A 111,148-nucleotide genomic window follows, 5' to 3' on the forward strand; every position below is an offset into this window, starting at 1 on the left:
ATGTCCTGTTCGCCATGCTCCGCGACAAGATCCCCTACCAGCCCCGCCCAGCCACGCCGATCGCCGCTCGACGAAACCCATAGGGACACCCCCCCACCCCCGGCATCGATCTTGCGGTTTCGGCCTGGGCGCAACAGGACGAAGCCGACGTCGGTGGGGCCGAAACCGCAAGATCGACGAGGTGGGGCGGTGGGGAAGAGCGAGTGGGTAGGGTCGGGGGGTGGACGATCTCGACGTGCTGGACTGGCGGGAGCGGGTGGCCGGGCTCTACCTGTCCGACCTCGACCTGGGCGGGTTCCGCCAGGCCCGGGATCTGCTGTTCGGCAGCCACCCGAGCAGTCCGGTCCCGGCCGACCAGCGGGCCGGCTTCACCGGGCTGCGCTGGTATCCGCCCGACCCGGCCGCCGTGGTCGAGGCGCCGCTGCGGCCCGCCTCGGGCGAGCTGAGCATCGACACCGGGGGACCGGACGGGGTGGTCGACTACCGCCGGGTGGCGGTCGCCGAGACGCCGTGGGGGCCGCTCACGCTCTGGTGGATCGACGCGTACGGGGGTGGGCTGTTCGTGCCGCTGCGCGACGCGAGCTGCGGCGACGGGTCGTACGGCGGGGGGCGCTACCTCACCGACACGGTGAAGGGCACGTTCGGTCGGGGCCTGACGGTGCTGCCCGGTAACCGGGTCCGGCTGGACGCCAACTACCTCTACAACCCCAGTTGCGCCTACGACGACAGGTGGGCCTGCCCGCTCGCCCCGCCGGAGAACCGCGTCGACGTGCCGCTGCGCGCCGGCGAGCGGGCCTGGCACGACTGATCCGAGCGTGACCGACGCGTGAGGGAGGGCCCCGGCGGGACCCTCCCTCGTGCCGGTGCCGGCCGCCTCAGCGGGCGGTGGCGCCGGTGGGCGTCAGGTGCATCCGACCCAGCATCTGCCGGGCCTGCTCGGCCAGTTCCGCGTCCACGGTGACCGCGTACTGGCTGGCCCGCAGCGAGCTGGCCGACGTGAAGTCGCGCTGCCCGCCGCTCATGGCGTGCGCGACCGCGCCGAACACGGCGCCCCAGATCGCGCCGATCACCAGGCCGACCAGGATCACCGCCAGCCAGTTGCCCGCGGTGAAGATCCCGAAGAGCAACCCGATGAACAGGCCGAACCACGCGCCGGTGCCGGCGCCCAGCAGGGCCGCCCGGCCGGTCGTCAACCGGCCCATCACCGTCTCCACCAGCGTCAGGTCGGTGCCGACGATCGAGGTCCGTTCCACCGGGAACCGGTTGTCGGCCAGATAGTCCACCACGCGCTGGGCGGACGGATAGTCCGGATACGAGCCGATCGTGACGGTCGGCGGGCCGGCCTGCGGCCCGTGCCCGTCCCCGCTCGGCGGCATCGGGCGACCGCCCGGGCCGGACGGGAGGTTGTCGCTGCCCGGCATCCCGGGACGCCAGGCCGCGGTCGGAGTCGAGGGTCTGGTCATGAGCATCCTCCTTCGTCAACCCGCCGCGTTCCCGTCGCCGGCGAGCGGTAACGCGGCGACCGCCGGCGATCCGGGCAGGCATGGCGACGCCGTGGCCGGGTAGCCACCACCGTGCGGAGCGGACGGATCAGCGAGCACGGCTTCCTCGCCGACGGGCGCAGCGCCGCCCTGGTGGACACCGCCGGCGCGGTGAACTGGTGGTGCCCTGCCCGGTTCGACGGGCCGTCGGTCTTCGGGCGGCTGCTCGACGACGACGCCGGGCACTGGGCGATCCGACCCGACGGCGGGTTCACCAGCACCCGGTCCTACCTGGACGACACGCTCGTGCTGCGTACCGTCTTCACCACCGCGACCGGGACGGTGGCCGTCACCGACGCCCTGGCGCTGGAGCCCGGCGCGCGCGGCCACGACATCGGCAGGCGCTCACCCCGGGTGCTGGCCCGGGTGGTCGAGGGCCTCGACGGCGAGGTGCCGATGCGGGTGGACTACGCGCCCCGGTTCGAGTACGGGCGGGTCGGCGCCTACCTCACCGAACACGGCGGGGTGATCACCGCCACCGCCGGCGCCTGCCGGCTGGAACTGCGCAGCGACGTTCCGCTGACGTTCGCCGAGGGCGCCGCCGCGGGGCGGTTCACCGCCCGCGCCGGCAGCGCCCACCACTTCACCCTCGGGTACGCCCCGACGTACGCCGGCGACGCGCCGGTGCTGCCCGACGCCGCCGAGGCGGTGGCCACCACGGTCGCCGGCTGGCGCTCCTGGGTCGACCTGCACGACTACCGGGGCGAGTACCGCGACCTGGTCCGGCGCAGCGCGCTCGTGGTGCAGGGGATGACCTACGGGCCGAGCGGCGCGGTCGTCGCGGCGGCCACCACCGCGCTGCCGGAACAGCTCGGCGGGGACCGCAACTACGACTACCGCTTCGTCTGGCTGCGCGACTTCAGCCTGACCCTGCAGGCGCTCTGGCGGGCCGCCTGCCCGGACGAGGCCGACCGGCAGTTCACCTGGGTGGCGCGGGCGATGGGGCGGATCGGCGACGCCCCCGCGCCGATCATGTACGGGGTCGAGGGGGAGCGGGACCTGACCGAGCACGACCTCGACCACCTCGCCGGCTACGCCGGCAGCCGGCCGGTGCTGGTCGGCAACGACGCCTGGCGGCAGCGGCAGAACGACGTGCTGGGCGAGGTGCTCGACGCGGCCTGGCTGATGCGGCACTACCTGGACCCGATGTCGCCCGACGTGCGCCACCTGCTGAGCACGCTCGCCGACCAGGCGATGCGCGACTGGCGCAAGCCGGACTCCGGGATGTGGGAGGCGCGCGACGCCGAGCGGCACTACGTGTCGTCGAAGGTGCAGTGCTGGACCGCGCTGGACCGGGCGGTGCGCTTCGGGCCGCGGATCGGCGAGCCGGCCGACGTGGCCCGCTGGGCGGCCGCCCGGGACGAGATCCGCGCGGCGGTGCTCAGCCGGGGCTGGAACGAGCGCGTCGGCGCGTACACCGGGGCGTTCGACTCCGACGACCTGGACGCCTCGGTGCTGGCCATGCCGCTGGTCGGCTTCCTGCCGGCGGACGACCCGCGGATGCGCGCCACCATGGACGTGGTCGAGCGGCGGCTGTCGCACAACGGGCTGCTGCGCCGCTGGGACGGCGACCCGGCCGGCTTCGTGATCTGCTCGTTCTGGCTGGCCGGCTGCCTGGCCGAGGCGGGTGAGCTGGACCGGGCCCGGCGGCTGTTCGAGCAGCTCGCCGCCCGCACCAACGACCTGGGCCTCTACGCCGAGCAGATCGACCAGGTCACCGGCGAGCAACTGGGCAACTTCCCGCAGGCGTTCTCGCACATCGGGCTGATCAACACCGCCGGCCGGATCACCGACGCCGCCGCGCGGTTCGCGCACGACCGACCGGCCGTGCCGACCGGCGCGGCCCGCACGGAGGGAGTGACCGGATGACCGGACGACTGGCGGGCAAGACCGCCCTGATCACCGGCTCGGACTCGGGTATCGGCCAGGCCACCGCCATCGAGTTCGGCCGGGAGGGCGCCGACGTGGTGGTGCACTACCTGCACGACCACGCCGGGGCGAACCACACCCGGGCCGAGATCGAGGCGGCCGGCTCGCGGGCCGTGGTGGTGCAGGGCGACATCAGCGTCGAGCACCAGGTGGAGGCGATGTTCGACGAGGCGCTGGCCGAGTTCGACCGGCTGGACGTGCTGATGAACGACGCCGGCGTGGACGCCTCCGGCATCCCGGTGGCCGACCTGGACACCGAGACCTGGGACCGGTGCATCCGGACCAACCTCTACGGCATGTTCTTCTGCTGCCGGCGGTTCGTCAGGCACCGCCGTGACGTGGGCGGCGGCGGCAAGATCGTCAACATCACGTCGATCCACCAGGAGGTGGCCCGGGCCGGCGGCGCCGACTACGACTCCAGCAAGGGCGGCATGCTGGAGCTGGCCAAGAGCCTGGCCCTGGAGGTCGCCCCGATGCGGATGAACGTGAACAACATCGGACCCGGCATGGTGCTCACCCCGTTCAACCAGGAGGCGATCGACAACCCGGACTACCTGCACGAGCAGGTGCAGAGCATCCCGTGGAAGCGGGCCGCGGAACCGGCCGAGATCGCGAAGTTGGCCGTCTTCCTGGCCAGCGACGACGCCGACTACGTCACCGGCTCGACCTACTTCATGGACGGCGGACTGATGCAGAACCAGGGCCAGGGCGCCTGACGGCACGACCGCGCCGGATGCGGGAGGATGGCGCGGTGGAGCTGGTCATCATCGCGGACACCCACGTCCCGAAGCGGGCGCGGGACCTGCCGGCCCCGCTGTGGGCGGCGGTGGAGGCCGCCGACGTGGTGCTGCACGCCGGCGACTGGGTGGACGTGGCGCTGCTCGACGCGCTGGAGGCGCGCGCCCGCCGACTTGTCGGGGTCTACGGCAACAACGACGGGCCGGCCCTGCGCGCCCGGCTGCCCGAGGTGGCCCGGGTCGAACTGGCCGGGCTGCGGGTCGCGGTGGTGCACGAGACCGGCCCGAAGACCCGCCGCGAGGAACGCTGCGCCGCCGCGTACGGCGACCGCGACCTGCTGGTCTTCGGGCACTCGCACATCCCCTGGGACAGCGTCGCGCCCGGCGGGCTGCGGCTGCTGAACCCCGGTTCGCCCACCGACCGGCGGGCCCAGCCGCACGCGACCTACCTGACCGCGCGGGTGGCGGCGGGGCGGCTCGACCGGGTCGAGCTGCACCGCCTGCCCCCGCGCTGACCGAGGTGTCTCAGCGCCCCCGGCCGGTCTCCGCCTGGAGTTCGTCGATGCGCCGGGACGCCTCGGCCTTGGTCAACCCGTCCGGCACCGTCTCGCCGGCCTCCTGGGCCAGCGTGTGCAGGTAGGACTCCTGGGCCGCGGTCGGCGGCTCGTCGCCGGTCACCCAGTCGTCCGGGTCCTTGACGGCGGCGTCCGGGTTCACGGTGCGGTTGTCGTTGGCGCGGTCGGCCATGCTGATCACCTCTCCTCGTACAGGTGTGCCATTACCCCCGTGCCCGCGAGTTCATACCGGTCCGCGCCTACGATCGACCGATGACAGCGGACCGAGCGGGTGTGGTGGTGGTCGGCGCGGGCATCGCCGGGGTGGCGTGCGCGACCGAGCTGGTCCGGGCCGGCATCCCGGTCGAGGTGCGCGAGCGTGCCCGGGTGACCGGTGGGCGGATGGCCAGCAAGCGCTTCGACGGCCGCCCCGCCGACCTGGGCGCCGCCTACTTCACCGTGGACGACCCGGACTTCGCCGCCGTGGTGGCGGACTGGCAGGCCGCCGGGTTGGCCCGGGAGTGGACCGACACGCTCGTCGCGTACGGGCCGCGGGGGCGCGAGGAGGTGGGCGGGCCGGTGCGCTGGGCCGCCCCGCGCGGGCTGCGCTCGCTTGTCGAGCACCTGGCCACCGGCCTCGCGGTGACCCACGACCGGCTGGTGATGACCGTCGAGCCGGGCCCCACCGTGGACGGGCGGGCCGCCGAGGCGGTGGTGCTCGCCATGCCCGGCCCGCAGGCCGCCCTGCTGCTGGACCCGGCGCTGGCCGAGGCCACCCGCGCGGTCGCGGCCCAACGCTGGGCGTCCGCGCTCACCGGGGTCCTGCACTTCCCGTCGCGCCGCTGGCCCGACTTCCGGGGCGCGTTCGTCAACGACCACCCGGTGCTGAGCCTGGTCTGCGATGACGGCGACCGTCGGGGCGACGGCGCCCCGGTGCTTGTCGCGCACACCACCGCGGAGTTCGCCGCCGGGCACCTGCTCCAACCCACCGGCGCCCGCCCGGAGATCGAGCAGGCCGTCCGGGACCTGCTCGGCCTGAGCGAGCCGCCCACGTCGACCCACGTGCACCGCTGGACGTACGCCCGACCGACGGTGGTCGGCGAGGGCGGCACGTACCACCTGGACCGCGACGGGATCGGCCTGGCCGGCGACGCGTTCGGCCGCCCCCGGGTGCAGAGCGCCTGGCGCTCCGGCCGGGACCTGGGCCGCGCCCTGGCCGACCGTCTCGGCTGAGATCAGCCGGCCGGGACGGGCTGCTCGGTCCGGCCCACCTCGGACCGGTCCCGGGTGCGCTCGCCGGCGCGGTCCAGCACCTGCATGACCGGGGTCGCGGCGATCCCGTGCGCCACCACCGAGACCACCACCACCAGGCCGACGGTGGCCCACAGCAGCTCCGCCTGCGGGAAGTCGGTCTTGCTCGTCGCGTAGGCCAGGTAGTAGAACGAGCCGACGCCACGGATGCCGAACACCGAGATCACCCAGTGCTCGGACGCCCGGCCCGGCGCGCCGCGCAGCGACAGCCAGCCGAGCAGCGGGCGGATCACCAGCACCAGGGCCAGGCCGACCAGCGCCGCCGGCCAGGTGAGCGGCGCGAGCAGGCCGCCGATCACCGCGCCGCCGAACAGCAGCAGCAACAGCACCGTGAGCAGGCGCTCCACCTGCTCGGCGAAGTCGTGCAGCACGGAGTGGAACTCGCTGGTGCGCTCGGCGGCCCGGATCGCCCGGGCGGCCACGAAGACGGCCAGGAAGCCGTAGCCGCCGACCACCTCGACCAGCCCGTACGCGAGGAACGTCGCGGCCAGCGCGAGGAAGCCCTCGGAGTGCTTGGCCAGCCGCAGCGCGCTCGGGGCCCGGAAGAAGAGCTTGCCCAGCAGCCAGCCGACGAGCAGCCCGCCGCCGACGCCGACGGCGAGCTTGTAGACCACGTCCACGGCCAGCCACTCGCCGAGCCAGTCGGCCGGGGCGAGACTGGTGCTGGCGATCGCGATGGCGGCGTAGACGAACGGGAAGGCCAGTCCGTCGTTCAGGCCGGCCTCCGAGGTGAGCGCGAAGCGGACCTCGTCCTCCGAGTCCTCCGCGTCGGTCGGTTCGCCGACCTGGACGTCGGAGGCGAGCACCGGGTCGGTCGGGGCGAGCGCGGCGCCGAGCAGCAGCGCCGCCGCCGGCACCAGACCGGCCCACCACCAGCCGAGCAGCGCCACCGCGGCGATGCACAGCGGCATGGCGATGGCCAGCAGCCGCCAGGTCGAGGACCAGCGGGCCCAGCTCAACGGCCTGTCGATCTTCAGGCCGGCGCCCATCAGGGCGACGATCACGCCCAGCTCGGTCAGGTGGGTGGTCAGCTCCGGCGAGCGCAGCGGGTCCGGCGTGGGCAGGCCGGTCGGCAACGCGAAGACCAGCATGCCGAGCCCGAGGAACGCGATCGGCATGGACAACGGCCGCTTCTCCAGCACCCGGGGCAGGATCCCCGCCAGCAGCGCACCGACGCCCAGCAGAGCGAACGCGACATCGACCGGTTCCACGACCCCACCCTTTCGCCGCCCGGCGGCCGGGCAGTGGTGCTCAGCAGTGCCCCGAACCGGTACCGGCTAAGCCTTTCGACGCAACGCGGTCGACCGGCGGCTCAGCCCAGCGAACCGATGGCGCTCGCGGGCAGCGCGTCCAGCAGCTCGGCCGGGTCCTCGTACACCGCCACCGCGCCCGCGCCGGCCAGCTCCGCCCGCCCGGTGCCGCCGCAGGTCAGCCCGATGCAGGGGATGTCCAGCTTGCCGGCGGCGGCCACGTCCCACACGGAGTCGCCGACGAAGACCACCCGCCCGGCGGTGAGCCCCGACTGGTCCAGCGCGGCGGCCAGGATGTCCGGCGCGGGCTTGCTCTCCTTCGCGTCGGCGGACGAGGTGACGGTGTCGATCACGTCGTCCGCGTCGAGCACCGCCCGTAGCGCGGCGACCTCGTGCTCGGCCGCCGAGGTCGCCAGCACCACCCGCAGGCCCCGGTCCGCGCAGGCGTACAGCAGCTCCCGCGCCTTGGGCAGCGGCGTGAGCCGCTCCCAGTACTCGGCGTAGAGCGTGTCGTGCGCGTCGCGCAGGCGCCCGTCGGCGTCGGTGTCCCGCTCGGCGCCCAGCAGGTGGTCGAGGAGCTTGTCCGAGCCCATGCCGATGGACCGGTGGATCCGCGCCATCGGTACCCGGTGGTCGGCCTGGCGCAGCGCCTCCCACCAGCTCACCGTGTGCAGGTAGGTGGAGTCGACCAGGGTGCCGTCCACGTCGAAGAGGACGCCGTGTCGCATGTCGTCTGCCATGGTTGGCCTCCTACCCGGGCGGGACGCCGCCGACTCCCGGCTCACCCGGCGGGAATGAGGATCTCGAACCAGACCGTCGAGCCGCGTACCGTCGGATCGGTGCCCCAGGCGTCGCTCAGCTCCTCGATCAGGCCGAGCCCGCGCCCCCGGCTGCTCAGCGTGTCGGTCTGCGCCCGGGTCACCTGACCGCGGGTGCCGGAGTCGGCGACCGAGACGAGCAACCGCTCGGCGCTCAGGTCCACCTCCACCCGGGCGGCGGTGCCGGCGTGCAGCAGGGCGTTGGTGGTCAGCTCGCTGGTGCAGAGCACCGCCGCGCCGACCACGGCCTCCGGCACCTGCCACTCGGTGAGCTGGGCGGTCATCCAGTGCCGGACCCGGCTCGGTGCGGTCGGTTCGGCCGGCACCTCCATCCCCGCCGAGCGGCTGGGCCGCACCGCGTGCTCCACCGCCAGCACTGCCACGTCGTCCTCGGTGGCGCCCGGCACGGCGGCGGTCGCGACCGCGCACAGCGCCCGGGGGTCTCCGCCGCTCGCGGCGCTCACCGCCGCGCCCAGCCCGGCCAGCCCGGCGGTCAGGTCCTGCCAGCGCCGCTCCACCACGCCGTCGCTGTAGAGCAGCAGCGTGTCGCCGGGGCGGAACGGCACGGTGACCGTGCGCTGCCGGCCGCCGAGGCCGAGCGGCGGGCCGGGTGGCACGTCGACGAACTCCGCGGCCGGACCGTCGCCGGGCCGGCCGCGCCGGATCAGCGGCGCGGGATGACCGGCGCTGGCCAGCGTGATCCGCTCCCGGTCGACGTCGACCACGCCGAACACCACGGTGACGAACAGCTCGTGCGTGCCGCCCTCGGTGCCGAGGCTCGCCACCAGCCGGTCCAGGCCGGCGAGCACCGCGTCCGGCCGGGGGTCGGACAGCGCCAGCGCGCGCAGCGCCGCGCGGACCTGGCCCATCCGCGCGGCGGCCTGCACGTCGTGGCCGGCCACGTCGCCGAGCACCACCCCGAGCGCGCCGGTGGGCAGCAGGAACGCGTCGTAGAAGTCGCCGCCGGCGGCGTTGCCGTCGACGCCCGGGTCGTAGCGGGCGGCGATGCGCAGCCGGGGCAGGTCGGGCAACTGCTCCGGCAACATGCTGCGTTGCAGCAACTGGGCGGTGCCGTGCTGGGTCTCGAACCGGCGGGCCCGCTCGGCGGCCTGACCGATCAGCTCGGCGGACGCGGCGAGCAGCGCCCGCTCCGCCGGGGACCACGGCCGGGGCGCGTGGTAGCCGACCGTCAGCGCGCCCCGGACCACCGTCGAGCGCAGCGGCAGCGCGGCCAGGGCCCGGACCTTCTCGTCGTGCCGGTCCGCCGCGACGTCCCGCAGCGGCTGCCCGTCGGCGACGAACGAGGGCACGCCGCTGCGCGCGGCCACCGCGGCCGGCAGCGGCGAGTCGGCGGGCATCCGGCGCCACAGCGGGGGCAGCCGCTCGTCGGCCTCGTCGAGCAGCTCGCCCCGGATCCGGCGGACCAACCGCCAGGTGGACCCCTCGTCCACGGCGAAGGAGACCCGGTCGGCGTCGAACGAGTGCAGGCAGTAGCGCAACGTCACCCGGGCCACGTCGTCGAGCGTGAGGGTGCCGGAGAGCGCCGCGGCGAAGTCGCTCAGGCTCTGCAACTGCTGGGTCAACTGGGTGGTCTGGGCGGAGACGGTCAGCACGCCGACGATGCGGCCGGCGGAGTCGCGGACCGGGGAGTGGCCGCGGGTGAACACCGCGGGCTCGGCCTGCCGGTCGGCCGGCAGCACCGCCTCCCGTTCCAGGAAGGGCTCCCCCCGCCGGTACACCCGCTCCAGCGCGTCACCCGCGCCGGCCTCCCGCCACACCTCGGCGAACACCTGCGCCGCCGGGCGGCCCAGCGCGTCCGGGTGCCGGTCACCGATCAGCTCGGCGTAGCCGTCGTTGTAGAGCAGGGCCAGGTCGTCGCCGAGGAGCAGGGCCATCGGTACGGGGGAGGACAGCACCACGTCCGCCACGGCGCGGACCGCGGGATCCCAGCTCTGCGGGGCGCCCAGCGGCGTACCGGCCCACGGGTGGGTGGTCGCTCCCGGAGTGGGGGCGGACGGCGTGGGAATCCGACCGACGGTGCCTGGCATGACCGCAGCCTAACCGGAGCGTGGCCGGGTGGTTCCGGTCATGCGTCCGGTGCCGGCGCCGAGCCCCGCCGGCCGGGACGTCAGGGCAGGTCAGGGCCGGTTCGACGGGTCATGTCGGGAAATTGCCCCGGTCCGGTCCGCGTGCTCCCGAGAGCACCGGGTATGCGGGCGGCGCAGTTCACGCGACAGGAGGGACATCATGCCGAAAACCCTCGCCGTCGGGCAGGTCGACATCAGTGCGGCCTGGACCGACTTCTGGAGGTCGGTGCTGCTCTTCGTACCGAGGGCCATCGCGTTCATCGCGATTCTCGTGGTGGGTTGGCTCATCGCCCGAGCCGTCCTCAAAATCGTGGACGCGGCACTGGAACGGGTCGGGTTCGACCGCGCCGTGGAACGCGGCGGGATCAAACGCGCCCTCGAACGCACCAAGTACGACGCCAGCGACATCCTGGCCAGACTGGCCTACTACGCGGTCCTGTTGTTCACCCTGCAGTTCGCCTTCGGGGTGTGGGGACCCAACGCGATCAGCGACCTGATCCGCGGGGTGGTGTCCTGGCTGCCACGGGCCTTCGTGGCGATCGTCATCGTGGTGATCGCGGCCGCCATCGCCAACGCCGTCCGGCAGTTGGTGTCCGGCGCGCTCGGCGGGCTCTCGTACGGCCGGGTGCTGGCCGACGTGACGGCCTTCTTCATCCTGGCGCTCGGTGTCATCGCGGCGCTGAACCAGGTGGGCATCGCCACCACGGTGACCACGCCGGTGCTCATCGCGTTCCTCGCCACGGTGGCGGGAATCCTGGTCGTCGGTGTCGGCGGTGGTCTGATCAAGCCGATGCAGAACCGCTGGGACGGCTGGCTGGACCGGGTCGCGGAGGAGTCCCGCGCGTTCCGGCAGCAGCGGCAGGCCCAGCAGGTCGGTCGCAGCGACTACGACCGGCGGATGGCCGACCGGGGCGGACAGCCCGCGCCCGCGACGCCGCAGTCGTCGATGTCCGGGTCGGGCACCTACCGCTCGGGCCAGGCGGGCGACGAGACGCAGCAGTTCCGCCGGCCCAACGGCTGACGGGTGAACGGGTGACGGGGTGTCCGCGGGGCGATCGCGGGCGCCCCGCGCCGTGTCTCAGGCCAGGTGGCGCGGGTCGAGCGCGCGGGCCAGCAGGCAGACCGCGAGCAGCCGGGTGAGCAGCCAGTCCGGCTCCGACCAGTCGACCGCGCCGGCGGGGGGCGTCCAGCCGTGCTCGGACGCGGCGTCGCGCAGGCCCTCGGCGTATCCGGCGAGGGCCGCCACGGTCAGCGGCCGGCGGTCGCCGTGCAGGCTGTCGCGTACCCCGGCGGCGTGCTGGTCGACCGCGGCGAGCAGCCCCGGATTCGCCGCCGCGGCGGCGAGGCCGGCGGCGCCGACGGCGGCGGTGAGCGTGGTGAGGGTCGACCGCGCGGCCACCGCCGTGGAGCGGGTCGCGATCCGGTTGGGTACGCGCATGGTGACCGAGGCTAGCCCCGGGCCGGCCGGGGCGGCCTCGGCCGACCGGACGATGCCCGGATCGTCCGGCTGTGCCGGCGGCGTCGGTCGCCGGGATTGAGCCGCCCGTGGCGGGGCAGAAGGAATCCGCGCAGACGACGCAGGCGAGCCCGCGGAGGCACACCATGGCACAGCAGGCCGACGGACCGGACCGGGCGCACCGCCGGCCGGACGGGGTGAGTGACGCCACGGTCGAGGCGTTGGGCAAGCTCGGCGAGGCCCTGGAGTGCGTGGAACGGGCCCGCGGCCACCTCTACGAGCTGCACCAGCTCATCGGCCACGCCGACCTGACGCTTGACGAGGCGGTGGAGCTGTTCCGTGCCGCCGGACATGCGGAGACCGCCGAGCGGATCGACCGTGACCTGCTGGGTCGCAACGTCGTGGCCGGGCGCTGGACCTTCCAGCTCGTCGAGGAGTTCGACGACGGCTACTACGCGCTCTTCCGGGAGACGGACCGGCGGGCCCGCGACGAGTTGGCCGCGGGCCGCCGGCACCTGTACGAGGCGGAGATGAAGGAGCGACGCCGCAGCCGCGGTCGCCCGGGGCACGAGGCGCGCCCCGCCGAGCGGTGATCAGTCGGAGGAGCGGGCCTGGGCCGGGCGTCGCCGGGCGCCGTCGTCGGCGATGATCACGGTGGCGACCATCAGCGCCACCACCACGCTGAACAGCCAGGAGCTGTCGTCGCTGAACTTCGCCGCCACGGGAGCCTGCACGGCGGCGAGCAGGAAGCCCAGCCAGGCGAGGCGGCGCTGACGAGTGGAGAGGAAAGAGGAACCCTGATCCATCCCGAAAGTCTTACGTGCGACCGGGGCAGTGCCGTCAGCCGTTCGGCCGATTCTGGATGGGCTGTCCGCTTTCTCGTCTGCCCGTACCGCAATTTTTGTCGTTTCGGCCGATGCGCCGCATCCCGGTTCCGGGCACCCTGCGGTGCCCGGAACCGGGTGGCTCAGATGCTGTCCGGGCCGGTGCGACCGGTGGTCGACGGCCGGTACGCGCGGTCCGCGTCGGTCATCTCCCGGCGCTCGGCCTCCGGGCTCGCGCCCCGGTCCACCGCCTCCGGGCCGTGGCCGAACGCGGCCTCCTCGCCGGCGTCGTTGCCGGTGGCGTCGTCGGCCTGCCCGTCCAGGGTCGACCGGGCGATCGCCTGGTCCAGCTCGTGCAGGGGAGTGCGGTCCTCGTCGCGCCACACGTGGCTGTCGTTGTCGGTCATTCCCCTGCGGTACCCGGGCCCGATGATCGCAAACGGCCAGCCGGTACACGGCGACGGCCGCCGGTGATCCGGCGGCCGTCGTGCCTCGGTGCGGGGGTGCGCAGACTCAGGGGGCCGGCCGGTCCACCGAGCCGCGCCAGGCGCCGGTCTCCTGACCGCGCCGCTCGATGAACTGCTTGAACCGCTCCAGGTCGCCCTTGGCCCGGCGGTCCACCACGCCCAGCTTGTCGCCGGCCTGCTCGACCACGCCGTGCGGCTCGAACTCCATCTGCAGGGTGACCCGGGTGTGCCCCTCGTCGAGCCGGTGGAACGTCACCACACCGGCCTGCTGGGTGCCGCCGGTGGACTTCCAGGCCACCCGCTCGTCCGGGAGCTGCTCGGTGATCTCCGCGTCGAACTCGCGCTTCACGCCCGCGATCTCCACGGTCCAGTGGGTCATCCGGTCGGAGAGCTGCCGGACCTCCTGCACGCCCTCCATGAAGTGCGGAAATTCCTCGAACTGGGTCCACTGGTCGTACGCGGTCCGAATCGGGACGTCCACGTCCACGTGCTCCATGACGCCGCTCATGTCGGGGTTCCTCCTGTTCCGCCGGTGTCCAGTCGCGAACCGTGGGCCGGTCCGCTCACCAGCGCGTCGTCTCGTTCCGGTGGCCCAGCGCGGCCCACACCTCGGAGACCGTCTGGTAGCGGGTGCCGTCCGGCAGGCCCTCCAGGGCGGCGACGATGTCCGCCGGCGCCTCGTTCTCCCGCGCGTTGGACACCAGCGCGTCCCGGTCGCCGGGCAGGGCGGTCATCGTGATGAACCGGCCGAGGCGGCTGCGCGCCTCCACGTCCTCCGAACTCATCCCCTGCGGCGAACCGGTGCGCAGGTCGCCGGCCGGAGCGGTGGTCGCCTCGGGCTGGTCCTCACCGGCCGGCTCCGGCTGGCGGAACTCGTCGACCCGGGAGCCGCCGGCACCCGGGCCCTGGACCAGGCCGCTGACCTCGCTGCTCATCTGGTCGTCGACCCTGGGCGAGTGCTTGCTGCTGCCACGTTCCATGCCTTGGGAGATGCCCCGGGGAATCGCCGGTAAACCGGTCAGGAGTCCGCCGGGGAGCGGGGCGGCAGCACCGGCTCGTCCGGATCCTCGACGCCGGCCTGCATCGCCCGGCCCCGCTGCAACTCCGCGTTGATCTGCACGCCGAGCATCAGCGCGCAGTTGGACAGGTAGAGCCAGACCAGGAACGCGATGACCGCGCCGAGGCTGCCGTAGGTCACGTCGTACGAGGCGAAGTTGGCCACGTAGAGACCGAAGCCGAAGGACGCCACCACCCAGGCCACCAGCGCCAGCGCGCCGCCCGGGGTGAGCCACCGGAAACGCGGCTGCCGCACGTTCGGCGCGATCCAGAACAGCAGGGACAGCAACGTCATCGCGACCAGCGCGAGCACCGGCCACTTCGCCACCGACCAGGTGGTCCGGGCCAGGGCGCCGGCGTGCAGGAGGTCGCCCACCGCGTCGGTGACCGGACCGCTCACGATCAGCGCGGTCGCCACCACCGCGAGCAGCAGCAGGGTCACCGCGGCCATGCCGATCTGCAACGGGCGCAGGCGGTAGAACGGGCGTCCCTCCTCGACCCCGTAGATCGCGTTGGAGGCCCGGGTGAACGCGCCGATGAACCCGGAGGCCGACCAGAGCGCGCCGAGCAGACCGAAACTCAGCAGCGCCTTCGCCGGACCCTGCTGCTCGACCACGTTGCGCACCACGCTCACGAAGGCGTCGTTGCCGACCACCGAGCCGGCGCCGATCTCCCGAGCCAGGTCGATCACCGTGTCCACCGTGCGCGGGCCGTCGGAGACCAGGCCGACCAGGGCGACCACCACGACTGTGGACGGGAAGAGCGCCAGCACCCCGTAGTAGGTCAGCGCGGCGGCCCAGTCGGCGCAGTTGTCCTTGACGAAACCCTGACCGCTGCGCACCAGCACCCCCCGCCAGGTGCGCCAATTGAGCTGGCGCATCCGCCGGGGGAGCCGGGGCCGGGTCCGACCGTCGACCGCGGGTGGTGTCGTCGCCGTCATGACCGCCTCCTCCGCGCGCCGGCGCGCCACCGGGCGTGGCCGGGGCGGTACCCCACGGCGGAAATCGACAAACCGCGTACCGGTTTGCCCCGGGAGCGGGCGGGAAGGACAACTGACACCCGATCGAGACGGAGGTGGACGAGATGCCCGGGCGCGAGGTGCTCCCCAGCACGTTGAAGCGTTCCCCGGCCAAGGCGCAGCGGACCTGGGAGAAGACGCACGACTCGGCGGTCGAGACGTACGGCGAGGGCGAGCGCGCGCACCGCGCCGCCTTCGCCGCCGTCAAGCACGGCTACGAGAAGGTCGGCGACCACTGGGAGGCCAAGGGTCGCAAGGGACCGAGCGACAAGCAGGCGGCCGGCGGCGGACCGGCGCGACGCGCGCCCACCGCGGGCGGCGTCGACGCCAACGCCACCAAGGACCACCTCATGGAGGTGGCGAAGAAGCTGGACGTGCGGGGCCGTTCCCGGATGACCAAGCCGGAGCTGGTGAAGGCGATCGAGAAGGCCAACGACAACGCGACCCGCAAGGCCCGCGGCGGTCGCTGACCCGCGACGGTACGACGACGAGCCCGGGACCGTCACGGTCCCGGGCTCGGGTGCGTCTCACCAGTGGCCGCCACCCGGCGCCTCCAGGTGCACCGCCTTGACGGTGCTGAACTCGTCGAGCAGCTCCGGGCCGTACCCGAAGCCCTGGCCGCTGCCCCGGCGCGGCTGCGCGGCCCCGCCCGGCGCGCCGCCGAACACGGAGTTCACCTTCACGGTCCCGACCGGAAGCTCCCGCCAGGCCCGCTGGGCGTGGCTCATCGAGCCGGTCAGCACGGTGGCCGCCAGGCCGTAGGGGGAGTCGGCGGCGCACCGTAGCCCCTCGTCGAACGAGTCGACCACCACCACCGGGGCGACCGGGCCGAACGTCTCCTCGCGCACCAGCGCCATCTCGTGCCGGCAGCCCTCGACCACCGTGGCCGGATAGAACGCGCCCGGCCCGTCCGGCAGCGCGCCCCCGACGCGTACCCGGGCGCCCTGCGCCACCGCGGCGGTGACCTGCCCGTGCACGTGGTCCCGGTGCCGCCGGTCGACGAGCGGGCCAAGCTGCGTGTCCGGGTCGGTGCCGGCGCCGACGACGAGCGCCTCGGCGCGGGCCACCAGCGCGTCGACGAAGTCCCCGGCGACGTCGCGGTGCACGTAGACGCGTTCCACCGCGACGCAGATCTGCCCGGCGTTGGCGAAGCAGCCGGTCGCCGCCTGCTCGGCCGCCCAACCCGGGTCGACGTCGGCGTCCACCAGCAGCGGGTCGCTGCCACCGTTCTCCAGCAGCACCTTCGCGCCGGTGCGGGCGCCGGCCGCGGCGATCGACCGGCCGGTGGCGGTGGAACCGACGTGTGCCACCACGTCCAGCCCGTCCTGGCCGGCCAGCGCCGCGCCCACCTCGCCACCGCCGGTCAGCAGCGACAGCACACCGGCCGGCAGTGCCGAGTCCAGGGCTCGGGCCAGCAGCCAGCCGGTGGCCGGCGTGCGTTCGCTCGGCTTGTGCAGCACCACGTTGCCGGTCACCAGCGCCGCGCCGAGCAGGCCGCAGGAGACCGCCACCGGGTCGTTCCACGGGGTGATCGCGGCGACCACCCCACGCGGCTCGGGGGCCATGAAGTCCAGCGCCGCGTGCCCGCCGTGCAACGTCCGGCCGCCGCGCACCGGGGCCAGCTCGGCGTACTGCCGCAGCGTGCCCACGCCCGCCGCCACGCCGCCCCGGGCGTCGTCGAGCGGCTTGCCCATCTCCGCGGTGGTCGCCCGCGCCAGCTCCTCGGCGGCGGCCTCGACCGCGTCCGCCGCCCGGTGCAGCGCCGCGGCCCGCTCGGCCGGGGCGGTCGCCGCCCACTCCGCCGCCGCGTCCCGGGCCGCCTCCACCGCCTTGGCCACCTCGTCGGCGGTGGCGACCGGCGCCCGGGTCACCGGCGTCCCGTCGGCCGGGTCGTGCACGACAAGTTCGCCGCCCTCGCCCCCGGCGCCCCACACCCCACCTATGAGCTGCGCAACCGTGTACATGCCCGTGCTTGCCCGGGTTCGGGGGAGGCAAACGCGTTTCGCCCGGTGAGCGGCCGGGTAGGCGGATCGGATGATTTCCACCGCCGACGCGGTCGTCATCGGGGCCGGGCACAACGGTTTGGTGGCCGCGAACCTGCTGGCCGACGCGGGGTGGGACGTCCTCGTGCTGGAGGCCACCGGGGCGCCTGGCGGCGCGGTGCGCTCCGCGCACGTGACCGCGCCGGGCTACCTCAGTGACCTGTACAGCTCCTTCTATCCGCTCGGCTTCGCCTCCCCGGTGCTGAACGGCCTGCGCCTGGAACGGCACGGCCTGTCCTGGACGCACGCGCCAGACGTGCTGGCACACCTGCTGCCGGACGGTCGCGCCGCGGTGGTCAACCGCGACCTGGACGTCACCGCCGCGTCGCTGGACGCGTTCGCCCCGGGCGACGGGGAGCGCTGGCGGCACGCGTACGCGGACTGGACCCAGGTGGCCGAGCCGATGCTGGACGCCATCACCAGCCCGTTCCCGCCGGTCCGTGGCGGCCTGGGCCTGCTGTGGAGGCTCCGGGTGGCCGGCGCGCTGCGGCTGGCCCGCCGGCTGGTGCTGCCGGTGCGCAAGCTCGGCGCCGAACTCTTCGACGGCGACGGCGGGCCGGCGCTGCTCGCCGGCTGCGCCCTGCACACCGACCTGTCCCCGGAGGAGGCCGGCTCCGGGGTGTACGGCTGGCTGCTCGCCATGCTCGGCCAGCAGGTCGGCTGGCCGGTGCCGGTGGGCGGCGCGCAGCGGATCACCGACGCGTTGGTGGCCCGCCTGGTCGAGCGCGGCGGCCGGATCGAGTACGAGGCCCGGGTCGAGCGGGTGCTCACCGCCCGGGGACGCGCCATGGGGGTACGGACCGCCGACGGCACCGACTGGCGGGCCCGCCGCGCGGTGCTCGCCGACGTCCCCGCCCCGGCGCTCTACCTCGACCTGGTCGGTGCGGCCGTGTTGCCGCCCCGGCTGGTGGAGGACCTGGCGCACTTCCGGTGGGACGGCTCCACGCTCAAGGTCGACTGGGCGTTGTCGGCGCCGATGCCGTGGCGCAACCGCGACCTGGCCGGCGCCGGCACCGTGCACCTCGGCGCGGACCTCGACGGCCTCACCACGTACGCGGCGGCGCTGGCCCGGGGCGAGGTGCCGCGTGACCCGTTCCTGCTGGTCGGGCAGATGACGGTGGCCGACCCGACCCACTCGCCGCCGAACACCGAGTCGCTCTGGTCCTACACCCACCTGCCGTTCCGCCGCACCTGGCGGGCCGAGGACGTCGCCGGGCACGTGGAGCGGATGGAGGAGGTGCTGGAGGCCGCCGCGCCGGGCTTCCGCGCGTCGGTCGTCGGGCGGCACGTGGCCGGCCCGGCCGACCTCGAGGCCGCCGAGCCGAGCCTGGTGGGTGGCGCGCTGGGCGGCGGCACCGCGGCGGCCTACCAGCAGTTGTTCCTGCGGCCGATCCCGGGGCTGGGCCGGGCCGACACCCCGGTGGACCGGCTCTACCTGGCCAGCGCCTCGGCCCACCCGGGTGGCGGCGTGCACGGCGCGCCGGGCGCGAACGCCGCCCGGGCCGCGCTGGCCCGCGACCGGGCGGTCACCGGAGCGGTGTACGCCCGCGCGATCGCCGCCGCCCACCGCGCCGTCTACCCCTGACCCGCCGCGGTCGGGTCCGGCGGCGGCGGCCCGGTCACCGCTCGTCTGGCGGGGAGGGTGCCGTGCGCCGATGTGCGGCAGTAACACGGAGTGACCGCCGCTCTGCCCGAGGTGAATCCGCTCGCCGCCTTTGCTCTGCACCCACGGACGCATCGGTAACCCAGCGTACCGAAGAGGTGGCAGGCCGCGCGGCGGCCGTTTCCTGTCGTCGCAGCTCAGGGCCGTGCTGCGTCGATGGCTGCAGAGCAAAGGCGGCAGCGAGGATATACCGGAGCGGAACGCAAAATCACGCTGCGTCATGCTGACGCAGCGTGATGAGTGCGGCGGCGGATGGTCGCCGCCCCGGGTCAGGAGTCGAGGTTACGGTGCCGGGTGCGCAGCTTGAACGGCATCAGCGCACTCTCGATCTTGGTGGCGGTGGTCATCTTCGAGTCGCCGTCGCGGCGCTCCTCGAAGCGGATCGGCACCTCCAGGATGGTGTGGCCGAGCTTGGTGGCGAGGTAGTGCATCTCCACCTGGAAGCTGTAGCCGTTGGACTGCACCCGGTCCAGCCCGATGTCGCGCAGGGCGTCGGCGCGCCAGATCTTGAAGCCGGCGGTCAGGTCGCGGATCCGCACCCGCAGCAGCGTGTGCACGTAGAGGTTGGCCCAGCCGCTGAGCGCGCGGCGGTAGAGCGGCCAGTTCTCGTCCAGCTCCCCGCCCGGCACGTAGCGGGAGCCGATGACCACGGACGCCTGGGTGGAGAGCAGGGCGCCCAGCATGCCGGGCAGCGCCTCCGGCGGGTGCGAGAGGTCGGCGTCCATCTGGGCGACGAACTCCGCGCCGTCGTCGATCGCGCGGCCGATGCCGTCCACGTAAGCCCGGCCGAGGCCCTCCTTGCCGGGGCGGTGCACCACCAGCACCCGGTCCGGGTGCTCGATGGCCAGCTTGTCGGCGACCTCGCCGGTGCCGTCGGGAGAGTTGTCGTCCGCGACGAGCACCTTCAACCCCGGCAGCGGCAGCGCGAGGAGGCGCTCGACCACCACCGGGAGATTGCCCGCCTCGTTGTAGGTCGGAACGACGACGGTCAGGCGCGCGTCCGCCCACGGGGAGGGCAACTGCACGGGTTGGATCATCACGGACTTCCTCGGTCGGCCGACAGGTTCACCTGAGAGGGTAGCCAGTCCGCTTCGCAGGGTTCGCAGTGACGCCCCGGGAGCGGCCCGCTCAGCTGTCCGGCTGCTGTCGGGTCGCGATGTCCGACAGCCGGGCCAGCGTCTCCTTGTTGCGCAGATGCAGCACCAGGTCGTTGAGCTTGGTGCGGACCCAGCGCAGCGGCCCGGCGGCGAAGTCCTCACCGATGGTCACCCTGGTCCGGCCGTCCGGCAGCGGTTCCAGGACGAAGGCCACGATCGCCTCGCCGGCCGGCCACAGCCCGGCGCGCAGCACCAGCCGCTCCGGCGCCCGGCACTCCAGCACGGTGGACGCGTCCTGGAGCGAGAGCGGCCAGGGCCCGGCCCGATGGTGCAGCCGGCTGCCCACCCGGGGCCAGGCGTCGTCGACGTCGCGCACGTGCGCGGTGCCGACCACCCAGTCGCTGTAGGTCCACCCGTCGGCCAGCACCTCGAAGACCCGCTCCGGGGACGCCTCGATCACTCTCGCCACAACCGCCACGAAAGTTCGGTACCCCGCCGGGGCTCCCGCTAACGACGGCCGGGTTAGCTTCTCCGGGCCGGCGGGTATCCGAAGTTGACGTTTACTCCTCGGGGGGTCGGGAACCCGCCGCCCGTGCGACGGGACCACGAGCGGGATCAGTGCAGGTCAGCCGGGGTCGACCCGGATGACCGGCCCCCGCGCGGCCTGTACGAGGCGGTGCTGCTCGACCGGGACGGCACGCTGGTGGAGGACGTGCCCTACAACGGCGACCCGGAGAAGGTCCGGCCGGTGCCGGGTGCCCGGGAGGCGCTGGACCGGTTGCGCGCGGCGGGGCTGCGGCTGGCCGTGGTGACCAACCAGTCCGGGCTGGCCCGGGGCTACTTCACCGCGCACGACCTGCGCCGGGTCAACGCCCGGGTGGAGGAGCTGCTCGGCCCGTTCGACAACTGGCAGATCTGCCCGCACTCCGAGGCGGACCGGTGCGCCTGCCGCAAGCCGGCGCCCGGCATGGTGCACGCCGCCGCCCGGGCGCTCGGCACCACGGCGGGCCGGTGCGTGCTGATCGGGGACATCGGCGCCGACATGGCCGCCGCCGCGGCCGCCGGCGCCGCCGCCGTCATGGTGCCCACGCCGGCCACCCGCGACGCCGAGGTGGCCGCCGCGCCGACGGTCGCCGCCGACCTGCCGGACGCGGTGGACACGGTGCTGGCCCGGATGCGGCTGGTGGCCGCGCCGGAGACCGCGCGTCGGCCGGGCCGGGGCACGGTGCTCGTGGTGCGCAGCGACGCGGCGGGGGACGTGCTGGTCACCGGCCCCGGGATCCGGGCCGTCGCGGCCGGCGCCGAGCGCGTCGTGCTGCTCTGCGGCCCCCGTGGCCGGGCCGCCGCCGACCTGCTGCCCGGCGTCGACGAGATCATCGAATGCCGGCTGCCGTGGATCGACGCCCCCGCCCCACCTGTCGACCCGGACGACATGCGCGCGCTCACCGAGCGGCTCGCCGCCGTACGCGCCGACGAGGCGGTCGTCTTCACCTCCTTCCACCAGTCGCCGCTGCCCCTGGCCCTGCTGCTCCGGCTCGCCGGCGTATCCCGGATCAGCGCCATCAGCGACGACTACCCCGGGGCCCTGCTCGACATCCGTCACCGCGTCCCCGTCGGCGTACCCGAACCCGAGCGTGCCCTCTCCCTCGCCGCCGCCGCCGGCTATCCGCTGCCCGCCGACGACGAGCCGGGGCTACGGCTGCGCGCCGACCGGCTGCCGCCGGTCCCGGCCGCCGCCGGGCCGCCCGGCTACGTGGTGCTGCACCCGGGATCCTCGGTGGAGACCCGCGCCTGCCCGGTCGAGCTGGCCACCCGGGTGGTGCGGGTGCTCTCCGCCGCCGGCCACCGGGTGGTGGTCACCGGCGGGCCGGACGAGCGCGAGCTGACCGCCCGGGTCGCCGCGGCGGGCGGGACCGACCTGGGTGGACGGACCGGGCTGGACGAACTGGCGGCGGTGATCGCCCGGGCCGGGGCGCTGGTGGTCGGCAACACCGGCCCGGCGCACCTGGCCGCCGCGCTGGGCGTGCCGGTGGTCAGCCTGTTCGCCCCCACCGTCCCGTTCGGCCAGTGGGGCCCCTACCGGGTGCCCACGGTCCGCCTCGGCGACGCCGCCGCGCCCTGCCGCGACACCCGCGCCACCACCTGCCCGGTGCCCGGCCACCCGTGCCTCTCCGCGGTGGAGCCGGGCCGGGTGCTGGAGGCGTTGCGACTGCTCGGGGTGGCCGCATGAACATCCTGCTCTGGCACGTGCACGGCTCCTGGACCACGTCCTTCGTGCACGGCAAACACCGCTACCTGGTGCCGGTCACCCCGGACCGGGGTCCGTACGGGCTGGGTCGGGCGCGCACCTACCCGTGGCCGGACAGCGCCGTCGAGGTGACCCCGGAGGACCTGGCCCACGCCGACGTGGACCTGGTGATCCTGCAACGGCCCGAGGAGGTCGACCTGGCCGGCGAGTGGCTGGGTCGCCGGGTGGGCCGGGACGTGCCGGCGATCTACGTCGAGCACAACACCCCCAAGGGCGAGGTGCCGAACACCCGCCACCCGATGGCCGACCGCGACGACCTGCTCCTCACCCACGTCACGCACTTCAACGAGCTGTTCTGGGACAACGGCGGCACCCGCACCACGGTGGTGGAGCATGGCGTCCTCGCCCCGGCGGTCGAGTGGACCGGCGAGCTCGACCGCCTCGCCGTGGTCGTCAACGAGCCGGTACGCCGATGGCGGGTCACCGGCACCGACCTGCTCGCCCGGTTCGCCGAGGTGGCGCCGCTGGACGTCTACGGCATGAAGGTGGCCGGGCTCGCCGCCCACCTGGGCCTGCCGGAGGAACGGCTGACCAGCCACGACGACGTACCCCAGCGCGCCATGCACACCGAGCTGGGGAAACGGCGCGCCTACCTGCACCTGTGCCGGTGGACGTCGCTCGGGCTCAGCCTCGTCGAGGCGATGACCATCGGCATGCCCGTCGTCGCGCTCGCCACCACCGAGGCGGTCGAGGCGGTGCCACCCGCCGCCGGCGCGCTCTCCACCCGGGTCGACGTGCTGGTCGAGGCCGCACGGGGCCTGCTGGACGACCCGGCGGCCGCCCGGCGGGCGGGCGCCGTGGCCCGGGCCGCCGCCCGCGACCGCTACGGCCTGGAGCGTTTCCTCACCGACTGGGACCGGCTGCTGGAGGAGGAAGTATGCGCATCGCGATGATCTCGGAACACGCCAGCCCGCTCGCCGTCCTCGGCGGGGAGGACGCCGGTGGCCAGAACACGCATGTCGCCGAGCTCTCCGCCGCGCTCGCGGCCGCCGGCCACGACGTCCGGGTCTACACCCGCCTCGACGCGGTGGACCTGCCGGTGACCGTGCACACCCCGCACGGCTACCAGGTGGTGCACGTGCCCGCCGGTCCGGCCGAGCCGGTGGCCAAGGACGACCTGCTGCCGTACATGCCGGCGTTCTCCGACTGGCTGGCCGACCGGTGGCGCGCCGGTGACTGGCAGCCCGAGGTGGTGCACGCGCACTTCTGGATGAGCGGCCTGGCCGGGCTCGCCGCGGCCCGGCGCACCGGCGTGCCGGTGGTGCAGACCTACCACGCGCTCGGCGCGGTCAAGCGCCGCCACCAGGGCGCGCAGGACACCAGCCCACCGGGCCGCATCGACCACGAGCGGGAGCTGGGCCGCTCGGTCGACCGGGTGGTCGCCCAGTGCCAGGACGAGGTCGCCGAGCTGGTCCGGCTGGGCGTGCCGCGGTCCCGGATGACAGTCGTGCCGTCGGGGGTGAACCTGTCCACGTTCGGCCCGCTGGGCCCGGCCGTCGACGCCGACGGCGGCCGGGCCCGCATCCTCACCGTCGGCCGGCTGGTCGAGCGCAAGGGCTTCCAGGACGTCATCCGCGCCGTCGCCGCGGTGCCGGACGCCGAGTGCGTGGTGGTCGGCGGGCCACCGGCCGGACTGCTGGAGACCGATCCGTACGCGCTGCGGCTGCGCGCCCTCGCCCGTTCGCTCGGCGTCGCCGACCGGGTACGCCTCGTCGGCGCGGTGCCGCGCGAGGAGATGGCCCGCTGGTACCGCTCGGCGGACGTGCTGGTCGCCGCGCCGTGGTACGAGCCGTTCGGGCTCACCCCGCTGGAGGCGATGGCGTGTGGCGTGCCGGTGGTGGCGACCGCGGTCGGCGGGCTCATCGACACGGTGGTGCCCGGACGCACCGGCGACCTGGTGCCGGCCCGCGAGCCGGCGGCGCTCGGCGCGGCGCTCCGCGCCCTGCTGGGCGACCGGATCCGCCGCTTCGCCTACGCCACCGCGGCGCTGGAGCGGGCCCGCACCCACTACTCGTGGGCCACCGCGGCCGAGCGGCTCGGCCAGCTCTACGGCGAGGTGGCCACCGTGCGCCGGCCCACCCGGGTGGTCGCCTGATGACGGCCGCCCCGGACGCCGGCCCGACCGTGCTGGCGGACCACCTGACCCGGCTCGCCGCCGCCCTGCTGCCGTTGCGTCGGGCGGAGCCGCTGCTGGCCCGCTGGGGCGGGAACCTGGCAGACCGGCTCGCCACGGGCGGGCGGCTGCTGGTGGCGGGCAACGGCGGCAGCGCCGCCGAAGCCCAACACCTCACCGCAGAACTCGTCGGCAAACTCCGTGACGACCGCCGGCCCCTCTCCGCCATCGCCCTGCACGCCGACACCAGCACCCTCACCGCCATCGGCAACGACTACGGATACGACGACGTCTTCGCCCGCCAGGTCCACGCCCACGGCCGACCCGACGACCTCCTGCTGCTCATCTCCACCAGCGGCACCAGCCCCAACCTCCTCACCGCCGCGCACGCCGCCCACGCCGCCGGCCTGCGCACCTGGGCCTTCACCGGACCCGCCCCCAACCCCCTCGCCGACCTCTGCCACGACGCCCTCACCGTCGACTCACCCGACAACCAGGTCGTCCAGGAACTGCACCTGGTCGCGGTGCACGTGCTCTGCGAGTACGTCGACGTGGCGCTGCCGGCGGCGCTCGCCGCCCGCGCCCCGGCCGGCGGCGTGCGCACCGGCGTCGAGGTGGTGCTCGGCGACCCGGATCCGGAGGTGCAGGCCCGATGAGGAGGTCGAGCATGGCGGGACCCGTGGTGGTGCTCGGTGACACGTTGCTGGACCGGGACGTGGAGGGGCTGGTGAACCGGCTCTGCCCGGACTCCCCGGTGCCGGTGCTGGACGAGACCACGTCCGTCGACCGCCCCGGCGGCGCCGGACTGGCCGCCGTCTTCGCCGCCGCGCAGGGCGCCGAGGTCGCGCTGGTCACCGCCGTCGCCGACGACGCCGGCGGCGCGCGCCTCGGCACCCTGCTCGCCGCCGCCGGGGTGCAGTTGTACGCGCTGCCGCTGGCCGGCGCCACGCCGGAGAAGATCCGGCTGCGGGTGCGCGGGCGGGTGCTGCTGCGCCACGACCGGGGCGGCGCGACAGGCGTGCCCGGCGAGCCGAGCGAGGCCGTGCTGCGGCTGCTCGCCGGCGCGTCCGCGATCCTGGTCAGCGACTACGGGCGGGGCGTCGCCGGCCACGGCGCGCTGCGCGCCGCGCTGGCCGCCACCCGGGCGCCGGTGGTCTGGGACCCGCACCCGCGCGGCCCGGCGGCGGTCCCCGGTGTGCACCTGGCCACCCCGAACGAGCCGGAGGCCCGGGAGCTGGCGAAGACGCCGCCGGGCGGCTCCCGGCTGGCGAACGCCTCGCGCAGCGCCCAGGCGTTGCGCCGCCGCTGGCAGGCCGGCGCGGTGGCGGTGACGCTGGGCGGGGACGGCGCGTTGCTCTGCCACGCCGGCTCCACCACCCCGCTGGTGGTGCCGGCGCCGGCCGCCGAGGGGGACACCTGCGGCGCCGGGGACCGGTTCGCCGCCGCCGCCACGCTGGCGCTGGCCCGGGGCGCGCTGGTGTCCGAGGCGGTCCAGGAGGCGGTCACCGAGGCGTCCGCGTACGTGGCCGGCGGGGGAGTGGCCGCCGCGCTGCCGGCGCCGCCGGTCACCGTCGCCCCGGCGGTGGTGACCGCGGGCGGGGACCGGATCGGCGCCCACGCCGCCGGCGAGGTGGTGGCCCGGGTACGCGCGGCCGGCGGCACCGTGGTGGCCACCGGCGGTTGCTTCGACCTGCTGCACGCCGGGCACGTGGCGACCCTCCAGGCGGCCCGCCGACTCGGTGACTGCCTGGTCGTCTGCCTCAACTCCGACGCCTCGGTGGCCGGGCTCAAGGGGCCGGAGCGGCCGGTCGTGCCGCAGGGCGACCGGAGTCGGCTGCTCGCCGCGCTCGGCTGCGTCGACGCGGTGCTGATCTTCGACGAGTCGACGCCGCACGCGGCGCTGTCCTGGCTGCGCCCGGACATCTGGGTCAAGGGCGGCGACTACGCCAGCGGCGGCGGCGACCAGACGCTGCCCGAGTCGGAGATCCTGGCCCGCTGGGGCGGGCACACGGTCGTCGTGCCGTACCTCGACGGGCGGTCCACCACCGACATGATCGCGGCGGCCCGTGCCGGCTGGCCGGCCGGCACGGTGGTCCCGGCCGGCGCCGCCGGCGAGACGGTCGTCCGATCCACGGCGAAGGGAACACGATGACCATGAGCGACGACGCGCCCGGCGCCGGGCCGACCGTGCTGGTCACCGGCGGATCCAGCGGTCTCGGCGCGGCGGTGGTCGCCGCGGTCGCCGCCGCCGGCGGCCGTCCCCTCGTGCTGGACCGGCAGGCACCCGCCGGCGGGGTGCCCTGGGTCGAGTGCGACCTGGCCGACACCCGCGCCGCCGAGGCCGCCACCCGGGAACTCGCGGAACGCTCCGGCGGGCTGGACGCGGTGGTCACCGCCGCCGGGATGGACGTGCCCGGCAAGCTGGCCGACGTGCCGGCCGAGACCTGGGAGCGGATCGTCACGGTGGACCTGCTCGCCACCGCGGCGGTGATCCGGGCCGCGCTGCCCTGGCTGGAGGAGTCCCGGGGCACCATCGTCACCGTCGCCTCCACGCTCGGCGTCAAGGCGGTGAGCGACGCGACCGCCTACTGCGCGGCCAAGTTCGGGGTGGTCGGCTTCACCCGGGCACTGGCCGCCGAACTGGCCGGCGCGGTCGGGGTGACCCTGCTGGTGCCCGGCGGCATGCGGACCGCCTTCTTCGACGAGCGGGACGCGCAGTACCGCCCCGGGCCGGACGCGGTGCTCAACGAACCGACCGACACCGCCGCCGCGGTGATGTTCGCGCTCTCCCAGCCGGCCGGTTGCGCGGTCCGCGAGATGGTGGTCTGCGCCGAGCGGGAGTCCTCGTACCCGTGATCCTGGTGCTGCGTGCGCTCGGGGTCGGTGACCTGGCCGCCGCGGTCCCGGCGCTGCGCGGCCTGCGCGCCGGGCTGCCCGGGCGGGAGCTGGTGCTCGCCGCCCCGGCGTGGCTGGCGCCGCTGGCGGAGCTGACCGGCGCGGTCGACCGGGTGCTGCCCACCACCGGACCGGGCCGGATCGGGTGGACCGGACCACCGCCGGAGGTGGCGGTGAACCTGCACGGCCGGGGACCCGAGTCGCACCGGTCGCTGGCCGCCACCGGGCCGGGGCGGCTGCTCGCCTTCCGCAACCCGTCGGCCGGGCACCTCGACGGACCGGCCTGGGACGGCGACGAGCACGAGGTCCGCCGCTGGTGCCGGCTGCTGCACGCGTACGGCCTGCCGGCCGACCCGGGCGACCTGGCGCTGCGCCGGCCGGCGCCGGCCGGCGTACCGGTGGGGGCGACGGTGCTGCACGCGGGCAGCAAGGTCCCGGCGAAGCGCTGGCCGGCGGACCGCTTCGCCGGGCTGGCCCGGGCGCTGGTCGCCCGCGGGCACCGGGTGGTGCTCACCGGCTCGGCGGACGAGCGGGCGCTGGCCGCCCGGGTGGCGGCCGACGCCGGGCTGCCGCCGTCGGCGGTGCTGGCCGGCCGCACCGGCCTGGCCGAGCTGGCGGCGCTGGTCGCCGACGCGCGCGTGGTGGTCAGCGGTGACACCGGCGTGGCCCACCTGGCCACCGGTTACGGCACCGCCTCGGTGGTGCTGTTCGGCCCGGTGCCGGCGGCGCACTGGGGACCGCCGGCCGACCGGCCCCGGCACCGGGTGCTCGGCACGGGGGAACCTGTCGGATCCGACCGTGATTCGACCGGTTCGAGCGGGGTAGGAACGCACCCGAGTCTGGATGCCATCGGGATCGACGAGGTGGTGGCGGCGGTGGCCGAGGTGGAACGGGTGCCCGGTGCGGTTGCGGCGTAGCGACCCGGGCCGGCCGGGGTACGCCCGCCGGCGACGCGGCAAGGGCTGGCTCTTCCTGGACGCGACGGGCGAGCCGGTCCGCGACCCGGGCGAGCTGGCCCGCCTGCGGGAGCTGGTCGTCCCGCCGGCCTGGCGGGACGTGTGGATCTCGCCGTACCCGAACGGGCACATCCAGGCGACAGGTGTCGACGCGGCCGGGCGCAAGCAGTACGTCTACCACCCGCAGTGGCGGCGCAAGCGCGACGAGGCCAAGTTCGACCACGTGCTGGAGGTGGCGCACCGGCTGCCGGCGCTGCGCGACCGGGTGGCGCACGACCTGGCGTTGCGGGGGCTGAGCCGGGAACGGGTGCTGGCGACCGTGGCGCGGCTGCTCGACATGGGCGCGTTCCGGGTCGGCAGCGACCAGTACGCCACCGGCGACGACCCCACGTTCGGGGTGGCCACGCTCCGCCCCGAGCACGCCCGCAGGCGCGGTGGGTGTGTGGTCTTCGAGTTTCCGGCGAAGGGCGGCATCGAGCAGGTCCGGCGAATCGAGGACGCCGAGCTGTGCCAGGTGCTGCTGAACCTCCGGCGGCGGCGACGCGCCCAGGAACGGCTGTTCGGTTACTGGGACGGCCGTGCCTGGCGCGACGTGCGCAGCGACGAGGTGAACGACTATCTGCGCGACGCCAGTGGCGGGGAGATGACCGCCAAGGACTTCCGCACCTGGCACGCCACCGTGCTGGCCGCCGCGGAGCTGGCCTCGGTCGGCCCGCAGCGGTCCGCCACCGCCCGCCGGCGCGCCGTGGCGGCGGTGATGCGCTCGGTGGCCGAACTGCTCGGCAACACCCCCACGGTGGCCCGGACGTCCTACGTGGACCCGCGCGTGGTCGACCTCTACCACGACGGGGTGTTGGCGCCGGTGCGCCCGGAGATGCCGCGCGAGGCGGTGGAGCGGTTCGTGTTGACGCTGCTGGAGGAGGAGGCCGACTGACCCGACCGGCCCCGTCGGTCCTGGGGGGAAGCGACGGGGCCGGGGACCGGGTCGTGCGGCTCCGGGGGACCACCGGGGCGGGCCACCCGCGGCCGACAGCCGCGGGCGCCACGCCACGGCCCCCCGTTACCGGTGGGCCACCGTCGGTGCGCCGACGCCGACCCGGGTTCAGTCTGTACGCGCCGGGTTGACTTCGGATGCCGCGCTGTTGACGATCCGTGCCTGTTCCAGGTGCCGCGTCCGGTACGCCTGCGGCGTCTCCGCCTGCGCGGCCCGGAAGGCGCGGGAGAAGTGGGCCTTGTCCCGGAACCCCCAGCGGCCGGCGATGAGCTGGATCGAGCGGTCGCCCAACGCCGGGTCGGCCAGGTCGCGGCGGCACCGGGCCAGCCGCTCGTCGCGGATGTAGGCCGCGATCGTGGTCTCCTCGACCTCGAAGAGCCGGTGCAGGGAGCGGACCGAGATGTGGTGGGCGTCGGCGATCGTGCGGGGATCGAGCATCGCGTCGCCGAGGTGCTGCCGCACGTACGCCTGCACCTGGGCCAGCAGGGCGCGGCGCCGGACCTCGGTCGGGACCGCCTCCTCGGAGACCAGGTGCCGGCCGAGCAGCGTGGTGACCAGGTCCAGGCCGACGCCGCCCAGCCGCTCGGCGTCGACCGCGTGGTACTGCTCCGGATGACTGGTGATCCGGATGAGGTAGTCGGCGAGCAGCGCGCCGATGCCCTCGCGGCCGGACATCCGGCTGGCGAACAGCGGAGTGAGCCGCCGGTGCGGCAACGGCAGCGCGTCGTACGGGATGAGGGCCACGATCGAGGCGGCCCGGTCGTCCTCGTCGGCGTAGTGGCTGAGTTCCTGCGGCCGGGCACAGTCGTAGAAGGTGATGTCGCCGGGCGGGCAGACGCCGCGCTGGCCGTCCTGGTCGGCGACGCCGACACCGTTGAGCGTCACGGCGAGCAGATAGCAGTCCGCGTCGGAGCGCTGGATCAGCTTTCGGGTCCGGACCCCGTCCAGCGGGCGGTAGCGGTGCCGGATGAGCTGCATCGCCCCGAGGTCGAGGAACTCCGCCCGGGCCAGGAAGTTGTCGGCGTGCTCGGTGCGGATCCGCATGAGCGTCGGCGTCCGGGCGAGCATCTCCAGCCACAACCCGAACCGGTCGCCGGCGGGTAACGGCGCCGTGTCGAAAATCTGCGGTTGCATCGGTGTGTCCATCAACGACCCCCGTGGTCACTCGACATCCCTCCACAAGCAGGACGCCCCACGGGGCCGAAAAGCGACCACCCGTGGGGCGTGACCTCCGTCATTGACGGACGTGAAACCTTCTGTTAGGCGTCCGTTCAGTCGTTGAGCACCTGGGACAGTCGGTCCCGGAACCGGCGCTCCGAGTCGCTCACCACGTCCCCGCCGATGCCGAGGATGCCGCCGGTGGAGGCGGCGCCCACCACCTGCTCGGCGATCTCCACCAGCCAGTGCCGGTACGCACCGGCCTGCCCCTCGTCCACCTTGCCGGTGAGCAGGACGGACGCCTGGCCGGCGCGGACCAGCACGTCCTCGATCATCGCCGTCGGGTCGTCCGGCGTGAGCACCGGCAGTTCCGCGCCGGCCTCCGGGTCGCCGACCCGGGAGACGACCTCCCCGGCCACGGCCGCCACCAGCGGGCTGGCCGACTCACGGCCGGCGGCGATGGTCTCCAACCCGGCGGCGTTCTCGGCCATCGTCCGCCGGGTGCCGTCGGACTCGGCGGCGGCCGCGGCGGTGATCACCGCCTGCGGCAGACCCACCAGCAGCCCCCACTCCTCGTCGGAGACGCCGAACCGGGTGTACGCCGGCTGCTCGATCACGATCTGGTTCCTTTCGCCGTGGTCGTCGTTGTCGTCGGGCGCCGCCACGGGCGCCCGGGTCAGGCTAGTCCAGCTCCAGCAGGCCCTGTTCGGACACCACGCGCACGGAGAGCGTCTTGTAGCCCACCTCGTCGAAGAGCACCGTCATCCGGTCGTCCTCGTAGTTGAGCACCAGGCCGGGCCCCCACTCGCCGTGGCGGACCTGGCTGTGCACCGGGAACGGACCGACCGCGCCGTCGTTCGCCACGCTCGTGCCGGCGTGGCAGTTGTCGCAGTGGGCACACACCTCGGTCATCTGCTCGCCGAAGTAGGCCAGCAGGACCTGCCCCCGGCAGCCGGTGGTCTCGGCGAACGCGCGCATCATGTCGGTCCGCGACCGGGTCACCGTCTGCCGCCGTTCCGCCTCGGCGCGCGCGGCCCGCCCCGACTCGACCGCGTCGGGGGCGTAGCGGGGCGCGCCGACGCGCTGCTTGGCGCGGGGCTCGGCGGCGCCGATCTGCTCCAGCAGGGACAGGTACTGGCCGAGCTTGCGCGGGCCCAGGCCGGTCAGCTCGCGCAGCTCCTTGCGGGTGCGGGCCTTGCTCCGCAGCACCGCGGCGAGATCGCCCAGTTCCTTCTCGTCCGGCAGGCCGCCGCTGAAGTAGCGCTGCAGGCCGACGTCCTCGGCGCGCCAGAGCAGCAGCACCCGCGACGGCGAGCCGTCCCGGCCGGCGCGGCCGATCTCCTGGAAGTAGCTGTCCGGCGAGTCGGGCAGCGCCATGTGCACCACCCAGGCGATGTTCGGCTTGTCGATGCCCATCCCGAACGCCGAGGTGGCCACCATGATCGGCACCCGGTCGGCGAGGAACGCCTCGTGCAACTCGTGCCGCGCCGCCGTGGGCATGCCGCCGTGGTAGAACTCGGACGGGAAGCCCGCGTCGGTCAGCCGCTGGGCCAGCTCCTCGGCCGCCCGCCGTGTCGGCACGTAGATGATGCCGGGGCGCTCGTCGTCGCGCAGCAGCGCGATCAGCCGCCGCCACCGGTAGTCGTCGGTGGGGCAGTAGGCCACCTCGAGGAAGAGGTTGGGCCGGTCCAGCCCGGACACCACCACCTCGGGCTCGCGCAGGCGCAGCCGGGCGATGATGTCGTCGCGGACCGGCGGGGAGGCGGTGGCGGTGAGCGCCACCACGGGTGGCCGGCCGAGGCCGTCGATGAGGTGGCCGAGCGCGAGGTAGTCCGGCCGGAAGTCGTGACCCCAGGACGAGATGCAGTGCGCCTCGTCGATCGCGACAAGCGCCGGGGAGAGCGAGCGGACCTCGGCGAGCCGGTCCGGGTTGCTCAGCGCCTCGGGCGTGATGAAGAGGAACTCGGCCCGGCCGGCCCGGATCTCCTCGATCGCCTGGGCCTGCTGCGCGGCGCTCTCGTCGGAGCTGATCCGCACCGCGCGCAGCTCCGGCCGCTGCCGCTCGTTGAGCGCGGCGATCTGGTCCTGCTGGAGCGCGAGCAGTGGCGAGATCACCACGGTCGGGCCGGGGATGAGGCTGGCCGGGATCTGGTAGATCGCCGACTTGCCGGCGCCGGTGGGCAGCACCACCAGGGCGTCGTGGCGCTTCATGACGGCGCGCATGGCGGCCAGCTGGTTGGGCCGCAGCGCGGTCCAGCCGAACAGGTTCTTCGCCGCGCGGCGCAGGTTGGTGGCGTGCGTGGTCAGTTTCATCAACGGCCACAGCTACCCCCGGGTTCGCGGCCCGAAACCGCCTGGCGGGTTGACGTACGGTAACGACCGGACGACACTATGAACACAGGTTCATGAACACATGTTCATAAGGAAGGTCGATGATGCTCGACATCCGCAACGACCAGCAGGAACGCGCCTGGAACGGATACGAGGGGCGGCACTGGGCCGTGCACCGGCAGCGCTACGACGCGGTGCTGCGTCCCGGCGGCCGGCTGGCCTTCGTCTGCCTCGACGACTGGCGACGCGGCGACCTCGGCGCGGCGCTCGCGCCGCTGGCCGCGCTCCCGGAACCGTCCGACGACGACACTCCGACGTCCGACGACGACACCCAGGGCGGCGACGGACTCCCGACGCGCGGCTGACACCGTGGCCGGCGGCCACGATCCGGTCGGCGGCCACGTCCCGGTCGGCGCCGGTGTCCCGGTCGGTGACGGCGGGCCGCTCTCGCTGGCCGACCCGGCGGTGACCCGCCGGGTGCTCGCCGAGGCGGGCCTGGTGGACGTCGACTGCGCGCGGCACGAGGTGGCCGGCACCTGGGGACGCGACGCCGCCGACGCCGGCGCGTTCCTGGCCGGCTGGGGCCCGGTCCGGCACCGGCTCGCGCCGCTCGGCCCGGCCGTCGCCGACCGGGTCCGCGCCGAGCTGGTGGCGGCCATGCGCCCGTACGCCGGCCCGGACGGCGTCCGGCTGCGCACCGCGGCCTGGCTGGTGACCGCCCGCCGGCCCCGGCTGACCCGCGCCGCCGGGGCCGGCTCGCACGGGGGAGCCGGCCCCGGCACACGCCTAGGATCGGCGGTGATGGCACCGAGGAGAGCGGCCGCGCTGCGGGGCGGCGAGCAGAGTCTGCGCGAGCACCTGATCGCGGCCGCCGCGCGCCTGCTGGACCGGCGCGGGGCGGCCGGGCTGACCGTGCGCGACGTGGCCCGCGAGGCCGGCGTCGCCGACGGCGTGCTCTACAACCACTTCGCCGACAAGGAGGAGTTGCTCGCCCACGCGCTGCACGCGCACGTGCGGGCGGTGGAGGCGGCGCTGGAGGCCGCCGTCCCGCAGCCGGGCGAGGGTGACCTGGCCGGCAACCTGCGCGCCTGGCTGGACCGGTCGCTGGCCCTGCACGCGGCCATCCTGCCCGCCCTCGCCGGCCTGGCCGGCCAGCCGAAACTGCTCGCCCGGCTGGCCGAGCTGCCCGCCCTGCCCGGCGGCGACCCCGGGGTGCGGGCCGAGTTCGCCGACTACCTGCGGGCCGAGCAGCGCCTCGGCCGGGTCGCGCCGGCGGCCGACCCCCGGGCGGCGGCGACGATGCTCGTCGGCGTCTGCCACGACCTGGTGCTCGGCCGGCTGCTGGACCCGGCCGGCGCGCCGCCGCAACCCGACCCGGAGCTGGTCGACGCGCTTGTCGACACGCTGCTGCGCGGGGTGGCCCCGGCCGGGTCCGGCTGAGCGGCGCTCACCGCAGCCGGGGAAGCACCTCGCGCCGGTAGAGGTCGAACAGGCCCGGCCAGTGCGGGCCGGTGTTGGCCACGTAGACCTCGTCGAAGCCGGCCTTGGCGTACCTGTCGATCATCTCCAGGTGGCCGTCTGCGTCCGGCCCGCAGACGAACGCCTCCCGCACCTGCTCCGGCCGGACCAGCTCCGCGGCCTGCTCGAAGTGGCGCGGCGAGGGCAGCACCTGGGACAGTTCGCCCGGCACGCCCGCGTTGGGCCAACGCTCGTACGCGATCCGCGCGCCCTCGTCGGCGGTGTCCGCGTACGCGGCCTTGAACCCGCCCTGGCACGGCTTGTCGCCGCCGCCGGAGTCGCGGAACCGGCGCACCATGTCGGCGTCCGGCATCATGCTGACGTAGCCGTCGCCGATGCGGGCGGCCAGCTCGATCGCCTTCGGGCCGAAGCCGGAGACGTAGATCGACGGGGGCGTCTCGGGTCGGGTGTAGATCCGGGCGTGCTCCACCGTGTAGTGCCGGCCGTGGTGGTTGACGAAGTCGCCGCGCCACAGCTCGCGGATCACCTCGACGGCCTCCTCGAGCATCTCCAGCCGCACGTCGGCCTGCGGCCAGGCGTCGCCGAAGATGTGCTCGTTCAGCGCCTCCCCGCTGCCCACGCCGAGCACGAAGCGTCCCTCGTGCAGCACCGCGCTGGTGGCCGCCGCCTGGGCGACGACCGCCGGATGGAGACGGACGGTGGGGCAGGTGACCGCTGTGGTCACCGGCAGGCGGCAGACCTGGCTGAGCGCGCCGATGGTGGACCAGACGAACGGGCTCTGGCCCTGCGCGTCGACCCACGGGTGGTAGTGGTCGGAGATCCACAGCGCCTCGAAGCCGGCCTGCTCGGCGCCGCGCGCCTGGGCCAGCAGCTCCGCCGGGGTGTACTCCTCGCTGGACAGGAAGTAGCCGATCCTCATGGGTTTCCCTCCGCCGTGTCCGGACACCGGCCTCCCTACCCCGAGGGTCAGCGGCGGAACATCGCCCGGATCGCGATCAGCAGGAAGAGCGCGCCGACCACCAGGCCGAGCAGGCGTACGCCGGGGATGTCGGCGGCGCTCGTGGCGTCGGCGAGCGGCGGGACGGGCATGCCTGAACTCTCCCACGGCGGCTCGCCGGAGGCCAGCGCCTAACAGTAAGGATTGTTGACTATTTAGCTGCGCGGTGTGACCATGTCAGCACCCGCCGGTCGTGGCGGGTCCGTGGGGGAGACGGGGGTACGACAGGGTGAGCGCGAGGACCGAGCGGATCGTCGGATCGACCGGAGACCTGGCGGCACTCGCCGCCGCCGTCCTGCAACCCGGGTTCGTCGGCACCACACCGCCACCGTGGGTCTGCCGCTGGCTCGGCGAAGGGCTCGGGTCGGTCGTCCTCTTCGCCCGCAACGTCGTCGACCACGAGCAGGTCGCCACGCTCACCGCGAACCTGCGGGCGGAACGGCCGGACGTGATCGTGGCGATCGACGAGGAGGCCGGCGACGTCACCCGGATCGAGTCCGCCCGGGGCAGCTCCCGGCCCGGCAACTTCGCCCTCGGCGCGGTGGACGACCCGGCGTTGACCGAGGAGGTCGCCCGCGACCTGGGCGCCGAGCTGGCCGCGGTCGGCATCACCCTCGACTACGCGCCGGACGCCGACGTCAACTCCAACCCGGCCAATCCGGTGATCGGGGTGCGCTCGTTCGGCGCCGACCCCGACCTGGTCGCCCGGCACACCGCCGCCTGGGTACGCGGGCTGCAGGCAGGCGGCGTGGCCGCCTGCGCCAAGCACTTCCCCGGGCACGGCGACACCCGCGTCGACTCCCACCACGACCTGCCCCGCATCGGCGCCGACCGGGCCCGTCTCGACGAGGTCGAGCTGGCCCCGTTCCGGGCCGCGATCGCCGCCGGGACGCAGGCGGTGATGACCGGGCACCTGCTGGTGCCGGCGCTCGACCCGGAGCTGCCCGCCACGCTCAGCCCGCGCATCCTGGGCGGGCTGCTCCGCGAGGAGCTGGGCTTCGGCGGCGCGGTGGTGACCGACGCGGTGGAGATGCGCGCGGTGTCCGACAGGTACGGCTTCGCCGGGGCGGCGGTGCGCGCGCTCGCCGCCGGCGCCGACGCCATCTGCGTGGGCGGGGAACGGGCCACCGAGGCCGACGCCCGCGAGCTGCGCGACGCGATCGTCGCCGCCGTGGTGAACGGGGAGCTGCCCGAGGAACGGCTGGCCGAGGCGGCCAAGCGGGTCGGTCAGCTCGCCGCGTGGAGCGTCGCCGCCCGGGCCGACCGGGGCGCCGGCCCGGTCGCGCCGGACGGGTCACCGATCGGGTTGGCCGCCGCCCGCCGCGCGGTCCGGGTCACCGGTGACGCCGCGCTGCTGCCGCTGACCGGGCCGGCGCACGTGGTGGAGTTCGCGCCGCCGCGCAACATCGCCATCGGCGAGGAGACGCCGTGGGGGATCGCCGCGCCCCTGACCCACCTGGCGCCCGGCACCACGACCGCCCGGTACGCCGCCGACGCGGTCCCGGCCGATCCGGCGACCGGCCCGGCCGACCGGCCGTTGGTGCTTGTCGTGCGCGACCTGCACCGGCACGGGTGGATGCGGGACGCGGTGTCCCGGGCCCTCGCCGCCCGCCCGGACGCGGTGGTGGTCGAGCTGGGCGTGCCCGAGCTGGCCGCCGGCCGGGTGCACCTGGCCACCCACGGCGCCACCGCCGCGGCGGCCCGCGCCGCCGCCGAGCTGCTGGCCGGCGCCCGCTGAGACTCCCGGTCCGGCCGGGTGGGGAGGTCCCCCGGTCGGACCGGGCCTCAGGGCGCGTCGACCACGAGGTCGGCGTAGTCCGGGTGGCGTTCGATGAACGCGGCCATGAACGGGCACCGGGGGACCACCCGGCCGCCCCGGGCTCGGACCTGGTCCAGCGTGCCCCGGATCAGCGCGCCGCCCACCCCCTGCCCCTGGTAGCGGTCGTCGACCTCGGTGTGCGTGAAGACGAGCACCTCGCCGCGCGGCAGGTAGGCGGTGAAACCGGCAAGCGCGTCGTCGACCAGGATCTCGAAGCGGTGCTTCGCGGCGTTCTCCTCGACCAGGGCGTTCATCGGTCCATCGTCCCCCGGTCGCCGGCCAGCCGGTCCAGTTCGGCCAGCAGCCGGTCCACCTCGTCGACCGTGTTGTAGTGGTAGACGCTCGCCCGGACCGCCCCACCGGAGTCGCGCAGCCCCATCGCCTCGAAGTACTCGGAGGCGTAGTAGTCGCCGGAGGAGAGGCAGAACCCGGCCTCGCCCAGCGCCGCCGCGGTCTCCGCCGGAGCGCGGCCGGACACCCGGAACGACACCGTCGGGCAGCGCCGGGCCGGCGAGCCGAGGACCGTGACGAAGGGCCGGGAGGCCAGCCCGGCGAGCAGCCGGTCGAAGACGGTCTCCTCGTGCGCCTGCGCGGCGGCCAGACCGGCGCGTACCCGTTCCCGGCGGTCGCCGGTCGCGGCCGGGTCCAGCGCGGCCAGGTGGTCCACCGCGGCGGTCACGCCGGCCAGCAGCGGGAAGCTCGGGGTGCCGTACTCGAAGCGGTCCGGCACCGTGTCGGCGGACGGCAGCAGCTTCGCCGGGCGCAGCGTCGCCCACCACGCCGGGTCGGCCACCATCGCCGCCAGGTGCGGCCCCGACCACTTGTAGGCGCTGGTGACCAGCACGTCCGCGCCCAGCGAGGCCAGGTCGGTCGGGCCGTGCGGCACCGAGTGCACCCCGTCCACGCAGACCAGCGCGCCGGCGGCGTGCGCGGTCTTGGCGATCGTCGCCACGTCCGGCACGGTGCCGATCGCGTTGCTGCCGGCGGTCACCGCCACCAGTCGGGTGCGCCCGGTGACCAGCTCGGCGTACTGGCCGGCGGGCAGCTCGCCGGTGGCCCGGTCGAACTCGGCCCAGCGCACCGTCGCCCCGGCCGCCTCGGCGGCCTGCACCCAGGGGCGGACGTTGGCGTCGTGGTCCAGCCGGGACACCACCACCTCGTCGCCGGGCCGCCAGCTCGCGCCCAGCGTCCGGGCCAGCGTGTAGGTCAGCGCGGTGGCGCTCGGGCCGAGCACCACACCCGACGGGTCCGCGCCGAGCAGGTCGGCGACCGCGGCCCGGGCGCCGGCCACCAGCTCCAGCGCGCGCCGGCCGGGGGCGAAGGCGGTGCTGCGGTTGCCGGTGGCGGCGCGCATCGCGTCGGTCACCGCCTCGATCACCCCGGCGGCGGTCTGGGTGCCGCCGGCGCCGTCGAAGTGGACGAACCCCTCGCCCAGCGCGGGGTATTCACCCCGCACCCGGACCACGTCGAAAGCCATTCCCGCACCCTAGCGCGCAAGGAAGGGCCCCTTATTAACGCCTCCGGTCGAGAAGGGTCCCCCTCTCACCACCCCGTCCCGGCGCGCACGCCGCCCGGGAGCGTGGCCGGTGGGCGGTACCGTTGGGGAGGTGACGAACCGACGCGCCACCCTCGCCCCGATCCCCGCCCGCCGCGCCGCCGGGCTGCTCGCCGGTCTCGCCCTCGGCGCCGCGCTGCTCGCCGGTTGCAGCTCCAACGGCGCCGACACCGACTGCGGCCTGGACGCCTGCACCATCACCTTCGACCGCGGCGTGGACGCCAGCGCCACCATCCTCGGCATCGAGGCCAAGCTCATCGGCACCCAGGACGACCAGGTCACCGTCGAGGTGGCCGGGGAGCAGCTCTCGCTCACCACCGGGCAGCAGGCCACCGAGGTCGGCGGCTTCCAGGTCAGCCTGGACAGCGTCACCGACCAGAACGTCGTGCTGCGGGTGGCCCGCAACCCCAACAGCTAATCCGATTCGGCCCAGGTGGCGGCGGTCGGCGACGTTTGGAAAACCGCACGTCGGGAGATTGAGGGCGCATGTCTGTCACCCGAAACGCCGGAGCCGCCGCCACCCAGGCCAAGAACAGCCGGTGGCTCGAACTGTTGACCCGCGCCGGTTTCATCGGCTATGGAATCGTGCACCTCCTCTTCGGCTGGCTGGCGCTGCAGATCGCCTTCGGCAACTCCGGGGAGGAGGGCAACCAGAACGGCGCCCTGCGCACCCTCGGTGAGCAGCCGCTCGGCAAGTTCGTCCTGGTCGTGATCGCGATCGGGCTCTTCGCGATGGCCATCTGGCAGGCCTCCGAGGCGCTCGTCGGCCACCAGTCGAAGACCGGCAAGGAGCGGATCTTCGAGCGCATCGCCTCGGTCGTGCGGGTGATCATCTTCGTCTGGCTGGGCTGGACCGCGATCAAGGTCGTCCAGGACGCCAGCTCCAACTCCTCGAACCAGCAGCAGCAGCTCACCGAGAAGCTGATGGCCTCCGACGGCGGCCGGTGGCTGGTCGGGCTGGCCGGGCTGGTGCTCGCCGCGGTCGGCATCGGCATGGTGATCTACGGCCTGAAGAAGAAGTTCGAGCGCAACCTCAAGACCGGCGAGATGAACCCGAAGACGCACAAGCTGGTCCGTCGCCTCGGCATGGCCGGGTACGCCGCCCGGGGCGCGGTCTTCGCCATCGCCGGCCTGCTCATCGTGGTCGCCGCCGTGAAGTACGACCCGGAGAAGGCGCGTGGTCTCGACGCCGCGTTGCGGACGCTGCGCGACCAGGCGTACGGGCCGTGGCTGCTGGCGCTCATGGCGCTCGGCATCGCCGCGTTCGGCGTCTACTGCTTCTTCCAGTCCCGGTTCCGCAAGGTCTGAGCCTGGTCGATATCCGGTCCGCCGGGCACCATTGGGCCTTTGCCCGATTCCCGGCCGGGCCGGAGGGAGAGAGCACGTGCAGAGCTATCTGGTGACCGTCGCCGCCGCGCTTGCCGCGGCGGCGGTCGCGTTGGTGCTGGTCGCGGTGGTGCACCGGGTGACCCGTCGGCTCGGCCGCAGGTCGCTGCTGATGACCGAGCTGACCGAGCACGCGCACCGCGCGTTCCAGGTCGCCGTGACGGTGATCGCCGTGCAGCTCGCGGTCCGGTTCACCACGCTCTACGCGGTGGGCAGCCCGTGGCGGCAGTTCGTCCTGCACACGCTCGGGCTGGTGATGATCGCGGCGATCGCCTGGCTGGTGGCCGCCCTGCTGGTGGTGGCGGAGGACACCGCGTTGGCCCGGTTCCGGGTGGACGTGCCGAACAACCGGCACGCCCGCCGGGTGCGGACCCAGGTGGTGCTGCTGCGCCGGCTGACCATCGCGGTGATCGTGATCCTCGCCGTCGGCGTGATGCTGATGACCTTCCCGGCGGTGCGCGGCATCGGCGCCGGCGTGCTCACCTCCGCCGGTGTGGTGGCCGCGGTCGCCGCGCTCGCCGCGCAGAGCCTGCTCGGCAATGTCTTCGCCGGCCTCCAGCTCGCCTTCAGCGACGCGGTCCGCCTGGACGACGTGGTGGTGGTCGAGGGGGAGTGGGGCCGGATCGAGGAGCTGACGCTCAGCTACGTGGTGGTGCAGGTCTGGGACGACCGTCGGCTGATCCTGCCCACCTCGTACTTCACCAGCAAGCCGTTCCAGAACTGGACCCGCACCGAGGCGGCGGTGCTCGGCACCGCCGAGTTCGACCTGGACTGGGCCGTCCCGGTGCAGGCCATGCGGGAGGAGCTGCGCCGGCTGTGCGAGGGCACCGAGCTGTGGGACGGCCGGGTCTGCGTACTCCAGGTGACCGACGCCACCGGCGGCATGGTCAAGGTGCGGGCGTTGGTCAGCGCCGCCGACGCCGGCAGCCTCTGGGACCTGCGCTGCCTGGTCCGCGAGCACCTGGTGACCTGGGTACGCGACCACCGCCCGACCGCCCTGCCCCGGCTGCGCACCGAGGTCGGCGACGCCACCGGCCCGCTGCCGTGGCAGTCGATGCAGCCGCGCCGCCCGGTCCGCCGCGCGGCCGACACCGAGGCCCCGGACGACGCGCGGGTCTTCGGCGGCAGCGACGACGGCGACGCCCGCAGCGAGGTGTTCGTGGGCCGGGAGGACCACGCCGAGGCGCGGCGCTGACCCGTGTACCCCCGATCGGGACCCCCGGCCGCCCGCGGCGCCGGGGGTTCCGCGCGTCCGGCGACCGGCGCGGCGGTCGTCCCCGGCCGGGACGGTACGCGAAGGGTCGGGCCGACTGGGTTTGATCGGCCCGTTCCGGGGGACCTGCTGCCCATGCCCCGGATTCCGGCCGGTCGACGCCGGGCTCCGGTGGCGCGCGGCCGGGCCGACCGGCCGCTCCGCGCAGGATTGACGGGCGGCGACTCCGGGCATACAGCGCGGTGATGATGAAAGGAGGACAGCATGGCTGACGTCGCGAGTCGCAGCGCGTCCCGGACCGGGAGCGAGCCGTCCACCGCGGAACTGGTGCAGCGGGCCACCGAACAGGTCACCCGGCTGGTGCGGGACGAACTGGCCCTGGCCCGGGCGGAGCTGACCCAGAAGGGCAAGCACGCCGGGATCGGAATCGGTCTGTTCGGCGGCGGCGGGGTGATGGTGCTCTACGGCGCCGGCGCGCTTGTCGCCACCGTGATCCTGCTGCTGGCGCTGGTCATGCCGGCGTGGCTGGCCGCCCTGATCGTGGCGGTGGCGTTGTTCCTGCTCGCCGGCATCCTGGCGCTCGTGGGCAAGAAGCAGGTCAGCCGTGCCGTCCCGCCGGTGCCGGAGGCGGCGGTGCGCAGCGTCCGGGCGGACGTCGACACGGTCACCGCCGCGGTCAAGGACGGGAGGCGGGCATGACCGGCAACGGGACCGGGGACGTGGCGGCGCTCCGGGAGGAGATCCGCCGGACCCGGGTGGAACTCGGTGAGACGATGGAGCTTCTGGCGGCCCGGGCCGACCCGAAGGCGCTGGTGCGGCACTCCGCCGAGCAGGCCAAGGCGCGGGTGCGCGAGCAGGCGGCCACGACCGTGGCCCGGGTCCGTACCCGGGCGGCCGAGCGGGCCCGGCTGGTCCGGGCCCAGGCGGTGTACGAGCCGGGCACCCTCGCGCGGGGCCCGTTGCCGTGGGCGGCGGTCGCGGCCGGCGCGGTGGTGACCGTGGTGGTGCTGTTGGTGGTTCGAGGGAGGCGCAGGTGAGCGGCAGGATCGGCAAGGCGGCGTACAAGCCGGTGGGGGTGCTGCTCGGCCTCGCCGCCGGCGCGGTCGCCGGCATGGTCTTCCGGCAGGTCTGGAAGTTGGCGGCGGGCGACGACGACGCGCCGAGCGCCACCGACGAGGACCGCCGCTGGGGCGAGGTGCTCGCCGCCGCGGCCCTGCAGGGGGCGATCTTCTCGGCGGTGCGGGCGGCCGTGGACCGCGGTGGCGCGGTCGGCGTGCGTCGGCTGACCGGGCACTGGCCCGACTGATCCGACACCCGGACGGACCCCTTTCCCGCGACCTGGGGAAGGGGTCTTTCGCACGGCTCTGTCGGCACGCCCGTCGATCATCGGGCGACCTTCAGGTCACATGTCGGAGAATTTCGTCCGGTAGGCTGTGCGAAGTTTTTGCGTACGTGGTTTGCTTTCTCACGCTGTTGCGAGACGCGTGGGTTGAGAGACGTTCCCTGCACGGGGGGCCACCTCAGGCGCCGCTGCTCGAAAACGGCCAATCGGCCGCACGGCGTGCTCGGCCGCCAGTTTTAGAAGGAGTTGCACATGGCGCAGGGAACCGTGAAGTGGTTCAACGCTGACAAGGGCTTCGGCTTCATCACCGTCGACGGCGGGGGTGCTGACGTGTTCGTCCACTTCTCGGCCATCCAGACCAGCGGCTACCGCTCGCTGGAGGAGAACCAGCGGGTGGAGTTCGAGATCGCCCAGGGTCAGAAGGGTCCGCAGGCCGAGCAGGTCCGCCCCATCTGAGCTGACAGGGCGCCGGCCGGGCGGGCCGGCGCGACGAAGCCCCGCATCCCGCACGGGAGGCGGGGCTTCTCCACGCCCGGCGCGCCTCAGCGGCGGCGGGCCCGCATGCCGAACCAGAGCGCGACGAGTCCGATCAGGACGACGACCGGGCCGGCCGCCGCCCAGAGCCGCTCGTCGGTCAGCGCGCTGCCCTCGACGTAGCCGAGGCCCAGCACGGTCCAGAGCGCGCCCAGCACCACGGCCAGCAGCCCCACGGTGAGCCGGAGCCAACCCCTCATCGCGTCCCCTCCGCCGACGTCCACTCCGGTCCAGCATGCCCGCCGGTGTCCGGCGTCGGTGGCGCCGCGCCGCCGGGTCGGGCCGAACCGGTCACCACCTGTCGTGCACCTGCGGCCGGATCAGCTCGTCGTAGGTGGCCCGCACCGAGGCCAGCTCCACATCGGTCAGGGGCGGCTGGCCGGCCGCCTCGGCGTTGCGCCGGGCCTGCTCGGCCGAGCGGGCGCCGGGAATCACCACGGTCACGCCGGGCTGGTCGAGGATCCACCGCAGCGCGAACTGCGCCATGGTGCGGTCGTCGCCGACCAGCGGCGCGAGCCGGCGTACCGCGGCCAGGCCGAGGTCGTAGTCGACGCCGGAGAACGTCTCGCCCACGTCGAACGACTCGCCGTGGCGGTTGAACGTGCGGTGGTCGTCCGCCGGGAACGTGGTGTGCTCGTCGTAGCGGCCGGAGAGCAGGCCGCTGGCCAGCGGGACCCGGGCGACGACACCGACCCCGGCCGCCGCCGCGGCGGGCAGCACCCGCTCCAGCGGCTTGTGCCGGACCGCGTTGAGGATGATCTGGACGCTTGCCACCCCGGGCCGGGCGATGGCGGTGAGCGCCTGGTCGCAGGTCTCCACGCTGACGCCGTACCCGGCGACGCGCTTCTCGGCGACAAGCGTGTCCAGGGCGTCGAAGACCCGGTCGTCGGCGAAGACCGCGGTGGGCGGGCAGTGCAACTGCACCAGGTCGAGCGTGTCGACGCCGAGGTTGGCCCGGGACCGGTCGGTCCAGGCCCGGAAGTTCTCCAGGGTGTACGCCTCCGGCGTCTGCGGCACCCGGCGACCCATCTTGGTGGCCACGGTCAGCCCGTGCGCCGGCCGGGAGCGCAGGAACCGCCCGATGAGCTGCTCGCTGCGGCCGTCGCCGTAGACGTCCGCGGTGTCCAGGAAGGTGACGCCGGCGTCCACCGCGGCGGTGAGCACGTCGAGCGCCGCGTCCTCGCTGACCTCGCCCCAGTCGGCGCCGAGCTGCCAGGCGCCGAGTCCGATGATGCCGACGTGCCGGCCGAGCCGGTCGAAGTTGCGCTGTTCCATCCGGTTCAGCCTAGTGAGCGGGTTGCCGTCGCGCCCGTCGGGCCGTACGGTCTTTACAAAACGTACGTACGGTTTGGAGAATGCCATGTGGGACCCCCGCACCTACCTGCGCTACCACGACGAGCGGTCCCGGCCCTTCCACGACCTGCTCACCCGGGTCGGCGCGGACCGTCCCCGCGCGGTGGTCGACCTCGGCTGCGGGCCCGGCACGCTCACCGCCACCCTCGCCGAGCGCTGGCCCGGCAGCCGGGTCACCGGCCTGGACTCCTCGCCCGAGATGATCGCGCGGGCCGGCGAGCTGCCCGCCCCGGTCGACTTCGCGGTCGCCGACGTCCGCGACTGGCGGCCCCGGCCGGAGGTGGACGTGCTGGTCGCCAACGCGGTGCTCCAGTGGGTGCCGGAGCACCGTGAACTGCTCACCCGTTGGGCCGCCGAGCTGCCGCGCGGGGCGTGGCTGGCGTTCCAGGTGCCGGGCAACTTCGCCGCCCCGTCGCACCGGGCGCTGCGCGAGGTCGCCGGGCGGGACCGGTGGCACGACCGCCTCGCCGGGCTGCTGCGCGAGGCCCCGGTCGACGAGCCGGTCGACTACGCCGCGCTGCTGACCGGCGCGAACTGCGCGGTGGACGCCTGGGAGACTACCTACGTGCACCTGCTGCCGGCCGCCGGAGCGGACCACCCGGTGCTGGCCTGGATGGAGGGCACGGCCCTGCGCCCGGTCCGCGCCGCGCTGGCCGCCGCCGACTGGGCCGACTTCCGGGCCGAGCTGGGGGTCCGCCTCGCCGAGGCGTACCCGGTGCGGCAGGGTCAGGTGTACTTCCCGTTCCGCCGGATCTTCGTGGTGGCCCGCACGGGCGCCCGCGCAGAGGAGAACTCGTGACCGACCTGCCCACCTTCATCGCCGGACTGCCCAAGGTGGAGCTGCACGTGCACCACGTCGGCTCCGCCTCCCCCCGGATCGTCGCCGAGCTGGCCGCCCGGCACGAGGGGCGCAGCCCGGTCCCGGCCGACCCGGCGGCGCTCGCCGACTACTTCGCGTTCCGCGACTTCGCCCACTTCATCGACGTCTACCTGAGCGTGGTGGACCTGATCCGGGACGCCGACGACGTCTGGCTGCTCACCCACGAGGTGGCCCGGGAACTGGCCCGCCAGCAGGTCCGCTACGCCGAGCTGACCGTCACCCCCTACTCGCACGTGCACCGGGGCATCCCCGCCCCGGCGTTCTGCGAGGCCATCGAGGACGCCCGCAAGCGGGCCGAGGCCGACTTCGGCATCGCGCTGCGCTGGTGCTTCGACATCCCCGGCGAGGCCGGCCTGCCGGCCGCCGAGCAGACCCTGCGGATCGCGCTCGACCAGCGGCCGGACGGGCTGATCAGCTTCGGGCTCGGCGGTCCCGAGATCGGGGTGCCCCGGCCCCAGTTCAAGCCCTACTTCGACCAGGCCCGCGCGGCCGGTCTGCGCTCGGTGCCGCACGCCGGCGAGACCACCGGCCCGGAGACGATCTGGGACGCGCTGAACGAGCTGGGCGCCGAGCGGATCGGCCACGGCATCTCCGCCGCGCTCGACCCGACGCTGCTGGCCCACCTGGCGGAGCGCCGGATCCCGTTGGAGGTGTGCCCCACCTCCAACGTGCGGACCCGCGCGGTGGCCAGCCTCGACGAGCACCCGCTGCCGCAACTGATCGAGGCGGGCGTGCCGGTCAGCATCAACTCCGACGACCCGCCGATGTTCGGCACCACGCTCAACGACGAGTACGCGGTCGCGGCCCGACTGCTCGGCATCGGCCCGGAGGGCGTCGCCGCGCTGGCCCGTGACGCGGTGGCCGCCGCGTTCCTGGCCCCGGCCGAGGCGGCCCGGATCAGCGTCGAGATCGACGCGTACCTGGCGACGTGCTGACCGGGCATGCCCTCGCTACGCTCGGTGCGTTCGCGCATGCCGTGGCGCGCTGAGCGGTCGCACCGGCGCCGGCCGGCGGGACAGCCGGGGCGGCCGGCGCCGGGTGGCCAGGAGTACGCCGAGCACGGCCGGCGCGAGCGCCGCGACGGCGAGACCGGGCATGGCGGGGGCGGCCCGGCCCGGACCGTGCGCGAGCACCGGGTCCTGCCAGGCGGCAAGCGTGAGGGCGATGCCGAGGCCGATCACGGCGGCCCAGCGGAGCAGCCGGCTGACGGTCGGCGTCATGACCGTGACCTCCACCGGCTCGGCTGACGAGAGCGGCGCGCGACGGGAGCGAGGTGTGGGGGGACCGGACTCCCGCCGCGCGCACGGATCCGCCGGCCGGAAGGTGTAACGGGGCGTCCCGGCCGACGGAACTGATGGGTTCTGGCAGAGATCCTGGCATTTCGCGGCCCGCCGGTGGCCGTCGTTAAAACACTCCTAAGGAGAACTTGCGCCGCCCCACAACCACGGGTCAGCGCGGTCGCGGCCAGCGCCGCCCGGCGCGCGGCTCGCGGGCGTCCCGGGCCATCCGCCCGACCAGCCCGAACCGGTTGACCTGTCGGGGCGCCGCGTCCGGGTCGGCCAGCAGCATCACCACGCTGGCCCCGCCCAGACGCGCCCGGTCGAGGCTCACCGAACCGTTCGCCTGCAACGCGACCCGCTTGGCGATGTCCAGCCCGAGCCCGGTCGAGCCCTGGTCGCTCTCGCCCCGGCGCAACGCCCGGTCCGGGTTGGCGATGCCCGGCCCGGCGTCGTCGATCCGGATCGCCACCCAACCGTCGCGGCGGCTCACCGCCACCTCGAACGCGGTGCCCTGCGGGGTGTAGCGGAAGACGTTGCCGATCACCGCGTCCAGCGCGGCGGCCAGCTCGGCCCGGGGCACCGGCGCCGGGATGCGCAACTGCGCCCCGACCACCCGGTGCTGCCGGTTCTGGTCGCCGGCCAACGCCGACCAGAAGACCATCCGGTCCCGCACCACCTCGCTGACGTCGCAGGACGCCGGCGCCGTCTCCTGGCTGACCGCCTTGCGGGTGGTCTTGATGAGCTGGTCGACCTCGCCCTCCAGCGTCACGATGGCCTGCCGGATCCGCCGGATGCCACGCCGCCGGTCCAGCTCCGCCTCGCTGAACGTGCCGATGCTGGTGTCGTCGGACTCCAGCGCCTCCGCGTCCAGCCGCAGCGCGGTCAGCGGGGTGCGCAGCCGGTGCGACAGGTCGGCAACCAACTCGTGCTCGTCGGCGCGGAGCGTCACCAGCCGCTCCGCCATCCGGTTGAACGCGTGCCCGGCCTCGGCCAGCTCCCGCGGCCCGGCCGGCTCGACGCGTACCCCCAGCTCGCCGTCGCCCACCGCGAGCGCCGCCTTGACCAGGTCGCCGGTGGCGTCCACGGCCCGGGCCGCCACCCGGTCCACCACGATCACCGCCGCGCCGACCAGGGCCAGCGCCACCGCGAGCAGCAGCAGCCAGCGGCCGCCGGCACCGGCGTCGAGCACCTCGTCGGGTACGAAGACCTCCACCACGGCCACCCGGTCGCCGAGCACCACCGGGTCCAGCCGCAGCACGCCGCCGTCCACCTCGGTCACCACCGAGCGCCGCTGGGCGGTGGCGTCGGCCAGCGCTGCCGGGTCGGCGCGCCCGGCCGACTCGTCGGCGCCGATGCCGTGGACGACCGGGCGCAGCGCCGGGTCGTCACCGCTGGCCGCCACCGCCCGCTTGACCACCTCGGCGTCGGTGCTGACCGCCAGCGCGCCGGTGACCAGCGCGCCGCGCCGGGCGGCGTCGGCCAGCTTCTCCTCGCGGGACTGGTCGGACAGGGTGATGCCGAGCGGGATGAGGAAGGCGAGCGCGACCAGGCTGCACATGCCGGCGGTGAGCCAGGCCAGCGCCGGCCTCAGTCCGGCGCCACCAGCCGGAAGCCGACCCCCCGCACGGTGCGCAGGTAGCGGGGCTTCGCCGCGGACTCGCCCATTTTGCGGCGGAGCCAGTACAGGTGAACGTCGATGGTCTGGTCCTCGCCGACCGATGGCTGCCGCCATACCTCCTCCAAGAGTTCCCGCCGGGACACTACCCGGCCGGGACGAGCGGCGAGATACGCCAGCAGGTCGAATTCCTTGCGGGTCAGGGCCAGTGACTCCCCGTCCAGCACCGCGCTGCGCTCGCCCACGTCCACCCGCAGACCGCCGACCGTGTGCACGGCCGGTTGCACGGTACGGCTCGCCCGGCCGGCCCGGCGCAGCACGGTGGTGATCCGGGCGTCCAGGTGCGCGCCGGTGAACGGCTTGACCATGTAGTCGTCCGCGCCGGCCCGCAGCAGCCGCACCACCGACTGCTCGTCGTCGCGGGCGGTGGCGATGATGATCGGCACGTCGGTGATGCCCCGCAGCATGCGCAGCGCGTCCGAGCCGTCCAGGTCCGGCAGCCCCAGGTCGAGCACCACCAGGTCGGGTGTCTCCGCGGCGACCCGGCGCAACGCGTCCAACGCGGTGCCGACGGCGTGCACCGCGTGCCCTCGGTCGGTCAGCGACCGCAGCATCGCGCCACGCACCACGTGGTCGTCTTCGACCAGCAGGACGGTTGCCACGTCAGCACCGTACTCGGCGTGGCAAGTCGATCGCGTTGCGACGGTCCGGGGAACCGGGCAAGCTGGGACGGCGATGACGTTCACGTTGTTCCCCGACACCCGCCTCACGCTCGCCCGCGACGCGCTCGCCGGCCTGTCGGTGGGCGACGCCCTCGGCTGCCGGTTCTTCGTCCCCGGCGGGGCGGTCGCCCCCTGGCCGGACGCGCTCCCGCCCGGCCCGTGGCCGTGGAGCGACGACACCGAGATGGCCTGCTCCGTGCTGGACGTGCTCGCCGCGCACGGCCGGACCGAGCCGGACGCGCTCGCGCTCGCCTTCGCCACCCACTACGACCCGGCCCGCCGCTACGGCGCGGGCGCGGTCGAACTGCTGGAACTCATCCGCGCCGGCACGCCCTGGCCGGTGGCCGCCGCGTCCGCCTTCGGCGGGCAGGGGTCCTGCGGCAACGGCGCGGCCATGCGCGTCGCCCCGCTCGGCGCCTGGCACGCCGACTCCACCCGACGCGCCGCCGAGCAGGCCCGCGCCTCGGCCGAGGTGACCCACGCCCACCCGGAGGGCGTCGCCGGAGCGGTGGCGGTGGCGGTGGCCGCCTCGCTGGCCGCCCGCGCCCGCCTCGACGGCGACCGGCCCGAACCGGCCCGGCTGCTCGGCGCGGTGGCCGGCGCGCTCGACGGCGCCGGCGAGGTGCACCGGGGCGTACGCCGGGCCGCCGCGCTGCTCGGCCGCCCGGCCGGCGAGGTGGCCGAGGCGGTGGGGAACGGCTCGCGGATCACCGCGCAGGACACCGTGCCGTTCACGCTCTGGGTCGCCGCCACGCTGCTGCACGACTACCCGGCCGCGATCCGCACGTGCGTGGAGGCGGGCGGCGACGTGGACACCACGGCGGCGATCGTCGGCGGGATCGTCGCCGCCCACACCGGCGTCGGCACGCCCGGCGGCGTCCCCGAGGGCTGGCTGACCGCCCGGGAACCCCTGCCCCCCTGGCTCACCGCTTCCGCCTGACCGTTCCGCCTTCGCGCTGCCGCCCGGCGCCGGCCCGCGCTGCCGCCCGGCTCGGTCGATCATGAAGTTGACGGTGGATGCTGTCTGATTTGTCGCCGCCAACTTCATGATCGACGGGGCTGGGGCGGTAGTCAGGAGTGTGCGGGGGCAGTGCCGGCGGTGACGGGTTCGTCGGAGGCCGGGGCGTCGGTCGCGGGCGCTCGGACGGCGCCGCCGTCCCCAGGGTGGGCGCCGGCACCGGGATTGGCGCCGGCATCGGGTTGGGCGGGGGTGCCGGGCTCGGCGCCGGCCTGCGGGGTGGGGGAGTCGGCGGTGTCCGGCGGGAGGGCCATGGTGCCGCGCCGGCGCCGGCTGAGCAGCCAGCCGATCGCGGCCCCGCCGGCCAGGCCGGCGAGCAGGCCGCCACCGAGCAGCAGGTCGGCGCTCGGTCCGTCGTCGGCGGCCTCGGCCGCCGGGCCTCCGGCGGTGGCCCCGCCCGGTGCCGTGGCCCCCGGCGCGCCGGCCACGGTGCCGTGACCGCCGTGACCGCCGTGGCCCCCGGCGCCGGTGCCGGCGTCGCCGCCGCCCGTGGCGGTGCCCGGCGGTGGGGGCAGCAACGCGACCGTCGGGGCGGGGTGCGCGCCGCCGGCCGGGTCCGCCCAGCGGACCACCGTGCCGTCGGCGTACGTCTGCACCACGGTGAAGGTCAACCGGTCGGTGGCCGGCATCGGCCCCATGCCGAGCGGCAGCCGCGTCGCGCCGGCGCCGCCGCCGGGCACCCGCAGCCAGGTCACCGCGTGGGTCACCTGGTTCAGTTCGGGCGCGTGGATCCCGGCGACCGGCCGGTCCAGCGTGCGGGTGGTGATGGTCGGCGCCCAGTCCGGCACGGACAGCGGATAGACCTCGCCGATCGGGGCGTCCGCCGGCATGGTCAGCTCGATCTTCGTGGTCCGGGTGCCGGGCCGGTCGGCGGGCACCACCACGGACAGTTCGATCGCGTCGCCCTGGTGCACCTCACCGGGGGAGGTCGTGACGGTCACGCCGGCGGCGCTTGCCGGGCCCGGCCAGCCCACCGCTCCGGCGAGCGCGGCGGCCAGCAGGGCCGTCGCCCACCGGCCCTGACGGGTCATCCTCATCGTCGTCCCCATCCTTCTCGACCGGGGCCGGTTCCGGCTCCGGCCCCACCCGGTAGTTCGGGCCGGACGGTCGAAAGGTTCAACGTGGCGTCGAAGTCGGGACGGGGGCCGCGTCCCCGACGGCGCGGATCCGGGCGACCGATACGATCACAGGGGCCGGTCATCCGGCAGATCCGTACCGTCGACGACAGGAGTCACCGTGTCCGCACCCCGTATCCCCGTCGTGGCCGACCCCGTCGTCGTCGCCGCCGGGACCACGGCGGCCGACGCGGTGGCCGCGGCCGGCCTGCCCACGAGCGGGCCGAAGGCGATCGTGGTGGTCCGCGACCCGCACGGCCAGCTTCGCGACCTGGACTGGAGGCCGGCCGAGGAGACCTCGGTCGAGCCGGTGCCGCTGGACAGCCCGGCCGGCCTGGAGGTGCTGCGGCACTCCACCGCGCACGTGCTCGCCCAGGCGGTGCAGGACGTCTTCCCGGAGGCGAAGCTCGGCATCGGCCCGCCGATCGAGAACGGCTTCTACTACGACTTCGGCGTCGCCAAGCCGTTCCAGCCGGACGACCTGGCGAAGCTCGAGAAGCGGATGCAGGAGATCGTCAAGTCCGGCCAGCGGTTCCGCCGGCGCCGCTTCGCCAGCCTGGACGAGGCGCGGGGCGAGCTGGCCGCCGAGCCGTTCAAGCTGGAGCTGATCGAGGTCAAGGGCGAGGGGCTGGACTCCTCCGAGGTGATGGAGGTGGGCGGCGGCGAGCTGACCATCTACGACAACCTCGCCGCGAACGAGGACAAGGTCTGCTGGTCGGACCTGTGCCGCGGCCCGCACCTGCCGAACACCCGGCTGATCGGCGCGTTCAAGTTGATGCGTTCCGCCGCCGCCTACTGGCGTGGCTCGGAGAAGAACCCGCAGCTCCAGCGGGTGTACGGCACCGCGTGGCCGACCCGGGACGAGCTGAAGGCGTACCTCAGGTTGTTGGAGGAGGCCGCCCGGCGCGACCACCGCAAGCTCGGCGCGGACCTCGACCTGTTCAGCTTCCCCGACGAGATCGGCTCCGGACTGGCCGTCTTCCACCCCAAGGGTGGCGTGCTCAAGCGGGTGATGGAGGACTACGTCCGCACCCGGCACATCGAGGAGGGCTTCCAGTACGTCGGGACGCCGCACATCTCCAAGGAAGGTCTCTTCCACACGTCGGGCCACCTGCCCTACTACGCCGACGGCATGTACCCGCCCATGGAGCTGGAGGGCGCGGACTACTACCTCAAGGCGATGAACTGCCCGATGCACAACCTGATCTACCGCTCGCGCGGGCGGTCCTACCGTGAGCTGCCGATGCGGCTGTTCGAATTCGGGTCGGTCTACCGGTACGAGAAGTCGGGCGTTGTGCACGGGCTGACCCGGGTGCGCGGCCTGACCCAGGACGACTCGCACTCCTACTGCACCCGGGAGCAGGCGCCGGCCGAGATCAAGCACCTGCTCGGCTTCGTGTTGAGCCTGCTGAAGGACTTCGGCATCGACGACTTCTACCTGGAGTTGTCGACGCGCGACGAGGCCCGGCCGGACAAGTTCGTGGGGTCCGACGAGGACTGGGCGACGGCGACCGCGGTGCTGGAGCAGTGCGCCCGGGAGACCGGCCTGGACCTGGTGCCGGACCCGGGCGGCGCGGCCTTCTACGGCCCGAAGATCTCCGTGCAGGCCAAGGACGCCATCGGCCGCACCTGGCAGCTCTCGACCATCCAGTACGACTTCAACCAGCCGAAGGGCTTCGGGCTGGAGTACCAGGCGGCCGACGGCACCCGGCAGCAGCCGGTGATGATCCACTGCGCGAAGTTCGGCTCGATCGAGCGGTTCATCGGCGTGCTCACCGAGCACTACGCGGGCGCGTTCCCGGCCTGGCTCGCCCCGGTGCAGGTGGTCGGCATCCCGATCCGCGACGACCACGCCGACTACCTCCAGGACTTCGTCACCACCCTGCGCCGCAACGGGATCCGGGCCGACGTCGACATGGGCGACGACCGGATGCAGAAGAAGATCCGCAACGCCCAGCAGCAGAAGATCCCGTTCATGGTGATCGCCGGGGACGACGACGTGGCCGCCGGCACGGTCTCCTTCCGCTACCGGGACGGGTCGCAGCGCAACGGCGTGCCGGTCGACGAGGCGGTGGCGCACGTTCGCGAGGTGGTCGAGTCCCGCACCAACGGGGGCCCCTCCGCCGCCTGAGCGCCGGCGCGGTTCGGCGGGCCGGGGGCGCGGATCGTAGGATCGCCGGTGTGACAGGGGTGGAGCGGCACGCGGACAGTGGTCTGGCGGACGGGCTGGAACGGCTCTGGACGCCGCACCGGATGACCTACATCTCCGGGGAGGACCGACCCGAGGGCGGCTACGAGAAGCCGACCGGCTGCCCGTTCTGCCTGGCCCCCGGCCGCCCGGCGGAGGAGAGCCTGGTGGTCGCCCGCGGCGAGCACGTGTTCGCGGTGCTCAACCTCTATCCCTACAATCCCGGCCACCTGCTGGTCTGTCCCTACCGGCACGTCGCCGACTACACCGAGCTGGACGCTCCGGAGACCGCCGAGCTGGCCGTGTTCACCAAGGCCGCCATGCGGGTGGTCCGGCAGGTGTCCAGCGCGCACGGGTTCAACCTGGGCATGAACCAGGGCGGCGTGGCCGGCGCGGGCATCGCCGCGCACCTGCACCAGCACGTGGTGCCGCGCTGGGGCGGCGACGCCAACTTCATGCCGGTGATCGGGCGCACCAAGGTGCTGCCGCAACTGCTCACCGACACCCGTGACCTGTTCGCCAAGGTGTGGCCGGCCTGACTCAGCGCAGCCGGCCCCGCACCCGGGCGAGCCGGCGGCGGGCGCCGGTGGCGGTGCGCTGGGCGGCCGCGGCCCGGTCGGCGGCGAGTTCGGCGCGGACCGCGAGCTGACGCAGCCGCCGCTGCACCATCCGGTCGCCGTGCCGGGCGATCCACAGGCACACCACGGCCAGCGGCAGCTCGACGAGTGCCGCCAGCGCCACCGACACCACCAGGTCCGGACCGGGCGGCGTGGTGGTGACGTCGAACCAGGCGTCCACCACGAGCATGGTCGCGGTGGCGGCGGCCGCGAGCACCACCTGCCGGTTCCCCCGGTACGCGAGCCAGGCGGTCAGCCCGAGCAACGCCACCAGACCGAGGTCGAAGCCGACCCAGGCGGCCCGGTAGTGCACGGTCACCTGGTGCCGGGGCAGGGTAAACGCCAGGTAGCCGATCCAGGGCAGGGTGAGCACGGCCAGCGCCACGAACGTGGGCGCGACCCAGCGCGGCACCGGGCGCACCCGGGCCGCCTCGTCGACCTGTTCCACCGACGTCTCCATCCGCGCCTCCCGGCCCCGGTGGTGCCCCGGCCGCCGGGCTCGGCAAACCCGGCGGGCACCCCTTCGACAGTACGATCTTGCGCATGGCCCTGCTGCATCGCGCGGAACTGCGCCCCTCGAAGCTGGAACTGCTCGTGCCCTGGCTGCCCGGCCGGCCCTGGTTCGCGGGGGAGGCGGGCGCGGCGGTCAGCCGGGTGGCGGCCTACCGGTTCGACGACCCGGCCGGCGAGGTCGGCATGGAGACGCTGCTGGTGCGGGCCGGGGCCGGGCCGGTGCTCCAAGTGCCGTTGACCTACCGGGGCGCGCCGCTGGCCGGCGCGGACCGTTTCCTGGTCGGCGTGGTGGAGCACTCCGTGCTCGGTCGCCGCTGGGTGTACGACGCCGTCGGTGACCCGGTCTACCTGCCGGCGCTGGCCGCCGCAGTGCTCGCCGACGCCGGCCAGGCGCAGGAGTACTTCGAGGTCGACGGCGAGCGGCAGGTGCGCGAGCCGAGCATGACGGTGTCGGGCAGCCGGACCGACCGGGCGCTGCCGGCCGGCCCGGCCGACGAGGTGGTCGACGGCGATCCGACGCTGATCCGGGCCGGCGGCGTCGAGCTGGCCCTGGTCCGCCGCCCCGTCCCGGCGTCGGCCGCCGGCCCGGTACCGACCGGCGTCCCGGCGTCGGCCGGGCTCACGATCGCCGGCCGGCTCGTCGGCGCCTGGCCCGGACAGGACGCCGAGGTCCTCCTGGCCTTCGTGCGCTGAGCCGCCACCGCCTGCCGGCGGCCGGCGGCGAGGACCATCCGGTTCGAGCGACATACCGCAGCGTCATAATTATGACGCTGCGGTATATCGCTCTCACCTCGACCATTCGCCAGGCGCGTCACGCGCAGTAACGGTCATGGCGGACATGGAGTGACGAACCGGCCCAGCGGTGCCGTGAAGGTGACAGGATTCGGCGATGGCAGTCAGCACGCGGTCGCTCGGCCGCAGCGGCATCGAGGTGAGCGCCCTCGGGATGGGGTGCTGGGCGATCGGCGGCCCGTGGGCCGAGGGCGCCCGTCCGCTGGGCTGGGGCGCGGTCGACGACGACGAGTCGGTGCGGGCGGTCCGCCGCGCCCTCGACCTCGGGGTGACGCTCTTCGACACCGCCGACACGTACGGGGCCGGGCACGGCGAGCGGGTGCTGGGGCGGGCTCTCGCCGGCCGGCGGGACCAGGCGGTGATCGCCACCAAGTGGGGCTACACGTTCGACGAGCGCAGCCGGCAGGCCACCGGGGAGAACGCGTCGCCGCAGTATCTGCGCCGGGCGGTGGTGGACTCGCTGCGCCGGCTGGACACCGACCGGATCGACCTCTACCAGCTCCACCTGGGTGACCTGCCGCTGCCCCGCGCCGAGGCGCTTGTCGGCACGCTCGACGACCTGGTCGCCGACGGCCTGATCCGGGCCTACGGGTGGAGCACCGACTCCGCCGACCGGGCGGCCGCGTTCGCCCAGGCCGGCCGGGGCGCCACCGCCGTGCAGCACGCGCTGTCGGTGCTGCGGGACGCTCCGGCCGTGCTGGCCGCCTGCGAGAAGCACGACCTGGCCAGCCTGGCCCGGGGGCCGCTGGCGATGGGGCTGCTCACCGGCAAGTACACGCCGGAGTCGACGCTGCCCCGCGACGACGTACGCGGTCTCGGGCCGACCTGGCTGGAGTGGTTCCGCGGCGGCCGGCCGGCCCCGGAGTGGCTGCGCCGGGTGGCCGCGGTCCGAAGCGCGCTGACCGCCGACGGGCGCACCCTGGCGCAGGGCGCGCTCGGCTGGATCTGGGCGCGCAGCGACCGCGCGGTGCCGATCCCCGGCGCCCGCACCGTCGCCCAGGTGGAGCAGAACGCCGCCGCGCTGGCCCGGGGGCCGCTGGACGCGGACCACTTCGCCGAGGTGGAACGGCAGCTCGCGGCCGTCCGCTCGGCGGCCCGCCGGGACGCCGACCGCCCGCACTGGCCGATGCCCCCGATCCCCGCCGTCCGCCCCTGACTGGTCAGGCGTGGTTGCCGGCCTCCTTGCGGACCTGGTCGGCCAGGTGGGCCGGCATCGGGTCGTGGCGGGCGAACTCCCGACGGAACGTGCCGGTGCCGGCCGTCATCGCGCGCAGCTCGACCGCGTAGCGCAGCAGTTCGGTGGCGGGCACCTCGGCGCGGACCAGGGTGCGGCCCTCGGCCTCCGGGTCCGGCTCGGTGCCGAGGACCCGGCCGCGCCGGCCGGACAGGTCGCCCATCACCGCGCCGACCGACGAGTCGGCCACCCGCACGGTGATCTCGTCGACCGGTTCGAGCAGCGTCGGCTGGCCCTTCTCGGCGGCGTCGCGCAGCGCCAGCGCGCCGGCGGTCTGGAACGCGGCGTCGGACGAGTCGACGCTGTGCGCCTTGCCGTCGACGAGCGTCACCCGCAGGTCGACCACCGGGTGGCCGGCGACCAGGCCGCGTTCCATCTGCGTCCGGACGCCCTTCTCCACCGACGGGATGTAGTTGTGCGGCACCGCGCCGCCGACCACCCGGTCGACGAACTCGAAGCCGGCGCCCCGCGGCAGCGGCTCCACCTCGATGTCGCAGACCGCGTACTGGCCGTGCCCACCGGACTGCTTGACGTGCCGGCCGTGCCCCCGGGCGGCGGCGGTGAACGTCTCGCGCAGCGACACCCGGACCGGTTCGGTGTCCAGTTCGACGCCGCCGCCGCGCAGCCGGTCGAGCACCACGTCGGCGTGCGCCTCGCCCATGCACCAGAGCACCAGTTGGTGGGTCTCCGGGTTGCGCTCCAGCCGCAGCGTCGGGTCGCCGGCCACCAGCCGGGACAGGTTGCGGGCCAGCGCGTCCTCGTCGGCCCGGCTCCGCGCCACGATCGCCACCGGCAGCAGCGGCTCCGGCATCTCCCAGGGCGCGACGAGCAGTGGCTCGTCCTTGGCCGAGACGGTGTCGCCGGTCTCCGCGCTGCCCGACTTGGTGATCGCGCAGAGGTCGCCGGCGACACACGCCGACACCTCGCGCAGCGTCGCGCCCAGCGGCGTGTAGACGTGCCCGACCCGCTCGTCGGCGTCGTGGTCGGGGTGGCCGCGCTCGGACAGGCCGTGACCGGACACGTGGATCACCTGGTCGGGGCGGAGCGTGCCGGAGAAGACCCGGACCAGCGAGACGCGCCCGACGTGCCGGTCCACCGTCGTCTTGACCACCTCGGCGACAAGCGGGCCGTCCGGGTCGCAGGTCAGCGGCGGGCGGGGCGAGCCGTCCAGGCCGGTGACCGCCGGCAGGTCGTGCTCCAGCGGCGACGGGAACGCCGAGACCAGGCCGTCGAGCAGCGCGTCCAGGCCGACGCCGGTCTCCGCGCAGACCGGCACCACCGGATAGAAGTGGCCGCGGGCGACCGCCGTCTCCAGGTCGGTGATGAGCACCTCGGGGTCGATCTCCTCGCCGCCGAGGTAGCGGTCCATCAGGGTCTCGTCCTCGCTCTCCGCGATGATCCCCTCGATCAGCTCGTCGCGGCTCTCCTGGATCGCGGGCAGGTGCTGCGGGTCCGGCTCACGCACGGTGGGCGGCAGGCCGGCGGAGTAGTCCAGGACCCGGCGGGTGATCAGGCCCATCAGGCCGGCCACCGACTCGCCGTCGTCGCCCAGCATCGGCAGGTAGAGCGGGAGCACGTTGTCGCCGAAGACGCGCTGGCAGAGCGCCACCGCCTCGTCGAAGTCGGCGCGGGGGTGGTCCAGCCGGGAGACCGCCACCGCGCGCGGCATGTCGACCGCGGCGCACTCCTCCCACAGCGCGGCGGTGGCGGCGTCCATCCCGTCGACCGCGGAGACCACGAACAGCGCCGCGTCGGCGGCGCGCAGCCCGGCGCGCAGCTCGCCGACGAAGTCGCCGTAGCCGGGGGTGTCCAGGAGGTTGACCTTGACGTCGCGGTGGACCAGCGGGGCGCAGGCCAGGCTCACCGAGCGCTGCTGGCGCACGGCCGCCGGGTCGTGGTCGCAGACCGTGGTGCCCTCGGCGACCGACCCGGCCCGGCCGATCGTGCCGCTGGCCGCGAGCAGCGCCTCGACCAGGGTGGTCTTGCCGGCGCCGGAGTGCCCGACGAGCACCACGTTGCGAACCCTGCCGGGCTCGGTCACCACCGGCGCGCCGCCGGTGACACCCTTCTCGTTCTTCTGCGCCATCGCGGCGCACCTCCCTCAACCGGTGGTGGTGGCGACCGCCGCGGGCGACGGGGGAGCGGACCCCGATGGGCGCCGCGGCGATATCTTCCGGTGGACTCCTGCGGGAGGGGCACGCCGACCGGCGCTCCGGTGAACTGGCTCACCTCCCACGCTCGATCTCACACCCGCGCCGGTGCCGGCACAAGGCCGGCCGGGCGGGTCGTACGCCCGGCTGTGTCCCCGGCCGCCGCCGGCCGTTATCGTGGGACCGCCATGGCGAAGATCTTCCAAGTGACGGCCCGCGCGGGCATGACCCGCGTCGTGGAGCCGATCGCGCGCGGACTGCTCCGCGCGGGTGTGTCCCCCAACGCGGTCACGGTGACCGGCACGGTCGGCGTGCTCGTCGGCGCGCTCGGCTTCGGCGCGCGCGGCCATCTGGTCGCCGGCGCGCTGATCGTCACCCTCTTCGCCCTCACCGACCTGCTCGACGGCACGATGGCGCGGATGAGCGGTGGCTCCACCCGGTTCGGGGCGTTCCTCGACTCGAGCATGGACCGGGTGGCCGACAGCGCGGTGTTCGGCGCGGTCGCCTTCTGGCTGGCCACCCAGCACCAATACTCGGGCGTGGCCGCCGCGCTGCTCTGCCTGGCCGCCGGCGGGCTGGTCTCCTACGTGAAGGCCCGCGCGGAGGGTCTCGGCATGACGTGCGACGTCGGCATCGCCGAGCGCACCGAGCGGCTGCTCATCGTCGGGGTCGGCGGTCTGCTCACCGGGCTCGGCCTCGACAAGGCCCTGGAGGTCGCGCTCTGGCTGCTCGCCGCGGTGTCGATCTTCACCGTGGGACAGCGGATGGCGCACGTGTACCGGCAGGCCCAGCGGGTCGGCGTCGAGTGAACCTCACCGAGGCGGGCTACGTCGCGGGCTGGCGCCTGGTCCGGGCGCTGCCCCGCCCCGTCGCGGCGGCGGCCTTCCGGGCCGGCGCCGACCGCGCCCACCGCCGCGACGGCGGGGGCGCCCGTCGACTGCGCGCCAACCTGCGCCGGGTGGTCGGCCCGGAGCTGCCCGAGGCGGAGTTGGACGCGCTGGTCCGTGCCGGCCTGCGCTCGTACGCCCGCTACTGGATGGAGTTGTTCCGGCTGCCCGGCCTGAGCCGGCCGGAGATCCTCGCCGGGTTCCGCCTGGACGGCGCCGAGAAGCTCGCCGCGGACGTGGCGGCCGGGCGCGGCGCGGTGGTGGCCCTGCCGCACGCCGGCAACTGGGACGCCGCCGGCGCCTGGGTGGCGGCCACCGGCTGGCCGATGACCACGGTGATGGAACGGTTGAAGCCGGAGGGCGTCTACGAGCGGTTCGTCGCGTTCCGGGCCGGGATGGGGATGGAGATCCTGCCCACCCACGGCGGCCCCCGTCCCGCGTTCGACGTGCTGGTGGACCGGCTGCGCGCCGGCTCGGTGGTGCCGCTGCTCGCCGACCGGGACCTCTCCGCCCGAGGTGTGGAGGTGGACTTCTTCGGCGGCCGCACCCGGATGCCGGCCGGCCCGGCGCTGCTGGCGCTGCGCACCGGCGCGCCGCTCTACGTCGCCTCGATGTGGTACGAACCGGACGCCGCCTGCGCCTCGATCGACGGCCCGCTGCCGCTGCCGGCGGAGGACAGCGCGCCGCTGGACGCCCGGGTGAAGGTGGTGACCCAGCGGATAGCCGACGGTCTGGCGGCGGGCATCGCCCGGCATCCGCAAGACTGGCACATGTTGCAGCGGATGTGGCTGGACCAGGCTCGGGGCGAGGCGCCGACGTCGGCGCAGCCGCCGGCCACCACCGGCCCGGTCTAGGGGGACGCCATGCGGATCGGCATCGTGTGCCCGTACTCCTTCGACGTCCCGGGCGGGGTGCAGAACCACGTGATGGACCTGGCCGAGGCGCTGCTCGGCCTCGGGCACGAGGTGAGCGTGCTGGCCCCGGCCGACGAGGACTCGGCGCTGCCGCCGTACGTGGTGTCGGCGGGGCGGGCCGTGCCGCTGCCGTACAACGGGTCGGTGGCCCGGATCGCGTTCGGCCCGGTGTCCACCGCCCGGGTCCGCCGGTGGATCAACCGCGGCGACTTCGACGTGCTGCACGTGCACGAGCCGCTGACGCCGAGCCTGTCGATGCTGGCGGTGCTCTGCGCCCGCGGCCCGGTGGTGGCCACCTTCCACACCGCGATGACCCGCTCCCGGGTGCTCTCCGCGGCGCAGGGCGTGCTGCAGATCCTGCTGGAGCGGATCACCGCCCGGATCGCGGTCAGCGCGCTGGCTCGCAAGGTGCAGGTCGAGCACATGGACGGCGGCGCCGTGGAGATCCCGAACGGGGTGGCGGTGGCGAAGTTCGCCGGGGTGGAGCCGCTGCCCGGCTGGCCGGGGGAGTGCGCGCCCGGCAGCGGCGGCACGCTGGGCTTCCTGGGCCGGTTCACCGAGCCGCGCAAGGGCTTCCCGATCCTGCGTGACGCGTTCGTCGCGCTCGCCCCGCGTCGCCCGGGGCTGCGTCTGCTGGTCGCCGGTCCGGGCGACGCGGACGAGCTGTACGGGCGCTTCCCGGCCGATCTGCGTGACCGGGTGACGTTCCTCGGTCTGGTCTCCGAGCCGGACAAGGCGCGCATGTTGCGCAGCGTGCACCTCTACGTGGCGCCGAACACCGGTGGGGAGTCGTTCGGCATGATCCTCACCGAGGCGCTCGCCGCCGGGACCACCGTGACCGCCAGCGACCTGGACGCGTTCCGCCGGGTGCTCGACGGCGGGCGGGCCGGGCGGCTCTTCCCGACCGGCGACCCGGTGGCGCTGGGCGCCGTGCTGTCCGAGCTGCTCGACGACGACGGCCAGCGGGCCGGCCTGACCGCCGCCGGCGACCAGGTGGTCGCGAATTTCGACTGGCCCGTGGTTGCCCGCCGGGTTCTGGAGGTATACGCAGCCGCGATCGAGGCCACCGACGGCCGGGTCATGGACCAGGAGTGGGCGGGGCTGGGCTGACCGCGGTGGCCGGTGGGGCCGCTGTGACGAGCGCGTCGACCGGTGCCCGCGCCGGCCGGCCGGGATGAGGAGCAGCACTACGATGCCGGGCATGTGGTGGGTGGTGGGCGCGGCGCTGGTGCTCGGGCTGGTCTCGGCGTACCTGATCTGGACCGCCGGCCGGGTGCAGCGGCTGCAGGTCCGCGCGGACTCGGCGGCCCGCGCGCTCGACGCCCACCTGCTGCGCCGCGCGGCCTCCGCCGCGGTGCTGGCCGAGCAGCGGTACGGCGTGGAGCTGTACGCCGCCGCCCGGATCGCGCTGGACGCGGTCCCGGAGGAGCGCGAGGCGGCCGAGAACGACCTGACCCGGCAGTTGCGCGCGGTGCGGCTGGACCCGGACGACCCGGCCTGCGGCGCGGTGATCGCGGCCAGCCGGCGGCTGGCGCTGGCCCGGCAGGTGCACACGGACCTGGTCCGGGACGCGCGCTCGGCGCGTGGGCGCCCGCTGGTGCGCCTGTTCCGGATGGGGCGGGGCCGGGAGTGGCCCCGCTACTTCGACATCGACGACCCGACGCTGGTCCCGCGCGCGGACGTGAGGACCGGCTGAGCGCCGCCGGTGGCCGTGACGGCGGCCACAGGGCAGGCCACCGTGGGTGCGATTGGCTGTCGGAGCGGCGTCGCGGCGGCCTTAGCATTTCGGCGCAGCCCACCGCGACAGCACGCCGAGGAGCGATGACCCGTGTCTGAATCCACCGCCCCGACCACCGATCCCGCCGTCGGCACCGCCCGCGTCAAGCGGGGCATGGCCGAGATGCTCAAGGGCGGTGTGATCATGGACGTGGTCACCCCCGAGCAGGCGAAGATCGCCGAGGACGCCGGCGCCGTGGCCGTGATGGCGCTGGAGCGGGTGCCGGCCGACATCCGCGCCCAGGGCGGCGTGTCCCGGATGAGTGACCCGGACATGATCGACGGCATCATCGCCGCCGTCTCGATCCCGGTGATGGCCAAGGCCCGCATCGGCCACTTCGTCGAGGCGCGGGTCCTCCAGGCGCTCGGCGTCGACTACGTCGACGAGTCCGAGGTGCTGACCCCGGCCGACTACGCCAACCACATCGACAAGTGGGCGTTCACCGTCCCGTTCGTGTGCGGGGCGACGAACCTGGGCGAGGCGCTGCGCCGGATCACCGAGGGCGCCGCCATGATCCGCTCGAAGGGCGAGGCGGGCACCGGGGACGTCTCCAACGCCACCACGCACATGCGGAAGATCCGGCAGGAGATCCGCCGGCTCCAGAATCTTTCGGCCGACGAGCTGTACGTCGCGGCGAAGGAGCTGCAGGCCCCGTACGAGCTGGTGAAGGAGGTCGCCGAGCGCGGCAAGCTGCCGGTCGTGCTGTTCACCGCCGGCGGCATCGCCACCCCGGCGGACGCGGCCATGATGATGCAGCTCGGCGCCGAGGGCGTCTTCGTCGGCTCGGGCATCTTCAAGTCCGGCAACCCGGCGCAGCGGGCCGCCGCGATCGTCAAGGCGACCACCTTCCACGACGACCCGGACGTGCTGGCGAAGGTGTCGCGCGGCCTGGGCGAGGCGATGGTGGGCATCAACGTCGACGAGATCCCCCAGCCGCACCGCCTCGCCGAGCGCGGCTGGTGAGCCGGGCGTGACCGTACCCGTGATCGGCGTGCTCGCGTTGCAGGGCGACGTACGCGAACACGTCGCGGCGCTGACCGGCGCGGGCGCCGACGCCCGCCCGGTGCGCCGCCCCGGCGAGCTGGACGCCGTCGACGGCCTGGTGGTGCCCGGCGGCGAGTCGACCACGATCAGCAAGCTGGTGGACATCTTCGAGATGCGCGAGCCGATCGACAAGCGCATCGCCGGCGGCATGCCGGTCTACGGCTCCTGCGCAGGCATGATCATGCTGGCCACCGAGGTGCTGGACGGCCGCCCCGACCAGCGCGGCTTCGCCGGGATCCCGATGACGGTCCGGCGCAACGCGTTCGGCCGCCAGGTGGACTCGTTCGAGGCCCCGGTGGCGGTCACCGGCATCGACGGCGAGCCGTTCCACGCGGTCTTCATCCGCGCGCCGTGGGTGGAGCGGGTCGGCCCGGACGTCGAGGTGCTGGGCCGGGTCACCGACGGCCCGGCCGAGGGGCGGATCGTCGCGGTCCGCCACGGCAACCTGCTGGCCACCTCGTTCCACCCCGAGCTGACCGGTGACCTGCGTCTGCACCAACTCTTCGTGGACGTGGTCCGGGCCGCCGCCTGACCGACCGCCGGCACGTGCCGTGCCGGTCGTGGTGACGGGAGTGACGCGCGGTGACGTCCGCTCGGTAGGATTGCCGGGTTCGGCTCCGGCGTGGGCTGTCGACGCAGGCGTGGATCACTAACGGAGGTACTCAGATGTCCGGCCACTCAAAGTGGGCGACCACCAAGCACAAGAAGGCCGTGATCGACGCCAAGCGCGGCAAGATGTTCGCCAAGCTGATCAAGAACGTCGAGGTGGCGGCCCGCACCGGCGGCGGCGACCCGGCCGGCAACCCCACCCTCTTCGACGCCATCCAGAAGGCGAAGAAGAACTCGGTCCCGAACGACAACATCGACCGCGCGGTCAAGCGCGGCTCCGGCCTGGAGGCCGGCGGCGCCGACTGGCAGACGATCATGTACGAGGGCTACGGCCCCAGCGGCGTGGCGATGCTGATCGAGTGCCTGACCGACAACCGCAACCGCGCCGCCACCGAGGTGCGCACCGCGCTGACCCGCAACGGCGGCTCGCTCGCCGACGCCGGCTCGGTGTCGTACATGTTCTCCCGCAAGGGCGTGGTGATCGTGCCGAAGGCCGGCACCAGCGAGGACGACGTGATGATGGCCGTCCTCGACGCCGGCGCGGAGGAGGTCAACGACCTCGACGAGGCGTTCGAGGTGATCTCCGAGCCGGGCGACCTGATCGCGGTGCGCACCGCGCTCCAGGACGCCGGCATCGAGTACGAGTCGGCCGAGTCGTCGCTCGTGCCCAGCGTGAACGTGCCGCTGGACGAGGAGGGCGCGCGCAAGATCTTCAAGCTGATCGACGTGCTGGAGGACTGCGACGACGTGCAGAACGTCTACGCCAACTTCGACGTCTCCGACGAGGTGATGGCCGCGGTCGGCTGACCACCCGCGCCGGGCCGGGCGCCGGGCACCCCTCAACCGGGTGCCCGGCGTTCGTCGTCTCCGCCAGCGGAAAACCGCGTGGGGGCGACCCTCGGTCGCGCGTACCCTGCCGGGATGCTCGTACCCGATCTGCCGCTGCGCACCGACCGCCTGGTGCTGCGGGCCTTCACCGCCGACGACCTCGCCGTGGTCCGGGACTACCGGGGCCGCCCGGAGGTCACCCGCTTCCTCTACCACCAGCCCTACGACGACGCCGCCGCCCGGGCGGCGATCGACCGGCTGGTCCGGCGCACCGCCCTGCGCGCGGAGGGCGACGTGCTCAACCTGGCCGTGACGCTCGCCGGCACCGGCGAGTTCGTCGGCGACGTGCTGCTGACCTGGACCAGCGCGGAGCACCGGCAGGGCGAGATCGGCTACGTGGCCCATCCCGACCACACCGGCCACGGCTACGTGACGGAGGCGGCCCGGGAGCTGCTGCGGCTGGGCTTCGAGGGCTTGGGCCTGCACCGGATCGTGGGCCGGCTGGACGCCCGTAACACGGCCTCGGCCCGGGTGTTGGAACGGCTGGGCATGCGCCGCGAGGCGCACCTGCGGGAGAACGAGTTCGTCAAGGGCGAGTGGACCGACGAGGCCGTGTACGCCGTGCTGGCCCGGGAGTGGCGGGCGGCGGTCTGACGGGCGGCGTACCCGACGGCCCGGCGCGCGCCCTCGACGGGCGGCGCCGGGCCGTCTGCGGTCTCAGCGGGCGGCTCGCCGGGCCTTGACCGCGCTGTCCACCACGTCCCAGACCGCGATCACCACGGTCACCACCGCGGCGATGCGGGCGACGTCGTCCGCGCCGCCGTCGCGCAGCCAGGTGAACCTGTCCACCAGCTCCGGGTTGAGCATCCGGTCGGTCAGCAGCAGCCAGACCACCGGCGCGGCGAACGCCAGGTTGAGCAGCGCGTTGACCGCCACCAGCGGCCAGGTCCACCGCCGCGCCCGGTACTTCGCGACCTCCAGGCCGACGGTGGCGAGGAGCACCACGATCAGGGCCGGGAGCCAGAAGCTCCACAGTGCCGGGTCGAGCACGGGCAGCCGCGTGCCGTCGCCGATCCAGTGCTGGAAGTGCTGCCAGACGATCGCCGCGACGGTGCCGAGCAGGAAGACGACGGAGGCGACGCTGTCCGGTTGGCCGATCTGCCGGTCGCCGGTCTCCTCGGGGAGCTGGTCGACGGTCCACTCGGGCAGGCCCAGCGGAGCCCGGGTGCGCTCCAGGACGGCGAAGCTCAGCGTCACCCAGAAGGCGACCTGCACCGCGGTCTGGAACGCGACCGAGATCGCCGCGCCGATGGCCCGGCCCGGCTCGTCGCCGACGGTGGCCGTGACGAGACCGGTGATCACGCCGACCGCCGCCGGGATGTAGGTGAGCATGGTGCGCAGCACCTGCCACCAGAGCAGGTAGTAACGCGGGCCGATGAGCTGAAGCGTGCGGTCGCTGTAGCGGGCGGCGAGCTGCTCGGGGCGGCCCATCTCGGTGAGCACCTCGCGCTCGGCGGCGGCGTGGTCCTGCCCGCCGGTGGTCCGGTCGTCGATCATGTCGGCGATGGAGGCGCGCAGCTCCTCGGCCAGCTCGGCGCGACGGGGCGCCGGCACGGTCCGCAGGGTGGCCGCCACGTAGCGGTCGGTCAGGGAGCTCATCGCCCCACTCCTTCGATCAGTTGGGTGACGGACGTCCGCACCGCGGTCAGGTCGTCGAGCAGGCGGCCGAGCACCGTCTCGCCGTCGTCGCTGGTGCGGTAGAACTTGCGCGGCCGGCTCTCCTCGGTGTTCCACTCGCTGGTCAGCAGCCCCTGATCCTCCAGGCGGCGCAGCAGCGGGTAGAGCGTGTTGGCGTCGACCGCGAAGCCGTGCGCGGCCAACCGTTGCAGCAGGGCGTAGCCGTAGTCGGGGCGGCGGAGCGCCACCAGGCTGGCGACGACGACCGTGCCGCGCCGCAGCTCCTGAAGGTGGGTCCGGAGGACCTCGTCGCTGACCATGCGTCACACGATAGTGTGTGCCACACACCATTGCAAGTCGATACACCGTCGTGTGGCACGAACCAGTGTCCGGAGAGACCCGGACCACCCTCGGCGCGGACGGTGGAGCCGGCGAGATCGCCTCGGTAGGGTGGGTCGGTCGACTCCGACGCAGCTTGATCCACAACCCGGGGGGCGCCACGCATGGGCGATTCGTTCGCGCATCTGCACGTACACACCGAGTACTCGATGCTCGACGGTGCGGCCCGGCTCAAGGACCTCTTCGCCGAGGCGGCGCGGCTCGGCATGCCGGCGGTCGCGATCACCGACCACGGCAACATGCACGGCGCGAACGACTTCTACAAGCAGGCCATGGCCGCCGGGGTCAAGCCGATCCTGGGCGTCGAGGCGTACGTGGCGCCGGAGTCGCGCTTCCACAAGGCCCGGGTCAAGTGGGGGCGCCCCGAGCAGAAGAGCGACGACGTCTCCGGCAACGGCGCCATCACCCACATGACCATGTGGGCGGCGAACCGCACCGGCCTGCACAACATGTTCCGGCTCAACTCCCGCGCCTCGATGGAGGGCCACTACGTCAAGTGGCCCCGGATGGACATGGAGCTGATCGCCGAGCACGCCGAGGGCATCATGGCCACCACCGGCTGCCCGTCCGGCGCGGTGCAGACCCGGCTGCGGCTCGGCCAGTTCGACGAGGCGCTCAAGGTCGCCGCCGCCTACCAGGACATCTTCGGCAAGGACAACTACTTCCTGGAGATCATGGACCACGGCCTCGACATCGAGCGCCGGGTCCGCGACGGGCTCACCGAGATCGCCCGCAAGCTCGACATCCCGCCGGTGGTCACCAACGACTCGCACTACACCCACGAGGCGCAGGCCGAGGCGCACGACGTGCTGCTCTGCGTGCAGACCGGCAGCAACGTCGCCGACCCCAACCGGTTCCGCTTCGAGGGCGGCGGCTACTTCGTCAAGTCCGCCGACCAGATGCGCGCCGTCGACTCCTCCGAGCTGTGGCAGCAGGGCTGCCGCAACACGCTGCTGGTGGCCGAGAAGGTCGACCCGACCGGGATGTTCACGTTCCACAACCTGATGCCGCGCTTCCCGATCCCCGAGGGCGAGACCGAGGAGTCCTGGTTCCGCAAGGAGACGTTCGTCGGGCTCAAGCGCCGCTTCCCGAACGGCATCCCGGAGGGCCACGTCGTCCAGGCGGAGTACGAGCTGGGCGTCATCATCCAGATGGGCTTCCCGTCCTACTTCCTCGTGGTCGCCGACTTCATCCAGTGGGCGAAGAGCCAGGGCATCGCGGTCGGCCCCGGTCGTGGCTCGGCGGCCGGCTCACTCGTCGCGTACGCGTTGGGCATCACCGACCTGGACCCGATCCCGCACGGCCTGATCTTCGAGCGGTTCCTCAACCCCGAGCGTGTCTCGATGCCCGACGTCGACATCGACTTCGACGAGCGTCGGCGCGGCGAGGTCATCAAGTACGTGACCGACAAGTGGGGCGAGGACAAGGTCGCGCAGATCGCCACGTTCGGCACGATCAAGGCGAAGGCCGCGATCAAGGACTCGGCCCGGGTCCTCGGCTACCCCTACGCGGTCGGCGACCGGATCACCAAGGCGATGCCGCCGGCCGTGATGGGCAAGGACATCCCGCTGTCCGGCATCTTCGACCCGAAGCACCCGCGCTACGCCGAGGCCGGCGAGATCCGCGGGCTCTACGAGACCGACCCGGACGTCAAGAAGGTCATCGAGACCGCGAAGGGCATCGAGGGGCTGATCCGGCAGAGCGGCGTGCACGCCGCAGGCGTCATCATGTCCGCCGAGCCGATCATCGACCACATCCCGCTGATGCGGCGCGACGCCGACGGCGTCATCATCACGCAGTTCGACTACCCGACGTGCGAGTCGCTCGGGCTGCTGAAGATGGACTTCCTCGGCCTGCGCAACCTCACCATCATCGACGACGCGGTGAAGAACATCCGGCTCAACCACGGCAAGGAGCTGGACCTGCTCGGCCTGCCGCTGGACGACAAGGCCGCGTACGAGCTGCTCGCCCGGGGCGACACGCTCGGCGTGTTCCAGCTCGACGGCGGGCCGATGCGCTCGCTGCTGCGGATGATGAAGCCGGACAACTTCGAGGACATCTCCGCCGTCCTGGCGCTCTACCGGCCCGGTCCGATGGGCGTCGACTCGCACACCAACTACGCGCTGCGCAAGAACGGCCTCCAGGAGATCACCCCGATCCACCCGGCGCTGGAGGAGCCGCTGCGCGAGATCCTCGCCCCCACCCACGGCCTGATCGTCTACCAGGAGCAGGTGCAGCGCGCCGCGCAGATCCTCGCCGGCTACACGCTCGGCCAGGCCGACCTGCTGCGCCGCGCGATGGGCAAGAAGAAGAAGGAGATCCTGGACAAGGAGTTCGTCCCGTTCCGGGACGGCTGCCGCGCGAACGGCTATCCCGACGACGCCATCCAGGCGGTGTGGGACGTGCTGGTGCCGTTCGCCGGCTACGCGTTCAACAAGGCGCACTCCGCCGCGTACGGCCTGGTCTCCTACTGGACCGCCTACCTGAAGGCGCACTACCCGGCGGAATACATGGCGGCGCTGCTCACCTCCGTCGGCGACGACAAGGACAAGATGGCGCTCTACCTGTCCGAGTGCCGCCGGATGCGCATCCAGGTCCTCCCGCCGGACGTGAACACCTCCGCCGGGCCGTTCACCCCGGTCGGCAAGGAGATTCGCTTCGGTCTCGGCGCGGTGCGCAACGTCGGCGCGAACGTGGTCGCGTCGATCATGCGCTGCCGCGAGGAGAAGGGCGAGTACGCCGACTTCTACGACTTCCTGTCCAAGGTGGACGCGGTCGCCTGCAACAAGAAGACGATCGAATCGCTGATCAAGGCCGGCGCGTTCGACTCGCTGAACCACGCGCGCAAGGGCCTGCTGGCCGTGCACGCCGACGCCATCGACGCGTACGCCGACGTCAAGCGCAAGGAGGCGGTCGGCCAGTACGACCTCTTCGGCGCCGGGTTCGGCGACGCCGACGTCGGTGGCAGCACCACGGTCATGCCGGTCATCGGCGACGGCGAGTGGGACAAGCGGGACAAGCTGGCGTTCGAGCGGGAGATGCTCGGCCTCTACGTCTCCGACCACCCGCTGTTCGGCCTGGAGCACGTGCTCGGCGCGGCGGCCGACACCACCATCGCCGCGCTCTCCGAGGAGGGCACGGTGCCCGACGGCGCGGTCGTCACGCTCGCCGGCATCCTCTCCGGGGTGCAGCGCCGGGTCACCAAGCAGGGCCGGGCGTGGGCCTCGGCCACCCTGGAGGACCTGGCCGGCGGCGTGGAGACGCTGTTCTTCCCCAACACCTACGAGGTGATCGGGCAGTACATCGCCGAGGACGCCATCGTGGTGGTCAAGGGCCGGGTGGACCGGCGCGACGACACCCCGCGGATCATGGCGATGGACATGTCCATGCCGGACGTGACAAGCAACCCGGCCAACAAGCCGGTCACGCTGACCATCCCGGTGCACCGCTGCACCCCGCCGCTCGTCGAGCGGCTCAAGGAGACCCTGGTGCTGCACCCCGGCGACACCGAGGTGCACGTCAAGCTGCTCAACGGCGGCAAGGTCACCACGCTGCGCCTCGGCCCGTTCCGGGTGGCCGCGACCACCGCGCTGATGGGCGACCTGAAGAGCGTCCTGGGCCCGGCCAACGTGAGCTGACCGTGCGGGACGGGCGGTGATCGGGCAGCATCGCAGGGATGCCGCCCCCCGACCTGCTGCGCGTGCGTGACCTGGTCCCCGACGCCCTGACCTGCCTCCGCGACTGCCGGCGGGCGCCGGCCGGGCGCTGGCCGGAGCGGTGGCGGTCCGGTTACCTGGCCCGGCACCCGGACGTGTTCGGCGTGCTCGACCGCGACGGCGACTGGTCCGACCCGGCGGGCGTGACCGCCGCCGTGGCCGGGCTCCGCGACCGCACGGCCGACCTGGCAACCCGAGCCGAGACGGTACGCGCGCTGCTGCCCGCCGGCGTCGCCGACGTGGCCGGCGCGCTCGGCTGGGCCGGCGAGGGCGGGCCGGTCGAGTGCGTGGTGCTGGTCGGGCTGCACCTGGCCAACGGCTGGGCCGACGACCTCGACGGCCGCTACGCGCTCTTCCTCGCCGTGGAACAGCTCGGCCCGGACGAGGACGTCGGGCTGCTGGTGCGGCACGAGGCCGCGCACGTGGTGCACGACCGCCGGGCCGGGATCCGCGACTGGCCGTCGCACGGGGTGGCGAACCAGCTCTTCGCCGAAGGGCTGGCCACCCAGGTCAGCGCCGAACTCGACCCGGGCCGGCCGCCGGAGGCGTACCTCTGGTTCGGTCGCCCCGGCCACCGGCGGTGGTTCGACGAGTGCCGCCGCCGCTGGCCGGAGATCCTCGGCCGGGTCCGCGCCGACCTCGACGCCGTCGACCCGGACCACCACGCCGCGTACTTCCTCATGCGGGACTCGCCGCTGCGCGGCGACCTGCCCCGGCGCTGCGGCTACCTGGTCGGCCTGGCTGCCGTGCGGCGGCTGCGGGCGCGCCACGGCCTGCCCGAGCTGGCCGGCTGGTCGCTGCCCCGGGTCCGGGCGGAGATGGCGACCACGCTCGCCGGCCTGCCCGCGCCCGACTGAGCCGGATCAGGTCGGCCGGTACTCCATCTCCGGGCGGCCCGGGGCGCCGTAGCGGGGCGTGCGGACCGCGCGGTCGGCGGAGACCAGGTATTCCAGGTAGCGGCGCGCGGTGACCCGGGAGATGCCGGTGCGCGCGCCGACCTCGGCCGCCGACCGCCCCCCGGTGTCGAGCGCGGCCAGCACGGCGTGCAGCGTCTGCTCGTCCAACCCCTTCGGCAGGGTGTGCGCCGCCGCCCCGCGCAGCGTGGCGAACATCCGGTCCACCTCGTGCTGCGCGGCCACCTCGCCCCCGGCCAGCGCCTGCCGGCGGTATTCGGCGTAGCGCTCCAGCTTGTCCCGGAACGCGGCGAAGGTGAACGGCTTGAGCAGGTAGTGGGTCACCCCGAGGGAGACCGCGGTGCGCACCGCGGCCAGGTCGCGCGCCGACGTCACGGCCAGCACGTCGACGCCGCTGCCGGCCGCCCGCAGCGCCCGGCAGACCTCCAGCCCGTGCAGGTCGGGCAGGCGGAAGTCGAGCAGCACCAGGTCGACGCCCGCGCCGGAGCGCAGCGCCGCCATCGCGTCCCGGCCGGTGTGCGCCACGCCGACCACGACGAAGCCGGCCACCCGTTCGGTGTACGCCTTGTGCGCCTCGGCCAGCAGCGGCTCGTCCTCCACCACCAGCACCCGCACGTCCGCGGTCACCGGTCCGCCCCGGGCAACGGCAGGCGGACCGTGAAGACGGTCTCGGAGTCCTCGGTGCGGGTCACGTCGGTGGTCCCGCCGTGCCGGCGGACGACCTGCCCGACCAGGGCGAGGCCGAGCCCCCGGCCGGCGCTCTTGGTCGACCAGCCGCGCCGGAACGCGTCCGCCACCCGGTCCAAGGCGAGCCCCGGGCCGGTGTCGCCGACGCGGACCACCAACTCGTGGGCGTCCGCGCCGACGAACACCCGGACCCGGCGCGGCGGCGGGGTGGCGGCCACCGCGTCGAGCGCGTTGTCGACCAGGTTGCCCACCACGGTGATCAGGTCGGTGCCCGGCAGCGGGCTGCCGTCGAGGCGGCAGTCCGGCTCGACCACCAGGTCCACCCCGCGCTCGCCGGCCCGCGCGGACTTGCCGAGCAACAGCGCGGCCAGGGCCGGCTCGGTCACCGCGCCGACCACCCGGTCGGTGAGCTGCTGGGCGAGCGCCAGGTCGCGGGTGCCCAGCCGGACCGCCTCGTCGGTGCGGCCCAGCTCGACGAGCGTCAGCACGGTGTGCAGCCGGTTCGCCGACTCGTGCGTCTGCGCCTGCAACGCCTCGGTCAGCGCGCGTACCGAGTCCAGCTCGCTGGCCAGGTTGCGCAGCTCGGTCTGGTCGCGCAGGGTCAGCACGGTGCCGAGTGCCGCGCCCTCGAACCGGGTGGTCCGCTGGTTGGCCACCAGCACCCGGTCCCCGGCCAGGACCGGCTCGTCGTGCGCGTCCCGGCCGGCCGCCAACAATTCCGCCACCGCCGGCGGGAGGTCGATCGCGGCCACCGGCCGGTCGGTGACCGGTGCCTCCTCGGCCAGCCCGAGCAACCGCCGTCCCTCGTCGTTGACCAGCGCCACCCGGCGGTCCCGGGTCAGCACCACCAGCCCCTCGCGGACGGAGTGCAGAACCGCGTCGTAGTACTCGTACATCCGGGTCATCTGGGCCGGCCCGAGCCCGTGCGTCTGCCGGCGCAGGCGACGGCTGAGCAGCCACGAGCCGGTGGCCGCGAGCGCCAGCGCGGGCACCGCCGAGCCGAGCAGCACCGGCGCCTGGGCGAGCAGCTTCCGGTTGATCGCCCGGGTGGTGATGCCTACCGAGACCAGCCCGACGATCCGCCGGCCGTCGCCGTACACCGGGACGACCGCGCGCACCGACTCGCCGAGCGTGCCGACGTTCGTCACGGTGAACGGCTCGCCGGCCAGCGCCGGGCCGATGTCGCCGATGAACGGGCGGCCGATCAGCGTGGGGTTGGGGTGCGAGTAGCGGGTCCGGTCCGGCGCCATCACCACCACGAAGTCCGTTCCGGTGGCCCGTTGGGTGGCCTCCGCGTACGGCTGGAGCGTCGCCGCCGGGTCGGCGGCGGTGAGGGCCGCGCGGACGCTGGGGGAGCCGGCGACGGCCTGTGCCACGGCCAGCACCTCGTCCTGCGCGGCCTGCTGGGAGTCGCTGCGGGCGAGCCAGACCGCGCCGCCGGCGCCGGCCAGCACGAGCAGCGTCACCACCACCGCCTGGAGGGCGAAGAGTTGCCCCGCGATGCTCCACTGCCGCCGCGCCACCGTGCCAGTGTGGCGCACCGCCCCGGCGCCGTTTCGGCGGCGCGTCCCCGGGGTGAACAGAATGAACGCAATCGTGCGGTCCGGTGAGACCTGCTTCACAGTGTGGAAATGGACACCACCACCCCCACCCCCTCGGATGTCCGGCCCGCCCGCCGGGACCGTACCCGGTACCTCTACCTGGCGGTCATCGCCGCCGTCGTCGCCGGCATCGTGGTCGGCCTCGTCGCACCCGACGTCGGCAAGGCCCTGAAACCGCTGGGCACCGGCTTCGTGAACCTGATCAAGATGATGATCAGCCCGGTCATCTTCTGCACGATCGTGCTGGGCGTCGGCTCCGTACGCCAGGCGGCGAAGGTCGGCAAGGTCGGCGGCCTGGCACTCGGCTACTTCCTGGTCATGTCGACCGTGGCGCTGGCGATCGGCCTGGTGGTCGGCAACATCATCCACCCCGGAGCGGGCCTGGACCTGGGCCCGGACGTCGCCGACGCGGGTCGGTCCGCGGCCGGCGAGGAGAGCGGCGGCACTGTCGACTTCCTGCTCGGGATCATCCCGACCACGCTGGTCTCCGCGCTGACCGAGGGCGAGGTGTTGCAGACCCTGCTGGTCGCGCTGCTGGTCGGCTTCGCGGTGCAGAGCCTGGGCAGCCGGGGCGAACCCGTGCTGCGGGCGGTCGGCGTGCTCCAGCGCCTGGTCTTCAAGGTGCTGGCGATGATCATGTGGCTCGCGCCGATCGGCGCGTTCGGCGCGATGGCGGCCGTGGTCGGCGCCACCGGCCTGGACGCGCTGAAGAGCCTGGCGCAGATCATGCTCGGCTTCTACGCCACCTGCCTGATCTTCGTGATCGTGGTGCTCGGCCTGCTGCTGCGCCTGATCGCCGGGATCTCGATCTTCTCCCTGCTGCGCTACCTGGGCCGCGAGTTCCTGCTCATCCTCTCCACCTCGTCGTCGGAGTCGGCGCTGCCTCGACTGATCGCCAAGATGGAGCACGTCGGCGTGGGCCGGCCGGTCGTCGGGATCACGGTCCCCACCGGCTACTCGTTCAACCTGGACGGCACCGCCATCTACCTGACCATGGCCTCGCTCTTCGTGGCCGACGCGCTGGGCAAGCCGCTGGCGGTCGGCGAGCAGATCTCGCTGCTGGTGTTCATGGTGATCGCGTCGAAGGGCGCGGCCGGCGTGACCGGCGCCGGACTCGCCACGCTGGCCGGCGGCCTGCAGTCGCACCGGCCGGACCTGGTCGACGGCGTCGGGCTGATCGTCGGCATCGACCGGTTCATGTCCGAGGCCCGGGCGCTTACCAACTTCGCCGGCAACGCCGTCGCGACCGTCCTGGTCGGCACCTGGACCGGCGAGTTCGACCGGGAGCAGGCCCGCGCCGTGCTGGCCGGGGACCGGCCGTTCGACGAGTCCAGCATGGTCGACGAGCACGACGACGAACCCGCCGACGAAGCCGCTCCGCCGCCCGCCGCCGAACGCCCCTTGGCCGGCTCCGCCACCTGACCCGCCCCGTCCCGCCCCGCCCCGTCCCGCCCCGGCTCGGGTTCAGTCCGGCTCGGTCCGGGTGCGGTCCGGCTCGGTCCGGCTCGGTCCGGGTTTGGTCCGGCTCGGTCTCGTCCCGGGTTCGGCCCGGACCGGCCCGTCCGGGTTCGGCCCGGCCCGTCCGGGTTCGGCCCGGCCCGTCCGGGTTTGGTCCGGCCTGGCCGGCTCGGCCCCACCTTGGCCGAGCTCGACGATCGTCCGGCCCTGGGGTGCTCGACGGACGACACATCATTTCTCGCCGGTATACCTCTGAGTCATTTCTATGACTCAGAGGTATACCGCTCTCGCCTCATCTCGTCTGCCGGCTCACGGGGCGAGCGAATCGATAGCGCTCCGTCCTTCCCATGCCGTGGATCTTGCGCTTTGCGCCCCGGCAGAAGGGGTGAAAAGGGGCGAGCCGGGGGCCGCAAGTGCAAGATCGGCGAGGCGCGTGGGCGAGGAGCGTGGGCGAGGAGCGAGGGCGAGGAGCGAGGGCGAGGAGCGAGGGGCCACGGGGGTGGGATTGGCGGTTTTGGGGCGGGAGGGGGGTGGTTAGCGTCGCGGGTATGGAGTTGGAGCAGGCGCAGAAGTTGTGGCGGCCGGAGCCGGGCTGGTTGAACACGGCCACCTACGGGCTGCCGCCCGACCCGGTCTGGGACGCCGTGCAGCAGGTGCTCGCCGACTGGCGGACCGGCCGGGTGTCGTTCGAGGTGTGGGACGAGTCGGTCGACAGGTCCCGGACCGCGTTCGCCCGGCTGGTCGGCGTGGACCCGGTCGACGTGAGCATCGGCGCCGCCGTCTCCCAGTTGGTCGCGCCGATCGCTGCGGCGCTGCCGTCGGGCGCCACGGTGGTGGTGCCCGAGGGGGAGTTCACCTCGATCCTGTTCCCCTGGCTGGTGCAGGAGGAACGCGGGGTGCGGGTCCGCACCGTCCCGCTCGCCGGGCTGGTCGACGCGATCGACGCCGACACCGACCTGGTGGCGTTCAGCCTGGTGCAGTCCGCCGACGGCACGGTCGCGGCGTACGACGGGATCGTCGCGGCGGCCCGGGCGCACGGCGCGCTCGTGGTGGTCGACGCGACCCAGGCGTGCGGCTGGTTGCCGTTCGACGCCGCCCGGGCGGACGCGGTGCTGGTCGGGGCGTACAAGTGGTTGATGGCGCCGCGCGGCGCTGCCTTCGCCTACCTGGCGCCGGAGCTGCGCGAGCGGCTGAGTCCGGACGCGGCGGGCTGGTACGCCGGCAAGGACCCGCACTCCTCCTACTACGGCACGCCGTTGCGACTCGCTGACGACGCCCGCCGCTTCGACCTCTCCCCGTCGTGGCTGTGCTACGCCGGGGCGGCCCCGGTGCTGGAACTGCTCGCCGACCTGGACCTGGCGGCGGTGCGGGACCACGACGTGGCGTTGGCCAACCGGTTCCTCGCCGGGCTGGGCCGGCCGCCGGGCGACAGCGCGATCGTCAGCGTCGAGGTGCCGGGCGCGCAGGAGAAGCTGGCCGCGGCGGGCGTGCGGGCGGCGGTCCGGGCCGGCCGGGTGCGCGCCTCGTTCCACCTCTACACCACCGAGGCGGACGTCGACCTGGCCCTGGACGCGCTGACCGGGTGATCAGGCCAGGTGGCCGCCGATCTTCGTGTAGCCGCGGAGCAGGTCCCGCGAGATGATCAGCCGCTGCATCTCGTCGGTGCCCTCGAAGATCCGGTACAGCCGCACCTGCCGGTACCAGCGTTCGATCGGCAGCTCGCGGGTGTAGCCCATGCCGCCGTGGATCTGGAGCACCCGGTCCACCACCCGGTTGACCATGCCGGCGCCGTAGAGCTTGCCCATCGACGAGGCATGCCGGGGGTCGAGACCCTGGTCGACCGTCCAGGCGGAGCGCAGGATCAGCCAGCGGGCGGCCTCCAGCTCGGTCTCCGAGTCGGCGATCATCCACTGGATGGCCTGGTTGGTGGCGATCGGCGCGCCGAACGTCTCCCGGGTGTTGGCGTGGTCGATCGCCATCTGCAGTGCCCGTTCGGCGATGCCCACCGCGTGCGACGGGATGGTGTAGCGGCCCTTGCCGATCCACTCCATGCCCAGCGTGAAGCCCTGACCGAGTTCGCCGAGGATGTTGCGGTGCGGCACGCGTACGCCGTCGAAGACGAGCGAGGCGGGGCCGCCCTCGCCCATGGTCGGGATGAACTCCGACCGCCAGCCCATCGCCCGGTCGACCAGGAACGCGGTCGCGCCGCCGCGCCGGGCGCCCTTCTCCGGGTCGGTCACCGCCACCACGATGGCGAAGTCGGCGTCGTTGCCGTTGGTGATGAACGTCTTCTCGCCGTCGAGGATCCAGTCGTCGCCGTCGCGGCGGGCGCGCAGCTTGATGTTCGCCGCGTCGGAGCCGGCCCCCGGTTCGGTGATGGCGAAGCAGGAGATGCGGTCGCCGGCGATGGTGGGGAGCAGGAACTCCCGCTGCTGCTCCTCGGTGGCGTGGAACAGGATGTTGTCCGCCTCGCCGCCGAACCGGAACGGCACGAAGGTGCGGCCCAGCTCGGTCCAGATCAGCGACTGCATGACCGCGGGCAGCGCCATGCCGCCGTACGACTCGGGGGTGGCCAGCCCCCAGAAACCGAACTTCTTCGCCCTGAGCTGGAGTTCGCGCAGCTCGGAGCGGTCCAGGCCGGGCTGGTGGGCGCGTTCGCGGCGCAGCAGCTCCGGCTCCAGCGGCATCACCTCGCGGGTGACGAACGCGCGCACGGTGTCGCGTACCGCGCGTTCCTCGTCGGACAGTGCGAAGTCCACGGTGCCCCCTCGGGTCGACGTCGCCCCTAAACTAGCGCTGGAAGTTTTCCGCCGTCCAGAGGCGGAAGGGAGGATGATGACGAGGTGCCACGACCCCGACAGGCCCTGCTCACCCGGGAGCGGATCGTCGAGACCGCGCTCGCGCTGATCGACGCGGACGGGCTGGACGCGTTCTCCACCCGGCGGCTCGCCGCCGCGCTCGGCGTACGCGGTCCCTCGCTCTACAACCACTTCGCCACCAAGGAGGAGATCCTGGACGCGGTGGCCGACAGCGTCACCGCGACCGTCGACGTGGGCGCGTTCGACAGGCACGACTGGGACGAGGCGCTGCGCCGCTGGGCCGGCTCCTACCGGGCCGCGCTGGCCGCCCACCCGCACGTCGTCCCGTACCTGGCCCGGGGGCCGGGCCGCCGGCCGGCCGCGCTCGCGATGGCCGACGCGGTCTACGGCGCCCTGGTCCGGGCCGGATGGCCGCCCGCGCGGGCCACCCACATCGGCGCGGCGATGCGCTACTTCGTGGCCGGCTCGGCGCTCGGCTCGTTCGCCCGTGGTTTCGTCGAGGACCCGTCGCTCTATGCCGCGCACCCGCACCTGCACCAGGCCCACCGGCTCCCCGGCCACCAACGCAGCGTCGACGAGGGCGCGTTCGCGCTCGGTCTGGACGCGTTGCTGCACGGCCTCGCCGCCGAGTACGCGGCAACGGTCACCCCGCTGGAGCGGGCCGGCGGGCCGGGGTAGCGTCGATGCTCCACCCCCACCGAAGGACGCCATGGATCTCGCTGCCGCGCCGCCCGCCCCGCTGACGCGCCGTCACCTGCACGTCGCCGGTGACTGGGTCGACCCGTCGTCGGGCGACACCATCGCGGTGGAGAACCCGGCCACCGGGGAGACGATCGGCGAGGTGCCCGCCGGCGCCCCGGCCGACGTGGACCGCGCGGTGGCCGCCGCCCGGGCCGCGTTTCCCGGCTGGGCCGCCACCGCGCCCGCCGAGCGGGCCGCGTACCTGGACCGGCTGCACACCGCGCTCGCCGCCCGCGCCGACGACGTCGCCCGCACCGTGGCCACGGAGCTGGGCGCCCCGCTCAAGCTGGCCACCCGGGTGCAGGCCGGCCTGCCGCTTATCGTGCTGCGGAGCATGGTCGAACTGGCCGCCGAGCCGGTCGCGGAGCAGGTGGTCGGCAACTCGCTCGTGGTCCGCGAACCGGTCGGTGTGGTCGGCGCGATCACCCCGTGGAACTACCCGCTGCACCAGGTGGTCGCCAAGCTGGCCCCGGCGCTCGCCGCGGGCTGCACGGTGGTGCTCAAGCCGAGCGAGCTGACGCCGCTCACCGCCTACCTGCTCTTCGACGCGGTCACCGAGGCGGGGCTGCCGCCCGGGGTGGTCAACCTGGTGCCCGGCACCGGCCCGGTGGTCGGCGAGGCGCTCGCCGCGCACCCGGACGTCGACCTGGTCTCGTTCACCGGCTCCACGGCCACCGGCCGGCGGATCGCGCACCTGGCCGCCGACCGGATCGCCCGGGTCGCGCTGGAGCTGGGCGGCAAGTCGGCAAACGTGATCCTGGCCGACGCCGACCTGCCCACCGCGGTCAAGGTCGGCGTCGGCAACGTGCTCGTCAACTCCGGCCAGACCTGCACCGCCTGGACCCGGATGCTGGTGCACCGCGACCGCTACGACGAGGCGCTCGACCTGGCCGCGACGACGGTGGCCGGCTACCGGCTCGGCGACCCGTTCGACCCGGCCACCCGGCTCGGCCCGCTGGTCTCGGCCGCCCAGGCCGAGCGGGTACGCGGGCACGTCGACCGGGCGCTCGCCGACGGCGCCCGACTGGTCGCCGGCGGTCCGGACGCGCCGCTGCCGTCGCGGGGTCACTTCGTCGCGCCCACCGTTCTCGCCGACGTGCACCCGGACAGCGCGCTGGCGCAGGAGGAGGTGTTCGGGCCGGTGCTCGCGGTGATCCCGTTCGCCGACGTCGACGAGGCGGTCGCGATCGCCAACAACTCCCGGTACGGGCTGGCCGGCGCGGTCTGGTCGGCCGACGAGGACGCGGCGCTGGCGGTGGCCCGCCGGCTGCGCACCGGGCAGGTGGACGTCAACGGCGGCGCGTTCAACCCGCTCGCCCCGTTCGGCGGCTACCGGCAGTCCGGGCTCGGCCGCGAGTTGGGCTCGTACGGCGTGGAGGAGTTCACCGAGGTGAAGGCGATCCAGCGATGAGGGCGTTGGTGGTGCGTGGCCGGGGCGCGACCCCGGCGGTCGAGGAGGTGCGCCTGCCCGCGCCCGGCGCCGGCGAGCTGCGGGTGCGCATCCGCGCCGCCGGCATCTGCCACTCCGACCTGGCCATGGTGGACGGCACGCTGGCGCCCGCGTACCCACTGGTCCTGGGGCACGAGGCGACAGGCGTGGTGGCCGAGGCCGGGCCGGGCACCCGGCTGGCCGTGGGCACGCCGGTGGTGCTCAACTGGGCGCCGGCCTGCCGCGACTGCTGGCACTGCCGGCACGGCGAGCCCTGGCTCTGCGCCGCGAACACGGCCGCCTCGGTGGCCCGGGGCGAGACCGCCGCCGGGGAGCCGTTGCACGTCACGCTCGGACTGGGCGCGCTCGCCGAGGAGGTGGTGGTGCCGGAGCGGGCGGCCGTGCCGGTGCCTGCCGGCCTGCCGCCGGCCGAGGCGGCGCTGCTGGGCTGCGCGGTGCTCACCGGCACCGGGGCGGTGCGCAACACCGCAGGGGTCGCCGCCGGCGAGTCGGTCGCGGTGATCGGGCTGGGCGGTGTCGGGCTGGCCGTGCTCACCGCGGCCCGGCGGGCCGGCGCGTCGCCGATCCTCGCGGTGGACGTGGCGGAGGCGAAGCGGGAGCCGGCGCTGGCCGCCGGCGCGACCGACTTCCTGCGCTCCGACGACACGCTGGGCAAGGAGGTGCGGGCCCGCACCGGCGGCCGTGGGGTGGACCACGCCTTCGAGTGCGTGGGCCGGGCCACCACCATCCGCGCCGCCTGGCGGGCGACGCGGCGCGGGGGAGCGGTCACCGTGGTCGGCATGGGCGGCAAGGACGACCTGCTCAGCCTCTCCGCGCTGGACATCTTCCACTCGGCGCGCACGCTGCGGTCCTCGGTCTACGGCTCGACCGACCCGGATCGCGAGGTGCCGGAGCTGGCCGCCGCGCTGGCCGCCGGTGACCTCGACCTGGCGCCGCTGGTCAGCGGCACGGTGTCGCTGGCCGAGGCGCCCGCGGCGCTGGCGCGGCTGGCCCGCGGCGAGGGCGCCCGCTGGGTGGTCACGTTCCCGGAGTGACCGAGCGTCACGCGTCGGTCATGGTGAGAGGGGTTCCCTTCTCTACCGGAGGCGTTAAGAAGGGGCCCCTCCTTACACAGGGGGGCGCTGGGCGGTGACGGTGCCCGTCCACATGTCGACGGCTGCCGATACCTCCGGATGCGTCGGCGCGGGTCCGACCCCTGTGGAGGTCCGCCCCGTGCCGCACCGGGGGAATGTGTGGCGGATCGACATGGCTCGACCACTTTGACGCGCCGTAGGTTTCCTGCACGCGACGGCCCTGTGACCCCGGTCACCGACCTGGCGTCGCGTGCGGACCTGCGGAGGGTGGGGCGATGGCCGGGCAAGCGATCCTGTCGGCCCGGGGGCTGACCCGGGACTTCCGGGGCTTCCGGGCCGTCGATCGCGTCGACCTCGACGTGGCGCCGGAGACCGTGCACGCGTTGGTCGGCCCGAACGGCGCCGGCAAGACCACGCTGTTCAACCTGCTCACCGGCTTCCTGCCGCCCAGCGGCGGGCGGATCGAGCTGGACGGCCGAGACGTCACCGGGCTGCCGCCGGAGCGGGTCGCGCGCCTCGGCGTGGCCCGGTCGTTCCAGATCACCAGCCTCTTCCCGCAACTCGGCGCGCGCGAGCACGTGGAGCTGGCCCTCCAGTCGGGCAGCGGGCTGGGCTGGCGTTTCTGGCGGTCGGCGAAGCTGATGCGCCGCTACCGGGAGCGGGCCGACGAGCTGCTGGACATGGTCGGCCTGGCCGACCTCGCCGAGGCCCCGGCCGAGGCGCTCGCGTACGGGCGCAAGCGGGCCCTGGAGCTGGCCATCGCGCTGGCGCTGGACCCGAAGGTGCTGCTGCTCGACGAGCCGACCGCCGGGATGGGGCTGGAGGACGTCGACCGCACCGTCGAGCTGATCTCGACCGTCCGCGCCGGACGGACCGTGGTCATGGTCGAGCACAACATGAGCGTGGTGGGCCGGCTCGCCGACACGGTCACCGTCCTGCAGGCCGGCTCGGTGCTGGTCGAGGGGCCGTACGAGCAGGTCCGCGCCGACGAGCGGGTCATCACCGCCTACCTGGGAGCCGCGGATGCTGCGCATTGACAACCTCTCCGCCGCCTACGGCGAGGCCCAGGTGCTGCGGGAGGTGAGCCTGGAGGTCGCCGCCGGTGAGGTGGTCACCCTGGTCGGACGCAACGGCGCCGGCAAGTCCACGCTGCTGCGGTGCGTGATGGGCCTGCACGCCGGCCAGCGCGGCGGCGTCCACCTCGACGGCCGGGACATCAGCCGGCTGCCGGCGTACAAGCGGGCGCGGGCCGGGCTCGGCTGGGTGCCCGACGACCGGGGCGCGTACGCCACGCTCACCGTCACCGAGAACCTGACGTTGCCGCCCCGGGTCGGCCCCGACCCGTGGCCGCTGGAGCGGGTGTACGAGGCGTTCCCCGCCCTGTACGCCCGGCGCGCCTCGGCCGCGACCATGCTCTCCGGCGGCGAGCAGCAGATGCTCGCGCTGGCCCGGGTGCTGCGCATGGGCGCCCGGCTGCTGCTCTGCGACGAGCCCACCGAGGGGCTGTCGCCGCTGCTCGTGCAGCAGGTCGGCGACCTGCTGCGGGAGGCCAAGAAGCACGGCGTGACCGTGCTGCTGGTGGAGCAGAACCTGCACTTCGCCACCGGCGTCGCCGACCGGCACTACCTACTGGCCGAGGGACGGATCGCGGAGGCGATGGAGAACGCCGAGGTGCGCTCGCGGGAACGCGAGCTGCTGGCGTACCTCGGCATCTGAATTCCGACGGCTGACCCGCGCGGACCGCGCGGTACGAAGGGGATGAACATGCGTAGGAGCGTGGGTGTGGCCGCCGCCTCGGCGGCGGCGCTGCTGGTCGCCGGTTGCGGCGGCGGTGGCCCGCAGTCCGGCGGCGATTCGAAGCTGACCGGCGACAAGATCGTGCTGGGCGTGCTCAACGACCAGTCGGGCGCCTACTCGGAGCTGTCCGGGCGCAACTCGGTGAAGGCCGTGGAGATGGCCATCGCCGACTTCAAGGCCAAGCACGGCGACGACGCGGTCACCAAGAACATCAGCGTCGAGACCGCGGACCACCAGAACAAGCCGGACGTGGCCAACAGCAAGGCCCAGGAGATGTACGACCGCAAGGGCGTCGACGCCATCCTGGACGTGCCGACGTCCTCGGCCGCGCTGAAGGTCGCCGACGTGGCCAAGGAGAAGAAGAAGCTCTATTTCAACATCGGCGCGGCGACCACCGACCTGACCGGCAAGAGCTGCAACAGGTACACGTTCCACTACGCGTACGACACCTACATGCTGGCCCACGGCACCGGCACGGTGACCACCGAGCAGGTGGGCAAGAACTGGTACATCCTCTACCCGAACTACGCGTTCGGGCAGGACATGGAGAAGAGCTTCTCCGCCGCCATCGGCGCGGCCGGCGGGCAGGTGGTCGGCAAGGACGGCGCGCCGTTCCCGAACACCAGCGGCGACTACTCGTCGTTCCTGCTCAAGGCGCCGACGCTGAACCCGAAGCCGCAGGTGCTGGGCACCATGCAGGCCGGCGCCGAGCTGGTCAACGTGGTCAAGCAGTACAACGAGTTCAAGCTGCGGGAGAAGGGCGTCGGGCTGGCGGTCGGCCTGATGTTCATCACCGACATCCACTCGCTCACCCCGGCCGCGCTGGCCGGCACCACCTACACCGACGCCTGGTACTGGAACTTCGACAAGCAGAACCGGGACTGGGCGGACCGGTTCCAGTCCGAGACGGGCACTCGGCCGTCCTTCGCGCACGCGGCGAACTACTCCGCCGCCATGCAGTACCTGGAGGCGGTGCAGGCCGCCGGCACCGACGACGCGGACGCCGTGGTCAAGGAGCTGGAGGGCAAGGAGATCAACGACCTGTTCCTGCGCAACGGCAAGATCCGCGCGGAGGACCACCGGGTCGTGCACGACGCCTACCTGGCCCAGGTGAAGCCGCAGGCCGAGGTGAAGGAGCCGTGGGACTACGTGAAGATCCTCAAGACCATCCCGGCCGCGGAGGCGTTCCGGGCGCCGTCGGCGGACTGCAAGCTCTGACATGTCCGGGTTCCTGCAGAACACGTTCAACGGGCTGGTGGGCGGGGCGTTCTACGCCCTGCTCGCCCTCGGGCTCGCGGTCATCTTCGGCATGCTCCGGGTGGTGAACTTCGCCCACGGCGCGTTCTACATGCTCGGCGCGTTCGGCGCGTACGTGCTGCTCGCCGAGGCGGAGGTGCCGTTCTGGGCCGCGTTGGTGATCATGCCGCTGGCGCTGGGCCTGCTCGGCATGGTGCTGGAGCGGGCGGTGATCCACCGGCTCACCCGGCTCGACCCGCTCTACAACTTCCTGCTCACCTTCGGCCTGACGCTGATCCTGCAGGACCTGGTCAAGTCCCGGTACGGCGTGCAGTCCAGCCCGTACGCCACGCCGGCCGGGCTGACCGGCTCGGTCGACTTCGGGTTCTTCGACTTCCCGACGTACCGGGTCTTCATCCTCGGCTTCACGGTGCTGCTCTGCGTCGCGGTGTGGTGGGTCCTCGGGCGGACCCGGATCGGCATGGTGGTCCGGGCCGCCACCGAGCGGCCGGAGCTGACCCGGGCGTTCGGCATCGACGTCGGGAAGTGGGTCACCCCGGTGTTCGGCTTCGGCATCGCGCTCGCCGGGCTGGCCGGGGTGCTCGCCGCGCCGATGCGCGCGGTGAACCCGCTGATGGGCGCCGACCTGATCATCGTGGTCTTCGCGGTGGTGGTGATCGGCGGGCTCGGCTCGATCTTCGGGTCGGTCGCCGCCGGCTTCGGCATCGGCCTGATCCAGGCGTGGGGCGAGGCGTACCTGTCGGACTATCCGCTGGTGTCGCAGACCGTCGTGTTCGTGGTGATGGCCGCCGTGCTGCTCTGGCGCCCGGCCGGCCTGTTCGGCCGTGAGGAGGCTCCGGCATGAGCGACCGCACCGAGCGGAGCGAGGGCCGTGAGAGCATGCCCGGTCGGCACGGCATGAGTAGCGCAGTCGACACTCCCGCCACGGAGTCGGCGCGGCCGGCCCCGCGCTCCGGGCTGCTCGCCGTGGCCCGGGCGCCCGGCTGGGTCCGGTACGCGCTGCTGGCCGCCGGCCTGCTTGTCGCGCTCTGGCTGCCCAACGGCCTCTACCCGGCGGTCGCGGTGGACATCCTGTGCTGGGCGCTGTTCGCCGTCTCGGTGGACCTGCTGCTCGGCTTCACCGGACTGATGTCGTTCGGACACGCGGCGTTCTGGGGCACCTCGGCGTACCTGACCGGGCTGGTCGCGATCCACGCCGGCCTGCCCTTCCCGGCCGCCGTGCTGGCCGGGGCGCTCGGCGCGGCGCTGCTCGCGCTGCCGATCGGCTACCTGGCGGTGAAGCGCACCGGCATCTACTTCGCCATGGTCACCCTGGCGTTCGCGCAGTTGGTCTACTACGTGGCCAACGAGTGGCGGTCGGTCACCCAGGGCGAGAACGGCCTGCAGGGCGTGCCGCGCGCGTTCTTCGGCGCCGACCTCACCGACGACTACTACTTCTACTACGCGATCCTGCCGATCGTGCTGCTCGGGCTGCTCGCGGCCTGGCGGATCGTGCACTCGCCGTTCGGCCGGGTGCTGGTCGGCATCCGGGACAACCCGGCCCGGGCCCGCGCGCTGGGCTATCCGGTGCACCGCTACAAGCTGACCGCGTTCGTGCTCTCCGGCTTCCTGGCCGGGCTCGGCGGCGGGCTGTTCGCGGTCGGCCACCGGTTCGTCTCGCTGGACTTGCTGCACTGGACCACCTCCGGCAAGGCGGTCATCGTGGTGGTGCTCGGCGGCATCGGCACGCTGTGGGGCGGCGTGCTCGGCGCGGCGCTCGTGGTCCGGTTGGAGGACTGGCTGTCGTTCTCCGGGTTCGAGGCCATCGGGCTGGTCACTGGCGGGATCTTCGTGCTGGTCGTGCTGCTGTTCCGCCGGGGGATCTGGGGCACCGTCGCCCACCTGATCCGGCGTCGGGGAGCCGCCCGACGCGAATGAGTTTCCCGCGGGCGCATCCGGATCCGGTCGCCCGGACGAACCCCCTGGTAGGAGAGCTACCCGGGGGTACGTCCGTTGCTGAGGAACAACATGCCGGCCGGGGCCGCCGAGACGGCCCGCAAGCGGCTGCTGGCCGCCGCCGAGGACCTGGACGACAACCAGGTCGCCGGACTGGTGCTCGACCTGGCCGCCGAGGCCGGGGTGACCGCGGTCTGGGAGCAGGTCTGCCTGCCGTTGCTGGGCGGGCTGCGCGGCGACGGCCCGGCCGAGATCGCGGTGGAGCACGCGCTGTCCGAGGGCGTCCGGGTCGGGTTGGACGTCTTCCGCCGGGAGCCGGGCCGCCCGCTGCCGGCGCGCGGGGTGCTGCTGGCCGGCGCCGAGCACGAGACGCACTGCCTGGGGCTGCACGCCCTGGCCGCGGCGTTGCGCGAGCGGGGTCGGGGTTGCCTGCACCTCGGCCCGGCGCTGCCCTGGTCGGCGCTGGCCGGCGCGGCGGCCCGGGTCCGGCCGCGGGTGGTGGTGGTCTGGTCGCAGACGCCGCAGACCGGCCGGGCCTACCGGCTGGTCCGGTTCCGGCGGGACCTGCCGGGCGTCCGGGTGCTCGCCGCCGGACCGGGCTGGATCGAGCCGTTCCCGCCCCCGCTGCGCCTGGCCACCCTCCCCGACGCCATCGCCGCCTGCCTGCAAGGAGGGGCCCCTTCTTAACGCCTCCGGTAGAGGAGGGGGCCCCTTTTAACAACAACCGCGCGCGCTCAGCCGGCGCGGAAGCCGTGCAGCAGGGTGGCCACGGCGGACTCGGGGTCGAAGGTGTCCTCGGGCGCGGCGAGCTGGTTGCCGAAGAGCCCGTCGACGAGCGCGAGCAACGTCCGGAAGTCCCTCGGGGGGTCGGTCGCGCCGAGCGCGGCGAGCAGCGGCACCCCCCACTCGGCCAGCCGGGCCCGGCCGGCCTCGATCGCCGGACGCAGCTCGGGGCGGACCGCCGCCTCGACGAACAGGGCGTAGCGGGCCAGCGTGACCACCCGTCGCTCGCTGGTGAACTCGCGGATCAGCCGGCCGAGCACCCGGGCGGTCGCGTCGACGTCGCCGGGGGGCAGGTCCGCCGCGAGCCGCTGCCAGGACTGCGTCTCCACCTGGACCAGCCGGGCGAAGACGGCATCGACGAGGGCCTCCCGGGTGCGGAACCGGTTGGACGCGGAGCCCTCGGGCAGTCCCGCCTCGGCGTCCACCGCGCGGTGGGTGAGGTGGCGCGGTCCGCGGGTGCCGAGCACCCGGACGGCGGCGTCGAGCAGGAGTTGCCGGCGGTCGGTCACCGGGCCAGACTACAGGCGTAGTGCATTCGACTACATCTGTAGTACGGTGACCGCATGGACGGGCGCGCGGTGGTGGTCGGCGGCGGCATCGGCGGGCTCGCGGCGGGCCTCGGCCTGCGGGCGGCGGGCTGGGAGGTGACCGTCCTGGAGCGGGCCCCCGGCCTGCCGGAGACCGGCACCGGGCTGGGCATCTGGCCCGGCGCGATGCGCGCCCTGGACGCGCTCGGCGTCGGTCACGAGGTGCGCCGGCGCGCCCGCCGGCAGACCGGCGGGTCGATCCGGCGCCCGGACGGCAGCCGCATCGCCACCATCGACGTCGGCCGGATCGAGCGACGCCACGGCGAGCCGGTGCACCTGGTCACCCGGCCCGCGCTGCTCGCCGCGCTGGCCGCCGCGCTGCCCGGGGCGGCGGTGCGGTTCGGCGCGCCGGTCGCCGACCCGGGCGCGCTGCGCGACGCGTACGACCTGGTGGTCGGCGCGGACGGGATCAACAGTGTGGTCCGCGCGTCGGTGCACGGCGGGCGCTACCCGCTGCGATACGCGGGCACGGTGGCCTGGCGCGGCGTGGTCGACGCGGAGTCGGCCGAGGGCGGCGAGACCTGGGGCCGCGGGCGCAAGTTCGGCCTCACGCCGGTCGGCGGCGGGCGGACCAACTGGTACGCCTCGGTGAGCCTGCCGCCGGGGCATCCCGCGCCGGCCGACGACGTCGCCGAGCTGCGCCGCCTCTTCGGCGACTGGCATCCGCAGGTGCGCCGGGTGCTGGACGCGCTCACCCCGGCCGGCGTGCTGCGGCACGAGATCCGGGACTTGACCCCGCTGCCGTCCTACGTGGCCGGCCGGGTGGCGTTGCTCGGCGACGCCGCGCACGCGATGACCCCGGACCTCGGGCAGGGCGCCTGCCAGGCGCTCATCGACGCGGTGGCGCTGGCCGACTGCGTCCGCGCGGCCGACGACCTGCCGGCCGCGCTGCGGGCGTACGACAGGCGACGTCGCCGGGCCACCCAGCGCATCGCGGCCGGCGCGCGGTGGGCGGGGCGGCTCTCCCGGGCCCGGCGGATGCTGCCGGTGCGCGACGCGGTGCTGCGGCTGGCGCTCGCGGCCGGCCCGCCCGCCTGAGCCCCGGGCGCGGGCGCACGCACGGGGGTGGATCCGCGCCCGGCCGTGACCTGGCGCACATTCGATACGAACCGGTTCCGTATCGAAACTCCCTCACCTACGCTCGGCGTGAGTTACGAGTCTGGCCCGTTTCGTATTCGGACGCGGGTGAACCGGGGGGAGAACCCGAATGGAACCGCACGAGAACACCGGACACCCGAGGAGGTGGGCGATCCTCGGAGTGCTGGTGATCAGCCTCCTCGTGGTCGTCCTCGACAACACCATCCTCAACGTCGCGCTGCGCACCCTCGCCGACCCGGTCCACGGCCTCGGCGCCAGCCAGGGCGAGCTGGAGTGGGCGATCAACTCCTACACGCTCGTCTTCGCCGGCCTGCTCTTCACGTTCGGCGTGCTCGGCGACCGGCTCGGCCGCCGGCGCTTCCTGATCCTCGGGCTGGCGCTGTTCGGGCTGGCCTCGCTGCTGTCGGCGTACGCGCAGGACCCGGGGCAGCTCATCGCCGCGCGGGCCCTGATGGGCGTCGGCGGCGCGGCCATCATGCCGGTGACGCTCTCCATCATCTCCAACGTCTTCGACCCGCGCGAGCGGGGCCGGGCGATCGGGGTCTGGGCCGGCGCGGTCGGTCTCGCGGTGGCCATCGGCCCGGTGCTCGGCGGCGCGCTGCTGGAGCACTACTGGTGGGGCTCGGTCTTCCTGATCAACGTGCCGGTGGTCGCCGTGGGCGTGCTGCTGGTCGCGCTCCTGGTCCCCGAGTCCCGCGACCCGTCCCCGGGCCGGGTGGACCTGCTCGGCGTGCTGCTCTCCGTGGTCGGCCTGGTCGCGCTCACCTACGGCATCATCGACGGCGGCGAGCACGGCTTCGGCCGCCCGCAGGTCTGGGTCTCGATCGTCGGCGGCCTCGCGGTGCTCGGCTGGTTCGTCGCGCACGAGCTGCGCAGCGACCACCCGTCGCTGGACGTGCGGCTGTTCCGGGTGCCCCGGTTCGCCGCCCCGGTCGCGCTGGTCGGGCTGGTCTTCTTCGCGGCGATGGGCGTGATGTTCTTCGGCGCGTTCTACCTGCAACTGGTGCGCGGCTACAGCCCGCTGGAGAGCGGCCTGCTGTTCCTGCCCTTCGCGGCGGCCCAGTTGATCTTCGCGCCGCGCAGCGCCGCGATGGTCCGCCGCTACGGCGGCCGGGCCGTCGCCGCGGTCGGGCTGCTGCTCACCGTCGTGGCACTCGCCGCGTTCGTCCTCATCGACGAGGACACGCCGATCTGGATCTTCTCGGCGCTGGGCTTCCTCCAGGGCGCCGGGATGGCCAACATCATGCCGCCGGCCACCGAGTCGATCATGTCGGCGCTGCCCCGGGAGAAGGCCGGCGTGGGCTCGGCGGTCAGCAACACGATCCGCCAGGTGGCCGGCGCGCTCGGCGTGGCGGTGCTCGGCTCGGTGCTCTCCGCGGTCTACCGCGACCAGGTCGCCCCGGCGGTGTCCGCGCTGCCCGAACCGGTCCGCGACGCGGCCCGGGAGTCGGTCTCCGGGGCGTACGCGGTGGCCGACCGGCTCGGCCCGGCCGCGCCGCGGCTGATCGACGCGGCGAACGACTCGTTCGTCTCGGCGATGCACTGGGCGGCCGGGATCTCCGCGCTCGTCGCCCTGTTCGGCATGGTGATCGTGTTCCGCTGGATGCCGGGCCGGCCGCTCGTCGCGCCCGACGCGGCACCGGCCACGGAGCCGGAGTTGGCCGGGACCGCATAGGTTCGTGGACAATGTCTGACATGACTTCCACGTCGGATGCTCCGCGGTCGCCCGGGCGACCGCGGAGCACCCGCGCGGACGAGGCGATCGTGGAGGCCACCCTCGACCTGCTGGCCGAGGGGAGCACCATCGAGGCGCTCTCCATCGAGGCGATCGCCGCCCGGGCCGGCGTCGGCAAGGCCACCATCTACCGCCGCTGGTCCGGCAAGGAGGCGCTCCTGCTGGACGCGCTGCGCCGGCTCAAGGGCGACCCGCCCCGCACCGGCGGGCACTCCGTCCGCGACGACCTGGTGCAGCTCGTCGGCGCCGTCGGCCAGCACGTCGACCCGCGGGCCCGCATGATCATGCCGTGCCTGGTGCCCGAGGTGAGCCGCAGCTCCGCCCACCGGCAGGCCTACGAGGCGATCATCGAGCCCCGCCGGGAGGCGATGCGCGAGGTGCTGCGCCGCGCGGTCGAGCGCGGCGAGCTGCGCGCCGACCTGGACATCGAGGTCGCCATGGCGCTGCTCACCGCGCCGATGCTGACCCAGCGGATGGTGCACTGGTATCCCGGGCCGGACGAGCGGCTCCTGCCCGAGCGCATCGTGGACACGGTCCTGGAGGGCCTGCGCGCCCGCTGACCCGTCGGCGGCGGCCCACGCGCCCGCCGCGCCGGGCGGGTCAGGCGGCGGGCGTGCGCAGCCGGTGCAGGCGCAGCGCGAGCTGCACCTCCAGCGCCCGCTCCGGCTTCTGCCAGTCGGCGCCGAGCAACTGCCCGACCCGCTCCAGCCGCTGGGTCACCGTGTTCACGTGCACGTGCAACTGCTCGGCCGCCCGGGCCAGGCTGCCGCCCACCCCGAAGTACGCCTCCAGCGTCCGCACCAACGCGGTGCCCCGCCGCGCGTCGTAGTCGACCACCGGCCCCACCGTCGCGGTCAGGAACCCGCTGACGTCCCGGTCGCCGGCGTCGCCGACCGCGCCCAGCAGCAGCCCGACGAAGCCCAGCTCCGCGGTGCTCGCGCCCTGCCCGGCCCGGCCCAGCGCGCCGAGCGCGGTCAGGCAGCGTTCCGCCTCGGCGAACGTCACCGCCAACGACGCCGGGCCGGTCGACGGCCCGCTCGCCCCCGCGGTCACCGGCCGGCCGGTCACCCGGGACAGGTCCCGGGCCACCGCGCGGGCCGCCCCGCCGGCGTCCCGGCCGGGCAGCATCAGCACCACCCGCCCGTCGCGCGCCGCGGCCAGGCCACCCCGGGTCGAGGCGTACGTGGTGGCCCACGACAGGACCCGCTGCCGGGCCGACCCGGTCTCGGCGAACGCGTCGTCGCCGACCGCCACCAGCACGTGCGGGGCGTCCAGGTCCACCCCGATGCGGCGGGCCCGGCTGCGCAACGCGTCGGCGTCCCGCAACGGCCGGGCGATCAGGTCGTCCAGCAGCTCGCCCCGGACCCGCCCCTCCGCCTCGGCCACCGTGCGCCGGAACAGCAGCAGCAACGCGGTCACCAGCGCGGCCCGCTCCAGGATCCGCTGGTCGGCGTCGACCAGTTCGTCGTCCGGGCGCAGCACCAGCGCGCCCAGGTTCTCCGCGCCGGCCACCACTGCCGCGTACCAGAGCGGGCCGCGTCGCACGCTGCGCCCCTCGGTGCGCGACGCGGCGACCGCCTCGACGATGTCCGCCCGGTCCGGCTCCTCGATCTCACCGACCCGGGCCAGCCGGCGGCCCTCGGCGTCCAGCGCCAGCAGCGCCCCGCCGAGCACCTCGGTCACCGCCGCCGCCACGTCCTCCATCCCGCCGCCGCGCACCACCAGCGCGGTCATCCGGTCGTGCGCGGCGGCGGCCCGCTCCACCGAGCTGCTGTGCGCCCGGATCGTGCTGTTCGCCGAGGACAGCTCGGCCAGCGCCGAGCGGGTCTCGGCGAGCAGCCGGGCGGTGTCGATCGCCACCGCCGCGTGCGCGCCCAGCGACACCAGCAACGACACCTCCTCCCGGGCGAACGGGCGGGCCGAGCGGTTGGCCGCGTAGAGCACGCCGATCACGCTGGAGCCGAGCCGCAGCGGCACGCCGAGGATGGCCACCAGGCCCTCCTCGCCCACCCCGCCGTCGATCTCCCCGGTGTGCTTGAAGCGGTCGTCCTCCTGGTAGTTCGACGTCACGTACGGGGTGCCGGTCTGCGCCACCAGCCCGCCCAGGCCGTCGCCCATCTCCAGCCGCAGCCGCTGGAACCGCGCCGAGATCGACCCGTCGGTGACCCGCATGTAGGTGTCGCCGCGCTCGTCGTCGTTGAGCGTCATGTAGGCAACGTCGGTGCCGAGCAGGATCCGCGCCCGGTGCACGATCGCGCGCAGCACGTCGTCCAGGTCGCGCAGGCCGGCCAGGTCGCTGGCGGTGTCGTAGAGCCCGGACAGCTCGGTCTCCCGGCGCCGCCGGCGCTCCAGCAGCGCCCGGACCCGCAGCGCCACCACCTTCGCCTGCTCCAGCTCGGCCAGCCGGTCGGCGGGCAGGCCGGCGGCGCGCGCGGCGACCAGCGGGCCCTCGAACTCGACCGCGGCGGCCTCGCGCGCGAGCAGTTCCAGGAACTCCACCGGCGACGACATGACCGACATTGTGCGCGGCCCCACTAGTTGGCCGTCCAGCCCCCGTCGAGGGCGATCGAGGCGCCGGTGAGGAACGCGGCCGGCGGGGCGCACAGGTACGCCACCAGCTCGGCCACCTCCTCCGGCTCGATCAGCCGTTTGATCGCGGCCCGGGCCAGCATGATCTTCTCGACCACCTCGTCCTCGCCGATGCCGTGGCTGGCCGCCTGGTCGGCGATCTGGCTCTCCACCAGCGCGGTCCGCACGTACGCCGGGTTGATGCAGTTGGCCGTCACCCCGTGCGCGGCGCCCTCCAGCGCCACCACCTTGGACAGGCCCTCCAGGGCGTGCTTGGCGGAGACGTACGCCGCCTTGAACGGCGAGGCGCGCAGCCCGTGCACCGAGGAGATGTTGACGATCCGGCCCCAGCCGTTGGCGTACATCCGGGGCAGCGCCCGGCGGATGAGCAGGAAGGGCGCCTCGACCATCACCCGCTGGATGTACTCGAAGCGCTCGACCGGGAAGTCCTGCACCGGCGCGACGTGCTGCAACCCGGCGTTGTTCACCACGATGTCGGCGTCCACGTCGAGCCGGTCCACCGCCTCCGGGTCGGCCAGGTCGATCCCCTCGGCCCGGCCGCCGGCCTCGGCGGCCACCGCCTTGGCCGCCTCCACGTTGCGGTCCAGCACCACGACCGAGGCGCCGGCCGCCGCCAGGCGCAGGGCGCAGGCCCGGCCGATGCCGCTGCCACCACCGGTCACCAGGGCGTGGCGACCGGAGAGGTCGACGTGTACGACGTGGGGGACCGCCACGGGTTCTGCCGTCATGGCGCAGAAGTTACGAGGCGTGTGGCCCCGGGCACATGGGGCGGCGACACATACTCGACCGCTCCGGTGTGTGGTGCGTCCCGCGCCGATCGTCCCCGGCGTGTCCGCCCGTCCGGCCGCCCCGAGGCACCAGTAGGGTGTGTCGAACACACGTACTGCTGGCGGCTCGGGGAGGAGGCGGCGTGCGCGTGCTGGGCGTCGACCCGGGGCTGACCCGGTGCGGGGTCGGCGTGGTCGAGGGCGTGCCGGGCCGCCCGTGCACCCTGGTCGCCTACTACGTCGTCTACACCGATCCGGCCGACGAGCTGCCGTTGCGCCTGCTGCACCTGGACCGCTCGCTCACCGAGCTGGTCGCCGAGCACCGGCCGGACGCGGTCGCGGTGGAGCGGGTCTTCAGCCAGCACAACGTCCGTACCGTGATGGGCACCGCGCAGGCCAGCGGCGTGGCGGTGCTGGCCGGCGCGCGGGCCGGGCTGCCGGTGCAGACCTACACGCCGAGCGAGGTGAAGGCGGCGGTGACCGGCTCGGGCCAGGCCGACAAGAAGCAGATGACCACCATGGTCACCCGGCTGCTGCGACTGGCGGAGCCGCCGAAGCCGGCCGACGCCGCCGACGCGCTGGCGCTGGCCATCTGCCACGTCTGGCGCGGCGGCACCCGGTCCAAGCTGGCCGCCGCCGCCGACCAGGCCCGACGAGGAGGGGCGCGACGATGATCGCGAGTGTGCGCGGCACGGTGACCGCGACCGGTCCGGACCACGCCGTGGTGGAGGTGGGCGGCATCGGCCTGGCCGTGCAGTGCGCCCCCGGCACGATCGCCGACCTGCGGGTCGGCCAGCCGGCCCGGCTCGCCACCAGCCTGGTGGTCCGGGAGGACTCGCTCACCCTCTACGGCTTCGCCGACGACGACGCCAAGCAGCTCTTCGAGCTGCTGCAGACCGCCAGCGGGGTCGGTCCCCGGCTGGCCCAGGCGGTGCTCGCCGTGCACACCCCGGACGCCGTCCGCAAGGCCATCGCCAACGCCGACATCGCCGCGCTGACCCGGGTGCCCGGGATCGGCAAGAAGGGCGCCGAGCGGCTCGTGCTGGAGCTGCGGGACCGGGTCGGCCCGGTGGCGATCGGCCCGGACGGCGCGGGCGGGGTGACCGTGGGCGCCTGGCCGGAGCAGGTGCGCCAGGCGCTGGTCGGGCTCGGCTGGTCGGCCGCGCAGGCGGAGCAGGCGGTCGCCGCGGTCGCCGAGACCGTCGACGGGGAGACCCCGCCGGTGCCGGTCCTGCTCAAGCAGGCGATCCGCCTCCTGGGCCGCACCCGATGAGTGGGGACAACCTGGTCTCGGCGTACGTCAGCGACGCCGACCTGGACGCGGAGGCCAGCGTCCGGCCGAAGCGGCTCGGTGAGTTCATCGCCCAGCACCGGGTCCGCGACCAGCTCGACCTGCTGCTGCAGGGCGCGATGCGGCGCGGCTCCCCGCCGGACCACATCCTCCTGTCGGGGCCGCCCGGCCTCGGGAAGACGACCTTGGCCAACATCGTGGCCGCGGAGCTGGGCACCGGGATCCGGGTGACCAGCGGGCCGGCGATCGAGCGTTCCGGCGACCTGGCCGCGATCCTGACCAGCCTGGCCGAGGGCGACGTGCTCTTCATCGACGAGATCCACCGGATCGCCAAGCCGGCCGAGGAGCTGCTCTACAGCGCGATGGAGGACTTCCGGGTCGACGTGGTGGTGGGCAAGGGCCCGGGCGCGACCGCCATCCCGCTCGACGTGGAGCCGTTCACGCTCGTCGGCGCCACCACCCGGTCCGGCCTGCTGACCGGGCCGATGCGGGACCGGTTCGGCTTCGTCGCGCACCTCGACTTCTACTCCCCGGCCGACCTGGAGACGCTGCTGCACCGCTCCGCCCGGATCCTCGGCGTGCCGATCACCCCGGAGGGCGCGGCGGAGGTCGCCGGCCGGTCCCGGGGCACGCCCCGGATCGCCAACCGGCTGCTGCGCCGGGTCCGCGACTACGCCGAGGTGCGCGCCGACGGGGTGGTCAACCTGGAGACCGCCCGGGCCGCGCTCACCGTCTACGACGTGGACGCGCTGGGCCTGGACCGGCTGGACCGGGCGGTGCTGAAGGCGCTCGTCGACTCGTTCCGGGGTGGCCCGGTCGGGGTCTCCACGCTCGCGGTGGCGGTGGGGGAGCAGCCGGACACGGTCGAGGAGGTCTGCGAGCCGTTCCTGGTCCGGGCCGGGCTGCTCGCGCGCACGCCCCGGGGGCGGGTGGCCACCGAGGCCGCCTGGCACCATCTGGGCCGTACACCCCCGAATGGTACATTTGGTGCGGATACCTCCCGAGGGCCCGATCTGTTCTCGGCGCAGACCGACACGCCGTGATCCGTTCGTGATCTGTGCCGCATTCGGTCTTCTCAGGAGCAGCGACTAGACTTCGCCGCGGTCTGTACAGGACGTGAGAATCCGCCTCCGCTGCGGCGCCCTCCGGGGTCGGCGGAGGCCAACCGGAAGGTCGACACCGTGCTTTACGCAGCAGCGAGTGGCGGGGGAGCCGGCGGTCTGACGCCGATCCTCATGATCGCTCTGCTCTTCGTCGTCATGTACTTCATGATGATCCGTCCGCAGCAGAAGCGCCGCCGTGAGGCGGAGCAGATGCAGTCCGCGCTCGCCCCCGGCGACGAGGTGGTCACCATCGGCGGCCTGCACGGCACGGTCACCGTGGTCGAGGACGACACGGTCCTGCTCGAGGTGGCCCCGGGCGTGCAGACCCGGTACGCGCGTCCCGCCATCGCCCGGGTCGTCAAGCGGGCCGAGGCGCCCGAGGCGGAGACCATCAGCGAGGAAGCCGAGTCGGTCAAGGAGTGACCACCTGCCCCGGACGGGGCAGCGGAAACACCCCCACAAGTGGATAGTTGGGTCGGCGTCCGACGCCGGCACGCGGCCGGGCCCGCGCGACGCCCCCGCGTCGCGCCCGACCCGGCGTGCCGGTGACCGGCGCCGGCCCGCCGGAGCAGTCGGGCGGACACCCCCGGCCCGACAGTCGTCGCCGCCGCGGAAGCGGCGCGACCGTACAGGGAGACAGGACAGCCGTGGCACCACCTCAGGGACAGATGCGCCCCGGACGGCAGCTCGCCGTGCTCGGGTTCATCTTCGTCGTCCTCTATCTTTTGGTGTTCTTCTCGGGCGGCGCCAGCGGTGGCTGGAAGGACCGGCTGGAGCCCCGGCTCGGCCTGGACCTCATCGGCGGCACCCGGATGACGCTCGAGGCCACCAACACGGTCGACGGCAAGCCGCCGACTGCCGCCAACCTCGAAGAGGCGCGGCAGATCATCGAGAGCCGGGTCAACGCCTACGGCGTGGCCGAGGCCGAGGTGGTCACCGAGGGCAACCGCAACATCGTCATCTCCCTGCCCGGCCAGAACCGGAACCTGACCGATGTCGGTGAGGCCGCCGAGCTGCGCTTCCGCAAGGTGCTCAAGGCCACCGACGGCAGCGGCGCGGCCGCCGCGCCGGCGCCGAGCCCCAGCGCCTCCGCGGCCCCGTCCGGCAGCGCCTCGCCGAAGCCGTCCGGCAGCGCTTCGCCGAAGCCGAGCGCGAGCGCCAAGGTCTCCGCGTCGCCGAGCGCCGGCGGCCAGGGCGGCATGGCGCCCGCGCCGAGCGCCAGCGCCACGCCGACCCCGTCGGCCACGCCCAGCGCCGCCGCGCCGAGCGCCAGCGCCGAGCCGGTGCCGCAGGGCATCGAGCAGCAGCGCCAGGCCGTGCAGCAGAAGGTGGGCGCCGCCGCCTGGGCCGCCGCCTCCGGCCTCCAGGCCCCGGCCGACCTGGCCGCGGACCCGTCGCTGGCCGACAAGCTCAAGCCGTTCGGCACGCTCTCCCCGCAGGAGATCGCGGTGCTGCCGCCCGAGATGCAGTTCAACGTCCCCACCATCACCTGCGCCCAGCTCGACAAGCGGCCGGCCGGCTCGATCAAGGACCCGAAGCAGAAGGCGGTGGCCTGCGAGTCCGGCGCGAAGAATCTGCTGGACGTGGCCAAGGTCGAGGGCACCGACGTCAAGAACGCCTCCGCCCAGCTCGACCAGACCAGCGCCTGGGTGGTCAGCCTCAACTTCACCGGCAACGGCCAGGAGAAGTGGACCGCGCTGACCCGCGAGTCGTTCAACAACGAGGGTCAGGCCTGCGACCAGAGCGCGCTCGGCCAGGACGGCAAGTGCCGGGTCGCCGTGGTGCTGGACAACCGGATCGTCTCCTCGCCGGAGATCCAGGGCGTGCTGACCGGCGACTCGCAGATCACCGGCAGCTTCGACAACAAGTCGGCGAACCAGCTCGCCAGCCAGCTCCGCTACGGCGCGCTGCCGGTGACGTTCGAGCCGCAGGAGAGCCAGAACGTCACCGCGACGCTCGGCGACAGCCACCTCAAGGCGGGTCTGCTGGCGGCCGGCATCGGCATGCTGCTGGTCATCATCTACTCGTTCTTCTACTACCGGCTGCTCGGCTCGGTCATCTTCCTCAGCCTGGTGCTCTCCGCGCTGCTGGTCTTCGGCGCGCTCGTGGTGCTCGGCCGGTCGATCGGCTTTACGCTGACGCTCGCCGGCATCGCCGGCATGATCGTGTCGCTCGGTGTGGCGGCGGACTCGTTCGTCATCTACTTCGAACGACTGAAGGACGAGATCCGCGAGGGCCGCAGCCCGCGCAGCGCGGTGCCGCGGGCCTGGATCCGGGCCCGGCGGACGATCATCTCGGCGAACGCCATCACGCTGATGTCGGCAGTGGTGCTCTACATCGTCTCGGTCGGCGCGGTGAAGGGCTTCGCCTTCGCGCTCGGCCTGGCGACCGTGCTGGACCTGGTCGTCGTGTTCCTCTTCCGCCACCCGATCATGACGATGTTCGCCCGCACCCGGGCGTTCCTGTCACCGCGGGTCAGCGGTCTGGGCCGGGCGCTGCCGGCCCGCTCGGCCGAGTCGGGCACCGCCCGCAACCCGCGTGTCAAGGAGGCCTGAGATGGCGAAGAGTGGTCTGGCCGCCCGGCTCTACCGGGGCGAGGCCGATCTCAACATCGTCGGCAAGCGCAAGCTGTGGTTCGGCGTCGCCGGCGCGCTGGTGCTGATCGCGGTGCTGAGCTTCGCGCTCAACGGCTTCAAGCTGGGCATCGAGTTCGCCGGCGGCAACTCGTTCCAGGTGCCGGCCAGCGTCGGCACGCTGGACCGGGCCGAGACGGTGGTCGACGACGCGCTCGCCAAGGAGGCGCCAGGCGTCGAGGTGGTCACCGCGCAGAAAGTCGGCGGGGCCGGCGGCGAAACCTACGAGATGCGCACCGGGCAGTTGAGCCAGGAGCAGGCCGACGCGGCCAAGACCGCGATGGCGCAGGAGTTCGGCATCCAGGCCGACCAGATCAGCGGCAGCCAGGTCTCCGAGGCATGGGGCAGCCAGGTCACCTCGCGGGCCTTCCTCGGTCTGCTGATCTTCCTCGCGGTGGTGTCGATCTACCTGGTGCTGCGCTTCGAGTGGCGGATGGCGGTCGCCGCGATCGTCTCGCTGCTCACCAACCTGGTGCTCACCTCCGGCATCTACTCGCTCGTCGGCTTCGAGGTCACCCCGTCGACGATCATCGGTTTCCTCACCATCCTGGGCTTCGCGCTCTACGACGTGGTGGTGGTCTTCGATAAGGTGCAGGAGAACACGCGCGGCATCACCGCGAACAACAACCTCACCTACGGCGAGGCGTCCAACCTGGCGCTCAACCAGAGCCTCATGCGCTCGCTGAACACGTCGGTGGTCGCGCTGCTCCCGGTCGGCGGTCTGCTCTTCATCGGCGCCGGCCTGCTCGGCGCGGGCACCCTGAAGGACCTCGGTCTGGTGCTCTTCGTCGGCATGGCGGTGGCGTTCCTGACCTCGATCCTGCTGGCCACGCCGCTGCTGGTGCTGCTGAAGAACCAGGACCCGCGGATCAGCGCGCACAACAAGCGGGTGCTCGCCCGCCGGGCGGCAGTCGCCCGGGGCGAGGTCACCCCCAAGGGCGCGCCGCGCCCGGCGCCGACCGCCGACCAGCCGGTCGACCCGGACGGCGCGCTCGCCGGCGCCGCACCGAAGGTCGGCTCCCGGCCGACCGGCAAGCGTCCCAGCGGCGCCCGGGGTGGTCGCCCCGGTGGCGGCGGGGGCAACCGGCCGGGCGGCGCGAAGCGCCGCTGACCCGGACGAGATCGACCGGACGGCGTCCGTCATGCTGGTGTCACGGCATGACGGACGCCGTCGTCGTTTCGAGAGGACATGGGACGCACCGTGACGGAGACGCACACCGCAGGCGTACGCGGAGACAGCGGCCCGGAGGTCGCCCAGTTGGTCGCCAGCCGGCTGCTGGACGTGCCGGACTTCCCCAAGCCGGGGGTCGTGTTCAAGGACCTGATGCCGCTCTTCGCCGACGGCGTCGCGTTCCGTGAGGTGATCGACGGGATCATCGCCTACCACGGTCCGGAGTCGTTCGACGTGGTCGCCGGCATCGAGGCGCGCGGGTTCGTGCTGGCGGCGGCGGTCGCCTACGCCACAGGCGTCGGCGTGGTGCCGGTGCGCAAGGCCGGCAAGCTGCCCCGCGCGACCCACTCGGCCTCCTACGCGCTGGAATACGGCGAGGCGACGCTGGAGGTCCACCAGGACGCGTTCACCGCCGGGCACCGGGTGCTGATCCTCGACGACGTGCTCGCCACCGGCGGCACCGCCGAGGCCACGCTCGACCTGGTGGAGCGCGCCGGCGGCACGGTCTCCGGCTTCACCGTGCTGCTGGAGCTGGGCTTCCTCAAGGGCCGGGAGCGCCTCGCCCCGCGTCCGGTCCATGCCCTGTTGACCGTTTGACCCCGTCCGCCGGTCCGGCCCGCCGGCACCGACCGTCCGGGGGAGCGGTGGCGTACCCTGCGTACGGGTAGCATTGCCCTTTGCCTGACCGGGCGGGCGACCGTCGGCAGGTGGCGGAGCCGCCGGGGCGCAGCCCCGGTGACCGGCGCGGAACAACACCGGCCCCCGGGTCGGTTGGACCAGACGTCGGCCGGACGGCCGGCGCATCCCGGCGAACGGTGAGGAGGCCGGTGTCCCACGATGTCGTCCCTCCGGTGGAGGGCACGGTGCACCCGACAGGCGACGCGGACGGCTCGGTGACCGAGCACAGCGGCAACCCGCCGGCCCGGGTGGCCGGCGCCGCCGACGGCGCGCCGGACGCGACCGCCGACGGCGGGGCGGTGGTGGTGCCGTTCCCCACCGACGACCCGTCGACCAGCGGCGGCTTCGCCCTCTCCAACGCGCCCACCGGCCGGCGGGTGCGGGCCAGGCTGGCCCGGTTCAACGCGCCCTGGCAGACCTCGCAGGTCAGCGAGGTGCTGGAGCCGCTGATCGCCTCCCACCGGGACGCCCATCCCAAGGCCGACGCCCGGCTGCTCCAGCGTGCCTTCGACACCGCGGCGCGCTGGCACTCGGGGCAGTACCGCAAGTCCGGCGACCCCTACATCACGCACCCGCTCGCGGTGGCGACCATCCTGGGCAACCTGGGCATGGACACCACCACGCTGGTGGCGGCGCTGCTGCACGACACGATCGAGGACACCGAATACACCCTCGACGCGATGCGCGCCGACTTCGGCGGCGAGGTCGCGCTGCTTGTCGACGGCGTGACCAAGCTCGACAAGGTGAAGCTGGGCGACGCGGCCAAGGCGGAGACCATCCGCAAGATGGTCGTGGCGATGGCGAAGGACCCCCGGGTCCTGGTGATCAAGCTCGCCGACCGGCTGCACAACATGCGGACGCTGACCTTCCTGCCCCGCCCCAAGCAGGAGCAGAAGGCCAAGGAGACGCTGGAGATCCTCGCCCCGCTGGCGCACCGGCTCGGTATGAACACGATCAAGTGGGAGCTGGAGGATCTCGCCTTCGGCACGCTGTTCCCGAAGCGGTTCGAGGAGATCAACCGGCTGATCGGGGAGCACCAGCCGCAGCGCGAGGCGCTGCTGCGGCAGGTGACGCAGAAGGTGTCGACCGACCTGAAGGCCGCCAAGATCAAGGCGGAGACCACCGGGCGGCCGAAGCACCTCTACTCGATCTACCAGAAGATGATCGTGCGGGGTCGCGACTTCAACGACATCTACGACCTGGTGGGCGTACGGATCCTGGTCGACACGGTGCGCGACTGCTATGCGGCGCTGGGGGTCATCCACGCCAACTGGCAGCCGGTGCCGGGCCGGTTCAAGGACTACATCGCCATGCCCAAGTTCAACATGTACCAGTCGTTGCACACGACGGTCATCGGGCCCACCGGCAAGCCGGTGGAGATGCAGATCCGCACCTACGCGATGCACCGCACCGCCGAGTTCGGCATCGCCGCGCACTGGAAGTACAAGGAGCACAAGGGCACCCAGGTGGTGGGCCCGCCGGCGCACATCGACGAGATGACCTGGCTGCGGCAGCTGCTGGACTGGCAGCGCGAGGCGGCCGACCCGAGCGAGTTCCTGGACGCGCTGCGCTTCGACCTGTCCAGCCAGGAGGTGTACGTCTTCACCCCGAAGGGCGACGTCATCCCGCTGCCGACCGGGTCGACGCCTGTCGACTTCGCGTACGCGGTGCACACCGAGGTCGGGCACAAGTGCATCGGAGCGCGGGTCAACGGCAAGCTGGTGCCGTTGGAGTCGACGCTGTCCAACGGCGACGTGATCGAGATCTTCACCTCGAAGTCCGACACGGCCGGCCCCACGCAGGACTGGTTGGGCTTCGTCAAGAGCCCGCGGGCGCGCACCAAGATCCGGCAGTACTTCAACAAGGAGCGGCGCGAGGAGGCGATCGAGGCCGGCAAGGACGCGATCGTCAAGGCGATGCGCAAGCAGGGCATGCCGTTGCAGCGGATGCTCACCTCGGACGCGCTGATGGGGATCGCCCGGGACCTGCACCTCGCCGACGTGGCCTCGCTCTACGCGGCGGTCGGCGACAGCCAGGTCTCCGCGCAGTCGGTGGTGCAGAAGCTGATGGCGTCCTACGGGGGCGAGGAGGGCGCGGCGGAGGACATCGCCGAGACCGCCGTCGCCACCCGGCCGCCGCGCAGCCGGCAGAGCAGCGCCGACCCGGGCGTGGTGGTCCGGGGCGTCAGCGACGTCTGGATCAAGCTGGCCCGCTGCTGCACGCCGGTGCCGCCGGACTCGGTGTTCGGGTTCGTCACCCGCTCCGGCGGGGTCAGCGTGCACCGCGACGACTGTGCCAACGCCGAGGACCTGCGGGCGCAGCCCGAGCGGGTGGTCGAGGTGAGCTGGAAGCTGACGTCGGCCTCCACGTTCCTGGTCGCCATCCAGGTGGAGGCGCTCGACCGGCACAAGCTGCTCGCCGACGTCACCCGGGTGCTGTCGGAGGAGCGGGTGAACATCCTCTCCGCGACGGTCACCACCACCCGCGACCGGGTGGCGGTGAGCCGGTTCAGCTTCGAGATGGCCGACCCGAAGCACCTCGGGCACCTGCTGGCCGCGGTCCGCAAGGTCGACGGCGTCTTCGACGCCTACCGGGTCACCTCGGGGGCCTGAGCGCACACGAGAAAGCGCCCGCCGGTCGATCCGGCGGGCGCTTCTCGGTGATCGGGGTCAGCCCTGGATGTCGCTCAGGCTCACCTTGGTCATGACGATCTCCTTCTTCGGGTGACCGCCGCCGGCCTGCTTGGCGAACGCGCCGTCGTCACCGGCCGCGGCGACCTGCTTCACCACGTCCATGCCGCCGGTGATGGTGCCCAGCACCGTGTAGTTCGGGTCGAGCTGGGAGTCGCCGTACACGATGAAGAACTGGCTGCCGGTGCTGCCGGGCTGACCCGAGTTGGCCATCGCGATGACGCCCTCCGGGTACGGCGGCCGCTTGTTGGTGGGCAGGTTCTCCTCGGCCAGGTTGTAGCTGGGCCCACCGGTGCCGTCGGTGTCCCGCCAGCCCTTGCCGGTCGCGCTCGGGTCGCCGCACTGCAACACCTTGATGCCCTCGGTGACCAGCCGGTGGCACTTGGTGTTGTCGAAGAAGCCCTTGCTGGCCAGGTGGGTGAAGCTGCCGGCGGCGCAGGGCACCGCGGCCCGGTCGAGCTTGGCGGTGATCGGACCCAGGTTGGTGTCGATCGTCATCGTCTGGCTGCCCTTGTTCGCCTGCTGCGCCGGCGGCAGCCCGACGTCCTTGATCTGCGCCGGGCGGCCCTGCTTCGGCACCTCGGTGTAGGCGCACTGGGCGAACCCGGCGCCGGCCCCGGCCTGCTTCTTGTCGTCGTCACCGCCGAGCGACGTGGCGAGCCAGACCGTGCCGGCCACGACGAGCACCAGCACGGCCGCGGCGCCGACGATCGCCTGCGTCTGCCGGCGCTTGCGGGCCTTGCCGGACCGCTCGGCCATCTCCCGTTCGAGCCGGGCCCGCGCCGCCGCCCGCTGGCGGTCTCTCGTGGAGGTCACGCTCACTCCTCACCTGCTGTGTATCGGGGGGCGACGTCGCACGCCGCCGAGTCAACTGTGGATCAACCGGCGCTGGGGCTGGCCGCCGGCGCGGTCTTCGGCTCGCCGACGGTGAGGCTCTGGATCACCACGTCCGTCTTCGGCTTGACCTTGGCGCCGCTGCCGTTGTCCACGGTCGGCAGGGCGCCGATCTTCTCCACCACGTCCAGCCCGCCGGTGACCTTGCCGACCACGCTGTAGGCCGGCTTGGCCGGGTTGAAGTCCTTGAAGAAAATCAGGAACTGGCTGCCGTTGCTGCCCGGCGGGTTGCCGATCAGGGCGACAGTGCCCTTCGGGTATGCCGGCGGCTGTCCCGGCGCCGGCGAGGCCGACGGGCTGGGCTCGGGGCCGGTGGGGACGTTCTCGTCGTAGAACGAGTAGGTGGGGCCGCCGATCCCGGTGCCGCTCGGGTCGCCGCAGCGCAGCGCTCCCTCGGCGGTGATCTCGTGGCACTTGGTGTCGTTGTAGAACGACCGGCTCGCCAGGTGGGCGAGGCTCGCGCCGCCGCAGGGGGCGGCGGCCAGGTCGAGGTCGACGGTGATCGGCCCGCCCTGGTTGGTGGTGACCGTCATCGGCCGGGTGCCCGAGGTGGGCAGGTCCTTGGTGGCGGGAACGCCGACGTCCTTGACGTTGGCGTTCCCGGCGCCGTCCTGCGGGGTCCAGAGGCAGGTGTCCTCGGCGGCCTGCTTCTTCGGCTCCGAGTCGAAGGCACCGAGCGCCCAGGCCGAACCGGCGACGATGAGCGCGAGCACCACCGCGGCGCCCACCCCGGCCTGGATCTGCCGGCGACGCTTCGCGGTCGCGGCCCGCCGGGCGAGTTGCCGGTCGAGCTTGGCGCGCGCCAGTTTGCGCTGCCGGTCCCTGCTGGAAGCCACAGGTGCTCCCCTTCCTCTGCCTGATCGTGGCCGGCGTCCGGGCGCTGCCCGCCGTCGGAACCGGGGTGCGCCACGCCACACGCCCGCCAGAGTGTACGGGTACGCGCTGTGAATGTGGTGTACGAGGTGCCGCCTGCGCTTATCGGATGGTGTCACTGTGCTCGACGGGGCGGGTGGGGTCGGTGCGGGCGAAACCCGCTCGCCGGTACGACTAGGCTGCTGGGCGAGGACGACGACCGGACGGAGAGGGGACGGACGTGCTCGTGGCCGGCTTTCCCGCGGACGCCTTCGGCACCAACTGCTATGTGGTGGCGACCGCTCCGGGGGAGCAGTGCGTGGTGGTCGACCCCGGCATCGGGGTGCTCGACCGGCTCGACGCCGTGCTCGCCGAGCACCGCCTGCACCCGGCCGCCGTGCTCCTGACCCACGGCCACCTCGACCACACCTTCTCGGTCGCGCCGGTGTGCGGCGCCCGGGGCATCGCGGCCTACGTCCACCCGGAGGACCGGGAACTGTTGGCCGACCCGTCCAAGGCGCTCTCGATGGACCTCACCGCGCTGTTCGGCGGCCGGCTGCCGTACGCCGAGCCCGACGACGTGGCCGAGTTGACCGACGGCGCGACGCTGTCGCTCGCCGGGTTGGAGATCACCGTCGACCACGCCCCGGGCCATACCGGCGGGTCGGTGCTGTTCCGGATGCCCGGCGCCGGCTCGCCCTGGGAGGCCGACGAGATCTGCCTCTCCGGTGACGTGCTGTTCGCCGGCTCGATCGGCCGCACCGACCTGCCGGGCGGCAGCATGCCCCGCATGCTGGCCAGCCTCCGGGAGAAGGTCCTCCCGCTGGCCGACGACACAGTCGTCCTGCCCGGCCACGGCCCCGCGACCACCATCGGCCGCGAGCGCGCGAGCAACCCCTACCTCGTCGAGGTGGCGGACTCCGCGCGCCCGGCCGCGCCCACCCGAGGCCTCTAGACCCGCACCCGCGCCCGGCGCGGGATCGCAAGGAGCACGCCATGAGCAAGCCCACGCCCATCTCCGGCTTCCCCGAGTGGACGCCGGCACAGCGGATGATCGAGCAGTCCGTGCTGGACCGGATCCGCGCCACCTTCGAGCTGTACGGTTTCGCGCCGCTGGAGACCCGGTCGGTCGAGCCGCTGGACCAGTTGCTGCGCAAGGGGGAGACCTCGAAGGAGGTCTACCTGCTGCGCCGGTTGCAGGCCGACGCCGACGGGCCGGCCGGCGACGACGCGCTCGGCCTGCACTTCGACCTGACCGTGCCGTTCGCCCGCTACGTGCTGGAGAACGGCGGCAAGCTGCAGTTCCCGTTCCGCCGCTACCAGATCCAGAAGGTCTGGCGGGGGGAGCGCCCGCAGGAGGGCCGCTACCGGGAGTTCCTCCAGGCCGACATCGACATCGTCGACCGGGACACGCTGCCGCCGCACTACGAGGCCGAGATGCCGCTGGTGATCGGCGACGCGCTGCGCGCGCTGCCCATCCCGCCGGTACGCATCCAGGTCAACAACCGCAAGATCTGCGAGGGCTTCTACCGGGGCATCGGGTTGACCGACCCGGAGGCGGCGCTGCGCGCGGTGGACAAGCTCGACAAGATCGGGCCGGCGAAGGTGGCCGAGCTGCTGGCCGAGACCGCCGGGGCGAGCGAGGCGCAGGCCAAGGCGTGCCTGGCGCTGGCCGAGATCTCCGCCCCGGACGCGTCCTTCGCCGACGCGGTGCGGGCCCTCGGGGTGAGCGACCCGCTGCTGGACGAGGGCGTCGCGGAGCTGACCGCGGTGGTGGAGACCGCCGCCGCGCACGCGCCCGGCCTCTGCGTCGCCGACCTGCGCATCGCCCGCGGGCTGGACTACTACACCGGCACCGTCTACGAGACGCAGATGGTCGGCTACGAGCGGTTCGGCTCGATCTGCTCCGGCGGTCGCTACGACAACCTGGCCAGCTCCGGCGCGGTCCGGTTCCCGGGCGTGGGCATCTCGATCGGCGTGACCCGGCTGCTCGGCCTGCTCTTCGGCGCCGACGCGCTGTCGGTGTCCCGGTCGGTGCCGACCTGCGTGCTGGTCGCGGTCACCGCCGAGGAGGACCGCCCGGCCAGCGACGCGGTCGCGGCGGCGCTGCGCTCGCGCGGCGTGCCGACCGAGGTGTCGCCGTCCGCGGCGAAGTTCGGCAAGCAGATCCGGTACGCCGAGCGGCGCGGCATCCCGTACGTCTGGTTCCCCGGCGCGGACGGCGACGAGGTGAAGGACATCCGCTCCGGTGAGCAGGTGGCCGCGGCGGCGGGCGAGTGGACGCCGCCCCGGGCGGACCTGGCGCCGCTGGTCGCCGGCACTGGCGTCTGACGACGATTCGACCTACGGTGGCGTAAGTTACGCCACCGTAGGGAGAACGTCGTGACCGTGCTCAGCCAGACCGCCCTGCTCGTCGAACTCGAGCCCGTGGTCGAGAAGAACCTCGACCGGCACCTGTCGCTCGCCAAGGAGTGGTTCCCGCACGAGTACGTGCCGTGGAGCGTCGGGCGCACGTTCGACGGGCCGCTCGGCGGCGAGGCGTGGTCGGCGTCCGACTCCACGATCCCCGAGGTGGCGCGCACCGCGCTGATCGTCAACCTGCTCACCGAGGACAACCTGCCCTCCTACCACCACGAGATCGCCACGCTGTTCGGGCGCGACGGCGCGTGGGGCACCTGGGTGCACCGGTGGACCGCCGAGGAGGGGCGGCACGGCACCGCGATCCGCGACTACCTGACGGTGACCCGGGCGGTGGACCCGGTGGCGCTGGAACGGGCCCGGATGGTGCACATGTCCGCCGGCTACCACAACGTCCACGACGACGAGGTGCTGCACTCGCTGGCGTACGTGTCGTTCCAGGAGTTGGCCACCCGCATCTCGCACCGCAACACCGGCCGGGCCACCGGCGACCCGGCCTGCGAGGCGCTGCTGGCGCGGGTGGCGGCCGACGAGAACCTGCACATGGTCTTCTACCGCAACCTGCTCGCGGCGGCGTTCGAGCTGGCGCCGAGTCAGGCGATGCGGGCGGTGGCCGACGTGCTGGCCGACTTCCAGATGCCGGGGGTCGGCATCGACGGCTTCGCCCGCAAGTCGGTGGCGATCGCCCTGGCCGGCATCTACGACCTGCGCCAGCACCGCGACGAGGTGGTGATGCCGGTGCTGCGCCAGTGGAACCTGTTCGAGGTGACCGGCCTGACCGCCGACGGCGAGACCGCCCGCGAGCAGATCGCCGCCCACCTGGAGACCCTGGAGACCCAGGCGTCCCGCTTCGAGGACCGCCGCGCCACCCGAGCCGCCCGCCTGACCCCCACCCCCTAACCCCCCAACCCCCCACCGGCCCTCACCCCGCCCTCTCGTCGATCATGAAGTTGGCGGCGACAAAACGGACGCCCCAGGCCGCTAACTTCATGATCAACTCTGAGCCCCGCGCCCCGGCCCCGCGCCTGGGTCGGCGTTCCGCTGACGTGATCAAGGGCTTTGTGTCGGAGTTGATCTCCGGGGTGACGCAAACTCCTTGATCGCCCGACCGCTCGAGCCTGCCCGGATCGGTGGAGCGCGAGCGGGGGGCGTGCGGCGGTCGGGTGGCGCGCCATGGGTGTCTGGCGGGCCCTGACGCACCCGTGCTGCTCCACTCGCGGGCAACGTGGGGCGCGGAGTCTGATCCTCGGCGGGAGTCGTCCCCGCTCCCGCGATCTTGCACTTGCCGCCCCGGCAAAAGGCTCTGTCCAGACATTTCGTGGGCCGCAAGTGCAAGATCGACGGCGGGCGCTCCGGCAAGAGGTGCGATCCAGGGAACTCGGGGGCCGCAGGTGTGAGATCGCGGGGGAGTGGGGGCGGGTGGTCAGGCGGGGTGGGAGGGCAGGGGGAAGAGGAGGCAGGTCGAGGTGGCGTGGGCCACCAGGCGGTTCGCCGGGTCGGTGAGGCGGGCCTCGGCCAGGGCGGTCCGGCGGCCACGTTGCAGCACGGTGCCCTCGCAGCGCAGGGTGCCGCTGGAGACGGTGACCGGGCGCAGGAACTTCACGTTGAGGTCGAGCGACGTGTAGCCGACGCCGACCGGCAGTGTGGTGTGCACGGCGCAGCCGGCGGCGGTGTCCAGCAGCGTGGAGAGGACGCCGCCGTGCACGGTGCCGAGCGGGTTGTAGTGGAACTCCTGCGGCAGCAGTTCGACCACGACCCGACCCTCGTCGGCCTCCATCCGGGCGATGTCGATCAAGTTGGTGATCGGCGGGGCGGACAGCTCGCCGGCGATCATCGCGCGCATCAGGTCGAGGCCGCTGCGCCGGCCCAGGTGGGCGGCACCGGCGACCGGGTCGGCCCAGGTGAACGTGCGGCTGCGCTCCTGCGTCTCAGTCATGGACCCAGCCTCCCAGCGCGTTGCTGAGTCTGTCAATCAGACCTAGCCTGGTCGGCATGAGACCCGCGGCACTGGACTGGTCGGTCGAGAACTGCACGATCGGGCGCGCCATGGAGATCCTCGGCGAGCGCTGGACCGTGGTCGTGCTCCGCGAGGTGTTCAGCGGCGTGCGCCGCTTCGACGACATGCGGGTACGCACCGGCGTCCCGCGCCAGGTGCTGACCAACCGCCTGGCCATGCTGGTGGAGCGTGGGGTGCTGCGCCGGGAGCCGTACCGCGAGCCGGGTAGTCGGGAGCGGCACGAGTACCGGCTCACCGAGATGGGGCTGGACCTGTGGCCGGTGCTGGTGGCCGTGCTCGGCTGGGGGGACCGCTATCTCGCCGACCCGGAGGGCGCGCCGCTGACCGTGACGCACCGTGACTGCGGCGCCGAGGTGCGGGTGGCGTTGCGCTGCGCCGAGGGGCACGACCTGAGCGGACCGCGCGACGCGGTGCCGCGCCCGGGTCCGGGGGCCCGTCGCCGCGCCTGACGGGAGCCCGCGGCGGCTCTGACACCCGGTGACGATCTTGTTGCTTGAGTGTTACATCCGGTGGCGGTGCGAATCCGGGCAAACGCATGTCTTGCTTACGATCTTAAATATGTGAATACTTTGGTCAGCCCGGACGGTTTCCCCAGGTCGCCCGGGTTGCCCTCGGGCGTTTCCCCATGACGACGCCCGTTCACCCCCGTTCGGAGGTTGTTACATGCGACCCACGAGGTCCACGCTCCGTCGCGCCGCCGCCATCGCCGTGGCCGGCACCCTGGTCACCGGCTCCCTGCTCGGCGCGCCCGCCCAGGCCGCCCCCGCGTCGCCCGCCTCACCCGACGCCGCCGCCGGCCTCGTCGCCAAGCTCGGCGACCGCGCCGCCGGCACGTACGCCGACGCCAGCGGCAAGATGGTCGTCACGGTGACCGACGCCGCGGCCGCCCGCCAGGTGCACGCCGCCGGCGCCATCCCGAAGCTCGTCACCCGCGGCGCCAACCAGCTCAAGGCCGCCACCAGCGAGCTGGAGCGCTCCGCCAAGATCCCGGGCACCGCCTGGTGGACCGACGCGGCGACCAACCAGGTCGTCGTCTCGGTCGACAGCACCGTCACCGGCGCCAAGCTGGAGCGGGTCAAGGCCGCGGCCGCCCGCACCGGCGGCGCGGTCCGCATCGAGGCCGAGGCCGGCACCCTGACCACCCGGATCTCCGGCGGCCAGGCCATCTACACCGGTGGCTACCGCTGCTCGCTCGGCTTCAACGTGCGCAGCGGCTCGACCTACTACTTCCTGACCGCCGGACACTGCACCAACCTCGGCTCGACCTGGTACTCGAACTCCAGCCAGACGTCCGTGCTGGGCACCCGGGCCGGCACCAGCTTCCCGGGCAACGACTACGGCATCGTCCGGCACAGCAACTCGGCCAACGCGGCCGGCAACGTCTACCTCTACAACGGCAGCTACCAGGACATCACCACGGCCGGCAACGCGTACGTCGGCCAGTCGGTCCGTCGCTCCGGCAGCACCACCGGCCTGCGCAGCGGCTCCGTCTCGGCGACCAACGCGACGGTCAACTACGCCGAGGGCAGCGTCTCCGGCCTGATCCGCACCAACGTCTGCGCCGAGGGTGGCGACAGCGGCGGCTCGCTCTTCTCCGGCAGCACCGCGCTCGGCCTCACCTCCGGTGGCAGCGGCAACTGCTCCTCCGGCGGCACCACCTACTTCCAGCCGGTCACCGAGCCGCTCAGCGTCTACGGCGTGAGCGTCTTCTGATCCTCGCTCCACGAACGGGCCGCCGGGTGACCGGTGGCCCGTTCCGCGTGTCCGGGCCGCCCGACGGGTACGCCTCGACGGGTGCCGGGTAGCCGGCCGGCCCGCCCTGACAGAATGCTCCGGAGCAGTCGTGGACAGA

Annotated in this window: 111 protein-coding genes; 71 read left to right on the forward strand and 40 right to left on the reverse strand. The window is 73.9% G+C overall.

Going from position 1 to position 111,148, the window contains the following annotated elements; all coding sequences use genetic code 11:
• The first annotated feature begins 220 nt into the window (after positions 1-220).
• Positions 221-808 carry a DUF1684 domain-containing protein gene (locus tag ACIA5A_RS22390; protein ID WP_396765510.1) on the forward strand — a complete coding sequence of 196 codons (588 nt, stop codon included), beginning with the start codon at positions 221-223 and terminating at the stop codon, positions 806-808.
• Positions 809-875: 67 nt separating this feature from the next.
• Here ACIA5A_RS22390 and ACIA5A_RS22395 read toward each other — a convergent pair whose 3' ends face one another.
• Positions 876-1,463, reverse strand: coding sequence for a general stress protein (locus tag ACIA5A_RS22395; protein WP_396765514.1), 588 nt, complete (start codon positions 1,461-1,463; stop codon positions 876-878).
• Between the two features lie 111 nt (positions 1,464-1,574).
• On the opposite strand from ACIA5A_RS22395, the gene ACIA5A_RS22400 reads away from it, so the two are divergent.
• Genes ACIA5A_RS22400 through ACIA5A_RS22410 form a run of 3 tightly spaced genes read left to right on the forward strand, consistent with a single transcriptional unit; the run spans position 1,575 to position 4,722 of the window.
• Positions 1,575-3,410 (forward strand): glycoside hydrolase family 15 protein, encoded by a 1,836-nt coding sequence (locus tag ACIA5A_RS22400; protein ID WP_396765516.1) that lies wholly within the window; start codon positions 1,575-1,577, stop codon positions 3,408-3,410.
• Positions 3,407-4,186: an SDR family oxidoreductase gene (locus ACIA5A_RS22405; protein ID WP_396765519.1), complete on the forward strand. Its 780-nt coding sequence runs from the start codon at positions 3,407-3,409 to the stop codon at positions 4,184-4,186. The genes ACIA5A_RS22400 and ACIA5A_RS22405 overlap by 4 nt, the downstream gene beginning before the upstream one ends.
• Before the next feature lie 35 nt (positions 4,187-4,221).
• Complete coding sequence (locus ACIA5A_RS22410; RefSeq protein WP_396765522.1) at positions 4,222-4,722, forward strand: metallophosphoesterase family protein; 501 nt, start codon at positions 4,222-4,224, stop codon at positions 4,720-4,722.
• A gap of 10 nt (positions 4,723-4,732) precedes the next feature.
• Here ACIA5A_RS22410 and ACIA5A_RS22415 read toward each other — a convergent pair whose 3' ends face one another.
• Complete coding sequence (locus ACIA5A_RS22415; protein ID WP_396765524.1) at positions 4,733-4,954, reverse strand: DUF3072 domain-containing protein; 222 nt, start codon at positions 4,952-4,954, stop codon at positions 4,733-4,735.
• A gap of 80 nt (positions 4,955-5,034) precedes the next feature.
• On the opposite strand from ACIA5A_RS22415, the gene ACIA5A_RS22420 reads away from it, so the two are divergent.
• Positions 5,035-5,994 (forward strand): NAD(P)/FAD-dependent oxidoreductase, encoded by a 960-nt coding sequence (locus tag ACIA5A_RS22420; protein WP_396765527.1) that lies wholly within the window; start codon positions 5,035-5,037, stop codon positions 5,992-5,994.
• A 2-nt stretch (positions 5,995-5,996) separates the two neighbouring features.
• Here ACIA5A_RS22420 and ACIA5A_RS22425 read toward each other — a convergent pair whose 3' ends face one another.
• The 3 genes from ACIA5A_RS22425 to ACIA5A_RS22435 form a co-directional block, all read right to left on the reverse strand.
• Positions 5,997-7,283, reverse strand: a complete 1,287-nt coding sequence (locus tag ACIA5A_RS22425) for a cation:proton antiporter (RefSeq protein WP_396765529.1) — start codon at positions 7,281-7,283, stop codon at positions 5,997-5,999.
• Positions 7,284-7,384: 101 nt separating this feature from the next.
• Positions 7,385-8,062: an HAD family hydrolase gene (locus tag ACIA5A_RS22430; RefSeq protein WP_396765532.1), complete on the reverse strand. Its 678-nt coding sequence runs from the start codon at positions 8,060-8,062 to the stop codon at positions 7,385-7,387.
• 41 nt (positions 8,063-8,103) lie between these two features.
• A complete protein-coding gene (locus ACIA5A_RS22435; protein ID WP_396765535.1) occupies positions 8,104-10,188 on the reverse strand; it encodes a SpoIIE family protein phosphatase in 2,085 nt (694 codons plus the stop codon).
• 199 nt (positions 10,189-10,387) lie between these two features.
• Between ACIA5A_RS22435 and ACIA5A_RS22440 the strand changes: the two genes are divergently transcribed.
• Positions 10,388-11,248: a hypothetical protein gene (locus tag ACIA5A_RS22440; RefSeq protein WP_396765538.1), complete on the forward strand. Its 861-nt coding sequence runs from the start codon at positions 10,388-10,390 to the stop codon at positions 11,246-11,248.
• Between the two features lie 57 nt (positions 11,249-11,305).
• On the opposite strand, the gene ACIA5A_RS22445 is transcribed toward ACIA5A_RS22440, so the two are convergent.
• Entirely contained in the window at positions 11,306-11,665 is a 360-nt protein-coding gene (locus tag ACIA5A_RS22445; protein ID WP_396765540.1) for a DUF6401 family natural product biosynthesis protein, read from the reverse strand.
• A 164-nt stretch (positions 11,666-11,829) separates the two neighbouring features.
• On the opposite strand from ACIA5A_RS22445, the gene ACIA5A_RS22450 reads away from it, so the two are divergent.
• On the forward strand, positions 11,830-12,276 hold the full coding sequence (locus ACIA5A_RS22450; protein ID WP_396765543.1) for a hypothetical protein: 447 nt from the start codon (positions 11,830-11,832) through the stop codon (positions 12,274-12,276).
• Here ACIA5A_RS22450 and ACIA5A_RS22455 read toward each other — a convergent pair whose 3' ends face one another.
• The 5 genes from ACIA5A_RS22455 to ACIA5A_RS22475 all read right to left on the reverse strand — a co-directional run bounded on the left by ACIA5A_RS22455 (position 12,277) and on the right by ACIA5A_RS22475 (position 14,970).
• Positions 12,277-12,489, reverse strand: coding sequence for a hypothetical protein (locus ACIA5A_RS22455; protein ID WP_091067529.1), 213 nt, complete (start codon positions 12,487-12,489; stop codon positions 12,277-12,279).
• Positions 12,490-12,650: 161 nt separating this feature from the next.
• Positions 12,651-12,914: a hypothetical protein gene (locus tag ACIA5A_RS22460; RefSeq protein WP_396765547.1), complete on the reverse strand. Its 264-nt coding sequence runs from the start codon at positions 12,912-12,914 to the stop codon at positions 12,651-12,653.
• A 106-nt stretch (positions 12,915-13,020) separates the two neighbouring features.
• Positions 13,021-13,482 carry an SRPBCC family protein gene (locus ACIA5A_RS22465; protein ID WP_396765549.1) on the reverse strand — a complete coding sequence of 154 codons (462 nt, stop codon included), beginning with the start codon at positions 13,480-13,482 and terminating at the stop codon, positions 13,021-13,023.
• Between the two features lie 55 nt (positions 13,483-13,537).
• A complete protein-coding gene (locus ACIA5A_RS22470) occupies positions 13,538-13,954 on the reverse strand; it encodes a DUF2795 domain-containing protein (protein WP_396765552.1) in 417 nt (138 codons plus the stop codon).
• A 38-nt stretch (positions 13,955-13,992) separates the two neighbouring features.
• Positions 13,993-14,970, reverse strand: a complete 978-nt coding sequence (locus tag ACIA5A_RS22475) for a YihY/virulence factor BrkB family protein (RefSeq protein ID WP_396765555.1) — start codon at positions 14,968-14,970, stop codon at positions 13,993-13,995.
• A gap of 143 nt (positions 14,971-15,113) precedes the next feature.
• On the opposite strand from ACIA5A_RS22475, the gene ACIA5A_RS22480 reads away from it, so the two are divergent.
• On the forward strand, positions 15,114-15,518 hold the full coding sequence (locus ACIA5A_RS22480) for a ChaB family protein (RefSeq protein WP_396765558.1): 405 nt from the start codon (positions 15,114-15,116) through the stop codon (positions 15,516-15,518).
• A 57-nt stretch (positions 15,519-15,575) separates the two neighbouring features.
• On the opposite strand, the gene ACIA5A_RS22485 is transcribed toward ACIA5A_RS22480, so the two are convergent.
• The gene (locus ACIA5A_RS22485) at positions 15,576-17,012 is read right to left on the reverse strand and encodes an aldehyde dehydrogenase family protein (RefSeq protein WP_396765561.1); all 1,437 of its coding nucleotides are present in this window, start codon (positions 17,010-17,012) and stop codon (positions 15,576-15,578) included.
• Between the two features lie 70 nt (positions 17,013-17,082).
• Here ACIA5A_RS22485 and ACIA5A_RS22490 point away from each other — a divergent pair, with 70 nt between their 5' ends.
• Positions 17,083-18,675 (forward strand): phytoene desaturase family protein, encoded by a 1,593-nt coding sequence (locus tag ACIA5A_RS22490; protein WP_396765564.1) that lies wholly within the window; start codon positions 17,083-17,085, stop codon positions 18,673-18,675.
• Between the two features lie 347 nt (positions 18,676-19,022).
• Here ACIA5A_RS22490 and ACIA5A_RS22495 read toward each other — a convergent pair whose 3' ends face one another.
• Positions 19,023-19,790, reverse strand: a complete 768-nt coding sequence (locus ACIA5A_RS22495; RefSeq protein WP_396765567.1) for a polyprenol monophosphomannose synthase — start codon at positions 19,788-19,790, stop codon at positions 19,023-19,025.
• Between the two features lie 91 nt (positions 19,791-19,881).
• Positions 19,882-20,319 carry an SRPBCC family protein gene (locus tag ACIA5A_RS22500; protein WP_396765569.1) on the reverse strand — a complete coding sequence of 146 codons (438 nt, stop codon included), beginning with the start codon at positions 20,317-20,319 and terminating at the stop codon, positions 19,882-19,884.
• Positions 20,320-20,514: 195 nt separating this feature from the next.
• Here ACIA5A_RS22500 and ACIA5A_RS22505 point away from each other — a divergent pair, with 195 nt between their 5' ends.
• Genes ACIA5A_RS22505 through ACIA5A_RS22540 form a run of 8 tightly spaced genes read left to right on the forward strand, consistent with a single transcriptional unit; the run spans position 20,515 to position 29,056 of the window.
• Positions 20,515-22,080, forward strand: a complete 1,566-nt coding sequence (locus ACIA5A_RS22505; protein ID WP_396765804.1) for an HAD-IIIA family hydrolase — start codon at positions 20,515-20,517, stop codon at positions 22,078-22,080.
• The gene (locus ACIA5A_RS22510) at positions 22,077-23,051 is read left to right on the forward strand and encodes a glycosyltransferase (protein ID WP_396765572.1); all 975 of its coding nucleotides are present in this window, start codon (positions 22,077-22,079) and stop codon (positions 23,049-23,051) included. Before ACIA5A_RS22505 ends, ACIA5A_RS22510 begins: the two co-directional genes overlap by 4 nt.
• Entirely contained in the window at positions 23,036-24,253 is a 1,218-nt protein-coding gene (locus ACIA5A_RS22515) for a glycosyltransferase (protein ID WP_396765575.1), read from the forward strand. The genes ACIA5A_RS22510 and ACIA5A_RS22515 overlap by 16 nt, the downstream gene beginning before the upstream one ends.
• Positions 24,253-24,927, forward strand: coding sequence for an SIS domain-containing protein (locus ACIA5A_RS22520; RefSeq protein WP_396765578.1), 675 nt, complete (start codon positions 24,253-24,255; stop codon positions 24,925-24,927). Before ACIA5A_RS22515 ends, ACIA5A_RS22520 begins: the two co-directional genes overlap by 1 nt.
• A gap of 26 nt (positions 24,928-24,953) precedes the next feature.
• Positions 24,954-26,423, forward strand: coding sequence for a PfkB family carbohydrate kinase (locus ACIA5A_RS22525; RefSeq protein ID WP_396765806.1), 1,470 nt, complete (start codon positions 24,954-24,956; stop codon positions 26,421-26,423).
• Positions 26,424-26,425: 2 nt separating this feature from the next.
• Positions 26,426-27,127, forward strand: a complete 702-nt coding sequence (locus ACIA5A_RS22530) for an SDR family oxidoreductase (RefSeq protein WP_396765581.1) — start codon at positions 26,426-26,428, stop codon at positions 27,125-27,127.
• Positions 27,124-28,083 (forward strand): glycosyltransferase family 9 protein, encoded by a 960-nt coding sequence (locus tag ACIA5A_RS22535; protein WP_396765583.1) that lies wholly within the window; start codon positions 27,124-27,126, stop codon positions 28,081-28,083. Before ACIA5A_RS22530 ends, ACIA5A_RS22535 begins: the two co-directional genes overlap by 4 nt.
• Positions 28,067-29,056 carry a DNA topoisomerase IB gene (locus tag ACIA5A_RS22540; RefSeq protein WP_396765586.1) on the forward strand — a complete coding sequence of 330 codons (990 nt, stop codon included), beginning with the start codon at positions 28,067-28,069 and terminating at the stop codon, positions 29,054-29,056. The genes ACIA5A_RS22535 and ACIA5A_RS22540 overlap by 17 nt, the downstream gene beginning before the upstream one ends.
• Positions 29,057-29,224: 168 nt before the next feature.
• On the opposite strand, the gene ACIA5A_RS22545 is transcribed toward ACIA5A_RS22540, so the two are convergent.
• The 3 genes from ACIA5A_RS22545 to ACIA5A_RS22555 all read right to left on the reverse strand — a co-directional run bounded on the left by ACIA5A_RS22545 (position 29,225) and on the right by ACIA5A_RS22555 (position 32,587).
• Positions 29,225-30,250, reverse strand: coding sequence for a helix-turn-helix domain-containing protein (locus tag ACIA5A_RS22545; protein ID WP_396765589.1), 1,026 nt, complete (start codon positions 30,248-30,250; stop codon positions 29,225-29,227).
• A 137-nt stretch (positions 30,251-30,387) separates the two neighbouring features.
• Entirely contained in the window at positions 30,388-30,891 is a 504-nt protein-coding gene (locus ACIA5A_RS22550; protein ID WP_396765809.1) for a hypothetical protein, read from the reverse strand.
• Between the two features lie 64 nt (positions 30,892-30,955).
• A complete protein-coding gene (locus ACIA5A_RS22555; RefSeq protein WP_396765591.1) occupies positions 30,956-32,587 on the reverse strand; it encodes a RecQ family ATP-dependent DNA helicase in 1,632 nt (543 codons plus the stop codon).
• Positions 32,588-32,706: 119 nt separating this feature from the next.
• On the opposite strand from ACIA5A_RS22555, the gene ACIA5A_RS22560 reads away from it, so the two are divergent.
• Positions 32,707-32,970 carry a hypothetical protein gene (locus ACIA5A_RS22560; protein WP_396765594.1) on the forward strand — a complete coding sequence of 88 codons (264 nt, stop codon included), beginning with the start codon at positions 32,707-32,709 and terminating at the stop codon, positions 32,968-32,970.
• Positions 32,971-32,974: 4 nt separating this feature from the next.
• A complete protein-coding gene (locus tag ACIA5A_RS22565; RefSeq protein WP_396765597.1) occupies positions 32,975-34,045 on the forward strand; it encodes a TetR/AcrR family transcriptional regulator in 1,071 nt (356 codons plus the stop codon).
• Positions 34,046-34,052: 7 nt separating this feature from the next.
• On the opposite strand, the gene ACIA5A_RS22570 is transcribed toward ACIA5A_RS22565, so the two are convergent.
• Positions 34,053-35,003, reverse strand: a complete 951-nt coding sequence (locus ACIA5A_RS22570) for a TIGR03557 family F420-dependent LLM class oxidoreductase (protein WP_396765600.1) — start codon at positions 35,001-35,003, stop codon at positions 34,053-34,055.
• A 47-nt stretch (positions 35,004-35,050) separates the two neighbouring features.
• Positions 35,051-35,173 (reverse strand): hypothetical protein, encoded by a 123-nt coding sequence (locus ACIA5A_RS22575; protein ID WP_396765603.1) that lies wholly within the window; start codon positions 35,171-35,173, stop codon positions 35,051-35,053.
• 158 nt (positions 35,174-35,331) lie between these two features.
• Between ACIA5A_RS22575 and ACIA5A_RS22580 the strand changes: the two genes are divergently transcribed.
• Entirely contained in the window at positions 35,332-36,819 is a 1,488-nt protein-coding gene (locus ACIA5A_RS22580; protein ID WP_396765812.1) for a glycoside hydrolase family 3 protein, read from the forward strand.
• Positions 36,820-36,866: 47 nt separating this feature from the next.
• Here ACIA5A_RS22580 and ACIA5A_RS22585 read toward each other — a convergent pair whose 3' ends face one another.
• Both ACIA5A_RS22585 and ACIA5A_RS22590 read right to left on the reverse strand, forming a co-directional pair.
• Positions 36,867-37,154 carry a GNAT family N-acetyltransferase gene (locus ACIA5A_RS22585; protein ID WP_181567702.1) on the reverse strand — a complete coding sequence of 96 codons (288 nt, stop codon included), beginning with the start codon at positions 37,152-37,154 and terminating at the stop codon, positions 36,867-36,869.
• Positions 37,151-38,377 (reverse strand): cysteine desulfurase-like protein, encoded by a 1,227-nt coding sequence (locus ACIA5A_RS22590; protein WP_396765606.1) that lies wholly within the window; start codon positions 38,375-38,377, stop codon positions 37,151-37,153. Before ACIA5A_RS22590 ends, ACIA5A_RS22585 begins: the two co-directional genes overlap by 4 nt.
• Positions 38,378-38,507: 130 nt before the next feature.
• Between ACIA5A_RS22590 and ACIA5A_RS22595 the strand changes: the two genes are divergently transcribed.
• The 7 genes from ACIA5A_RS22595 (at position 38,508) to ACIA5A_RS22625 (ending at position 42,852) form a co-directional block, all read left to right on the forward strand.
• Positions 38,508-38,873, forward strand: a complete 366-nt coding sequence (locus ACIA5A_RS22595; RefSeq protein WP_396765609.1) for a hypothetical protein — start codon at positions 38,508-38,510, stop codon at positions 38,871-38,873.
• 68 nt (positions 38,874-38,941) lie between these two features.
• A complete protein-coding gene (locus ACIA5A_RS22600; RefSeq protein ID WP_396765612.1) occupies positions 38,942-39,763 on the forward strand; it encodes a DUF1206 domain-containing protein in 822 nt (273 codons plus the stop codon).
• A gap of 76 nt (positions 39,764-39,839) precedes the next feature.
• Entirely contained in the window at positions 39,840-41,036 is a 1,197-nt protein-coding gene (locus tag ACIA5A_RS22605; RefSeq protein WP_396765615.1) for a mechanosensitive ion channel family protein, read from the forward strand.
• Between the two features lie 282 nt (positions 41,037-41,318).
• Complete coding sequence (locus ACIA5A_RS22610) at positions 41,319-41,753, forward strand: phage holin family protein (protein WP_396765618.1); 435 nt, start codon at positions 41,319-41,321, stop codon at positions 41,751-41,753.
• Positions 41,750-42,091 carry a DUF3618 domain-containing protein gene (locus ACIA5A_RS22615; RefSeq protein ID WP_396765621.1) on the forward strand — a complete coding sequence of 114 codons (342 nt, stop codon included), beginning with the start codon at positions 41,750-41,752 and terminating at the stop codon, positions 42,089-42,091. The genes ACIA5A_RS22610 and ACIA5A_RS22615 overlap by 4 nt, the downstream gene beginning before the upstream one ends.
• Entirely contained in the window at positions 42,088-42,360 is a 273-nt protein-coding gene (locus ACIA5A_RS22620; RefSeq protein WP_181567708.1) for a DUF4235 domain-containing protein, read from the forward strand. The genes ACIA5A_RS22615 and ACIA5A_RS22620 overlap by 4 nt, the downstream gene beginning before the upstream one ends.
• Positions 42,361-42,648: 288 nt before the next feature.
• Entirely contained in the window at positions 42,649-42,852 is a 204-nt protein-coding gene (locus ACIA5A_RS22625) for a cold-shock protein (RefSeq protein ID WP_030338233.1), read from the forward strand.
• Between the two features lie 86 nt (positions 42,853-42,938).
• Here ACIA5A_RS22625 and ACIA5A_RS22630 read toward each other — a convergent pair whose 3' ends face one another.
• Entirely contained in the window at positions 42,939-43,130 is a 192-nt protein-coding gene (locus tag ACIA5A_RS22630) for a hypothetical protein (RefSeq protein WP_396765624.1), read from the reverse strand.
• A 91-nt stretch (positions 43,131-43,221) separates the two neighbouring features.
• Positions 43,222-44,205: an aldo/keto reductase gene (locus tag ACIA5A_RS22635; protein WP_396765627.1), complete on the reverse strand. Its 984-nt coding sequence runs from the start codon at positions 44,203-44,205 to the stop codon at positions 43,222-43,224.
• A gap of 85 nt (positions 44,206-44,290) precedes the next feature.
• Between ACIA5A_RS22635 and ACIA5A_RS22640 the strand changes: the two genes are divergently transcribed.
• The gene (locus tag ACIA5A_RS22640; protein ID WP_396765630.1) at positions 44,291-45,082 is read left to right on the forward strand and encodes a trans-aconitate 2-methyltransferase; all 792 of its coding nucleotides are present in this window, start codon (positions 44,291-44,293) and stop codon (positions 45,080-45,082) included.
• Entirely contained in the window at positions 45,079-46,098 is a 1,020-nt protein-coding gene (locus ACIA5A_RS22645; protein WP_396765633.1) for an adenosine deaminase, read from the forward strand. The genes ACIA5A_RS22640 and ACIA5A_RS22645 overlap by 4 nt, the downstream gene beginning before the upstream one ends.
• A gap of 15 nt (positions 46,099-46,113) precedes the next feature.
• Here ACIA5A_RS22645 and ACIA5A_RS22650 read toward each other — a convergent pair whose 3' ends face one another.
• The 3 genes from ACIA5A_RS22650 to ACIA5A_RS22660 form a co-directional block, all read right to left on the reverse strand.
• Positions 46,114-46,383 carry a hypothetical protein gene (locus tag ACIA5A_RS22650; protein ID WP_396765636.1) on the reverse strand — a complete coding sequence of 90 codons (270 nt, stop codon included), beginning with the start codon at positions 46,381-46,383 and terminating at the stop codon, positions 46,114-46,116.
• A 229-nt stretch (positions 46,384-46,612) separates the two neighbouring features.
• Complete coding sequence (locus tag ACIA5A_RS22655; protein ID WP_396765638.1) at positions 46,613-48,001, reverse strand: ATP-binding protein; 1,389 nt, start codon at positions 47,999-48,001, stop codon at positions 46,613-46,615.
• 29 nt (positions 48,002-48,030) lie between these two features.
• On the reverse strand, positions 48,031-48,720 hold the full coding sequence (locus ACIA5A_RS22660) for a response regulator transcription factor (RefSeq protein WP_018784999.1): 690 nt from the start codon (positions 48,718-48,720) through the stop codon (positions 48,031-48,033).
• Positions 48,721-48,793: 73 nt separating this feature from the next.
• On the opposite strand from ACIA5A_RS22660, the gene ACIA5A_RS22665 reads away from it, so the two are divergent.
• Entirely contained in the window at positions 48,794-49,720 is a 927-nt protein-coding gene (locus ACIA5A_RS22665; protein ID WP_396765643.1) for an ADP-ribosylglycohydrolase family protein, read from the forward strand.
• 131 nt (positions 49,721-49,851) lie between these two features.
• On the opposite strand, the gene ACIA5A_RS22670 is transcribed toward ACIA5A_RS22665, so the two are convergent.
• On the reverse strand, positions 49,852-50,835 hold the full coding sequence (locus ACIA5A_RS22670) for a DUF1775 domain-containing protein (protein WP_396765645.1): 984 nt from the start codon (positions 50,833-50,835) through the stop codon (positions 49,852-49,854).
• A gap of 199 nt (positions 50,836-51,034) precedes the next feature.
• Between ACIA5A_RS22670 and thrS the strand changes: the two genes are divergently transcribed.
• On the forward strand, positions 51,035-53,044 hold the full coding sequence (thrS, locus tag ACIA5A_RS22675; protein ID WP_396765648.1) for a threonine--tRNA ligase: 2,010 nt from the start codon (positions 51,035-51,037) through the stop codon (positions 53,042-53,044).
• 50 nt (positions 53,045-53,094) lie between these two features.
• Entirely contained in the window at positions 53,095-53,640 is a 546-nt protein-coding gene (locus tag ACIA5A_RS22680) for an HIT domain-containing protein (protein ID WP_246411390.1), read from the forward strand.
• Between the two features lies 1 nt (position 53,641).
• Here the strand turns inward: ACIA5A_RS22680 and ACIA5A_RS22685 are convergent, their stop codons facing one another.
• Positions 53,642-54,178, reverse strand: coding sequence for a hypothetical protein (locus ACIA5A_RS22685; RefSeq protein WP_396765651.1), 537 nt, complete (start codon positions 54,176-54,178; stop codon positions 53,642-53,644).
• Positions 54,179-54,261: 83 nt separating this feature from the next.
• Here ACIA5A_RS22685 and ACIA5A_RS22690 point away from each other — a divergent pair, with 83 nt between their 5' ends.
• Both ACIA5A_RS22690 and ACIA5A_RS22695 read left to right on the forward strand, forming a co-directional pair.
• Positions 54,262-54,924: a hypothetical protein gene (locus ACIA5A_RS22690; protein WP_396765654.1), complete on the forward strand. Its 663-nt coding sequence runs from the start codon at positions 54,262-54,264 to the stop codon at positions 54,922-54,924.
• A gap of 196 nt (positions 54,925-55,120) precedes the next feature.
• On the forward strand, positions 55,121-56,179 hold the full coding sequence (locus ACIA5A_RS22695; RefSeq protein WP_396765656.1) for an aldo/keto reductase: 1,059 nt from the start codon (positions 55,121-55,123) through the stop codon (positions 56,177-56,179).
• 4 nt (positions 56,180-56,183) lie between these two features.
• On the opposite strand, the gene ACIA5A_RS22700 is transcribed toward ACIA5A_RS22695, so the two are convergent.
• Positions 56,184-58,343 (reverse strand): elongation factor G-like protein EF-G2, encoded by a 2,160-nt coding sequence (locus ACIA5A_RS22700; protein ID WP_396765658.1) that lies wholly within the window; start codon positions 58,341-58,343, stop codon positions 56,184-56,186.
• Between the two features lie 252 nt (positions 58,344-58,595).
• On the opposite strand from ACIA5A_RS22700, the gene pgsA reads away from it, so the two are divergent.
• From pgsA to ACIA5A_RS22740, 8 genes are all read left to right on the forward strand, one after another.
• Positions 58,596-59,216 (forward strand): phosphatidylinositol phosphate synthase, encoded by a 621-nt coding sequence (pgsA, locus tag ACIA5A_RS22705; protein WP_396765660.1) that lies wholly within the window; start codon positions 58,596-58,598, stop codon positions 59,214-59,216.
• Entirely contained in the window at positions 59,213-60,148 is a 936-nt protein-coding gene (locus ACIA5A_RS22710) for a phosphatidylinositol mannoside acyltransferase (RefSeq protein WP_396765663.1), read from the forward strand. The genes pgsA and ACIA5A_RS22710 overlap by 4 nt, the downstream gene beginning before the upstream one ends.
• A gap of 9 nt (positions 60,149-60,157) precedes the next feature.
• Entirely contained in the window at positions 60,158-61,318 is a 1,161-nt protein-coding gene (locus tag ACIA5A_RS22715; protein ID WP_396765666.1) for a glycosyltransferase family 4 protein, read from the forward strand.
• A gap of 82 nt (positions 61,319-61,400) precedes the next feature.
• Positions 61,401-61,904, forward strand: coding sequence for a hypothetical protein (locus ACIA5A_RS22720; protein ID WP_396765669.1), 504 nt, complete (start codon positions 61,401-61,403; stop codon positions 61,902-61,904).
• A 132-nt stretch (positions 61,905-62,036) separates the two neighbouring features.
• Entirely contained in the window at positions 62,037-62,948 is a 912-nt protein-coding gene (gene pdxS, locus ACIA5A_RS22725) for a pyridoxal 5'-phosphate synthase lyase subunit PdxS (RefSeq protein WP_396765671.1), read from the forward strand.
• A gap of 7 nt (positions 62,949-62,955) precedes the next feature.
• Complete coding sequence (gene pdxT / locus ACIA5A_RS22730) at positions 62,956-63,561, forward strand: pyridoxal 5'-phosphate synthase glutaminase subunit PdxT (protein WP_396765674.1); 606 nt, start codon at positions 62,956-62,958, stop codon at positions 63,559-63,561.
• A 134-nt stretch (positions 63,562-63,695) separates the two neighbouring features.
• Positions 63,696-64,445 carry a YebC/PmpR family DNA-binding transcriptional regulator gene (locus ACIA5A_RS22735; RefSeq protein ID WP_091067368.1) on the forward strand — a complete coding sequence of 250 codons (750 nt, stop codon included), beginning with the start codon at positions 63,696-63,698 and terminating at the stop codon, positions 64,443-64,445.
• A 114-nt stretch (positions 64,446-64,559) separates the two neighbouring features.
• On the forward strand, positions 64,560-65,120 hold the full coding sequence (locus ACIA5A_RS22740) for a GNAT family N-acetyltransferase (RefSeq protein WP_396765679.1): 561 nt from the start codon (positions 64,560-64,562) through the stop codon (positions 65,118-65,120).
• A gap of 63 nt (positions 65,121-65,183) precedes the next feature.
• Here ACIA5A_RS22740 and ACIA5A_RS22745 read toward each other — a convergent pair whose 3' ends face one another.
• Positions 65,184-66,125, reverse strand: coding sequence for a permease prefix domain 1-containing protein (locus tag ACIA5A_RS22745; protein ID WP_396765681.1), 942 nt, complete (start codon positions 66,123-66,125; stop codon positions 65,184-65,186).
• Complete coding sequence (locus tag ACIA5A_RS22750) at positions 66,122-66,463, reverse strand: PadR family transcriptional regulator (RefSeq protein ID WP_181567732.1); 342 nt, start codon at positions 66,461-66,463, stop codon at positions 66,122-66,124. The genes ACIA5A_RS22745 and ACIA5A_RS22750 overlap by 4 nt, the downstream gene beginning before the upstream one ends.
• Before the next feature lie 183 nt (positions 66,464-66,646).
• On the opposite strand from ACIA5A_RS22750, the gene dnaE reads away from it, so the two are divergent.
• Together dnaE and ACIA5A_RS22760 are read left to right on the forward strand one after the other, a co-directional pair.
• Positions 66,647-70,180 (forward strand): DNA polymerase III subunit alpha, encoded by a 3,534-nt coding sequence (gene dnaE, locus ACIA5A_RS22755; protein WP_396765684.1) that lies wholly within the window; start codon positions 66,647-66,649, stop codon positions 70,178-70,180.
• Between the two features lie 38 nt (positions 70,181-70,218).
• A complete protein-coding gene (locus ACIA5A_RS22760; protein WP_396765687.1) occupies positions 70,219-71,115 on the forward strand; it encodes a hypothetical protein in 897 nt (298 codons plus the stop codon).
• 6 nt (positions 71,116-71,121) lie between these two features.
• Here ACIA5A_RS22760 and ACIA5A_RS22765 read toward each other — a convergent pair whose 3' ends face one another.
• Entirely contained in the window at positions 71,122-71,799 is a 678-nt protein-coding gene (locus ACIA5A_RS22765) for a response regulator (RefSeq protein ID WP_396765690.1), read from the reverse strand.
• On the reverse strand, positions 71,796-73,382 hold the full coding sequence (locus ACIA5A_RS22770) for an ATP-binding protein (protein ID WP_396765693.1): 1,587 nt from the start codon (positions 73,380-73,382) through the stop codon (positions 71,796-71,798). The genes ACIA5A_RS22765 and ACIA5A_RS22770 overlap by 4 nt, the downstream gene beginning before the upstream one ends.
• A gap of 108 nt (positions 73,383-73,490) precedes the next feature.
• On the opposite strand from ACIA5A_RS22770, the gene ACIA5A_RS22775 reads away from it, so the two are divergent.
• The gene (locus ACIA5A_RS22775; protein WP_396765696.1) at positions 73,491-74,882 is read left to right on the forward strand and encodes a cation:dicarboxylate symporter family transporter; all 1,392 of its coding nucleotides are present in this window, start codon (positions 73,491-73,493) and stop codon (positions 74,880-74,882) included.
• Positions 74,883-75,466: 584 nt separating this feature from the next.
• Entirely contained in the window at positions 75,467-76,504 is a 1,038-nt protein-coding gene (locus ACIA5A_RS22780) for an aminotransferase class V-fold PLP-dependent enzyme (protein ID WP_396765699.1), read from the forward strand.
• Here the strand turns inward: ACIA5A_RS22780 and ACIA5A_RS22785 are convergent, their stop codons facing one another.
• Positions 76,505-77,677, reverse strand: coding sequence for an acyl-CoA dehydrogenase family protein (locus ACIA5A_RS22785; RefSeq protein ID WP_396765701.1), 1,173 nt, complete (start codon positions 77,675-77,677; stop codon positions 76,505-76,507).
• Between the two features lie 84 nt (positions 77,678-77,761).
• Here ACIA5A_RS22785 and ACIA5A_RS22790 point away from each other — a divergent pair, with 84 nt between their 5' ends.
• The 9 genes from ACIA5A_RS22790 to ACIA5A_RS22830 all read left to right on the forward strand — a co-directional run bounded on the left by ACIA5A_RS22790 (position 77,762) and on the right by ACIA5A_RS22830 (position 86,677).
• Positions 77,762-78,415 (forward strand): TetR/AcrR family transcriptional regulator, encoded by a 654-nt coding sequence (locus ACIA5A_RS22790; RefSeq protein ID WP_396765704.1) that lies wholly within the window; start codon positions 77,762-77,764, stop codon positions 78,413-78,415.
• Between the two features lie 31 nt (positions 78,416-78,446).
• Positions 78,447-79,889, forward strand: a complete 1,443-nt coding sequence (locus ACIA5A_RS22795) for an aldehyde dehydrogenase family protein (RefSeq protein WP_396765707.1) — start codon at positions 78,447-78,449, stop codon at positions 79,887-79,889.
• Positions 79,886-80,962, forward strand: a complete 1,077-nt coding sequence (locus ACIA5A_RS22800; RefSeq protein ID WP_396765710.1) for an alcohol dehydrogenase catalytic domain-containing protein — start codon at positions 79,886-79,888, stop codon at positions 80,960-80,962. Before ACIA5A_RS22795 ends, ACIA5A_RS22800 begins: the two co-directional genes overlap by 4 nt.
• A 314-nt stretch (positions 80,963-81,276) precedes the next feature.
• Positions 81,277-82,038: an ABC transporter ATP-binding protein gene (locus tag ACIA5A_RS22805; RefSeq protein WP_396765713.1), complete on the forward strand. Its 762-nt coding sequence runs from the start codon at positions 81,277-81,279 to the stop codon at positions 82,036-82,038.
• Entirely contained in the window at positions 82,025-82,717 is a 693-nt protein-coding gene (locus tag ACIA5A_RS22810; RefSeq protein WP_396765716.1) for an ABC transporter ATP-binding protein, read from the forward strand. Before ACIA5A_RS22805 ends, ACIA5A_RS22810 begins: the two co-directional genes overlap by 14 nt.
• A 42-nt stretch (positions 82,718-82,759) precedes the next feature.
• Positions 82,760-84,016 (forward strand): ABC transporter substrate-binding protein, encoded by a 1,257-nt coding sequence (locus ACIA5A_RS22815; RefSeq protein ID WP_396765718.1) that lies wholly within the window; start codon positions 82,760-82,762, stop codon positions 84,014-84,016.
• 1 nt (position 84,017) lies between these two features.
• Positions 84,018-84,899 (forward strand): branched-chain amino acid ABC transporter permease, encoded by an 882-nt coding sequence (locus ACIA5A_RS22820; RefSeq protein WP_396765721.1) that lies wholly within the window; start codon positions 84,018-84,020, stop codon positions 84,897-84,899.
• Between the two features lie 53 nt (positions 84,900-84,952).
• Positions 84,953-85,972, forward strand: a complete 1,020-nt coding sequence (locus tag ACIA5A_RS22825) for a branched-chain amino acid ABC transporter permease (RefSeq protein ID WP_396765815.1) — start codon at positions 84,953-84,955, stop codon at positions 85,970-85,972.
• Between the two features lie 75 nt (positions 85,973-86,047).
• Entirely contained in the window at positions 86,048-86,677 is a 630-nt protein-coding gene (locus ACIA5A_RS22830) for a transcriptional regulator (RefSeq protein ID WP_396765724.1), read from the forward strand.
• Between the two features lie 47 nt (positions 86,678-86,724).
• Here the strand turns inward: ACIA5A_RS22830 and ACIA5A_RS22835 are convergent, their stop codons facing one another.
• Positions 86,725-87,282, reverse strand: coding sequence for a TetR/AcrR family transcriptional regulator (locus ACIA5A_RS22835; RefSeq protein WP_396765727.1), 558 nt, complete (start codon positions 87,280-87,282; stop codon positions 86,725-86,727).
• Between the two features lie 54 nt (positions 87,283-87,336).
• Here ACIA5A_RS22835 and ACIA5A_RS22840 point away from each other — a divergent pair, with 54 nt between their 5' ends.
• From ACIA5A_RS22840 to ACIA5A_RS22850, 3 genes are all read left to right on the forward strand, one after another.
• A complete protein-coding gene (locus tag ACIA5A_RS22840) occupies positions 87,337-88,398 on the forward strand; it encodes an FAD-dependent monooxygenase (RefSeq protein ID WP_396765730.1) in 1,062 nt (353 codons plus the stop codon).
• 169 nt (positions 88,399-88,567) lie between these two features.
• A complete protein-coding gene (locus ACIA5A_RS22845) occupies positions 88,568-90,133 on the forward strand; it encodes an MFS transporter (protein ID WP_396765732.1) in 1,566 nt (521 codons plus the stop codon).
• Between the two features lie 11 nt (positions 90,134-90,144).
• Positions 90,145-90,753 (forward strand): TetR/AcrR family transcriptional regulator, encoded by a 609-nt coding sequence (locus tag ACIA5A_RS22850; RefSeq protein WP_396765735.1) that lies wholly within the window; start codon positions 90,145-90,147, stop codon positions 90,751-90,753.
• Between the two features lie 40 nt (positions 90,754-90,793).
• Here the strand turns inward: ACIA5A_RS22850 and ACIA5A_RS22855 are convergent, their stop codons facing one another.
• The gene (locus ACIA5A_RS22855; RefSeq protein ID WP_396765738.1) at positions 90,794-92,713 is read right to left on the reverse strand and encodes a helix-turn-helix domain-containing protein; all 1,920 of its coding nucleotides are present in this window, start codon (positions 92,711-92,713) and stop codon (positions 90,794-90,796) included.
• A gap of 14 nt (positions 92,714-92,727) precedes the next feature.
• Entirely contained in the window at positions 92,728-93,510 is a 783-nt protein-coding gene (locus ACIA5A_RS22860) for a 3-hydroxybutyrate dehydrogenase (RefSeq protein WP_396765741.1), read from the reverse strand.
• A 182-nt stretch (positions 93,511-93,692) separates the two neighbouring features.
• Here ACIA5A_RS22860 and ruvC point away from each other — a divergent pair, with 182 nt between their 5' ends.
• From ruvC to ACIA5A_RS22900, 8 genes are all read left to right on the forward strand, one after another.
• Positions 93,693-94,223 (forward strand): crossover junction endodeoxyribonuclease RuvC, encoded by a 531-nt coding sequence (gene ruvC / locus ACIA5A_RS22865; protein WP_396765744.1) that lies wholly within the window; start codon positions 93,693-93,695, stop codon positions 94,221-94,223.
• Complete coding sequence (ruvA, locus tag ACIA5A_RS22870; RefSeq protein ID WP_396765747.1) at positions 94,220-94,822, forward strand: Holliday junction branch migration protein RuvA; 603 nt, start codon at positions 94,220-94,222, stop codon at positions 94,820-94,822. Before ruvC ends, ruvA begins: the two co-directional genes overlap by 4 nt.
• A complete protein-coding gene (ruvB, locus tag ACIA5A_RS22875; protein ID WP_396765749.1) occupies positions 94,819-95,883 on the forward strand; it encodes a Holliday junction branch migration DNA helicase RuvB in 1,065 nt (354 codons plus the stop codon). The genes ruvA and ruvB overlap by 4 nt, the downstream gene beginning before the upstream one ends.
• 138 nt (positions 95,884-96,021) lie before the next feature.
• Positions 96,022-96,366, forward strand: a complete 345-nt coding sequence (gene yajC / locus ACIA5A_RS22880) for a preprotein translocase subunit YajC (RefSeq protein WP_396765752.1) — start codon at positions 96,022-96,024, stop codon at positions 96,364-96,366.
• A 224-nt stretch (positions 96,367-96,590) separates the two neighbouring features.
• Positions 96,591-98,498, forward strand: coding sequence for a protein translocase subunit SecD (secD, locus tag ACIA5A_RS22885; protein ID WP_396765755.1), 1,908 nt, complete (start codon positions 96,591-96,593; stop codon positions 98,496-98,498).
• Position 98,499: 1 nt separating this feature from the next.
• Positions 98,500-99,687, forward strand: a complete 1,188-nt coding sequence (secF, locus tag ACIA5A_RS22890) for a protein translocase subunit SecF (protein WP_396765758.1) — start codon at positions 98,500-98,502, stop codon at positions 99,685-99,687.
• 90 nt (positions 99,688-99,777) lie between these two features.
• Entirely contained in the window at positions 99,778-100,344 is a 567-nt protein-coding gene (locus tag ACIA5A_RS22895) for an adenine phosphoribosyltransferase (RefSeq protein ID WP_396765761.1), read from the forward strand.
• A 254-nt stretch (positions 100,345-100,598) separates the two neighbouring features.
• Entirely contained in the window at positions 100,599-103,037 is a 2,439-nt protein-coding gene (locus tag ACIA5A_RS22900; RefSeq protein ID WP_396765817.1) for a RelA/SpoT family protein, read from the forward strand.
• 57 nt (positions 103,038-103,094) lie between these two features.
• On the opposite strand, the gene ACIA5A_RS22905 is transcribed toward ACIA5A_RS22900, so the two are convergent.
• Both ACIA5A_RS22905 and ACIA5A_RS22910 read right to left on the reverse strand, forming a co-directional pair.
• Positions 103,095-103,931 (reverse strand): peptidylprolyl isomerase, encoded by an 837-nt coding sequence (locus ACIA5A_RS22905; RefSeq protein WP_396765763.1) that lies wholly within the window; start codon positions 103,929-103,931, stop codon positions 103,095-103,097.
• Between the two features lie 62 nt (positions 103,932-103,993).
• A complete protein-coding gene (locus ACIA5A_RS22910) occupies positions 103,994-104,845 on the reverse strand; it encodes a peptidylprolyl isomerase (RefSeq protein WP_396765766.1) in 852 nt (283 codons plus the stop codon).
• 257 nt (positions 104,846-105,102) lie between these two features.
• Here ACIA5A_RS22910 and ACIA5A_RS22915 point away from each other — a divergent pair, with 257 nt between their 5' ends.
• The 3 genes from ACIA5A_RS22915 to ACIA5A_RS22925 are packed head-to-tail and all read left to right on the forward strand — an operon-like array spanning position 105,103 to position 108,179.
• Positions 105,103-105,816, forward strand: a complete 714-nt coding sequence (locus tag ACIA5A_RS22915; protein ID WP_396765769.1) for an MBL fold metallo-hydrolase — start codon at positions 105,103-105,105, stop codon at positions 105,814-105,816.
• A gap of 41 nt (positions 105,817-105,857) precedes the next feature.
• Positions 105,858-107,192 carry a histidine--tRNA ligase gene (gene hisS / locus ACIA5A_RS22920; RefSeq protein ID WP_396765772.1) on the forward strand — a complete coding sequence of 445 codons (1,335 nt, stop codon included), beginning with the start codon at positions 105,858-105,860 and terminating at the stop codon, positions 107,190-107,192.
• 51 nt (positions 107,193-107,243) lie between these two features.
• A complete protein-coding gene (locus tag ACIA5A_RS22925; protein WP_396765775.1) occupies positions 107,244-108,179 on the forward strand; it encodes an acyl-ACP desaturase in 936 nt (311 codons plus the stop codon).
• A 523-nt stretch (positions 108,180-108,702) separates the two neighbouring features.
• On the opposite strand, the gene ACIA5A_RS22930 is transcribed toward ACIA5A_RS22925, so the two are convergent.
• Positions 108,703-109,215 carry a PaaI family thioesterase gene (locus ACIA5A_RS22930; protein ID WP_396765778.1) on the reverse strand — a complete coding sequence of 171 codons (513 nt, stop codon included), beginning with the start codon at positions 109,213-109,215 and terminating at the stop codon, positions 108,703-108,705.
• A 56-nt stretch (positions 109,216-109,271) separates the two neighbouring features.
• Between ACIA5A_RS22930 and ACIA5A_RS22935 the strand changes: the two genes are divergently transcribed.
• Together ACIA5A_RS22935 and ACIA5A_RS22940 are read left to right on the forward strand one after the other, a co-directional pair.
• Positions 109,272-109,745 (forward strand): winged helix-turn-helix transcriptional regulator, encoded by a 474-nt coding sequence (locus tag ACIA5A_RS22935; protein ID WP_396765782.1) that lies wholly within the window; start codon positions 109,272-109,274, stop codon positions 109,743-109,745.
• A gap of 214 nt (positions 109,746-109,959) precedes the next feature.
• Positions 109,960-111,009, forward strand: coding sequence for a S1 family peptidase (locus ACIA5A_RS22940; RefSeq protein ID WP_396765784.1), 1,050 nt, complete (start codon positions 109,960-109,962; stop codon positions 111,007-111,009).
• The last annotated feature ends 139 nt before the right edge of the window (positions 111,010-111,148 follow it).

The organism is Micromonospora sp. NPDC051300 (genome assembly GCF_044455315.1).
In the GTDB taxonomy this organism is placed as follows: Bacteria; Actinomycetota; Actinomycetes; order Mycobacteriales; family Micromonosporaceae; genus Micromonospora; species Micromonospora robiginosa.

Coding starts and splice junctions, on each gene's coding strand:
- ACIA5A_RS22395 (WP_396765514.1), bottom strand. CDS start 1,463: ATGACCAGACCCTCGACTCCGACCGCGGCCTGGCGTCCCGGGATGCCG.
- ACIA5A_RS22405 (WP_396765519.1), top strand. CDS start 3,407: ATGACCGGACGACTGGCGGGCAAGACCGCCCTGATCACCGGCTCGGAC.
- ACIA5A_RS22415 (WP_396765524.1), bottom strand. CDS start 4,954: ATGGCCGACCGCGCCAACGACAACCGCACCGTGAACCCGGACGCCGCC.
- ACIA5A_RS22420 (WP_396765527.1), top strand. CDS start 5,035: ATGACAGCGGACCGAGCGGGTGTGGTGGTGGTCGGCGCGGGCATCGCC.
- ACIA5A_RS22430 (WP_396765532.1), bottom strand. CDS start 8,062: ATGGCAGACGACATGCGACACGGCGTCCTCTTCGACGTGGACGGCACC.
- ACIA5A_RS22435 (WP_396765535.1), bottom strand. CDS start 10,188: ATGCCAGGCACCGTCGGTCGGATTCCCACGCCGTCCGCCCCCACTCCG.
- ACIA5A_RS22440 (WP_396765538.1), top strand. CDS start 10,388: ATGCCGAAAACCCTCGCCGTCGGGCAGGTCGACATCAGTGCGGCCTGG.
- ACIA5A_RS22445 (WP_396765540.1), bottom strand. CDS start 11,665: ATGCGCGTACCCAACCGGATCGCGACCCGCTCCACGGCGGTGGCCGCG.
- ACIA5A_RS22450 (WP_396765543.1), top strand. CDS start 11,830: ATGGCACAGCAGGCCGACGGACCGGACCGGGCGCACCGCCGGCCGGAC.
- ACIA5A_RS22455 (WP_091067529.1), bottom strand. CDS start 12,489: ATGGATCAGGGTTCCTCTTTCCTCTCCACTCGTCAGCGCCGCCTCGCC.
- ACIA5A_RS22460 (WP_396765547.1), bottom strand. CDS start 12,914: ATGACCGACAACGACAGCCACGTGTGGCGCGACGAGGACCGCACTCCC.
- ACIA5A_RS22465 (WP_396765549.1), bottom strand. CDS start 13,482: ATGAGCGGCGTCATGGAGCACGTGGACGTGGACGTCCCGATTCGGACC.
- ACIA5A_RS22470 (WP_396765552.1), bottom strand. CDS start 13,954: ATGGAACGTGGCAGCAGCAAGCACTCGCCCAGGGTCGACGACCAGATG.
- ACIA5A_RS22475 (WP_396765555.1), bottom strand. CDS start 14,970: ATGACGGCGACGACACCACCCGCGGTCGACGGTCGGACCCGGCCCCGG.
- ACIA5A_RS22480 (WP_396765558.1), top strand. CDS start 15,114: ATGCCCGGGCGCGAGGTGCTCCCCAGCACGTTGAAGCGTTCCCCGGCC.
- ACIA5A_RS22485 (WP_396765561.1), bottom strand. CDS start 17,012: ATGTACACGGTTGCGCAGCTCATAGGTGGGGTGTGGGGCGCCGGGGGC.
- ACIA5A_RS22490 (WP_396765564.1), top strand. CDS start 17,083: ATGATTTCCACCGCCGACGCGGTCGTCATCGGGGCCGGGCACAACGGT.
- ACIA5A_RS22495 (WP_396765567.1), bottom strand. CDS start 19,790: ATGATCCAACCCGTGCAGTTGCCCTCCCCGTGGGCGGACGCGCGCCTG.
- ACIA5A_RS22510 (WP_396765572.1), top strand. CDS start 22,077: ATGAACATCCTGCTCTGGCACGTGCACGGCTCCTGGACCACGTCCTTC.
- ACIA5A_RS22515 (WP_396765575.1), top strand. CDS start 23,036: ATGCGCATCGCGATGATCTCGGAACACGCCAGCCCGCTCGCCGTCCTC.
- ACIA5A_RS22520 (WP_396765578.1), top strand. CDS start 24,253: ATGACGGCCGCCCCGGACGCCGGCCCGACCGTGCTGGCGGACCACCTG.
- ACIA5A_RS22530 (WP_396765581.1), top strand. CDS start 26,426: ATGAGCGACGACGCGCCCGGCGCCGGGCCGACCGTGCTGGTCACCGGC.
- ACIA5A_RS22545 (WP_396765589.1), bottom strand. CDS start 30,250: ATGCAACCGCAGATTTTCGACACGGCGCCGTTACCCGCCGGCGACCGG.
- ACIA5A_RS22555 (WP_396765591.1), bottom strand. CDS start 32,587: ATGAAACTGACCACGCACGCCACCAACCTGCGCCGCGCGGCGAAGAAC.
- ACIA5A_RS22560 (WP_396765594.1), top strand. CDS start 32,707: ATGATGCTCGACATCCGCAACGACCAGCAGGAACGCGCCTGGAACGGA.
- ACIA5A_RS22570 (WP_396765600.1), bottom strand. CDS start 35,003: ATGAGGATCGGCTACTTCCTGTCCAGCGAGGAGTACACCCCGGCGGAG.
- ACIA5A_RS22575 (WP_396765603.1), bottom strand. CDS start 35,173: ATGCCCGTCCCGCCGCTCGCCGACGCCACGAGCGCCGCCGACATCCCC.
- ACIA5A_RS22585 (WP_181567702.1), bottom strand. CDS start 37,154: ATGAACGCCCTGGTCGAGGAGAACGCCGCGAAGCACCGCTTCGAGATC.
- ACIA5A_RS22590 (WP_396765606.1), bottom strand. CDS start 38,377: ATGGCTTTCGACGTGGTCCGGGTGCGGGGTGAATACCCCGCGCTGGGC.
- ACIA5A_RS22600 (WP_396765612.1), top strand. CDS start 38,942: ATGTCTGTCACCCGAAACGCCGGAGCCGCCGCCACCCAGGCCAAGAAC.
- ACIA5A_RS22610 (WP_396765618.1), top strand. CDS start 41,319: ATGGCTGACGTCGCGAGTCGCAGCGCGTCCCGGACCGGGAGCGAGCCG.
- ACIA5A_RS22615 (WP_396765621.1), top strand. CDS start 41,750: ATGACCGGCAACGGGACCGGGGACGTGGCGGCGCTCCGGGAGGAGATC.
- ACIA5A_RS22625 (WP_030338233.1), top strand. CDS start 42,649: ATGGCGCAGGGAACCGTGAAGTGGTTCAACGCTGACAAGGGCTTCGGC.
- ACIA5A_RS22630 (WP_396765624.1), bottom strand. CDS start 43,130: ATGAGGGGTTGGCTCCGGCTCACCGTGGGGCTGCTGGCCGTGGTGCTG.
- ACIA5A_RS22635 (WP_396765627.1), bottom strand. CDS start 44,205: ATGGAACAGCGCAACTTCGACCGGCTCGGCCGGCACGTCGGCATCATC.
- ACIA5A_RS22640 (WP_396765630.1), top strand. CDS start 44,291: ATGTGGGACCCCCGCACCTACCTGCGCTACCACGACGAGCGGTCCCGG.
- ACIA5A_RS22650 (WP_396765636.1), bottom strand. CDS start 46,383: ATGACGCCGACCGTCAGCCGGCTGCTCCGCTGGGCCGCCGTGATCGGC.
- ACIA5A_RS22655 (WP_396765638.1), bottom strand. CDS start 48,001: ATGTGCAGCCTGGTCGCGCTCGCCTTCCTCATCCCGCTCGGCATCACC.
- ACIA5A_RS22665 (WP_396765643.1), top strand. CDS start 48,794: ATGACGTTCACGTTGTTCCCCGACACCCGCCTCACGCTCGCCCGCGAC.
- ACIA5A_RS22670 (WP_396765645.1), bottom strand. CDS start 50,835: ATGAGGATGACCCGTCAGGGCCGGTGGGCGACGGCCCTGCTGGCCGCC.
- ACIA5A_RS22685 (WP_396765651.1), bottom strand. CDS start 54,178: ATGGAGACGTCGGTGGAACAGGTCGACGAGGCGGCCCGGGTGCGCCCG.
- ACIA5A_RS22690 (WP_396765654.1), top strand. CDS start 54,262: ATGGCCCTGCTGCATCGCGCGGAACTGCGCCCCTCGAAGCTGGAACTG.
- ACIA5A_RS22695 (WP_396765656.1), top strand. CDS start 55,121: ATGGCAGTCAGCACGCGGTCGCTCGGCCGCAGCGGCATCGAGGTGAGC.
- ACIA5A_RS22700 (WP_396765658.1), bottom strand. CDS start 58,343: ATGGCGCAGAAGAACGAGAAGGGTGTCACCGGCGGCGCGCCGGTGGTG.
- pgsA (WP_396765660.1), top strand. CDS start 58,596: ATGGCGAAGATCTTCCAAGTGACGGCCCGCGCGGGCATGACCCGCGTC.
- ACIA5A_RS22715 (WP_396765666.1), top strand. CDS start 60,158: ATGCGGATCGGCATCGTGTGCCCGTACTCCTTCGACGTCCCGGGCGGG.
- ACIA5A_RS22720 (WP_396765669.1), top strand. CDS start 61,401: ATGCCGGGCATGTGGTGGGTGGTGGGCGCGGCGCTGGTGCTCGGGCTG.
- ACIA5A_RS22735 (WP_091067368.1), top strand. CDS start 63,696: ATGTCCGGCCACTCAAAGTGGGCGACCACCAAGCACAAGAAGGCCGTG.
- ACIA5A_RS22740 (WP_396765679.1), top strand. CDS start 64,560: ATGCTCGTACCCGATCTGCCGCTGCGCACCGACCGCCTGGTGCTGCGG.
- ACIA5A_RS22745 (WP_396765681.1), bottom strand. CDS start 66,125: ATGAGCTCCCTGACCGACCGCTACGTGGCGGCCACCCTGCGGACCGTG.
- ACIA5A_RS22750 (WP_181567732.1), bottom strand. CDS start 66,463: ATGGTCAGCGACGAGGTCCTCCGGACCCACCTTCAGGAGCTGCGGCGC.
- dnaE (WP_396765684.1), top strand. CDS start 66,647: ATGGGCGATTCGTTCGCGCATCTGCACGTACACACCGAGTACTCGATG.
- ACIA5A_RS22760 (WP_396765687.1), top strand. CDS start 70,219: ATGCCGCCCCCCGACCTGCTGCGCGTGCGTGACCTGGTCCCCGACGCC.
- ACIA5A_RS22775 (WP_396765696.1), top strand. CDS start 73,491: ATGGACACCACCACCCCCACCCCCTCGGATGTCCGGCCCGCCCGCCGG.
- ACIA5A_RS22780 (WP_396765699.1), top strand. CDS start 75,467: ATGGAGTTGGAGCAGGCGCAGAAGTTGTGGCGGCCGGAGCCGGGCTGG.
- ACIA5A_RS22795 (WP_396765707.1), top strand. CDS start 78,447: ATGGATCTCGCTGCCGCGCCGCCCGCCCCGCTGACGCGCCGTCACCTG.
- ACIA5A_RS22800 (WP_396765710.1), top strand. CDS start 79,886: ATGAGGGCGTTGGTGGTGCGTGGCCGGGGCGCGACCCCGGCGGTCGAG.
- ACIA5A_RS22805 (WP_396765713.1), top strand. CDS start 81,277: ATGGCCGGGCAAGCGATCCTGTCGGCCCGGGGGCTGACCCGGGACTTC.
- ACIA5A_RS22810 (WP_396765716.1), top strand. CDS start 82,025: ATGCTGCGCATTGACAACCTCTCCGCCGCCTACGGCGAGGCCCAGGTG.
- ACIA5A_RS22815 (WP_396765718.1), top strand. CDS start 82,760: ATGAACATGCGTAGGAGCGTGGGTGTGGCCGCCGCCTCGGCGGCGGCG.
- ACIA5A_RS22820 (WP_396765721.1), top strand. CDS start 84,018: ATGTCCGGGTTCCTGCAGAACACGTTCAACGGGCTGGTGGGCGGGGCG.
- ACIA5A_RS22825 (WP_396765815.1), top strand. CDS start 84,953: ATGAGTAGCGCAGTCGACACTCCCGCCACGGAGTCGGCGCGGCCGGCC.
- ACIA5A_RS22840 (WP_396765730.1), top strand. CDS start 87,337: ATGGACGGGCGCGCGGTGGTGGTCGGCGGCGGCATCGGCGGGCTCGCG.
- ACIA5A_RS22845 (WP_396765732.1), top strand. CDS start 88,568: ATGGAACCGCACGAGAACACCGGACACCCGAGGAGGTGGGCGATCCTC.
- ACIA5A_RS22850 (WP_396765735.1), top strand. CDS start 90,145: ATGTCTGACATGACTTCCACGTCGGATGCTCCGCGGTCGCCCGGGCGA.
- ACIA5A_RS22855 (WP_396765738.1), bottom strand. CDS start 92,713: ATGTCGGTCATGTCGTCGCCGGTGGAGTTCCTGGAACTGCTCGCGCGC.
- ACIA5A_RS22860 (WP_396765741.1), bottom strand. CDS start 93,510: ATGACGGCAGAACCCGTGGCGGTCCCCCACGTCGTACACGTCGACCTC.
- ruvA (WP_396765747.1), top strand. CDS start 94,220: ATGATCGCGAGTGTGCGCGGCACGGTGACCGCGACCGGTCCGGACCAC.
- ruvB (WP_396765749.1), top strand. CDS start 94,819: ATGAGTGGGGACAACCTGGTCTCGGCGTACGTCAGCGACGCCGACCTG.
- secF (WP_396765758.1), top strand. CDS start 98,500: ATGGCGAAGAGTGGTCTGGCCGCCCGGCTCTACCGGGGCGAGGCCGAT.
- hisS (WP_396765772.1), top strand. CDS start 105,858: ATGAGCAAGCCCACGCCCATCTCCGGCTTCCCCGAGTGGACGCCGGCA.
- ACIA5A_RS22930 (WP_396765778.1), bottom strand. CDS start 109,215: ATGACTGAGACGCAGGAGCGCAGCCGCACGTTCACCTGGGCCGACCCG.
- ACIA5A_RS22935 (WP_396765782.1), top strand. CDS start 109,272: ATGAGACCCGCGGCACTGGACTGGTCGGTCGAGAACTGCACGATCGGG.
- ACIA5A_RS22940 (WP_396765784.1), top strand. CDS start 109,960: ATGCGACCCACGAGGTCCACGCTCCGTCGCGCCGCCGCCATCGCCGTG.